The organism is Flavobacterium arundinis, from assembly GCF_038289855.1.
GTDB classification, from domain to species: Bacteria; Bacteroidota; Bacteroidia; order Flavobacteriales; family Flavobacteriaceae; genus Flavobacterium; species Flavobacterium arundinis.
This window is the reverse complement of record NZ_JBBYHR010000010.1, coordinates 1-113168: the sequence shown is the minus strand read 5'-3', so window position 1 is coordinate 113168 and position 113168 is coordinate 1. Positions and strand designations below refer to the sequence as shown.

At 43.1% G+C, this 113168-nt stretch carries 118 protein-coding genes; 40 read left to right on the top strand and 78 right to left on the bottom strand.

The features are described 5' to 3' along the window. Window positions 1-210 precede the first annotated feature (210 nt). The 12 genes from creD to AAEO56_RS16515 all read right to left on the bottom strand — a co-directional run bounded on the left by creD (window position 211) and on the right by AAEO56_RS16515 (window position 9300). Window positions 211-1530 (bottom strand): cell envelope integrity protein CreD, encoded by a 1320-nt coding sequence (gene creD, locus AAEO56_RS16570; RefSeq protein WP_341698187.1) that lies wholly within the window; start codon window positions 1528-1530, stop codon window positions 211-213. 10 nt (window positions 1531-1540) lie between these two features. Further along, window positions 1541-1852, bottom strand: a complete 312-nt coding sequence (locus AAEO56_RS16565; RefSeq protein ID WP_341698186.1) for a hypothetical protein — start codon at window positions 1850-1852, stop codon at window positions 1541-1543. Further along, on the bottom strand, window positions 1849-2190 hold the full coding sequence (locus AAEO56_RS16560) for a hypothetical protein (RefSeq protein ID WP_341698185.1): 342 nt from the start codon (window positions 2188-2190) through the stop codon (window positions 1849-1851). The genes AAEO56_RS16565 and AAEO56_RS16560 overlap by 4 nt, the downstream gene beginning before the upstream one ends. Continuing rightward, the gene (locus AAEO56_RS16555; RefSeq protein WP_341698184.1) at window positions 2177-2512 is read right to left on the bottom strand and encodes a hypothetical protein; all 336 of its coding nucleotides are present in this window, start codon (window positions 2510-2512) and stop codon (window positions 2177-2179) included. The genes AAEO56_RS16560 and AAEO56_RS16555 overlap by 14 nt, the downstream gene beginning before the upstream one ends. A 3-nt stretch (window positions 2513-2515) precedes the next feature. After that, window positions 2516-2923: a hypothetical protein gene (locus AAEO56_RS16550; RefSeq protein ID WP_341698183.1), complete on the bottom strand. Its 408-nt coding sequence runs from the start codon at window positions 2921-2923 to the stop codon at window positions 2516-2518. 25 nt (window positions 2924-2948) lie between these two features. Continuing rightward, on the bottom strand, window positions 2949-3608 hold the full coding sequence (locus AAEO56_RS16545) for a DUF1361 domain-containing protein (protein WP_341698182.1): 660 nt from the start codon (window positions 3606-3608) through the stop codon (window positions 2949-2951). 40 nt (window positions 3609-3648) lie between these two features. Continuing rightward, a complete protein-coding gene (locus tag AAEO56_RS16540; RefSeq protein ID WP_341698181.1) occupies window positions 3649-3960 on the bottom strand; it encodes a winged helix-turn-helix domain-containing protein in 312 nt (103 codons plus the stop codon). A gap of 2 nt (window positions 3961-3962) precedes the next feature. Next, the gene (locus AAEO56_RS16535; protein WP_341698180.1) at window positions 3963-4568 is read right to left on the bottom strand and encodes a hypothetical protein; all 606 of its coding nucleotides are present in this window, start codon (window positions 4566-4568) and stop codon (window positions 3963-3965) included. A 339-nt stretch (window positions 4569-4907) separates the two neighbouring features. Next, window positions 4908-5726, bottom strand: a complete 819-nt coding sequence (kdsA, locus tag AAEO56_RS16530; protein ID WP_341698179.1) for a 3-deoxy-8-phosphooctulonate synthase — start codon at window positions 5724-5726, stop codon at window positions 4908-4910. Window positions 5727-5857: 131 nt separating this feature from the next. Next, entirely contained in the window at window positions 5858-6304 is a 447-nt protein-coding gene (locus AAEO56_RS16525) for a 2-dehydro-3-deoxyphosphooctonate aldolase (RefSeq protein WP_341698178.1), read from the bottom strand. Window positions 6305-6537: 233 nt separating this feature from the next. Next, entirely contained in the window at window positions 6538-8910 is a 2373-nt protein-coding gene (locus AAEO56_RS16520; RefSeq protein WP_341698177.1) for a glycosyltransferase, read from the bottom strand. A gap of 129 nt (window positions 8911-9039) precedes the next feature. After that, window positions 9040-9300, bottom strand: coding sequence for a hypothetical protein (locus AAEO56_RS16515; protein WP_341698176.1), 261 nt, complete (start codon window positions 9298-9300; stop codon window positions 9040-9042). 350 nt (window positions 9301-9650) lie between these two features. On the opposite strand from AAEO56_RS16515, the gene AAEO56_RS16510 reads away from it, so the two are divergent. Continuing rightward, window positions 9651-11840 (top strand): glutamine synthetase III family protein, encoded by a 2190-nt coding sequence (locus AAEO56_RS16510; protein ID WP_341698175.1) that lies wholly within the window; start codon window positions 9651-9653, stop codon window positions 11838-11840. 359 nt (window positions 11841-12199) lie between these two features. Further along, on the top strand, window positions 12200-12982 hold the full coding sequence (locus AAEO56_RS16505) for an OmpA family protein (RefSeq protein WP_341698174.1): 783 nt from the start codon (window positions 12200-12202) through the stop codon (window positions 12980-12982). A gap of 132 nt (window positions 12983-13114) precedes the next feature. Here the strand turns inward: AAEO56_RS16505 and AAEO56_RS16500 are convergent, their stop codons facing one another. Both AAEO56_RS16500 and AAEO56_RS16495 read right to left on the bottom strand, forming a co-directional pair. Then, complete coding sequence (locus AAEO56_RS16500; protein ID WP_341698173.1) at window positions 13115-14182, bottom strand: agmatine deiminase family protein; 1068 nt, start codon at window positions 14180-14182, stop codon at window positions 13115-13117. A gap of 59 nt (window positions 14183-14241) precedes the next feature. Beyond that, complete coding sequence (locus AAEO56_RS16495; protein WP_341698172.1) at window positions 14242-15117, bottom strand: carbon-nitrogen hydrolase; 876 nt, start codon at window positions 15115-15117, stop codon at window positions 14242-14244. Window positions 15118-15385: 268 nt separating this feature from the next. Here AAEO56_RS16495 and AAEO56_RS16490 point away from each other — a divergent pair, with 268 nt between their 5' ends. The 9 genes from AAEO56_RS16490 to AAEO56_RS16450 all read left to right on the top strand — a co-directional run bounded on the left by AAEO56_RS16490 (window position 15386) and on the right by AAEO56_RS16450 (window position 24204). Next, the gene (locus AAEO56_RS16490) at window positions 15386-16162 is read left to right on the top strand and encodes a hypothetical protein (protein WP_341698171.1); all 777 of its coding nucleotides are present in this window, start codon (window positions 15386-15388) and stop codon (window positions 16160-16162) included. A 57-nt stretch (window positions 16163-16219) separates the two neighbouring features. Beyond that, on the top strand, window positions 16220-16861 hold the full coding sequence (locus AAEO56_RS16485) for a hypothetical protein (protein WP_341698170.1): 642 nt from the start codon (window positions 16220-16222) through the stop codon (window positions 16859-16861). Beyond that, a complete protein-coding gene (locus tag AAEO56_RS16480) occupies window positions 16858-17628 on the top strand; it encodes a sensor histidine kinase (RefSeq protein ID WP_341698169.1) in 771 nt (256 codons plus the stop codon). Before AAEO56_RS16485 ends, AAEO56_RS16480 begins: the two co-directional genes overlap by 4 nt. A gap of 6 nt (window positions 17629-17634) precedes the next feature. Next, a complete protein-coding gene (locus tag AAEO56_RS16475; RefSeq protein ID WP_341698168.1) occupies window positions 17635-18297 on the top strand; it encodes a response regulator transcription factor in 663 nt (220 codons plus the stop codon). Between the two features lie 71 nt (window positions 18298-18368). Continuing rightward, a complete protein-coding gene (locus tag AAEO56_RS16470; protein ID WP_341698167.1) occupies window positions 18369-19988 on the top strand; it encodes an NADP-dependent glyceraldehyde-3-phosphate dehydrogenase in 1620 nt (539 codons plus the stop codon). 139 nt (window positions 19989-20127) lie between these two features. Further along, a complete protein-coding gene (gene fabG, locus AAEO56_RS16465; protein ID WP_341698166.1) occupies window positions 20128-20874 on the top strand; it encodes a 3-oxoacyl-[acyl-carrier-protein] reductase in 747 nt (248 codons plus the stop codon). A gap of 29 nt (window positions 20875-20903) precedes the next feature. Beyond that, window positions 20904-22931, top strand: coding sequence for a hypothetical protein (locus AAEO56_RS16460; RefSeq protein WP_341698165.1), 2028 nt, complete (start codon window positions 20904-20906; stop codon window positions 22929-22931). Between the two features lie 180 nt (window positions 22932-23111). Further along, entirely contained in the window at window positions 23112-23534 is a 423-nt protein-coding gene (locus tag AAEO56_RS16455) for an META domain-containing protein (RefSeq protein ID WP_341698164.1), read from the top strand. A gap of 4 nt (window positions 23535-23538) precedes the next feature. Beyond that, window positions 23539-24204, top strand: a complete 666-nt coding sequence (locus AAEO56_RS16450) for a DUF2461 domain-containing protein (RefSeq protein ID WP_341698163.1) — start codon at window positions 23539-23541, stop codon at window positions 24202-24204. A 100-nt stretch (window positions 24205-24304) separates the two neighbouring features. On the opposite strand, the gene AAEO56_RS16445 is transcribed toward AAEO56_RS16450, so the two are convergent. From AAEO56_RS16445 to AAEO56_RS16435, 3 genes are all read right to left on the bottom strand, one after another. Continuing rightward, window positions 24305-25333, bottom strand: a complete 1029-nt coding sequence (locus AAEO56_RS16445; RefSeq protein WP_341698162.1) for a M28 family metallopeptidase — start codon at window positions 25331-25333, stop codon at window positions 24305-24307. A 61-nt stretch (window positions 25334-25394) separates the two neighbouring features. Next, complete coding sequence (locus tag AAEO56_RS16440) at window positions 25395-26165, bottom strand: dienelactone hydrolase family protein (protein WP_341698161.1); 771 nt, start codon at window positions 26163-26165, stop codon at window positions 25395-25397. Between the two features lie 86 nt (window positions 26166-26251). Continuing rightward, complete coding sequence (locus AAEO56_RS16435) at window positions 26252-26800, bottom strand: type 1 glutamine amidotransferase domain-containing protein (RefSeq protein WP_341698160.1); 549 nt, start codon at window positions 26798-26800, stop codon at window positions 26252-26254. Between the two features lie 153 nt (window positions 26801-26953). On the opposite strand from AAEO56_RS16435, the gene AAEO56_RS16430 reads away from it, so the two are divergent. Next, entirely contained in the window at window positions 26954-27646 is a 693-nt protein-coding gene (locus AAEO56_RS16430; RefSeq protein ID WP_341698159.1) for a DUF421 domain-containing protein, read from the top strand. A 157-nt stretch (window positions 27647-27803) separates the two neighbouring features. Here AAEO56_RS16430 and AAEO56_RS16425 read toward each other — a convergent pair whose 3' ends face one another. Next, the gene (locus AAEO56_RS16425; protein ID WP_341698158.1) at window positions 27804-29048 is read right to left on the bottom strand and encodes a hypothetical protein; all 1245 of its coding nucleotides are present in this window, start codon (window positions 29046-29048) and stop codon (window positions 27804-27806) included. A gap of 137 nt (window positions 29049-29185) precedes the next feature. Between AAEO56_RS16425 and AAEO56_RS16420 the strand changes: the two genes are divergently transcribed. The 3 genes from AAEO56_RS16420 to AAEO56_RS16410 all read left to right on the top strand — a co-directional run bounded on the left by AAEO56_RS16420 (window position 29186) and on the right by AAEO56_RS16410 (window position 31134). After that, window positions 29186-29683, top strand: coding sequence for a GNAT family N-acetyltransferase (locus AAEO56_RS16420; RefSeq protein WP_341698157.1), 498 nt, complete (start codon window positions 29186-29188; stop codon window positions 29681-29683). Between the two features lie 506 nt (window positions 29684-30189). Further along, a complete protein-coding gene (locus AAEO56_RS16415; RefSeq protein WP_341698156.1) occupies window positions 30190-30576 on the top strand; it encodes a SpoIIAA family protein in 387 nt (128 codons plus the stop codon). Between the two features lie 15 nt (window positions 30577-30591). Next, window positions 30592-31134 carry a pyridoxamine 5'-phosphate oxidase family protein gene (locus AAEO56_RS16410; RefSeq protein ID WP_341698155.1) on the top strand — a complete coding sequence of 181 codons (543 nt, stop codon included), beginning with the start codon at window positions 30592-30594 and terminating at the stop codon, window positions 31132-31134. A 144-nt stretch (window positions 31135-31278) separates the two neighbouring features. On the opposite strand, the gene AAEO56_RS16405 is transcribed toward AAEO56_RS16410, so the two are convergent. After that, complete coding sequence (locus AAEO56_RS16405) at window positions 31279-31650, bottom strand: hypothetical protein (protein WP_341698154.1); 372 nt, start codon at window positions 31648-31650, stop codon at window positions 31279-31281. Window positions 31651-31775: 125 nt separating this feature from the next. On the opposite strand from AAEO56_RS16405, the gene AAEO56_RS16400 reads away from it, so the two are divergent. Next, on the top strand, window positions 31776-32288 hold the full coding sequence (locus tag AAEO56_RS16400) for a DUF6155 family protein (RefSeq protein WP_341698153.1): 513 nt from the start codon (window positions 31776-31778) through the stop codon (window positions 32286-32288). 88 nt (window positions 32289-32376) lie between these two features. Here the strand turns inward: AAEO56_RS16400 and nfi are convergent, their stop codons facing one another. Continuing rightward, window positions 32377-33099 (bottom strand): deoxyribonuclease V, encoded by a 723-nt coding sequence (nfi, locus tag AAEO56_RS16395; protein WP_341698152.1) that lies wholly within the window; start codon window positions 33097-33099, stop codon window positions 32377-32379. Window positions 33100-33239: 140 nt separating this feature from the next. On the opposite strand from nfi, the gene AAEO56_RS16390 reads away from it, so the two are divergent. Further along, a complete protein-coding gene (locus AAEO56_RS16390) occupies window positions 33240-34790 on the top strand; it encodes a DEAD/DEAH box helicase (RefSeq protein ID WP_341698151.1) in 1551 nt (516 codons plus the stop codon). On the opposite strand, the gene AAEO56_RS16385 is transcribed toward AAEO56_RS16390, so the two are convergent. Then, window positions 34776-35993, bottom strand: coding sequence for a DUF763 domain-containing protein (locus AAEO56_RS16385; RefSeq protein WP_341698150.1), 1218 nt, complete (start codon window positions 35991-35993; stop codon window positions 34776-34778). The genes AAEO56_RS16390 and AAEO56_RS16385 overlap by 15 nt on opposite strands. Window positions 35994-36260: 267 nt before the next feature. Between AAEO56_RS16385 and AAEO56_RS16380 the strand changes: the two genes are divergently transcribed. The 8 genes from AAEO56_RS16380 (at window position 36261) to AAEO56_RS16345 (ending at window position 42307) form a co-directional block, all read left to right on the top strand. Then, window positions 36261-36452, top strand: a complete 192-nt coding sequence (locus AAEO56_RS16380) for a hypothetical protein (RefSeq protein WP_341698149.1) — start codon at window positions 36261-36263, stop codon at window positions 36450-36452. A gap of 18 nt (window positions 36453-36470) precedes the next feature. Further along, the gene (locus tag AAEO56_RS16375) at window positions 36471-36914 is read left to right on the top strand and encodes a hypothetical protein (protein WP_341698148.1); all 444 of its coding nucleotides are present in this window, start codon (window positions 36471-36473) and stop codon (window positions 36912-36914) included. A gap of 66 nt (window positions 36915-36980) precedes the next feature. Continuing rightward, window positions 36981-37922, top strand: coding sequence for a cation diffusion facilitator family transporter (locus AAEO56_RS16370; protein WP_341698147.1), 942 nt, complete (start codon window positions 36981-36983; stop codon window positions 37920-37922). Window positions 37923-38046: 124 nt separating this feature from the next. Continuing rightward, complete coding sequence (locus tag AAEO56_RS16365) at window positions 38047-39237, top strand: cytochrome-c peroxidase (protein ID WP_341698146.1); 1191 nt, start codon at window positions 38047-38049, stop codon at window positions 39235-39237. A 132-nt stretch (window positions 39238-39369) separates the two neighbouring features. After that, complete coding sequence (locus AAEO56_RS16360) at window positions 39370-39648, top strand: hypothetical protein (protein ID WP_341698145.1); 279 nt, start codon at window positions 39370-39372, stop codon at window positions 39646-39648. Between the two features lie 9 nt (window positions 39649-39657). Continuing rightward, a complete protein-coding gene (locus AAEO56_RS16355) occupies window positions 39658-39936 on the top strand; it encodes a hypothetical protein (RefSeq protein ID WP_341698144.1) in 279 nt (92 codons plus the stop codon). A gap of 196 nt (window positions 39937-40132) precedes the next feature. Beyond that, the gene (locus tag AAEO56_RS16350; RefSeq protein ID WP_341698143.1) at window positions 40133-41578 is read left to right on the top strand and encodes a glycoside hydrolase family 30 protein; all 1446 of its coding nucleotides are present in this window, start codon (window positions 40133-40135) and stop codon (window positions 41576-41578) included. A gap of 219 nt (window positions 41579-41797) precedes the next feature. Next, window positions 41798-42307, top strand: a complete 510-nt coding sequence (locus AAEO56_RS16345; RefSeq protein ID WP_341698142.1) for a hypothetical protein — start codon at window positions 41798-41800, stop codon at window positions 42305-42307. Window positions 42308-42370: 63 nt separating this feature from the next. On the opposite strand, the gene AAEO56_RS16340 is transcribed toward AAEO56_RS16345, so the two are convergent. The 5 genes from AAEO56_RS16340 to AAEO56_RS16320 form a co-directional block, all read right to left on the bottom strand. Continuing rightward, on the bottom strand, window positions 42371-43744 hold the full coding sequence (locus AAEO56_RS16340; RefSeq protein ID WP_341698141.1) for a glycoside hydrolase family 16 protein: 1374 nt from the start codon (window positions 43742-43744) through the stop codon (window positions 42371-42373). A 284-nt stretch (window positions 43745-44028) separates the two neighbouring features. Then, the gene (locus tag AAEO56_RS16335; RefSeq protein ID WP_341698140.1) at window positions 44029-44493 is read right to left on the bottom strand and encodes an acyl-CoA thioesterase; all 465 of its coding nucleotides are present in this window, start codon (window positions 44491-44493) and stop codon (window positions 44029-44031) included. A 111-nt stretch (window positions 44494-44604) separates the two neighbouring features. Then, window positions 44605-45186, bottom strand: coding sequence for a Crp/Fnr family transcriptional regulator (locus tag AAEO56_RS16330; RefSeq protein WP_341698139.1), 582 nt, complete (start codon window positions 45184-45186; stop codon window positions 44605-44607). 74 nt (window positions 45187-45260) lie between these two features. Beyond that, window positions 45261-45764 (bottom strand): hypothetical protein, encoded by a 504-nt coding sequence (locus tag AAEO56_RS16325; RefSeq protein ID WP_341698138.1) that lies wholly within the window; start codon window positions 45762-45764, stop codon window positions 45261-45263. 216 nt (window positions 45765-45980) lie between these two features. After that, on the bottom strand, window positions 45981-46775 hold the full coding sequence (locus tag AAEO56_RS16320) for a hypothetical protein (protein WP_341698137.1): 795 nt from the start codon (window positions 46773-46775) through the stop codon (window positions 45981-45983). 156 nt (window positions 46776-46931) lie between these two features. Here AAEO56_RS16320 and aroC point away from each other — a divergent pair, with 156 nt between their 5' ends. Then, a complete protein-coding gene (gene aroC, locus AAEO56_RS16315; RefSeq protein ID WP_341698136.1) occupies window positions 46932-47990 on the top strand; it encodes a chorismate synthase in 1059 nt (352 codons plus the stop codon). 252 nt (window positions 47991-48242) lie between these two features. Then, window positions 48243-49808 carry a T9SS-dependent choice-of-anchor J family protein gene (locus AAEO56_RS16310; RefSeq protein WP_341698135.1) on the top strand — a complete coding sequence of 522 codons (1566 nt, stop codon included), beginning with the start codon at window positions 48243-48245 and terminating at the stop codon, window positions 49806-49808. Window positions 49809-49890: 82 nt separating this feature from the next. On the opposite strand, the gene AAEO56_RS16305 is transcribed toward AAEO56_RS16310, so the two are convergent. After that, a complete protein-coding gene (locus AAEO56_RS16305) occupies window positions 49891-50304 on the bottom strand; it encodes a thiol-disulfide oxidoreductase DCC family protein (RefSeq protein ID WP_341698134.1) in 414 nt (137 codons plus the stop codon). A 1-nt stretch (window position 50305) separates the two neighbouring features. Next, entirely contained in the window at window positions 50306-52474 is a 2169-nt protein-coding gene (locus AAEO56_RS16300; protein WP_341698133.1) for an endonuclease MutS2, read from the bottom strand. Window positions 52475-52608: 134 nt separating this feature from the next. On the opposite strand from AAEO56_RS16300, the gene AAEO56_RS16295 reads away from it, so the two are divergent. Then, window positions 52609-53274, top strand: coding sequence for a uracil-DNA glycosylase (locus AAEO56_RS16295; RefSeq protein WP_341698132.1), 666 nt, complete (start codon window positions 52609-52611; stop codon window positions 53272-53274). Window positions 53275-53327: 53 nt separating this feature from the next. On the opposite strand, the gene AAEO56_RS16290 is transcribed toward AAEO56_RS16295, so the two are convergent. From AAEO56_RS16290 to AAEO56_RS16230, 13 genes are all read right to left on the bottom strand, one after another. Continuing rightward, window positions 53328-54260, bottom strand: coding sequence for a transglutaminase domain-containing protein (locus tag AAEO56_RS16290; protein ID WP_341698131.1), 933 nt, complete (start codon window positions 54258-54260; stop codon window positions 53328-53330). Window positions 54261-54287: 27 nt separating this feature from the next. Further along, a complete protein-coding gene (locus tag AAEO56_RS16285; protein ID WP_341698130.1) occupies window positions 54288-55133 on the bottom strand; it encodes a substrate-binding domain-containing protein in 846 nt (281 codons plus the stop codon). A gap of 4 nt (window positions 55134-55137) precedes the next feature. After that, window positions 55138-56010, bottom strand: a complete 873-nt coding sequence (locus AAEO56_RS16280) for a nucleoside phosphorylase (RefSeq protein WP_341698129.1) — start codon at window positions 56008-56010, stop codon at window positions 55138-55140. 181 nt (window positions 56011-56191) lie between these two features. Beyond that, window positions 56192-56542 (bottom strand): translation initiation factor, encoded by a 351-nt coding sequence (locus tag AAEO56_RS16275; protein ID WP_341698128.1) that lies wholly within the window; start codon window positions 56540-56542, stop codon window positions 56192-56194. Between the two features lie 41 nt (window positions 56543-56583). Then, window positions 56584-56973, bottom strand: a complete 390-nt coding sequence (locus tag AAEO56_RS16270; RefSeq protein WP_341698127.1) for a GxxExxY protein — start codon at window positions 56971-56973, stop codon at window positions 56584-56586. Between the two features lie 138 nt (window positions 56974-57111). Then, entirely contained in the window at window positions 57112-58062 is a 951-nt protein-coding gene (locus AAEO56_RS16265; RefSeq protein ID WP_341698126.1) for an isopenicillin N synthase family dioxygenase, read from the bottom strand. 168 nt (window positions 58063-58230) lie between these two features. Then, entirely contained in the window at window positions 58231-59118 is an 888-nt protein-coding gene (locus tag AAEO56_RS16260) for a hypothetical protein (protein ID WP_341698125.1), read from the bottom strand. 230 nt (window positions 59119-59348) lie between these two features. Continuing rightward, window positions 59349-59891, bottom strand: coding sequence for an STM3941 family protein (locus AAEO56_RS16255; protein WP_341698124.1), 543 nt, complete (start codon window positions 59889-59891; stop codon window positions 59349-59351). Window positions 59892-59940: 49 nt separating this feature from the next. Beyond that, the gene (locus tag AAEO56_RS16250) at window positions 59941-60327 is read right to left on the bottom strand and encodes a DUF1801 domain-containing protein (protein WP_341698123.1); all 387 of its coding nucleotides are present in this window, start codon (window positions 60325-60327) and stop codon (window positions 59941-59943) included. Between the two features lie 59 nt (window positions 60328-60386). Beyond that, window positions 60387-60722: a hypothetical protein gene (locus AAEO56_RS16245; protein ID WP_341698122.1), complete on the bottom strand. Its 336-nt coding sequence runs from the start codon at window positions 60720-60722 to the stop codon at window positions 60387-60389. A 56-nt stretch (window positions 60723-60778) separates the two neighbouring features. Further along, window positions 60779-61345, bottom strand: a complete 567-nt coding sequence (locus AAEO56_RS16240) for a hypothetical protein (protein WP_341698121.1) — start codon at window positions 61343-61345, stop codon at window positions 60779-60781. 83 nt (window positions 61346-61428) lie between these two features. Continuing rightward, entirely contained in the window at window positions 61429-61830 is a 402-nt protein-coding gene (locus tag AAEO56_RS16235; protein ID WP_341698120.1) for a DUF3157 family protein, read from the bottom strand. Between the two features lie 10 nt (window positions 61831-61840). Next, entirely contained in the window at window positions 61841-62614 is a 774-nt protein-coding gene (locus tag AAEO56_RS16230; RefSeq protein ID WP_341698119.1) for an abortive infection system antitoxin AbiGi family protein, read from the bottom strand. A gap of 134 nt (window positions 62615-62748) precedes the next feature. Between AAEO56_RS16230 and AAEO56_RS16225 the strand changes: the two genes are divergently transcribed. The 3 genes from AAEO56_RS16225 to AAEO56_RS16215 all read left to right on the top strand — a co-directional run bounded on the left by AAEO56_RS16225 (window position 62749) and on the right by AAEO56_RS16215 (window position 65658). After that, complete coding sequence (locus AAEO56_RS16225; RefSeq protein WP_341698118.1) at window positions 62749-64725, top strand: alpha-ketoacid dehydrogenase subunit alpha/beta; 1977 nt, start codon at window positions 62749-62751, stop codon at window positions 64723-64725. A gap of 124 nt (window positions 64726-64849) precedes the next feature. Next, a complete protein-coding gene (locus tag AAEO56_RS16220) occupies window positions 64850-65269 on the top strand; it encodes an NUDIX hydrolase (protein ID WP_341698117.1) in 420 nt (139 codons plus the stop codon). After that, the gene (locus AAEO56_RS16215) at window positions 65266-65658 is read left to right on the top strand and encodes an acyl-CoA thioesterase (protein ID WP_341698116.1); all 393 of its coding nucleotides are present in this window, start codon (window positions 65266-65268) and stop codon (window positions 65656-65658) included. Before AAEO56_RS16220 ends, AAEO56_RS16215 begins: the two co-directional genes overlap by 4 nt. Before the next feature lie 314 nt (window positions 65659-65972). Here AAEO56_RS16215 and AAEO56_RS16210 read toward each other — a convergent pair whose 3' ends face one another. From AAEO56_RS16210 to AAEO56_RS16200, 3 genes are all read right to left on the bottom strand, one after another. Further along, a complete protein-coding gene (locus tag AAEO56_RS16210; protein WP_341698115.1) occupies window positions 65973-67217 on the bottom strand; it encodes a mechanosensitive ion channel family protein in 1245 nt (414 codons plus the stop codon). Further along, entirely contained in the window at window positions 67218-67505 is a 288-nt protein-coding gene (locus AAEO56_RS16205) for a DUF3817 domain-containing protein (protein ID WP_341698114.1), read from the bottom strand. A gap of 125 nt (window positions 67506-67630) precedes the next feature. Then, the gene (locus AAEO56_RS16200; RefSeq protein WP_341698113.1) at window positions 67631-68632 is read right to left on the bottom strand and encodes a YihY/virulence factor BrkB family protein; all 1002 of its coding nucleotides are present in this window, start codon (window positions 68630-68632) and stop codon (window positions 67631-67633) included. Window positions 68633-68877: 245 nt separating this feature from the next. Between AAEO56_RS16200 and AAEO56_RS16195 the strand changes: the two genes are divergently transcribed. Beyond that, window positions 68878-70143, top strand: coding sequence for an NAD(P)/FAD-dependent oxidoreductase (locus tag AAEO56_RS16195; protein ID WP_341698112.1), 1266 nt, complete (start codon window positions 68878-68880; stop codon window positions 70141-70143). A 4-nt stretch (window positions 70144-70147) separates the two neighbouring features. Here the strand turns inward: AAEO56_RS16195 and AAEO56_RS16190 are convergent, their stop codons facing one another. The 7 genes from AAEO56_RS16190 to AAEO56_RS16160 form a co-directional block, all read right to left on the bottom strand. Then, complete coding sequence (locus tag AAEO56_RS16190) at window positions 70148-71392, bottom strand: pyridoxal phosphate-dependent decarboxylase family protein (protein WP_341698111.1); 1245 nt, start codon at window positions 71390-71392, stop codon at window positions 70148-70150. A 119-nt stretch (window positions 71393-71511) separates the two neighbouring features. Next, complete coding sequence (tamL, locus tag AAEO56_RS16185; protein ID WP_341698110.1) at window positions 71512-73848, bottom strand: translocation and assembly module lipoprotein TamL; 2337 nt, start codon at window positions 73846-73848, stop codon at window positions 71512-71514. Continuing rightward, a complete protein-coding gene (locus AAEO56_RS16180) occupies window positions 73829-78952 on the bottom strand; it encodes a translocation/assembly module TamB domain-containing protein (protein ID WP_341698109.1) in 5124 nt (1707 codons plus the stop codon). The genes tamL and AAEO56_RS16180 overlap by 20 nt, the downstream gene beginning before the upstream one ends. 66 nt (window positions 78953-79018) lie before the next feature. Next, a complete protein-coding gene (locus tag AAEO56_RS16175) occupies window positions 79019-79771 on the bottom strand; it encodes a transporter (protein WP_341698108.1) in 753 nt (250 codons plus the stop codon). A gap of 119 nt (window positions 79772-79890) precedes the next feature. Then, on the bottom strand, window positions 79891-80463 hold the full coding sequence (locus tag AAEO56_RS16170) for a pseudouridine synthase (RefSeq protein WP_341698107.1): 573 nt from the start codon (window positions 80461-80463) through the stop codon (window positions 79891-79893). Beyond that, window positions 80460-81203, bottom strand: coding sequence for a hypothetical protein (locus AAEO56_RS16165; protein WP_341698106.1), 744 nt, complete (start codon window positions 81201-81203; stop codon window positions 80460-80462). The genes AAEO56_RS16170 and AAEO56_RS16165 overlap by 4 nt, the downstream gene beginning before the upstream one ends. Continuing rightward, window positions 81203-81760 carry a hypothetical protein gene (locus tag AAEO56_RS16160; RefSeq protein WP_341698105.1) on the bottom strand — a complete coding sequence of 186 codons (558 nt, stop codon included), beginning with the start codon at window positions 81758-81760 and terminating at the stop codon, window positions 81203-81205. The genes AAEO56_RS16165 and AAEO56_RS16160 overlap by 1 nt, the downstream gene beginning before the upstream one ends. Before the next feature lie 206 nt (window positions 81761-81966). Between AAEO56_RS16160 and AAEO56_RS16155 the strand changes: the two genes are divergently transcribed. After that, window positions 81967-82089, top strand: coding sequence for a hypothetical protein (locus AAEO56_RS16155; protein WP_341698104.1), 123 nt, complete (start codon window positions 81967-81969; stop codon window positions 82087-82089). A 10-nt stretch (window positions 82090-82099) separates the two neighbouring features. Here the strand turns inward: AAEO56_RS16155 and AAEO56_RS16150 are convergent, their stop codons facing one another. The 4 genes from AAEO56_RS16150 to AAEO56_RS16135 are packed head-to-tail and all read right to left on the bottom strand — an operon-like array spanning window position 82100 to window position 83937. Beyond that, complete coding sequence (locus tag AAEO56_RS16150; protein ID WP_341698103.1) at window positions 82100-82675, bottom strand: non-canonical purine NTP diphosphatase; 576 nt, start codon at window positions 82673-82675, stop codon at window positions 82100-82102. 5 nt (window positions 82676-82680) lie between these two features. Further along, complete coding sequence (locus AAEO56_RS16145; RefSeq protein WP_341698102.1) at window positions 82681-83217, bottom strand: hypothetical protein; 537 nt, start codon at window positions 83215-83217, stop codon at window positions 82681-82683. After that, window positions 83193-83597: a DUF2752 domain-containing protein gene (locus tag AAEO56_RS16140; protein ID WP_341698101.1), complete on the bottom strand. Its 405-nt coding sequence runs from the start codon at window positions 83595-83597 to the stop codon at window positions 83193-83195. Before AAEO56_RS16140 ends, AAEO56_RS16145 begins: the two co-directional genes overlap by 25 nt. A 4-nt stretch (window positions 83598-83601) precedes the next feature. Then, window positions 83602-83937 (bottom strand): TM2 domain-containing protein, encoded by a 336-nt coding sequence (locus AAEO56_RS16135; RefSeq protein ID WP_341698100.1) that lies wholly within the window; start codon window positions 83935-83937, stop codon window positions 83602-83604. A gap of 226 nt (window positions 83938-84163) precedes the next feature. On the opposite strand from AAEO56_RS16135, the gene AAEO56_RS16130 reads away from it, so the two are divergent. Then, complete coding sequence (locus tag AAEO56_RS16130; RefSeq protein ID WP_341698099.1) at window positions 84164-85429, top strand: aminotransferase class I/II-fold pyridoxal phosphate-dependent enzyme; 1266 nt, start codon at window positions 84164-84166, stop codon at window positions 85427-85429. Between the two features lie 48 nt (window positions 85430-85477). On the opposite strand, the gene AAEO56_RS16125 is transcribed toward AAEO56_RS16130, so the two are convergent. Next, the gene (locus AAEO56_RS16125; protein WP_341698098.1) at window positions 85478-86596 is read right to left on the bottom strand and encodes a GTP cyclohydrolase; all 1119 of its coding nucleotides are present in this window, start codon (window positions 86594-86596) and stop codon (window positions 85478-85480) included. A gap of 5 nt (window positions 86597-86601) precedes the next feature. Continuing rightward, window positions 86602-87588 carry a transporter gene (locus AAEO56_RS16120; protein WP_341698097.1) on the bottom strand — a complete coding sequence of 329 codons (987 nt, stop codon included), beginning with the start codon at window positions 87586-87588 and terminating at the stop codon, window positions 86602-86604. 125 nt (window positions 87589-87713) lie between these two features. Between AAEO56_RS16120 and AAEO56_RS16115 the strand changes: the two genes are divergently transcribed. The 3 genes from AAEO56_RS16115 to AAEO56_RS16105 all read left to right on the top strand — a co-directional run bounded on the left by AAEO56_RS16115 (window position 87714) and on the right by AAEO56_RS16105 (window position 91960). Then, window positions 87714-87968: a DUF4834 domain-containing protein gene (locus AAEO56_RS16115; protein ID WP_341698096.1), complete on the top strand. Its 255-nt coding sequence runs from the start codon at window positions 87714-87716 to the stop codon at window positions 87966-87968. Window positions 87969-88112: 144 nt separating this feature from the next. After that, entirely contained in the window at window positions 88113-90635 is a 2523-nt protein-coding gene (locus AAEO56_RS16110; protein WP_341698095.1) for a YfhO family protein, read from the top strand. Beyond that, window positions 90635-91960 carry a glycosyltransferase family 4 protein gene (locus AAEO56_RS16105; protein WP_341698094.1) on the top strand — a complete coding sequence of 442 codons (1326 nt, stop codon included), beginning with the start codon at window positions 90635-90637 and terminating at the stop codon, window positions 91958-91960. Before AAEO56_RS16110 ends, AAEO56_RS16105 begins: the two co-directional genes overlap by 1 nt. Before the next feature lie 229 nt (window positions 91961-92189). Here AAEO56_RS16105 and AAEO56_RS16100 read toward each other — a convergent pair whose 3' ends face one another. Then, window positions 92190-93503 carry an MFS transporter gene (locus AAEO56_RS16100; protein WP_341698093.1) on the bottom strand — a complete coding sequence of 438 codons (1314 nt, stop codon included), beginning with the start codon at window positions 93501-93503 and terminating at the stop codon, window positions 92190-92192. 98 nt (window positions 93504-93601) lie between these two features. On the opposite strand from AAEO56_RS16100, the gene AAEO56_RS16095 reads away from it, so the two are divergent. Continuing rightward, entirely contained in the window at window positions 93602-94081 is a 480-nt protein-coding gene (locus AAEO56_RS16095; RefSeq protein WP_341698092.1) for a hypothetical protein, read from the top strand. A gap of 25 nt (window positions 94082-94106) precedes the next feature. Here AAEO56_RS16095 and AAEO56_RS16090 read toward each other — a convergent pair whose 3' ends face one another. The 3 genes from AAEO56_RS16090 to AAEO56_RS16080 all read right to left on the bottom strand — a co-directional run bounded on the left by AAEO56_RS16090 (window position 94107) and on the right by AAEO56_RS16080 (window position 96068). Next, window positions 94107-94874 (bottom strand): polysaccharide deacetylase family protein, encoded by a 768-nt coding sequence (locus AAEO56_RS16090; RefSeq protein ID WP_341698091.1) that lies wholly within the window; start codon window positions 94872-94874, stop codon window positions 94107-94109. A 71-nt stretch (window positions 94875-94945) separates the two neighbouring features. Next, a complete protein-coding gene (locus AAEO56_RS16085) occupies window positions 94946-95353 on the bottom strand; it encodes a ribosomal maturation YjgA family protein (RefSeq protein ID WP_341698090.1) in 408 nt (135 codons plus the stop codon). Window positions 95354-95429: 76 nt separating this feature from the next. Continuing rightward, the gene (locus tag AAEO56_RS16080) at window positions 95430-96068 is read right to left on the bottom strand and encodes a hypothetical protein (protein ID WP_341698089.1); all 639 of its coding nucleotides are present in this window, start codon (window positions 96066-96068) and stop codon (window positions 95430-95432) included. Between the two features lie 306 nt (window positions 96069-96374). On the opposite strand from AAEO56_RS16080, the gene AAEO56_RS16075 reads away from it, so the two are divergent. Then, complete coding sequence (locus tag AAEO56_RS16075) at window positions 96375-98417, top strand: pentapeptide repeat-containing protein (RefSeq protein ID WP_341698088.1); 2043 nt, start codon at window positions 96375-96377, stop codon at window positions 98415-98417. Window positions 98418-98488: 71 nt separating this feature from the next. On the opposite strand, the gene AAEO56_RS16070 is transcribed toward AAEO56_RS16075, so the two are convergent. The 16 genes from AAEO56_RS16070 to AAEO56_RS15995 all read right to left on the bottom strand — a co-directional run bounded on the left by AAEO56_RS16070 (window position 98489) and on the right by AAEO56_RS15995 (window position 109709). Further along, complete coding sequence (locus AAEO56_RS16070) at window positions 98489-99343, bottom strand: tetratricopeptide repeat protein (protein ID WP_341698087.1); 855 nt, start codon at window positions 99341-99343, stop codon at window positions 98489-98491. A gap of 136 nt (window positions 99344-99479) precedes the next feature. Further along, window positions 99480-99692, bottom strand: coding sequence for a hypothetical protein (locus tag AAEO56_RS16065; protein WP_341698086.1), 213 nt, complete (start codon window positions 99690-99692; stop codon window positions 99480-99482). Window positions 99693-99795: 103 nt separating this feature from the next. Beyond that, window positions 99796-100572, bottom strand: coding sequence for an exodeoxyribonuclease III (gene xth / locus AAEO56_RS16060; RefSeq protein ID WP_341698085.1), 777 nt, complete (start codon window positions 100570-100572; stop codon window positions 99796-99798). Between the two features lie 129 nt (window positions 100573-100701). Beyond that, complete coding sequence (locus AAEO56_RS16055) at window positions 100702-102570, bottom strand: CocE/NonD family hydrolase (protein ID WP_341698084.1); 1869 nt, start codon at window positions 102568-102570, stop codon at window positions 100702-100704. 4 nt (window positions 102571-102574) lie between these two features. After that, window positions 102575-103075 carry a hypothetical protein gene (locus tag AAEO56_RS16050; RefSeq protein ID WP_341698083.1) on the bottom strand — a complete coding sequence of 167 codons (501 nt, stop codon included), beginning with the start codon at window positions 103073-103075 and terminating at the stop codon, window positions 102575-102577. 3 nt (window positions 103076-103078) lie between these two features. Continuing rightward, complete coding sequence (locus AAEO56_RS16045; RefSeq protein ID WP_341698082.1) at window positions 103079-103663, bottom strand: macro domain-containing protein; 585 nt, start codon at window positions 103661-103663, stop codon at window positions 103079-103081. A 5-nt stretch (window positions 103664-103668) separates the two neighbouring features. Continuing rightward, complete coding sequence (locus AAEO56_RS16040; protein WP_341698081.1) at window positions 103669-104499, bottom strand: hypothetical protein; 831 nt, start codon at window positions 104497-104499, stop codon at window positions 103669-103671. Between the two features lie 24 nt (window positions 104500-104523). After that, window positions 104524-104886 (bottom strand): VOC family protein, encoded by a 363-nt coding sequence (locus AAEO56_RS16035; protein WP_341698080.1) that lies wholly within the window; start codon window positions 104884-104886, stop codon window positions 104524-104526. A 35-nt stretch (window positions 104887-104921) separates the two neighbouring features. Next, window positions 104922-105581: a J domain-containing protein gene (locus AAEO56_RS16030; protein WP_341698079.1), complete on the bottom strand. Its 660-nt coding sequence runs from the start codon at window positions 105579-105581 to the stop codon at window positions 104922-104924. Window positions 105582-105646: 65 nt separating this feature from the next. Then, entirely contained in the window at window positions 105647-106042 is a 396-nt protein-coding gene (locus AAEO56_RS16025; protein WP_341698078.1) for an FKBP-type peptidyl-prolyl cis-trans isomerase, read from the bottom strand. 53 nt (window positions 106043-106095) lie between these two features. Then, window positions 106096-106755 (bottom strand): DnaJ domain-containing protein, encoded by a 660-nt coding sequence (locus AAEO56_RS16020; protein WP_341698077.1) that lies wholly within the window; start codon window positions 106753-106755, stop codon window positions 106096-106098. A 101-nt stretch (window positions 106756-106856) separates the two neighbouring features. Then, window positions 106857-107513, bottom strand: a complete 657-nt coding sequence (locus AAEO56_RS16015) for a hypothetical protein (RefSeq protein ID WP_341698076.1) — start codon at window positions 107511-107513, stop codon at window positions 106857-106859. A gap of 94 nt (window positions 107514-107607) precedes the next feature. Then, complete coding sequence (locus tag AAEO56_RS16010; RefSeq protein ID WP_341698075.1) at window positions 107608-107736, bottom strand: hypothetical protein; 129 nt, start codon at window positions 107734-107736, stop codon at window positions 107608-107610. Then, window positions 107727-108650, bottom strand: a complete 924-nt coding sequence (locus AAEO56_RS16005) for a hypothetical protein (protein WP_341698074.1) — start codon at window positions 108648-108650, stop codon at window positions 107727-107729. Before AAEO56_RS16005 ends, AAEO56_RS16010 begins: the two co-directional genes overlap by 10 nt. Before the next feature lie 262 nt (window positions 108651-108912). Continuing rightward, a complete protein-coding gene (locus AAEO56_RS16000; RefSeq protein WP_341698073.1) occupies window positions 108913-109341 on the bottom strand; it encodes a hypothetical protein in 429 nt (142 codons plus the stop codon). A gap of 44 nt (window positions 109342-109385) precedes the next feature. Next, a complete protein-coding gene (locus AAEO56_RS15995; protein ID WP_341698072.1) occupies window positions 109386-109709 on the bottom strand; it encodes a hypothetical protein in 324 nt (107 codons plus the stop codon). A 155-nt stretch (window positions 109710-109864) separates the two neighbouring features. On the opposite strand from AAEO56_RS15995, the gene AAEO56_RS15990 reads away from it, so the two are divergent. Further along, the gene (locus AAEO56_RS15990; RefSeq protein WP_341698071.1) at window positions 109865-110011 is read left to right on the top strand and encodes a hypothetical protein; all 147 of its coding nucleotides are present in this window, start codon (window positions 109865-109867) and stop codon (window positions 110009-110011) included. A 163-nt stretch (window positions 110012-110174) separates the two neighbouring features. Here AAEO56_RS15990 and uvrA read toward each other — a convergent pair whose 3' ends face one another. Continuing rightward, window positions 110175-112964: an excinuclease ABC subunit UvrA gene (uvrA, locus tag AAEO56_RS15985; protein WP_341698070.1), complete on the bottom strand. Its 2790-nt coding sequence runs from the start codon at window positions 112962-112964 to the stop codon at window positions 110175-110177. Window positions 112965-113168: the final 204 nt, after the last annotated feature.

Genomic DNA, 113168 nt, shown 5'->3' with positions numbered 1-113168 from the left:
GTTCAGATTCATAAAGAAGCTCCGAAGTAATTCGGGGCTTTTTCTTTTTACACACACGATGGCTGTAAGATGTCGGAGATTAGTTGTTTAACAACGAGAGACAGTTATGGTACTGTTGCAGTGAACTTTGGCTATTTACTTTTACGATGAAAACAAAAACCCGCAAGCGCCCTAAAGCATCCTGCGGGTAACCAAAAACTAAGCTAGCTATTATTTATTCCAATCGATGCGGCGGGAAAAATACATTACGGCACCAAGTATAAGGAACAAGCCGATGCTTCCTGCAAGCAGGGCATATTCTTCCAACTGTATAATCACATAAATAAAGGTGTACAAGCCTGTGAGCGCAGCGGCAATAAACATTGGGAACCTGCGGTCCTTCAGTATGGATATAGAGTAGAGCGTTATCATTGCTACAACCGAGAGCCCTGCAATAATATAGGCAAACCTGAAGCTGCTGTGTTCTGTAATCGAGATAAGCAGGGTATAGAACATAATAAGCGCCAGGCCGATCATGATATACTGGAAAATATGAATGCTGATCCTGCTCATACTTTGTATCAGAAAGAAAATAAGGAATGTAAGGCCTATTACCAAAAAGCCGTATTTCGCGGCACGCTCATTTTGCTCGTATTCGTTTACGGGAATAATAAAATCGACATTAAAGCTATAAGCTTTCAGGTCGGGCAGGCTGCCAAAATGCTGCTGCGCAAAAGGCCTGTTGAGGTGCGAAATTTTCCAGCAGGCTGTAGCGCCTGTAGCAGTATCACTTTCTTTTTCCGGCATAAAATTACCCCCAAACAGCGGTTTATGCCAGTTGGATATCATTTGGGTTTCCGTGAGCTTCCCGATAGGCACTATAGCCAGGCGTTTTGTACCGTTATAGGAAACATCCATGCTGAAATTCACTACACCGCCGGCGAAAGCATCCCGCAGGTTAATCGTTTTTGTTTCGAGCGCTACCATAGAATCGTTGCTGTTTTCCCGCGATGCCGGTTCGAAATTATACCGCTTCCCGTTGAAATTGATAGCGACCGCCCCTTTAATGCCTTTAAGGTTGCCCGTATTCAGCTGTATCGTTGCCCTTTCCCAATCTATATTTTCAGGAGATATCCCGGATTTGCTGAAGTTTGGAGTGGTGTAATTCCCCGAAAACTTTATCCCGGCATTGAATACAGCCGACTTATAGGTATTGCGTCGCTTTGATTCTGACACTACATTCGCTGTGATATCAAGTTTTTCCGGAAAGAAGTAAGCATAAGCAGGAGCGCCGTTTTTCTTAGTATTCTTATAGGGTATTTTCAGCACGGGGCCGTAAACATACACATTGCCGCCCCACTGGGCGCTAACAGTTTCTTCGGTATGGCGCTGCAATTGAGAGCGGTCGAAGATAAGGTTTTTTACATATTGCAGCGGAATGAGCAGCACTAACGTGAGTACGCCGACCATAACGATGCGTGCTGTTGTGGAATGCAGGAAGTTTTTATTGGGATCTTCCGGTTGGTTTTGATTTTGATTTAAGATTTCCATAGTTATTGGTTTAATGATTAATAAAAAGTATATTGAGGTATAAGAATGTAATAGGGATATTGAGCAGTAGTAAAAGTGTGTATAGGATAAGTGCCATTCGTTTCTCTCTATGAAGGCAAACGAAAATGATGTTATTGAGAAAAACGATAAGGTTGAACATAAAGGCGATCGCTACATAATAAAAACCTACAACCAGTAAAAATGCCCAATCTGTTATGAGAAATGCAAGTTCCAGTGCTGTGCCGATACCAAGCGACCACCAAAATGTTTTTTTGGCAGTTGAAATGTTACTTCCGGCAATTAAGGTTTGTTCGTCGCTCATAGCTTCATCACATTAGCAACAATCACTATATACACCCATGCAATGGGAATATTCAATAGTAGTATCGGGGTACGCGCTAATATTAGGGACTTATGCTTAGGGTAACGGAAAGCACAGGCAACCATACTGATAATCGCACCGGTATTAATAATAATTGCAAATGCCACATAGTAAATTCCAATGCCAATAAGTCCGGAGTCCTGTGTAAGGAGATAGGCCAGCAGCAGCAGCGTCCCGGTAGTAAGCGATATGATAAATACCAGTTTCGGGATATGTATAATCCGCACTATTTTTTGCGGTATGTCGTCGGGCTTAAAATCTTCCTTAAAATCTTCCATAGTGAGGTAAAATTTCAAAAACAATATACATATACAGTATCGCGATGGGGACATTAGCCAGCAGCAGGGCGGCCCACTTAAGCAGCGATCTCCTGTATTCGTAGTAGATATAGGCGTGTATCAGCAGTACACATAAAGCTATCGTATTCACAAAAGTTGCGGCAACAACATAAAGGAAACCTGCGAACATATAGTCATTTCCGTAACCATCTATTATATAGGTAAGCAGGAGCAGCGTACCAATACCAAACGAAATACAGAATATCCATACGGCTATTTCTGCCATTGTTTTAACCAAATAGGGTGTGGAGGTGTCGTACATAGCTTATCGTATTAAAAAGGCATCTTTAATTCTTTGTAGTGGCAGGTGCAGCATCCTGAAATGGTCGAGGTCATAAAAACGCAGCGCATTCCTTCCATCACGGTATCTTTTGTAGAAATAGGCAACACAATGCGGGTAGAATACTGCGCCGGAACCCATTACAAAAAGCGTTCTAAAGCTAAAATCACCATTACCGAAGAGGTAGTAATGCATGGCAATCTCTTCTTTGTTTGATACTTCTTTGGTAAGAAGGGTTCGGTACACATCTTCTTTTTCAGGGATTGGGTCTGATTCGCAACTGTTGTTGAAAAGGAAGCACCCCAAATGGAATCCCAGGCTGTCTTTTGGGTAATTGATCAGCTCGTCCATGCTTACGGCGGCTTTTTTGGTTTTGAAAAGTGATTTCATCATTTGATTATTTATTATTGTCTATTGTCTATTGTCTATTTTGGCGGCTCAGCGAGTACAGCAGGTACAGTAATGTTCCAAAGCCCAGTGTAATACCCCATGCCGTGCGCCAGGTATCGTGGGCAACGAGGCTGTATAGTATATCGCCTATGAGTTCGAAAGGCCTGTGCAGCACATCCCAGCTGTTGTAGCGCAGCACACGCCCTAAGTAGACTCCAAATCCGCTCAGGAAACACACAACTGCCATTGCTACCCCTGCTATTTGTGGATTGAACTTTACCATTAGTATTTTTCGCATCGCCTTCATTGAGGTAATGCCGAAAAGCAGTCCGGTTATCGCAAACGAAATGAGCAGCAACACATCGAACCATGCAGGGACCACAGGCTTTTGGCCCAGGTGAATGAAGTCGGTAATGAGGTAGGGGGCATTTGGCAAAAGCAGCAGCCAGCAAAAAAAAGAAGGGTAGAAGAGGGCTTTCCTTTCCAGGAACTGCACACGGCTCATCATCAGGGTAGTAATGGCGAATGGTGCGAAGGCGAGGAAGAGGTTCCATACCAGGAAAAAGTAAAAAATGGTATGCGTGATTTTAGCCCGTACGAGCAGCATCCCAAAGCAGAATGCGGTTAAAAGAAGGAGCATGCCATGCTGCCTCAAGGTTTGCGATGATAATAATTTAATAGCTTTCATTGGTTTTGGTTTTTATAAAGTACTTTGAATTTCAAAGTTATTAGGTAAAAAAATAGTGTTCGTTGTGTATCAGTTTTTCAAAGGCGGCAATATGGTCGCGAAAAGCTTTACGTCCGTCTTTTGTAGCCGTATAGCGTGTGTTGGGCCTGTTGCCTATAAACTGTTTTTCTATCATAATATAATGCTCTGTTTCCAGCGCTTTTGTATGATTTGAGAGGTTGCCGTCGGTTACGCCAAGCAGCTCTTTGAGTGTACCGAAGTCGGCATGCTCATTAACCATGAGTATGCTCATGATCCCCAGGCGGATGCGGTGCTCCAGCGTCTTGTTGATATGTTGCAGTATATTTTTCAAGGCTATTGGTTTCTGTCGTATTTAATGTACATGATTGTGCCGTAAAGGATATGGCAAACGCCAAAGCCCAATGCCCAGAATTCGAGCCCGCTGCCTTCAAAGTTAGTTGCCGCCAATCCGATGATAATGATGGTAAGCCCAAGGTAGCGCACCTGCCTCATGGTGTATTTACTGGCATTAATGCAGGCAAGCCCGTAGAAAATAAGCGTTACCGGGGCGATAAGGCCTGCATAGCCATTCTTTAGCAGGATCAGGGCAAAGATGCCGCCCGTAACCAGGGGTATCAGGAAATTTACTGCCAGCCTTTTCGAAGTAGAGTTCCATACGGTTTCACCATGCTTCCTTGCTTTTTTTGCCGTAAGGATATAGGCCGTTAGCACAGAAAGTACCAACACCACGACTGCAATGCAAAGTATGGCTTTAAAGGAACTGCTTTCCGGTGTGATGTACCTGCCTTGGTTAAGGTCATATACCCTTTTGGCAGCATAGGCTCCCGCAAGTGCATAAAGACCTGCCATAACGCCCGCAAGGCCGCTTAGTGATAGGAACTGTGTAGACCTGTCCATCATCTTTTTTATATCCTGTATATCCCTTAAATAATTCTCCATTGTAAAGTACTTTGAGTTGCAAAGTAAATGATAATATTTTTAATGGCAATGGGATTTTGGGAAAAAGTTTTTCAGTGAGTTGCAAAGTTGCAAGTTGCAAGTTGCAAAGTTGCAGAGTAGCAAAGTTTTAAGTATCGGACTTCGAAGTTGTAATAACGTTGTCGAACGCTATTAACGATGTATTATGAAAACCGTTATAGAGGCGTTGCATTGCAACGTCTGACATAAATATCAACGATAATCGGATATAAAAAAAGGACAACCGAAGCTATCCTTATATCAAATATTTATATGATCCGGGAGACTAATAAAATATCAACCCATCAACAAATCAGCCAATTAAAACTGATTCACTGTTTTTCTTATCGCTACCAACTTGTTCATCAACCCTTCAAAATAGTCAAGGTGCAGCATGTTAGCGCCATCACTTTTGGCATGTGCAGGATCAAAGTGCGTTTCTATAAAGATACCATCTACGCCAACGGCGATACCTGCTTTGGCAATGGTCTCGATCATATCCGGACGGCCGCCGGTTACGCCAATAGTCTGGTTAGGCTGCTGTAGTGAGTGGGTAACGTCCAGCACTGTGGTAGCGAACTGCTGCATGGTAGGGATGCCGCGGTAATCTACGATCATGTCCTGGTACCCGAACATAGTGCCACGGTCGGTCGCCATAACGTTAGGATTGTTGCAGTCCAATACTTTCTGTACGGCATGCTTCATACTTTCCGGGCTCATGAACTGGCCTTTTTTCAGGTTTACCGTTTTACCTGTATTCGCCGCAGCAACAACAAGGTCGGTCTGGCGCACGAGGAAAGCCGGGATTTGAAGTACATCTACATATTCAGCCGCCATGGCAGCATCTTCATTGGTATGGATGTCGGTAACAGTCGGTACACCAAAAGTTTTCGACACTTTCTCAAGTATTTTAAGCGCTTTCTCATCGCCAATTCCACTAAAGCTGTCAATGCGCGAACGGTTCGCTTTTTTGAACGATCCTTTAAATACGTAAGGGATCTCAAGCTTGTCGGTTATTTCGACAAGCTTTTCGGCAATGCGCAGCGCCATTTCCTCGCCTTCAATGGCACATGGGCCTGCAAGGAGAAAGAAGTTGCCGCTATCGGTATATTTTATTTGTGGGATATTCTTTAAGTCCATAGTGTGTTATTATTTGCGGTGCAAAGATACGAAAATAGTTTCGGGTTTGGAGTTACGGGTTTCGGGTTTGAGTTTCGAACTCTCTGCCGTATCAGGGTTTGAGTGGCAACCCGAAACTAGGAACTCAGAACTTATTTTATACTAAAACCCTTTGGAGCAAGTACAGCGCCTTTTTCGTAAAGGTTGATATAGATTCGTACAGGTTCTGCAAGCCCTTCCCATGTCACTTCATAAATATCAAGCAACCCTGCACCAACATCAGTTCTCTTTGATGGGAAAGGGCAGCACGTGTCCACTTTAGTATACGACAGCTTTTCACCTTTAGGGCCGGTAAGCGCATCAAAATAACGTTGTACATTTTTCTCTGCCATTGTATAAGACAGGAAGCCAAGATTTACAGGATAATCCTGGTCGTAGCCATAGTTTTTATCCTTGCTTGTTTCGGTGATGATGAAGGTCTTGTCCTTAGATAGCGCCGGCATTTTGGCCGTGTCATCTATATTTTTTATGGTGTTGCGTGTGCTTGTGCATGAGGCTAATGCCAGTAGAGCGAAGGATAACAGCAGAAGTTTTTTCATTGTTGATGTAATTGTTTGCCAAAGTTAATCGAAAAATTTCAGATTTTAGATTTCAGATTGAGCTTCATTCTAATGTACATTGCTTTTAACGTCATTCTTCCAAAATTAATAAAATTAGGAAATCAATGAGTAAGCACGTCTCGGCTCCCTCTCCTTTGGAGAGGGTTGGGGTGAGGCCAAACAAAACGAGCCCCGATAAAATCGGGGCCCGTTTCTTTTGGTGTCGTTTGGGTTTAGAATTCCAGTTGGCGTAAAGCAGCAATTTTATTCGCCCTTTGTTTTCTCCTGAAATACGTCATATTCGGGTTGCCGAAATATTTTGTTATGGTAAGCCTTGCCATCAGGTAGCTCACGGTGCTTTCCGCACCCTGGTTAAGGTTTACGTTATGCTCTTCCATTCCGTCGAAACATCCGCCGGTGCATGGGTTATATACCACCTGGTTTAGGCGGTTGTTACCAAGGAACCAGTTAAAAGCAATTTCCATTTTAGTGAGGTATTCCTCATCTTTAAAGATGTCATGGAATTTGCGCAATGCCAATATCGTATATGCCACGTCTATAGGCTGCTCCCCACAGGTTGCCCTCTCGCCGCCTTTGATCAGCCAGCTGCGGTTTGATATAACCTGTATCGACTTTTCATCGAAAGTCTGTGACAGCAGGAAGTCAAATGATTTTTTTGCGATCTCTTTATATTCTTCGTTTTTTGTAATGCCGTAGCTTAAAAGCAGCGCTTCAGGCAGTACGCTGTTGGCATACGTAAGGTAGCCTTCAAACCATTTCCACTCACCGTCAGACTCATGGCGGTACATCTGTACCAACCTGTCAGCAAAAAGCCTCACATAGATCTCGGTATCGGCATTTTTGATGTAACGGTTGAAATAATAAAGCCCTTTTATAGTGAATGCCATCGCCCTCGTAGAATAAACATCTTTGGTAAGCGACAACGACCTTTGGAACATTGTTTCGGCTTTTTTGATAACAGCAGCCGGAAGGATAGAACCCAACGAAACTACATACCCTAATGCCCACATGGCGCGGCCTGAGCTGTCTTCAAGGTTTTCATTTTTGTTTTGGTCGGTAAAGTTGGTGTTGTAGTCAACATAATTCAGGAATTTGCCATCTTTGCTTTGGCAGTAATCAATGAAATTAAGATAAATGTTGATGTATTTTAGTACTGACTCGTCCCTGTAGGATTTGTAATGCTGGCACATAGCGATAAGCGCACGGGCATTATCGTCTATAGTATAGCCTGTGTTAATATCCGGCCTGTTCAGTTTGCTGAATTGCAGCATACCGAAATCAGTAGTCATATTCTTGATATGCTGCAGGTTGATTTCAGGGTTCCTGTATTGCAGCCTGATTGTTTCGCCTGCCGTCCTTTCAAGTAACTTTGCATGGTCTACCGCCGAGTTTTCCCAGGCAGTATGGATTATTTTGTGAAGGCCGTTAAGCACCATAGTATTCCTGCGCTGCACATCGAATAATAGCGTGTTTATAGCTTCTGACAATTGCTCCGAGTTACCGAAATCAAATGTCATACCGGTGTCGCCTGCCAAAACTTCTTTGGCGTGCGGTATAGGTGTAGAGATAATAGGGCAGCCACAGCTAAGTGCGTATGCAAACGTTCCGCTAACCGCCTGGTTCGGGTCTTTCGACGAGAACACGTAGATATCGGTAAGCTGAAGGTATTCCAGCAATTCAGGAAGATCAACGTATTTATTGATGAATTGTACATTATCCTGAATGCCAAGCTCGTTTATTTTTGCAATCAAAGAGTCGCGGTATTTCTCACCTTCCTGCAACGCAACAGTAGGGTGGGTTTTTCCGATGATAAGGAAAAGTGTTTCCGGTGCCTTGTTGATTACGTTAGGCAAGGCTTCAAGCGTTGTCTCAATGCTTTTTCCGGAGCTCAAAAGCCCGAATGTAGAAAGTACTTTACGTCCTTCAAAGCCATATTTACGTTTCAGCTCGTTTTTATCGGTGTGGGCCACGAGGTGGGTGCCGTGCGGTATAACCGCGATTTTTTCACGGTCTATTATATAGTCGCGCACCAGTATGTCGGCAGCGTTGTGTGTCATTACAATAAGGGAATCAACCCTGTTAAGTATGTGCTGTACATTTGCCTTAAACTCCTCATTAGGATTAGGCAACACGGTGTGGAATACCACGGTAAGCGGTTTCTCCACAGCATCTACAAACATATTAAAGTCTTTTACCGTTTCATGGAAAAGGCCGAACTCATGCTGTATTAATACTATTTTTAAATTGTCATCGGCATTGATCGCTTTCGCAAGTTCAACATACGATTCAGGTTGCGATGTGTTCAGGATATATTTTATCGAAGCATCTTCGTAGGTATGCTGTTCGTCATTAGTTTCAAGCGCGCATATTTTGATGGAGAAAGAATCTACATAATGGTCATTAAGCGCTTTGATAAGGTCCTGCGAATACGTTGCAATACCGCACTGCCTTGGAGGGAATGTAGTAAGCACTAAAATTTCGGGAAGGCTTTCCGGATTTTGGTAAGTGAAATTCTGGGCTGCTAACTGTTCGATCAGGGCGTTGTAAGGCTGGAATTTTTTTCCGGCAGATTTTCTTGTTTTCATGGCGCTTTATGGGTAATTATAGTAGTTAATCTTTATTGTGTGCAATTTTATTGGTATGGTTTAAAAAGCCGGTTATAAATTTTCATAACCGACTTTTATGTAATTCCTTTCGGAATTTATCTGGAAATACTATACGTTGGCTTTGTTAATCCATTCGTTGGCCCTGTCCTTAGCTCCGTTTACAGCATCTTCAACTTCAGACGATGAATTCCTGTATTCTTTTTGCGCTTTGCGTTTCAGTTCCTGTAGCTTTCCGCTAAAGTTTTCACGGGCTTCGTCAACCTGTGCCTGATAGTTTCTTTGTGACCTTCTGCGTGCGATAAGAACCGCTGCTCCTGCAAGTACTGCTGCTCCTACAGCAATACCTACGATCATTTTTTTATTTTTCATTTCTGTGTGATTTATGGTTATAAATAAATTCTTGGACTAAATTATGACATCATCACTCAAACCGCAATCTGCTTAATAAATATTTAACTCAATTAACAGGGCTTTAGGAATTTTACAATTTAATTAACGAGTATGTAGGTTTTATTGAATTATTTGTAATCCAACTATACCTAATTCTGTAAATTTACGATGAAAGTTATATTGTTTAATAAATTGTAGGGTAGTTTTAGGTATTTGGTAAAATATTTAAAATTTGACCCCCAAAAAAACAGGGGTGTTTAAAATTTAGAACATTTTTTTGTACATTTGCGTAAGTTTTAATCTATCATTAACATTAAAAATTTAGTTTCATGTCAACATTCCGTTCTCATGCCCTGCAACAAACTGCAACCAGAAAGCCGGTTAAAGTAGAAGAGCTCGACAGAAAATCAATCATTTTTGGAAGTAATGTGTTCAATGACAAAGCAATGCGCCAGTTTTTGACCCCGGAAGCCTACAAAGCAGTCCAGAGCGCAGTGCAGCACGGAACTAAAATAGACCGCAAACTTGCCGATTATATCGCAATGGGCATGAAAGAATGGGCGCTTGCCAAAGGCGTTACCCATTACACCCACTGGTTTCAGCCGCTTACAGGCGCTACTGCCGAGAAGCACGATGCCTTTTTTGAAACATCTTATGACGGTACTGACCCTGTTGAGAAATTCGGCGGAAGCCAACTGGTACAGCAGGAGCCGGATGCGTCAAGTTTCCCGAACGGAGGTATCAGGAATACCTTCGAGGCACGTGGCTATACCGCATGGGACCCAACGTCGCCTGCATTCATATACGGAACAACATTGTGTATCCCTACGGTATTCGTATCGTACACAGGAGAGGCGCTTGACTATAAAACACCTTTATTAAGGGCGCTTTCTGCCATTGATGAAGCTGCCACCGACGTTTGCCGTTATTTCGACAAGAACGTTAAGAAAGTTACTGCTACGCTCGGATGGGAACAGGAATATTTCCTTGTAGATTCGGCGCTTGCCAATTCAAGGCCTGACATTACCCTTACAGGCCGTACGCTTTTAGGGCATACGTCTGCAAAAGGCCAGCAGCTGGAAGACCATTATTTCGGGTCTATCCCAACGCGTGTCCTTAATTATATGCGCGACCTTGAAAATGAGTGTATGCTTCTTGGTATCCCTGTTAAGACCCGCCACAACGAGGTAGCGCCAAACCAATTCGAGCTTGCGCCAATATTTGAAGAGACCAATCTTGCGGTTGACCATAACTCCTTATTAATGGACGTAATGCAGAAAGTTGCCGAGCGCCACGATTTTAAAGTGCTTTTCCACGAGAAGCCGTTTAAAGGAGTGAACGGGTCTGGTAAACACAACAACTGGTCGCTTGCTACAGATACAGGTGTAAACCTTTTGGGCCCGGGCAAAACGCCAATGAGCAACCTGCAGTTCCTTGCTTTCTTCATCAATACTATAAAAGCAGTATATACTAATGAGGAACTGATGAGGGCTTCGATCGCGACAGCTACTAACGACCACAGGCTTGGTGCCAACGAAGCGCCGCCTGCAATCATATCAGTATTCATTGGGCAGCAGCTTACTAAAGTGCTTGCCGAACTTGAAGGTGTATCATCCGGCAAACTTTCTCCGGAAGAGAAAACCGACCTTAAACTGAACGTAGTAGGTAAAATTCCGGATGTATTGCTTGACAATACCGACAGGAACAGGACATCGCCGTTTGCCTTTACAGGAAATAAATTTGAGTTCAGGGCAGTAGGATCGAGCGCTAACTGCGCCAATGCCATGACAATCGTAAATACTATCGTTGCCAAGCAGCTAAAAGACTTCAAAAAAGAAGTGGATGCGCTTATCGACGAAAAAGGCATGAAGAAGGACGATGCTATCTTCAACGTATTGAGGGAGTACATTAAGGAAACCAAAGCCATCCTTTTTGAAGGCGACGGTTACAGCGATGCATGGGAGCAGGAAGCGGCAAAACGCGGCCTGAGCAACTTCAAGACCACACCATCGGCGCTTAAAGCGAAAGTATCAGCACAGTCACTTGCCTTATTCGAGGAAATGAACGTGATGAACCACGTTGAGGCAGAAGCACGTTATGAGATAGAGCTTGAGGAGTACACTAAAAAAATACAGATAGAAGGCCGGGTATTGGGTGATATCGCGCGTAACCACGTGGTACCAACCGCTATCCGCTACCAGAATATCCTTATCGAGAATGTAAGGGGCCTTAAGGAGATCTTCGGTAAAGAATTTGAGAACATAGGAAAAGAGCAGATTACGCTTATCAGGGAAATTTCAGGGCACATTGCTGGCATCAACACGAAAGTTGAGGAAATGACCGAAGCGCGCAAGAACGCGAACAATCTGGGCAGCGCAGAAGAAATGGCACACGCCTACTGCGATACCGTAAAACCATTCTTTGATGTGATCAGGGACCATTGCGACAAGCTGGAACTTCTTGTTGACGATGAGATATGGACATTGACTAAATACAGGGAGTTATTATTCACAAGATAATATTCCATTAAAGATTTTTGAGTTAAGCCTGCCGCGATTTTCGCGGCAGGTTTTTTTATTTTTAGCCACGAATTACACAAATTTCACTAATTTTTGCATGGAAGAACTTCACCGACAAAAAACTACCTCACCTCATAGCCCCGGGGGGAGCGGCATCCCGCGGAGGCACGAAGCAGATATAGCGGACGCCGGGACCGACGACGGCAAAGAAACGCTTAGATAACTGCTTCAAAGGAAAAAACGGCGGCTGCTTCGGCAAGAGTGTAGCTGCCCCTCTCCTTGGAGAGGGATTGGGGGTGAGGCCTAAAATAAAAACATCCTTACTTTCGTTATTACTATAACCAACACCAAAACAAAACATGAAGCGCCTTTTTTTACTATTGGCACTATACCTCTCGATATTCGCCAACGCACAGGAAAAGTTTACCGTCTATTTTGATTTCGATATTGATGAGGCGAATGATCCTTCTGCGATGAGCCTTTCGGAATGGATAAGCGAACATAAAGATGTTGAAGTACAGAAGATATATGGGTATGCCGACAGTATTGGCAATGCTTTGTATAATATTGACCTCTCGGAACGCAGGGCAATGTATGTTTTCGAAAAGCTGAAGGAGGGCAATATTGATGTAGCTAATGTTGAGGAAAAGGGCCTTGGGGAGAGCGAAGCATTTTCCATAGAAAGGGCAAAAGATCGTAAAGCAGTGCTGTATTTCCGGCAAAAACCAATCATAATTGAGAAAAAGCCGGAGCCTGTAGTAACTGAATTGGCAAAAAAAATTACAGAGGCAGTGAAAGGTGACAAAATAGCAATTCCAAGACTTCACTTTTTTGATAACTCCGACCTGGTGCTGCCCGAATCCAGGCCTGTGCTATACGAATTGCTTGCCATCATGAAGAATAACCCCAACCTTAGGATCGATATCCAGGGTCATATCTGCTGCCAGAAAATTGAGACGAACCAAATATCGCAAAAGAGGGCGCTGGCCGTATATGCATTTTTAAAGAACAACGGTATCGACAGGATGAGGCTTTCTTACCAAAGTTTTGGCAGTAGTAAGCCAGTGTATCCGCTTCCTGAAAAAACCGAAGAAGAAAAAGTGGCTAACAGGCGGGTGGAGATTGAGATAATCGAGAACTAAGTTCAGATTGTAGATTTCAGATTTCAGATTGAGCTACACTCTTGCAGGATAAAATCCCCCTCTACTTTAGGGTATGAGTGTAGCTCAATCTGAAATCTGAAATCTGAAATAGTAAAGAAATCTAAAATCCCTCTACAAAGGCTCCTGCTGGCTCAGGCAATGAAAGCTGCCCAGTCCCCATATAAGGTCTGTGGAATCAATACCGATGACCTCCCTGTCGGGGAAACATTTTTTGAGTATGTCCAAAGCCTTCGCGTCATTTACTTCATCATTAAATATTGGAACAATAACGCTTTTATTGGCAATGTAAAAATTCGCGTAAGATGCCGGCAGCCTTTGGTCTTCATGGATCACAGCTTTTGGCATTGGCAACTCTATAATATTTAACGGACTCCCATCCTGCAATTTCATGGTCTTTAACAGTTCTAGGTTCTCTTGGAGCAGGTGGTAATTTTCATCATTCTCATCTTCCTCGACAACGGTTACCACTGTATCTTCATTTACAAAACGGGTAATATCGTCAATATGCCCGTCGGTATCATCGCCTACAATGCCATCGCCAAGCCATAATATGTGCTCCACGCCATAATATTCTTTCAGGTATTCTTCGATCTGTTCCTGCGAAAGATGTGGGTTGCGGTTTTTGTTCAGCAGGCAGGCAGTTGTGGTAAGGAGTGTGCCTTTGCCATTAAATTCTACGCTGCCGCCTTCCATCACGATATTTGGATTGAAAACTTTCAGGTTCAATGCTTCTCCAATACGTGTCGGAATCACATCATCAAGGTCATAGGGAGGGTATTTATCGCCCCAGGCATTGTAGCCCCAGTCGACAATGGCTTTTTCGCCGGTTTCATTATTTACAACAAAAGCAGGGCCGTGGTCGCGGCACCAGGCATCGTTGGTAGGGTGGAAGTAAAAGGTGATTTCGCCTAATCGGCCTTCGGGAACTAATGGCAGGAAACGTTCCAGTTCGGCGGTAGCAAAACGTTTCATCTCCTCATCGGCAACGTTGATGCATACCGGCTGGTGGCGCGAAACCTGCAATATGAACTCGCAGTAGGGCTTGTATATGGTATGTAATTTTCCCGGCCATGAGGCTTCCTTGTGCGGCCATGATAGCCACAGTGCGCGTTGTTCCGAAAATTCCGCCGGAAATGAGAATCCTAACTTCTTAGGGGTATTGTCTGAATGGATATCCATTATGATTTATTGAGTTTGAGTGGCAACCTGAAACTTTAAACTTTAAACCCTGAAACGTTCTAGTCCCCGTCAAGATACCTTTTCGTTATCGGCTGGTAACTGTCGATCCTCCTGTCACGAAGGAACGGCCAGTGCGTACGGTAATGGTCGCTTGTTTGGGTATCTATTTCAACAACAGTAGTTTCTTCTTTGTCATGTGTGGCCAGGTACATCAGCTTACCGTGCGGGTTGGCAACAAAGCTTCCGCCCCAGAATTTCATGGCACCGTCCTGCTCATAGCCCACACGGTTTACGCTCACTACGTGCACTCCGTTGGCAATGGCGTGTGAACGCTGTATGGTCTGCCATGCATCATATTGTTCTTTATTGGTGTCTTCATCCTGCGATGTTGCCCACCCGATCGCAGTAGGGTAGAACATGATCTCGGCGCCCATAAGTGCGGTTATACGGCTTGCCTCAGGGTACCATTGGTCCCAGCAGATAAGCACGCCTATTTTGGCAAACTTCGTCTGGAACACCTTGTAACCAAGGTCACCGGGTGTAAAATAGAATTTCTCGTAATAAGCGGGGTCATCCGGGATGTGCATCTTGCGGTATTTGCCCAGGTATTCACCATCGGCATCAATAACGGCTGTGGTATTATGGTAGAGGCCTTCGGCACGTTTTTCAAATAATGAGGCAATGATCACCACGTTCAGCTCTTTCGCTACTTCGCGCAACGCATCTGTAGATGGACCGGGAATGGATTCAGCTAACTTAAAGTTCTCGTAATCTTCCACATCGCAAAAATACAGCGAAGTGAACAATTCCTGAAGGCATACGATTTGCGCGCCTTTTGCAGCGGCATTGCGTACTTCCCTTATCGCTTTTTCGAGGTTGGGCTGCTTTTCGGCAACACAGCTCATCTGTACTAATCCTACTTTTACTTTCGTCATTTCAGTTACATAAAATTGAGCCGCAAATTTATGGAAAAAGTTTGTTTTTTAGTACAGGAATGCTGTTAGGCTTTTCTTAAATGTATTTGTTGTATAAGTGATTGATTTTAAAAAACATGTGCTGCTTATAGTTTCTTTATTAAGAAAAAAGCGATATTTTAGCGGTAGGCATACACCATAAGATAAATAGGGTTTTACCTATAGTATCCGGGATAATTATGTTCCAATTTTACTGCAACCAAATTATTAACCGATAAATTCTCAGATTATGAAAAAATTAATTTTATGTATTGCTCTTGTGGCAGCAATGGTAGGGTGTAATGAGAAAAAAGAAAAAGAGGAGACGACAACTACAGCTACTCAGGAGGGTATAGAAGATTATCCTGATAACGTAGATAAGTATTTACTCCACTCTTATTTGCCACAAACAGTTATTCCTATTGATAGGGGAAGAGTTATAGCAGACTTTTCAACATGGCAAGACGATAATAAATCTTTTATAGTTTTAGATGCTGCGAGTAAGAACAGATTTTACGTGGATTTGGATCAGGTTTTAATATCGACTTCAGTTAAATTGGCGGACTGGCTTTCTAAATATGACGATTATATCGTTTTTTCTGAATGCTATTCATTAATAGAAGTAAGACACAAAATACTCCAACAAAGTAAGGATGATTTCAAGGCGGTTACACATTTTGATAATACCGGTACTTATAAAAATATCACTTATGATCAATTAAAAGTTGAATTGAAGAAATTGTCGATTAAGGAAACGGATCATTATGATTCTACAATAAAAATCTCTTTGGGCGGATCTGGAGTATATGTAGCAGAGGGGAAATATGAGTTTTTAGATGGTAATTTTTCAATTCCTCTTATCAACGCAATAATTGCTAATCACGGCTTGACAAACCCTAAATTTTGTTTTGGAAAGGCAAGAATTGATGAAACTGATGATGTAATATTTTTTAAAGTTTTAGATGATAGCGGTCAATTTGTAGGATATTACGACTTTTCTCACAGGCCTCCTTTGAAAATGCTTTAATTAACATTTTTTTTTGTAAATTAAGCCTGTAATAATTTAAGGGCTTAATTTGCTTTTATGGAAGAATTTTTATCAAAAATAACTTTTAGCCAGTTTTTAATCTTTACTACAGTTTTGATGATGCTTTTTCTTTTTAAAAGAAAGAAGAAAGTACATATTTTATTGCTTCTTATTGTGACAGTATGTTTAGGTACAGAAATGCTTACAAATTTTTTTATTATTAATAGTATAGGGTTTGGAGCTTTATATTCAATAAGTGCGGTTATTCATAACGTGCTATGGTTCGCAGTGCTTTTTAGCATTATAGAAAGATTACGTTATTTGAAAATTTTGATTTTGGCCTATGTCCTGTTAGCAATAATAAATTTTCTGTTTATTGAGGGAAGACTTCAGTTCAATGTGTATTCTTTTGCCTTAGGTGCTGTTTTATATTTAATAATATTTATTTCCGAAAATATTATCCAGCTACAAAGAGAAAATTTTTTATTTTTTGAAAAGAATGAAAGCTTGCTTTTATACACCCCTTTATTATTATTTATTGCAATGAGCATTGTGCTTGGATTTCGAGACACTCAACTTTCGGATAAGAAGATTATTTATGGGCTCAGCCTATATGATCTCATAATATCTTTTGCAAACATTCTTTATTATAGCATTATAACAATTTATATTTACCGCGAAAAGAAACTGGAAAAATGATTGATAATCTCGCCTTCGGAATTTTAATTGGCATCATTTTCGTCAGCTTGCTGGTACTCTTTTGCGCGCTCCTCATCAAACTCTACATCAATAAAATAAAAAACTACACCCGCGTCATTTATCAAAAGGATATTGACTTCCAAAAAATCCTTACCACTACCATATTAGAAGCGCAGGAACAGGTGCTCAATAACGTTTCGCAGGAGCTTCACGATGATGCCGGCCAGCAGCTTACCTATATAAATTTCATGGTAGAGAACCTCAAACTCGACAGTCCGGAGCTTACCGGTCCGCTTGAGCCTATTTCAAATTCTGTTCACCTCTTATCCAATTCTATCCGCCGTATCAGCCACTCGCTCAACAGCCAGATGCTCGTTCAGCAGAATCTGCTTAAAGCTATCGAAGGCGAAGCAGACAGGCTGCGGCAGGTTAGTGGCCTGGCAATTGATTACTCATCTGATAGCGATGTGTTTACTAATTTCGATCCAAGCAGGCAGATTGTAATTTTTCGTATCTTTCAGGAAATTATAAATAACGCCATGAAGCATTCCGGCGCTACTAAAATTGTCATTGAAGTTGGGACAAAACCGGTATTCAAATTAAAAGTAGCCGACAATGGTCGTGGATTTAATTACGAAGCATCTAAAAGTGCCGCGACAGGATTAGGGCTTTCAAATCTCATCAGCCGGGCAGAGATCGTGGGTATGGATATTTCGATAGATTCGGCTCCCGGAAAAGGTACGGCGATCACCTTACTTGAAATATAATTACGTATGCAAAAAATTACTATTGGCCTGGTTGACGACCATAAAATTGTCAGGCAGGGTCTCAAGGAACTGCTTGAAAAAATGGGAAACTATAAAGTTGTTGCAGAATATGACAACGCACCTGCTTTCCTGCTTTCCTGCAATCAGGATGAGAAACCTTCTGTGCTTATAGTAGATTATTCGATGCCCGGAATGAATGGGGTAGAGTTGATACAGGAAATCGAAAAATTAGAAATCGAATACAAAATACTCCTGCTCACCCAGCATTTTGATGACAAGATAATTGATACTGCCTACCATTATGGTGCACGGGGATTTTTACATAAAAACTGCAGCGCAGCCGACCTGAAATTTGCGATAGACAGTATAGCCGCTACGGGTTATGCCAATGTTATAGAGATATTACAAAGGGTTCGGAAGTTTGATGTAAACTCGTTGGAAGAGAAAAAAAACCACAGTATACTGCTGACTGCCCGCGAACACGAATTCCTTAAACTTGTTTGCGACGAACGCGAGCTGACCTATGATCAAATGGCCGATATAATGAACGTTTCTGTAAAATCTATCGAAGCATATCGCAGCGCATTGTTTGACAAATACAATATAAAATCGAAAGTCGGGTTGGTGCTGTTCTCCTACAAATACAAGCTTACAGAACCTTTTTTATAAAATAATCTAAACACGTAGGATAATACCGATTGTATCTATTAAATTTATAGTTCCAAAAAACAATATAAATTATGGATACGACACGTTTTGAAAATATTTTTGTTGCCGAAAACCAAATTCCTGAAGAATTCCAACTTCCCGAAATACACCAGAACGAATACCTGCTCAATGGCGAAATGGTACAATGGAATGGGCCTGTAAACGAAGTCTGGTCGCCTGTTTGCATTCCCGGTGCCGAAGGACTACAGCGGAAACTCGTAGGCACATATCCGGATACTTCACCTAAAGAAGCCATGGAGGCGCTCGATGCCGCACTCGCTGCCTATAACAATGGAATGGGGGAGTGGCCAGCCATGAGCGTTGAAAAGCGAATAGGTTGCATGCAGAATTTTGTGTACCTGATGATAAAGCAACGGTCGCTTGTCATAAAACTGCTGATGTGGGAAATTGGAAAATCGCTCGCCGACTCCACCAAAGAATTTGACCGTACAGTTGATTATATAAATGCTACTATCGATGCGCTGAAAGAGCTGGACAGGGAATCGTCACGATTTCAGGAGGCGGAAGGTACTATTGCCCAAACCCGTCGCCTGCCGCTTGGTGTAGTGCTTAGTATGGGGCCTTTCAATTACCCGCTTAACGAAATATTCACGACACTGATACCCGCACTTATAATGGGTAATACCATATTATTCAAGCTGCCGAAACACGGTATCCTGGCACATTATCCTTTGCTAGAAGCATTTAAAGAAGCATTCCCCAAAGGCGCAGTAAATACGCTTTACGGGAAAGGCTCGGAAATTATTCCGCCGCTTATGGAAAGCGGTAAGATAAATGTGCTCGCCTTCATTGGTTCCAGCAAAGTCGCTAACGGCCTCAAAAAGCAGCACCCTAAAGTGAACAGGCTTCGTGCTATACTGAGCCTTGATGCCAAGAACGCCGCTATCGTTACTAATAATGCCGACCTGGATGTAGCGGTAAGCGAATGCATCGCCGGTTCATTGTCGTTTAACGGGCAGCGCTGTACAGCGCTCAAGCTGATCTTTGTGCAGGAAGGTGTTGCCGATGAATTCGTGAAGAAATTAAGTGATGCAGTATCAGCATTGAAGCCCGGCCTGCCGTGGGACAAAGATGTGAAGATCACCCCGCTTCCCGAAGCAGACAAGCCTGCTTACCTTAAAGAATGTATAGATGATGCTGTGGCAAAAGGCGCTAAAGTTATGAACGAAGGCGGTGGCTATATGAATGCTTCTTTTGTTTTTCCTGCAGTGGTATATCCTGTTGATGACAGCATGAAGCTGTACCATGAAGAGCAGTTTGGGCCGGTAGTACCTGTCGTTCGTTTTAAATCTATTGAGGAACCAATCGACTACCAAATCAACGCATCGCACGGTATGCAGGTCAGTATCTTCAGCAACGACCCCGCCGAAGTCGCTAGCCTTATCGATCCTTTCGTAAATCTTGTCAGCCGGGTGAATATTAACTGCCAGGCTCAACGCGGCCCGGATGTTTTTCCTTTTACAGGAAGAAAGGACAGCGCCGAAGGAACCTTGTCGGTATTCGATGCGCTGCGTTCGTTCTCAATAAGGTCGCTTGTGGCAGCAAAAGTCACCGATGCCAATAAAGAGCTTTTAAACAGGATCGTTCGCGACCATGAGTCGGGCTTCCTGAGTACCGATTATATTTTTTGATGAAATAAGGTTGTATAGCACAACGCCGAACTTTAGAGACTTGTATGATTTTTTACTACTTTGGCTATAATATGTGCTTAAATTTATCCATACTCTTATTATATTTGCTGTTCATACAGACAAACTAACGAAACGTACTATGAAATTATTAGAAGGAAAAACGGCAATAATAACCGGCGCAAGCAGGGGTATAGGCCGTGGCATCGCGATTGTTTTTGCACAGCATGGGGCTAATGTCGCATTTACTTACAGCGCTTCGGCGGAAGCGGCAAAAAGCCTTGAAGAAGAGCTTAAAGGTTATGGCATACAGGCAAAAGGCTATCAAAGCAATGCAGCCGATTTTAATGAGGCACAAAAGCTTGCCGATGATGTAGTGGCCACTTTTGGCACTATAGACATCCTTATCAACAATGCGGGTATTACTAAAGACAACCTGCTGATGAGGATATCTGAAGAGGATTTTGACAAAGTGATCGAGGTGAACCTTAAATCGGTTTTCAATATGACCAAAGCGGTACAGCGCACCATGCTTAAGGCCCGCAGCGGTTCTATCATCAACATGAGTTCTGTAGTTGGAGTGAAAGGTAACGCCGGGCAGACCAACTATGCGGCTTCCAAAGCAGGGGTTATCGGCTTTACCAAATCGGTGGCGCTGGAGTTAGGTTCGCGTAACATTCGCTGTAATGCTATCGCACCGGGCTTTATTGAAACCGAAATGACGGGCAAGCTTCCTGAAGATGTAGTAAAAGGCTGGGCTGAGGCGATCCCGTTGAAACGTGGCGGTTCTCCTGAAGATGTGGCGAATGCCTGCGTATTCCTTGCTTCGGACATGGCGGCTTACATCACCGGCCAGGTACTGAATGTTGACGGAGGAATGCTTACATAATAAAAATTAGAAAATCACGATAATATAGAATGACTGCATCTACGGTTTTATGGTTACTACTGTCAGCACTGGCAGCATTTGCATTATCGTTTTACCAATATCTTTTTAAAGCCAAAAAGAGAAGCAGGCTGCATATCTTTTTGGCTTTTCTTCGTTTTGTCACGCTTTTTTCAGTTTTCGTGCTGCTGATAAATCCTGTCATCACACGGAAAGACCTCGAAACGGTAAAAACACCACTCCCGATAGTACTGGACAATTCCCAATCCATAAAGGAACTGGGGCAGGACAGCCTTGCAAAACAATTGGCTGAAAAGCTGACATCCAATAAAGCGCTTAAAGATAAATTTGATGTGCAGCTTTATACCTTTGATGAAGGCTTTGAAGCGGGAAAGGAACCTGATTTTAAAGGCAAGCAAACGCATATCGACCAGGTGGCGCAAAACCTCAAGCAGCTATATAGGGCTGCGAATTATCCGGTGGTGTTATTATCCGACGGTAACCAGACCATTGGCAATGATTATGTGTACAGTTTCCGCGAAAACACATCGGTTTATCCATTAGTATTAGGCGATACCACTACATTCCTCGACCTTAGGGTGAGCCAAGTGAATGTGAACAAGTATGCCTTCTTAAAAAATAAATTCCCGGTTGAAGTATTCCTTCAATATAACGGGAATAAAAACCTGAGTGCCGTTTTCAATATCATGCAGGGGAATTCGGTTTTGCATAAGCAGAATGTAGCTTTTTCGAAAGACAAAAAAGCGCAGTTGTTGTCTGTCCTTTTGGATGCATCCAAAGTAGGCGTGCAGACTTTTAAAGCCGTAATAACTTCTTCGGAAGCGGAAAAAAATAAATACAACAACACCAAGAATTTTGCGGTGGAGGTTATAGACCAACGCTCGGAAGTGGCATTGGTGTCTGCCATTAACCACCCCGACCTTGGCGCGCTAAAGCGTTCGATAGAAACGAATCAGCAGCGTAAGGTTACAATATTAAAGCCTAATGAGGTAAAATCGTTACAGGATTATAATGTGCTTATCCTGTATCAACCGGATGCTTCGTTCAGGCAGCTATTGGAGCTTAATAAGAACGCAGGCCTGAATACGTTTACAATCACCGGGCTTTCTACAGATTTCAACCTGCTGAACCAGTACCAGCAACAGCTTAATTTCCGTATGACATCGCAAAGGGAAGATTATTTGGCTGATTTTGACAGCCAGTTCAACCTGTTTTCCGCGACCGATATAGGCTTTGGCCAATTCCCGCCACTACAGCACCCGTTCGGGACGATTACGCCAAAAGAAAATACGAATGTATTGCTTCAGGCGCGTATCAGGAATGTGAAGACGGAGAACCCGATGATGGTGTTTTCGGAAAAAGGCCCGCAACGCAGCGCTTTCCTGTTAGGCGAGAACATCTGGAAGTGGAGGATGGAAAGCCACCAAAATACCAAATCGTTTGAGCAGTTCGATATTTTTATGGATAAGACTATCCAGTTCCTTGCATCGAATTCCAAACGTAAATCCCTTGTGGTGAACCATGAGAGTTTTTATAATTCGGGTGAGGTAATACAAATAACAGCGCAGTACTTCAACAAGAATTACGAGTTCGAGGAAAATGCGAGGCTGACGATACAGCTTAAAAATAAGAAAACAGGAGCATCAAAAAATTATGATTTCCTGAAAGGCAGTAATGAATATAAAGTAAACCTCGATGGGCTTGATGCGGGGCAGTACAGCTTTACAGTAAAAGAAACTGCATCGAATACAGCATACAGCGGCGCATTTGAGGTGCTGGATTTTGAGATTGAAAAACAGTTTGTAAATCCTGACCTTGCCAGGCTGAAGCAAACGGCTGCCAATACCAACGGGACTGTGTATTACCCTGCACAGGTAGACCAGTTAGCAGATTTCCTGCTTAAAAATGACAACTATAAAGCCATCCAGAAAGAGATCATTAAGAAATCCCCGTTGATCGACTGGATATGGCTGCTCGTTATTCTTGCCGTATCGCTTGCAGCAGAATGGTTTGTGCGCAAATACAACGGCTTGCTTTAAACGCATATAGGAAGCGACGCTTCAACTCTGTGAAATCATCTACATTTAACTAGTACTTGCCTATGTTTTATGTGGTTAAATTTTAGGGTGTCAATGTTGACAGTTACTAAAGTTATTATAAATCCTATTTTTCTGACGGTAATTGTTTTTAAATTTGGTAAACAAACTAAATTTGAACCCATGAAACGATTTGTATTATTTTTTAGCATAACAGCGGCAATTGCCCTTACAGGATGCAGAAGCGCCAAAGCTACACAACCCATGGACCTGCTTACCGGTACGGTGTGGGAACTTTCATCCATTAATGGACAAAAAGTAGATGCAGGAAGTAACCGTAACGGCCTTCCTACAGCCTCATTCAATACCGAGCTTAAGATATCCGGTAATGGCGGGTGTAACACATACAGCGGCTCTTACAACCTGAACGAAAATGAAGGCATTAACATCAGCCAGGTGATGTCGACCAAAATGTTTTGTGAAGGGAGCATAGAGAATGAATACTTTAAAGAATTGGGCAAGGTAAACATGGCAAAGATCGACAAAGACAAGCTTACATTGATGGAAGGCGTGGACGAGCGACTGGTCTTTGTCCCAAAAAAATAAATACATGATTGCAAAACCCGTTTTGGATTTTCTTGTACAGCTTACAAAGAACAATAACAGGGAATGGTTTACAGAGAATAAAAAGACTTTCCAGGCAAATGATGCACTGGCAAAGTCTTTTTTTAATGAGGTATATGCAGGAATGCAGAAAATGGACGCTATAGAGAAAATGCAGGTGCTCCGGATATACCGCGATGTGCGTTTCTCTAAAGACAAGACGCCTTATAAAAATTATTTCAGTGCATGGTTTCCGCGTACCAAGCCTGCATTCAGGGGAAGCTATTATCTCCACATACAGCCGGGAGAGAGTTTTATAGAAGGTGGCTTTTGGGAACCCAATGCTGCAGACCTGATGCGTATCCGTAAAGAATTTGAGCTTGACGACAGTGAGATCAGGAATATTGCCGCCAATCCTGACTTTAAAAAATACTTTGGCGAATTGCAGGGCGAAGGCGTAAAAACGGCGCCGAAGGGTTTTGATAAAGGCCATCCCGCAATCGACCTGATTAAGAAGAAACAGTTCCTTGTTGTCAGGAAATTTACCGACAAAGAAGTGCTGGATAAAAATTTTAAAGATGAAGTGCTGGCAACCTTTGCAGCAATGCGTCCCTTCTTCGATTACATGAGCGATGTGCTTACTACCAACCTTAATGGCGAAAGCCTGATATAGCAAGTGTAGTAGCGTAGAGAGAGCCCTGTTTTTACCACATCGCCTAAAACATAAATGGCCGGAATTTCTTCCGGCCATTTATGTTATATCATACAATTCGTTATTTGCCGTCTTTATCTACAACCGGGCGGCTTTCACGGTTCGCAAGTTCCCAGGCGGTAACAAAGGCAAGCTGTGCCCTTTTTGCCAACAAGTCATATTCAATTTTCTGCGGCTCATCACCGGCCATGTGGTAATCTTCATGTACACCATTGAAGTAGAAGATGATCGGGATTCCTTTTTTTGCAAAATTATAATGATCGGACCTGAAGTAGAACTGGTTAGAGTCTTTCCTGTCATTGAATTTATAATCCAGGTTTAGGTGTGTGTATTTTGCATTGGCGGCTTCGTTGATGTTATGAAGGTCGCTACTCAAACGGTCAGAACCAATAACATATACATAATTGCCGTTGTCTTTATGCGCATCGTCCCTGCGGCCTATCATGTCGATATTAAGGTCGGCGATGGTATTAGCAATCGGAAACAACGGATTTTCAGAGTAAAAGCGGGAACCATGCAGGCCGTGCTCTTCGCCGGTAACATGCAGGAACAGGATAGAGCGTTTCGGGCCATAGCCGTCTTTTTTAGCCTGTATAAAAGCCTGTGCTATTTCGAGTAAAGCAACAGTACCTGATCCATCATCATCGGCGCCGTTATATACTTCTCCGTTTTTCATTCCTACGTGGTCGTAATGCGCAGAAATAACCAGAATCTCTTCAGGCTTTTCGCTTCCTTCTATAAAGGCCCAGATATTTTCGGAATCGCCAAGCTTAGGACTGAATGCTTTCGCCATATAGGCAGCCGGCACTTTCTGGTAATAATTTTCTGCACCTTTCGGGAAAGGTATCTTTTCAGCCTCATATTGTTTTATAAGATACTGACCTGCTTTCTTTTGCCCGGGCTCTCCGGTATTGCGGCCCTGCATTTCATCGCCGGCAACGATATACAGGTGTTTTTTCAGGTCGTCAGGCGTGATGGAATTCATGTATTTGTTCACATCGGCTTTGGCATAGTCCTTTTTCGCATTCCTGCCGGTACTGCATGAAAGCACGAAAAGGGAAAGTGACGCTAATATCAGAGTTTTTCTCATTGGATGATGGTTTGTTTTATTAGTTGGGTAGATATAGGTTTTGTTACAGGCTAAGTAAGTTTTATTTAGTCCCGAATATTTCATCTAAAAATAAAAGGAAATGTGCCCACGAACGCTTGTCGGCTTTTTCGTTGTAGGCCGCTCCTTTTGAGTTGTCTGTTCCTGCTTCCTTTTCGGTAAAAGCATGCACCGCATTGGCATAATAGATCATCTGCCAGTCGGCTTTGCCATCCCTCATTTCTTTTTGGAAGGATTCAATATCTTTTTGTGGTACATACGGATCATCAGCACCATGCAATATAAGTACTTTAGGCTTTACCGTTCCGTTCGGCCTTGCTGCATCTTTGCCAAGCCCGCCATGAAAGGAAACAATTCCTTTTACATTCAGTCCGCCACGTACTGCTTCAAGCGCGCCTGTTCCGCCAAAGCAATATCCTATAATAACGATATTATCTTTATCCACTCCAATACTTGCAAAAGCATCAAGAGCAGCTTTGATCCTCTTTTGGTATAATTCTGGATTGTTTTTATAGTAACCCGATTTTTCCCCTGCCTGTTGGATGTTTGAAGGAGCATTCCCTTCACCGTAAATGTCGGCTACGAAGGAGTAATAGCCTAATTCGTTAAGCTTTACTGCAACTTCTTTGGTGTGATCGTTAATGCCCATCCATGCAGGGAGAATAAGGACACCCGGCTTTCCTTTAATAGATTTTTTAGGCGCATTGCCAAAGCCATGAAGCGTTTGTTTTCCATCCATATAAACAACGTTTTTCAGCTGTGCGTTAGCCTGTATTGCCATAAATACTGCCAGTAATAATAATTTAGTTTTCATTGTGGGATATTTTTTATAAATATAAAAAAGAAAGCTCTTATACGCAACGTATAAAAGCTTTCTGTAAATCAGGCATAAACTTGAAATTAACTCCTTTGAAGTTCGTGTTTTCCTTCCTTAATTTCTTCTACCATTTTTTTGTTGAAGGCAGGCAGGTCATCAGGCGTACGGCTCGTAACTAGCCCGTTGTCTACAACAACTTCCTTATCAACCCAGTTCGCACCGGCATTCATAAGGTCTTTTTTTACAGAAGAGAAAGATGTAAGCTCGCGCCCGTCAACCACCTCGGCATTAATAAGTATCTGTGGGCCATGGCATATTGCGGCTACCGGTTTTTTCTCGTCGAAAAAGCTCTTTACAAAAGCAATGGCATCATCGCTTCTCCTCAACAGGTCAGGGTTTATAACACCTCCGGGCAATACTAACGCATGGTAATCGGCTGAGGATACTTCGTCAAGCGTTTTATCTACCTTGTATTCTCCGCTCCAGTTGCCGTTTGCCCAGGCTTTTATCGTGCCGCTTTTAAGGCTTACGATATCTGCAGTCCATCCTTGCTGCTCAAGATATTCCTTTGGCGATTTCAATTCGCTTTCTTCAAAACCGTTGGTTGCCAGTATGGCTACTTTTTTGCTCATGATCATAATTTGTTTAAAAATTGAACACTATAAAATTACCGTTCATTGCGCTGAACGAGTTATAACAGCATATTAAAGTTGTGCCAAAGTTTGTTAAGGAGGCAACGGCTTATAATGAAATATCCTAATTTTAATATGATTACTCTTATAACTATGAAAGATATATTTGAATGGAAACGATTATTGTTTAACGACCTCCCTTTTCAATTCGTTTTTGAAGTAGCATTCCGCACAGTAATAATGTTTACAGTCGTACTGCTTACCTTAAAGTTTGCCGGCAAAAGGGGTGTAAAGCAGCTATCGATATTTGAGGTGGTTATTATCATATCGCTGGGCTCTGCGGCGGGCGACCCGATGTTTTATGAAGATGTGGGCCTAGTGCCGGCAATAGTTGTATTCCTTATAATCCTAACAATGTACCGCGGGGTAACATGGCTGTTGGGGAAAAGCAAAAAGTTTGAAAACTTTATAGAGGGGACAACACAATGCCTTATTGAGGACGGACAATTTTCACTGGCCAGTTTTGAGCGGGAAGATCTCGCACAGGATGAGTTTTTTGCAGAGCTGCGCCTTAAGTCCATCGAGCACCTCGGGCAGGTTAGGAATGCCTATATTGAAACTAACGGTGCGATAAGCGTTTACTTTTATGATGATGCCGATGTTAAATTCGGCCTGCCTATTCGCCCGCAATTGTTTAGCCTTAAAAGTACCAACATACCCAAAAGCGGTATCTACGCCTGTACTTTTTGTGCCAATACCCAGCGCCTTGAGCCTACTACAGGAAAATGTTCTGTATGCCAAAGGGAAGAATGGGTAGAAGCTATAAAATCAAAGCGCATTGTGTAGCAACACAGAAAGCACAGATTGAGCGGATGGCGGCAGTGTTTTGAAAGTATGATTGAAGCTGATCCTCTCCTCTGGAGAGAGTTGGGGTGAGGCTTAAACCAAAAAAGACCGCCTTATTAAGGACAGCCTCTTTTTCATTTATTGTAACTACTATAATTTAACCTCTTCGCCCACCTGTATTGCCACTGCCGCCGGAAGATCTGGATGGCGCAGGACTCATTTGCCTTGACGGAGCCGGGGCACTATTTCTTATCGAAGGGTTGCTTCGTGCCGGTGCCGGAGTGCTCATAGCCGGAGTATTAGTTCTCGCAGGGGTATTGTTCCTTATAGAAGGCGTAGTAGTGTTTCCCCTGCTCATTGATGAATTACTTCTTGAAGGCACTGACGGGCGTGCATCGTTCCTTGACGGCGATGACGGTACCGACCTTGCCGGTGCATTGGTACTATTGCCCCTTGAAGGTGTTCCTGAAGACCGTACCATTTGCCCATTTGACCCCGATGCATCCTGACCTGACCTTGAAGGTGTGGTATTCCTTACGGTGCCGCCGTTGCTTCTTATGCTATTAACATTGGTACCCCTTACAACGTTTGATGCCGGCCTTGCGGAAGCATTACTAAAACTGCTTCTTGGTCCGCCGGATGTAGCCTGCGACCTTGAGCTACCTCTGTTTTGTTCCAGCGCATAACGGTTAGGCACATTGTTCCTGGAACTGAAACCGCTGTTAGGGTGCTGCCTTTCGTAACCGTTTGTCCTCCTCGTGTTATACATTGACATGGCACGTGAGCTTCTCCTTGTGTTGCAGTAAGTATAGGTATTTCGGGTATTTATGTGTACATGGATATTGTTGCGGTACCTGTAAACAGGGTAGGGAGACCAGTAGCTGTAATAGGTTGGGTAATAACCCCAGTACCAGGGAGAATAGTACGGACGGTAGCTGTTTACCCAAAATACGTCATAGATAATTGGCCTTCTTACATAAACCGGCTCATAGATATAATTGGAACCATACATATAAACATCGCCAACCACCTGAACCTGAACATTATTGTTCCTGTCCCTTTCTACCTCTATAGTAGCCACATCCTGGAACGTATCTACACCTAAAACCGATTGCAGTATAATAAGGTGTGTATTTCCTTCAGTTGCCTCAATTACTCTTAAGTAATCTACTTTGTTATCGCCGTTGAGGTCAAGGTTGGATATTTGAATGTCCGGGTCGTTTAGCCTGCGTTCAAAATCTTCAAGATCACGTGAGTCACCAAATATCGAAGCCACTGCTTTCAGGTCCAGGTTGTCGCTGATATCAGCGTTGTTAGCCCTCACGGTAGTAACATCCTGTGCAAAACTTCCGCCGATGCTCAGAAGGGCGAAAAGGACTGTATGTAATATTTTAGTTTTCATGATTCGTGTAATTTAATGCCTGATAAAATAAAGTTGTTGCCTGTCACTGAATATCCAATTACTGTGCCAATAATTTTATTTACATTTATCCTTTTAATAAAAGCCAGCAATTTCGGGCTTTTTCAACAATTAAAAAAATGATTGAAATAAGAAAAGCTTCGCTTGATGATTATACTGTAATTCGCGAAATTGCCGGGCGTACCTGGCCGGATACCTACCTTCCGATACTTACCCGGGAACAAATCGGCTATATGTTAGACATGATGTACAGCCTCCAGGCGTATACTGAACAGCTCCTTGTAAAAGGACACCATTTTCTGCTGGCGGCTGATGACGGGGTGTTTTTAGGCTTTGCGTCTTACGAGGTTAACCATTCGTCAGAAACTACCCGGATACACAAGCTGTATGTCCTCCCCGAAGCGCAGGGAAAAGGCATAGGACAAAAACTGATTGCTCTTATAGAAAACGAAGCTGCAAAGAACACCAATGATAAAATTGTCCTTAATGTAAACCGTTATAACAAGGCTGTAGAATTTTACCTGAAGTCAGGTTTCGTAAAAGCAGGTGAGGAAGATATCAATATCGGTAGCGGCTATTTGATGGAGGATTTTATAATGCGGAAGGATATAAAGTAGTGAAAAAAACGGCTCTGCAATTTCAATTTTTACACACCCCTAACCCGTGTTCAATAGGTTAATTGCTGCACTCATGCATTAAGATAACTGCTTTAAGGTTTAAAGTAAGTACATCCGGGTGTTCCCCTCTTGAGAGCTGTCGTATGGACACAAATATTTGAGAACTGATTTAATTCCCTACGGGAAAAAAATCACTCACTTTCGGCATTAATTCTACCGAAATTTAATCCCTACGGGATAATTAAGCAACGATATTTCCCGTAGGGAATCCATTTCGGTAGTAAAAGTTTGATCAAGAGGGCAGTATTTTCCCGTAGGGAATTAATTCTTGAAGATGTGTCCACACGATAGTCTCGAGAGGTTTAGGGGTGTCTCATCATAAACTTCAAAATATAATCCCTCTAATATTTTACCATAATATTCTGTATTTATTATGATGCCAATAACATACGTTTAAATACATAAGGGGTAACTTTGGATAAATATAAATCTTAAAACCGTTCCCCATGATAATACAAATTCCCGATCTGCCCAATAATATGGTAGGCTTCCGTGCCGACGGAGAAGTCACTAATGAAGATTTCGAGATCGTAAAGCTGCAGGTTTCGCACCTTGTTGAAAAAACCGGTAAGCTAAACTACATGCTTGTACTTGATACCTCCCCGGCCGATTTTACGCTTGGAGCTTGGATGCAGGATGCATTGCTTGGCATACAGAATATCACAAAATGGAACCGTGCCGCTATCATATCCGATTCTGAAGCAGTAAAAACTTTTACCGATGTTTTCAGTAAAGTTATGCCAGGCGAGTTCAGGGGCTACAGGCATTCAGAATATGACAGGGCTGTAGACTGGGTTTCCGAAAGAAGCGATGACGAGCAATATAACAACTAACTAAAAAATAATATTATGTCACAAAACAATTTATCAGAAGACAACTACAAAGACCTTTTTAATGATGAGGCAAGGGCCAAGATCAAAGAAATGGCAAAAGATATTGGTACGTGCATGTTTTGCACCGAATTATCTGTAAGGCCGATACCTACGCGCCCAATGGGTGTTGCAGATATTGACGATGATGGTAACCTTTGGTTCATCAGCTCTAAAAAAAGCAATAAAAATTTCGAGATAAGCCATGACGACGAAGTACAGCTGATCTTTGCCAAAAACTCAGATGCACATTTTCTGTCTGTATTTGGCAAAGCAGTAATTTACAAAGACAAATCGCATATCGAGGAAATATGGACGCCTATGGCAAAGGCATGGTTCGAAGAAGGTAAAGAAGACCCGGATGTTACCGTTATTAAAGTAGAGCCTAAAGATGCCTATTACTGGGATACCAAATACGGTAAGATGGTCTCCATGATCAAAATAGCCTACGGCGCTATAACCGGCAATATGGATGGTGACACAGGAGTGGAAGGCCGGCTTAATGTAAACAATGGCCTTTAATTAAAGCATATCTATAGTATTTTAAGCTCCCCAACACGGGGAGCTTTTTACTTTAATAAAATGTTGTATGTGCCGGTTAAAAACAAAAAAGCTGTTTGTTTCCAAACAGCCTTCACTAATTATATAACCCGGTAATTTGAATTCTTAGTAAGCAAGGAATGCCTTGTTGTATTCCTTTAGGTCAAGAAGATTGTTCTTCTTCGTAAGGTCGGTGAATAGCGATAACAGGTAATCGAGGCTTTCGAGATTGTTCTCATTGTCCGGAGTGCTGCCGGTTACCAGTTCGGTTTCTTCATCAACAGGCTCATCGTCAGGGATAGGGATAAGGAAAGCGCCGTTCTCTTCCAGGTGCTCATACGCGAGTCGTATGGCTTTGGTAAGTACCGGATTTTGTTCCTCCATTGAAAATTCGCGAAGTTTCTTAAGGTCGGCGATCAATGTCTCCGCATCAAAACCTTTTTTGAACAGGTCAAGCTGTATCTTGTTGATCAGTTTTTGTGCACTCGGGTTTTCCACAGTTCAGTTGTTTAGTTTTTGTACTTTGTTTCAGGATTGCAAAAATACTATTTTATATATTTTTTCAGCATTCTTTTTTACATTTTATTGCTGTTGGAAAAATTTACCCCTAATTTTGGACAGTTATGAGTAAACGCGACCTTAAAAAATACCTTGCATCACTCCCAAAAGCCGAGCTCGAAGAGCAGCTTCTGGCATTATATGACAAGTTTGCCGATGTAAAGCAATACTATGATTTTGTATTCAACCCAAAAGAAGAAAAGCTAGAGCAGGAAGCTAAGTTGAAGATTGCTAACGAATATTTCCCAACCAAGAGCAAGCGCCCCAAACTGCGCCGTTCCACCGCGCAGAAATACATCAAGCATTTCCTGTCGTTGGGGGTAGACCCCTATGTAGTAGCTGATGTTATGCTTTTCAATATTGAGACCGCCCAAAAATATTCTGCAAAACGCGAGCTAAAATATTCCTCTTTTTATAAAAGCATGCTCAACTCCTACAAGCAGGTCGTCGATTATGTGGCAGTCAATGGCATGGCTTCCAATTTTAAAGATAGGATAGCAACTGTGAAGGACGAAGCCTGCCGCCAATATTGGGAAAACAGGGAAGAATTTGAAAGGATATGGGATAACTTCGAATAACCATTTCAGATTTCAGAATGTAGATTTCAGATTCCACGGTTGCTCTAATCAGTTTGAGTGGAGTTCCCCCTTCGGGGGTTAGGGGGCTTTAGAACAATGAGCCCTGCACATCCGTTACATGATACCCTGCCTTTAATTTCCCGACCCTGAAAAGGTTCACCTTCTCGTGGGCAAGGCGCGTGGGTTCCGGTATGCGGTGCTTCAGTACGCATTTTTCCATAATGCTGAGGCTGTCTTTTACCGAAACTTTATGCCCGGGCGAAATATAAACCGGTTTTACGCCTGCTTTGGTTCGCAGCGCATACCCCATTATTTCATTATAGCTGGAAATAGGGCTGGTGCTCATTTTATCAAGGCCTAATGGGTTGTAATTCCCAAAAAGCATATTCTTGGCACAGCCAATAGAAGGATGGTCTGTAAGTAACCCAAAGTGCGAGGCAATGCCCATTCGCCTCGGGTGCGTAACGCCCTGGCCGTCCAGTACTACAAGGTCCGGTTTCTGAGGGAGCTGTTCCCATGCCAGTAATAATGGCGGTACTTCGCGGAAGCCCAGGTATTGTGGTACATAAGGGAATTTTGTCTCGGCCACAACCAGCGAGTAGGAGAGCAGCTGCATATCAGGATAGCTAAGTACCACTATGCCCGCAAAAACAGTGTCGGTGTCTTTGTTGTGCGAAATATCGCCACCTGCAATGGTGGTAATATTCCTGGTTTCGGTTACGAGGGAAACGCGGTGCCGCATTTCGTTTTGTATTTCTGTGGCCTCAACCAGTGAGGTATCATCGTAGTTCAGCATAATTTCCTCCTTCATTTCCCCAAATTTAATAATAAATAACTGAATTGTAAGTTGGTATGATAATGATTCGGGAAAATTAACGCTGCCAATAATAATTATGATTTTATAAACAATTTAATGTAAGTAATTCGATATTTTTGGGAATTATCATAGCTATGGAAAGAGAAGACGAGGCAGGGGACAGGAAAGAGCTGTACCATTATCAGCAGGAAGACATTGATGCTATTTTTGAGAAATTTGAAGGTAAGCCTGACGATTATCATTTGCTGTACCAACTCCCCACAGGAGGTGGCAAGACCGTTATTTTTTCAGAAATAGCGCGTCGTTATATTGAGAAATACCACAGGAAAGTACTTGTACTGACCCATCGGATAGAACTCAGCAAGCAAACCTCCCAGATGCTGAAAAGTTTTGGGGTGAAAAATACCGTCATTGACAGCGCCGTAAAAGAACTGCCTTACAATAATGATTATTCCTGCTATGTGGCGATGGTTGAGACGTTAAACAACCGCCTCAAGGACAAAAAATTCCACATGGATTATGTTGGCCTTGTAATTGTAGATGAGGCACACTACAACTCGTTCCGTAAGCTGTTTACCTACTTTAAAAACTCGTTATTCCTGGGGGTTACTGCTACACCGTTAAGTTCCAATATCGACCTGCCGATGTATGAAACCTATAACGAGCTTATTGTAGGCGAGCCCATACAGTCACTCATTGATAAACGATTCCTGTCACGGGCAGTAATGTTTGGCTATGATGTAGAGCTAACCTCGCTGAAGCTGGGCATCAATGGCGATTATACGGTGAGCTCGTCTGATGAGCTGTATTCGCGTTCGTCAATGCAGGATCTGCTCCTTCAATCGTACGAATCGCGTGCCAAAGGCAAGAAAACGCTGATATTCAATAACGGTATCAATACGTCGCTGTATGTATATGAAACCTTTAAGGCTGCAGGGCTGCCCATAAAGCACCTCGATAACCGGACACCGGAAAACGACCGAAAAAAAATACTTAGCTGGTTCCATAAAACGCCTGATGCAATACTTACATCGGTGTCGATATTAACTACTGGATTCGATGAGCCTACTGTCGAAGCGATCATCCTCAACAGGGCAACACGGTCGCTTACATTGTATTTCCAGATGATAGGTCGCGGCTCCCGCAAATTGCCCAATAAAGATATTTTCACAGTAATCGATTTGGGTAATAATGCCCAGCGCTTCGGTTTGTGGAATGACCCAATAGACTGGCAGTATATCTTCAGGCATCCGGAACAGTTTCTCGAAAATATACGTACCGATGCCGAGATAGAAAGCTACCATGTGTATACTATGACAGATGAGGTACGCGCTAAGTTTGCCAAAACAGCAGACGTCAATTTTGATGTTGAAGAAGAATACCGCAGGGCCGGAGAGGACAACCTAAGGCCGAAGGCAGTGATCGAAAAATCAATACGGCAGCATGCATTTATGTGTGTAGAAAATGCTGAAACCATAGCAGAAGCCCGCAAGCTTGCAAAGGTGCTCGACCCCGATATTGAGTACCGCGTAAAGCAATATGCCAAACTGCTTGCCAAGACTACCAAGAACTATCGTGAATGGCTCATTGAAGATTATAAGAACCGGCTCAACATACTTATAGGCAGTACCTTTGCTAAATTCCACGCGGGTGATGAAGAACCTTTCGAACTAAAAAAGCGCTAGCTGGGTGCTGTCGCCGCCTTTCTTTTTAGGAGGTTTCGCTTCGCCAAAAACAGTCCGGCCGCCATATTTCCAGGATTCGTCGCGTTCTTTTTGTATAAGTGCGTCAAAGTTAGTGTTTGGGGTAAAGTCTTTCTCCGCATTCCGTGAAATCTCCGATAACTTTTTGATGGCATGCATTTTATCGGAATTGCCAATTTTAGCCCGCTGGATGGCAGTTTGCAATGTAATTATTGTTTCATCAAATACCTTTACCGGTACTGGAAACGGATGGCCATCTTTGCCGCCGTGCGCGAAAGAAAATCTTGCAGGGTCATTAAACCGTGTAGGGGTGCCGTAGATAACTTCACTAACCAGGGCTACCGACTGTATCGTTCGAGGCCCCATGCCTTTGAGCATCAGCAACCCTTCGAAATCTTCAGGCTTGTTTTCATGGGCCAGCCAAAGCATGGCACCAAGCCGCTTCATATTTACATCTTTCATCCTCACGTCGTGATGACCGGGCAATGTGAGGTGATTAAGTTCTTTAATAATTTTATCCGGATGCTCATTCACGATCAGCAGCGACTTTTCCCGAGTTGTCGCCGCGTCCGAAGCAGTAAGGTTAAGTATCTTTCCCTGGTTTTCGCCATAGATAAAGGTATGTGGCTCATTAATGAACGATTGCAGGTTTTCGCTATGCCAATGGTACCGGCGTGCGGTACTTGTGTTGTTGTTCATGCCCTGCTGGATGACACACCACTCACCTTGGGTATTGACAATGAAATTATGCTGGTATAGCTGGAAGCCATCCTGTATTGCGGTATTGTCTACCTTGGCGGTAAGCCTGCTGAGGCCTGCCAGCTCGATGCCGTTAAGGCCGGTGCGGTTGCCTACACCCAAAAGCTCATCGGGAGTTTTCATCGAATGCTTGCCCTTGCCGCCGCAAATATAAATGCCAAGTTCTTTTGAATGTGGGTTTACCGACCGCTTTAATGCCCCCAGCACTGAAGTTGTAATGCCGGAGGAGTGCCAGTCCATACCCATCACAGCTCCAAAACTCTGGAACCAGAACGGGTTGCCCAACTTGCTTATCACTGCCGAAGTTGAAAATTCCATCGCGATAGTTTCCACGATCGCAAGGCCCAGCTTTGCCATCCTTTCAGACAGCCAGGGAGGTACGTGCCCGCCATGCAGCGGAAGGTCGGCCGATCCGGATCGTTTCATTTTGGAATACTATTAGGGTGTGTAATTTTTTCTTCAAAGATAAGAAAAAAGTCATCAAAGCTAACTGTTGGGTCAGGTTTTATCACTCCCTTCCCGTATACATTTTTGAATGAAATGGCCTGCGAAACTTAATCTTCTGTCCTTCAGGCTGCATCTTTATTATTAAAGATTTGGCTTTTATTTAATACTAAATTATGCCTTATTTTCAATTTAAGTGAGTAATTTAGGAGAACATAAAACGCCTATTAACTTATAATTTAAAAAGCCATGGAACGTATGATTACACAGGGCAGCAGCATGAATGCACTGAATGCTGTATCTTATGAAAACGCTGCCGCCGAATTTGAAAAGGAGGCCCAGGCAGAGGAGCTTTCCTGCAGCCTTTTGCTTAAGAACCTTTTGCTTACCAACTTAAGGCTCCTGAAACTGAATGAAATAAGCAGTGTCTTATTATTCTAATTAAAAATCTAAATTGCTATGGACAATCAACCGAAAAAAAATACCAAAAACGAAGAGTTAGGCAATCTGCTTGGCCAGGATAATGGCTCAGGGCGTGAGAGCCAGCGTAACGATAATTCCGGCAGCGACAACCTTAATGCCGGGAGAAAAAATACAGGTGACAACCGTGACCCGGAAAATAATGACATTGACGATACCGACAAGTATCTCGCGATGGAGCAGCCGGGAGTGCAGTTTACCGAAGATAGAGACCCTACCGTGAATTCTGACCAAATTGATTTTGGCAGTGAAAGCATGAAGAATGAATGGAATGAGGAGGGCGGCAACAGCAAAAACTCCGATGCTTTCAACCAGGACGATTACATACTGAATGATAACGTGGACCTTGATGAAGACCAGAACCAGTCGATATCCAGCGATGACGAAGATTTTGAGGAAAGCAACGAACGGTATACCAATTAGGCATTCACTAAATTATATATCCATCCCCGGTATCTTGTAGGTATTGGGGATTTTTCTTAAATAAATATGACAGGCAACTCAAAATTAGCGATATATGGAGCACTGGCAGCCAATGTGGGTATTGCCACAGTAAAATTTGTCGCGGCTTCGGTTACGGGGAGTTCGGCTATGATCAGCGAGGGAATACACAGCGCTGTAGACAGTGGTAATTCCCTGCTGCTCCTGCTGGGTATGAAGCGCAGCCAGCGCCCGCCCGACAGAGGCCACCCGTTTGGGCATGGCAAAGAAATTTATTTCTGGTCGCTCATCGTCGCAATACTTGTTTTTTCATTGGGCGGCGGTATGTCTCTATATGAAGGGGTGAGCCACCTGCGCCATCCGGTAGCGCTTCGCGACCCATTCTGGAATTATGTGGTACTCTTTGCTTCCATGATTTTTGAAGGAGCATCGCTGGTTTACGCCGTTCGCGAATTCAATAAGACAAGGGGGAAATTCAGTTTTTTCCAGGAGCTGCACATGAGTAAAGACCCATCGCTGTTTGCAGTAATTTACGAAGAAAGTGCCGCCATAACCGGATTGCTGATAGCATTGGGCGGTGTATTCCTGGGGCATTATTTCGATAACCCGATGTTTGATGCCATTGCATCAATGCTTATTGGGGCAGTGCTGATAACCGTTGCAATAATCATGGTAAGGGAAAGCAAAGGGCTGCTGGTAGGTGAGAGCGCCAGCGCAGATATCGTGAAGGGTATTTATGACCTGGTGAATAAAGAGCCGCGTGTCGAAACGCTTTACTTCCCGCTTACGATGCACCTTGCTCCGAATGAAATATTGCTGGCCATGGATGTGGAATTTCGTAAAGAAATGACTGTTGAGGAATTGTTCGATGCTATAAACCAACTGGAAGACCAGATAAAAAAGGCTTTCCCTAGTGTAAAGAAAATATATATCGAGGCCAGGAATTTTGGCGGCAGGCAAAGGCCGTGGCAGATAGAGACGGTAGATTAGCGTTGCAGCCATGTATGAGCACAACGGAAATGACGATGAAGTATGTGACTGTAATAAGTAACAGTTTAACATTATCATAATACTTGTATAGGTATCAGTAAGGTATCTTTGTGGTGCATCATCCATGAAAAAAAGTTACCTTATACTATTTTTGCTGCCGTTCCTTATTTTATCCTGTACGGATGAAAAAGACTATGTGCCTATAAGGTCTGAGCCTTTGCAGGGTGTGCTGAACCTCCCTGATGTCCCCTATAACTATAACGAGCAACTTCCCGCTTACTTTTATGTAAACGATAACGGCCCTGTTCCCAGCGCTGTAAACGGAATAGACAATACGCCACAGGATAACCTGATTACTAATGACGGCGCTACTTTGGGGCGGGTGCTTTTTTATGACAAAAACCTGAGCCAGAACCGTACAACGGCCTGCGGCTCCTGCCACCGTGCCGAAAAATCCTTTGCCGATTCAAGCCCTTTCAGCCATGGTTTATTTGGCGGGGCAACCAAAAGAAATTCCATGACGCTTATCAATACACGCTTTTATAAGCGCGGGCGTTTTTTTTATGATGAACGGGCTGCAACGCTGGAAAAGCAGGTTATGATGCCTATCCTCGACCATACTGAAATGGCGCTTACACTTAACGATATAATACCGCGCATTTCGGCACAGCCCTATTACAGTAAGCTTTTTATTGCAGCATTTGGCTCAGATGTTGTGACGAACGAGCGGATTGAGCAGGCGCTTTCACAGTTTATTCGGAGTATGGTAAGCTATAGCGCTAGATATGATACAGGCCGGGCACAAGTAGCCAATATGCGTGATCCTTTTTCTAACTTCACCGCAGAGGAAAACAGGGGTAAGGACCTGTTCTTAAAATCGTTTGCAGATGGCGGTGTTAATTGCTATGCCTGCCACACTACGGAAGCTTTTGTAAGCCACAATTCCGGGCCGTCAAACAATGGGCTTGATGCTGTTACCACAACCGATTCTGGCGCTTATGGATTTTATACATCGGCTCCTGAACTTGCCGGTGCTTTTAAAATCCCTACGCTGCGCAATATAGCCCTTACCGGGCCCTATATGCACGATGCCCGCTTTACCAGCCTTGTACAGGTGATTGAGCATTATAACAGCGGCGTGCAAAACCATGCAAGCCTGTCTCCAGTACTCAAAGGGCCTGATGGCATGCCAAGGCAGCTGAATTTAAGCGATGCCGATAAACTGGCTTTACTACGATTCCTCAATACCCTTACAGACCCAACGATAATGAGCGACCCAAGATGGTTTGACCCGTTTATCAACCAGCATTTATAATTACACCCATAACAATCAGCCTGCTTTGCATTACGTAAAACCACGTATTTGTAAAATCAGGTAATTTCTACCTATGCCGGGTGAATCCGTTTTTTGAATTTTACGTCATACTAAAATTAAAAAACTGATACTATGATTCACTTTTCAACCAATGTACTCAGGCACTCCGCCTCGTGGACAACATCCGAAGAGGCCTGCACTAAGATTAGCGGTTTTCCCGATAATGTAGTGCTCAATGTTAATGAAGGTTATGAGGTGCTGCATTTTGTTTCCGGCTATATGTCGTATAGGGGATGGCATTCCGAAATTACATTCCAGAATATCGAATCGGTTATAAAAACGCGCCTGCCATTTACGGTGCGAACCCACAAAGAGGTAAAGGACTGGCTCGATACGAGTTTCAGGAAGTAGCAGGTGGATATGGCGAATTTTACAATCAACGACCTAAAACTCGAATACTACTGGGAAACCCAGGAGGATTCTGTCAAAGAAATTACCGGCTTTCCCCCAAATGTAATTTTAAATTGCACACAGGGATATGAGGTACTCTATTTTTTGAATCAATATATGGATCATTTGGGATGGGCAACAAAGGTTTCTTTCAACAATATCGAAATATTGATAAAAACAAGGCTGCCGTATGGTACCCGTACCCATATGGAGATAAAAAACTGGCTTGATATACTTCACAGGAAGTAATATGTGTTTCTTTTTTTAAGTGGCTAAAGCCCTGTCCGCAGCAGGGCTTTTTAATTTTTATTGCCAAAATAAAGGTAATTGGCCTGTTGTAATGCGATGATATCAAAAATTACAACAGCAGCCTGTTAAAGTCTGCTGCATCGCAATAGCTGCCATCTAAATATCCTATTTTTGAGATCTTAAATAATTGACTCAAATGAAAAAGCTAATTGCCGTACTCGGTTTATCTGCACTTACATTATTACAATTTGGCTGTTCGTCTTCATCCAGCGACGGTGCTCCTTCCAATAACAATCCTGACCCTGTAGGCCCGGGAACCAATGAAGTAGATTTCTGGCTGACCAATAATGCCGGTACAGTAAGGCTAACAAAGCAAACAACGATCCTTGATTTTGGCACGGTGGCCAATCTCCTTCCATCAATAGAAGTAAATGATGCTACAACCTATCAGTCTATTGACGGTTATGGATACACCCTTACCGGCGGCAGCGTGCAGGTGATCAATGGGCTTGGCGCTGCCCGCAAGCAGGAGTTGCTGCAGGACCTGTTCAATACTACCACAGGTATTGGGGTGAGCTACCTTCGTATCAGCATAGGCGCATCAGATTTGAGTGCATCGCCATTTACGTATGACGATATGCCAACCGGGCAGACCGATCCTTCTCTTTCCAATTTCACCCTGAATAATGACAGCGCCCTCATAGCTATGTTGCAGGAGATACTCGCAATCAACCCGAATATTAAGATCGTTGCCACACCATGGAGCGCTCCGCTATGGATGAAAAATAATAACAGTTTTGTTGGCGGCAGCCTTCAGGCACAATATTATGACGAATACGCGCAGTATTTTGTAAAATACATACAGGGCATGCAGGCGCAGGGCATAGCTATAACCGCAATAACGCCGCAAAACGAACCGTTGAACCCAAATAACAATCCAAGTATGGTGATGCAGGCGGGGGAGCAGGCCAGCTTTATAAAGAATAATTTAGGCCCGGCATTCCAGTCAGCTGGTATTACAACCAAGATCATTGCCTACGACCATAACTGTGATGTGCCTTCGTATCCTTTAACGATATTGAATGATGCTGTTGCAAATCCATTTGTGGACGGTTCGGCATTCCACCTCTATGCAGGGGATATTTCTGCGCTGACAGCAGTACACAATGCCTATCCTAATAAGAATGTATATTTTACAGAGCAATATACCGGATCAAACGGTAATTTTGGGGGCGACCTGAAATGGCACCTAAAAAATGTGCTTATAGGGTCAATGCGCAACTGGAGCAAGAATACCCTGGAATGGAATCTCGCTACCAATGGCTCCTGGGGCCCACACACCGATGGCGGCTGTTCTGATTGTAAAGGCGCTATAACCATTACCAGCAGTGATAGTTATGTGAAAAATGTATCTTACTATATCATAGCCCATGCCTCCAAATTCGTGCCTGCGGGCTCGGTGCGTATCGCCAGCAATATTTCCGGGAACCTGAACAATGTTGCTTTTAAGACCCCGGCCGGGAAAATCGTGCTTATTGTAGAAAATGACAGTACAGGTACTGAATATTTCAATATAAAACATAACGGGCAGTGGGTAAAAACCAGCCTCGAAGGTGGCGCTGTTGCTACCTATATTTGGTAAATGACTTTTGAAACAATAAAAAAGCACTGCGAAGGCGGTGCTTTTTTGTTTGATAATCAAACAGGTAGTTGCTTTTTTACAGGGGAAAAACTTAACATTGGGCAATTGTTTTATTAATTACTTTTGATAACGATTAATTTACTATTAGTTAACAATCAGGTTTTGATTGTTTTCTAGTGTGGTTAATAGAGCACCTGATTTAACTAAATAAAATAAAAAATGAGACAGCCTGTTAAGAAAAGCCCCGAGGCGACAGAAAAAATGAATGAGACTGAAAATAGCAATGCAATTCCCGGAACAGAGGCATCGGCTGAAGCTGTAACTGAAACACCAGTTGCGGCCCCGACTGAAGAAAAACCAAAGCCGGTACGCAAAAGGCCAGCGCCTGCTGCAAAAGCGCCGGAAGTTACAGAAATTCCTGCTGAAGTGAGCCCGGAAGAAGCACCTGCAACTGAACCTGTAACTACAGACGAAACTGCGGAAAGTAATACTGAAGTGAATTCGCAAGCCCCGGTAAAGGTTAAGAAAGCAAAAAAAGCTGATAAAGAGGACAAATCGAAGTCTAAAAAAGATAACGACAAAGACAAGAAAAAGAAGAAAAAGGCAAAGGCTAAGAAAAAAGCTAAAGCTAAAAAGCAAAAAGCGAAAGATAAGGCTAAGGCAAAGAAGAAAGAGAAACAAAAAGCCAAAGCCAAAAAGAAATCAAAATCTAAAGGGAAGAAGAAATAGTTTATACAAAAAGAGCGAAGTCAACAGGCTTCGCTCTTTTGTTTATATAATTTGGTAAGAGTATTATTGGTAAACCCTTATGTAATCAATTTCCAATGATGATTGTGTAAAATTCGGGTCGATATTACCTCCGAAATTACCACCCATAGCAATATTCAGGATAAAGAAGAAGTTATGGTCAAAAGGCAGTGAAGGGTCATTGGTGACAGAGTGTATCAATACATCACCGGCATACATCTTAATAACATCCGTATTCCATATTACAGAATATTCATGGAAGTCGGTAGACACGTTTGGTATTATTGCACTGTTTCCGTTAGCGCTTCCGCCAAAATGCCCGGGGTAATGAAGCGTTCCGAATATCCTGTTCTGCTGGTTGCCCACATGCTCCATAATATCAATTTCCCCGCATGAAGGCCATGCCGCGGTAGTATAATTTTGTCCCAGCATCCATATTGCGGGCCATGTACCGGCGCCGGTTGGGAGTTTGGCACGTATTACCGCGCGGCCATATTTAAAGCTGTACTTACCATCACTTACAAGCCTTGCCGAAGTATAAGGCGAGCCATTCAATGTTTGTTTTTTTGCGGTAATAACAAGTTTTCCGTCAGCAACCACAACATTTTCAGCACTGTTTGTATAATATTGCTGCTCGTTGTTGCCCCATCCGCCCGCACCGGTATTGTACGACCATTTCGCAGGATCGGGTGCGCCTGGGGTATTAAACTCGTCAGACCATACCAGGTTAGTGAAGTTTTCACTCGCCGGTGGGGTAGGCTGTGTTGTAGTAAAAGTATGGTAAACAGCTTTCGAAGGATCATTCCCTATAATTGCCCTTACCGTCATGCGGGTATTGGTCAGCGATAAAATCTCGTATGTACTTTGCCCTGCAAAATAACCCATAAAACCGCCATTGGCAATAGTAAGCGCTTTGCCGGTAGTACGGCCGGTAACCCCACTTTGCGCAACATAAGAATCTGAATCGCTAAAAGTAACGGTTTTGGCGCCTGTTGCAGCGTAAGGCAGGCAGCTGTCGGTTGTGCCGGTACCCCCGTTTGAAGTTACATAACCACCATTAAATAATGTACTGCCGCTATTGTTAACAGTAAGCTTTAGCTCGCCACCCTGAAAATTAAAGGTCAGCGTGTTATCATAAAGGCATCCGGTTTGCGGATTGTCAACATATTCAAAAGGCGCAGCCTGGTCTATGTTGCCATAAAAGTTGATGCCATTGTTCGTGGAATTATCGCCAAAAGCGAGGTGGCCGGTTTCGCCGGCTGCCCAGTACCATGTGCGTGATGAACCGCCCGAAAGCTTGTTGATAAGCTCCTGGTTGGGATCTGCAGGGGTTCCGCTGCCACCATCATTGCTGCTACAACCTGCAAAGGCAATAACCACAGCGCAAAACGCAACGGCTTTGTAAAAATGTTTTTTCATTATTTTAAATAGATTTTTTTGGAAAAGCGAATATAGGGAAATTTAGCGAAAGTCATAGTTTTTCAGTCGCAGCCCGGTTTTTCAGGAATAACGTTACCATTCGTTTTTTATTATATCCATCAGGCTACAGCGATATTTGAAATGGGTTTGTGAGGGTACGCAACCCGTATTCCTATTAATAATGAGGAAAATATAGCGGAGAGCCACGCCCGCAGGCAGATACCACAAAAAAACTTCCGGCGAGAAAACCGGAAGTACAGATTAAAAAAAACGGGAGATTAACACTATCTCCTTAGCGAGGACAGCCTGTCGGCCATAGTAGTATATTGCTGTAATGCAGTATTCTCAAATTGGCGGGCTATTTCAAGGAACCACTCAGGGTGCCTGTCGCGCTTGCCGGTCTGCAGGTTAATATGGATGAATTTCGTCCAAAGTACTGCCTTCAGCTGTTGCCGCTGCACGTCCCACATTACCATTTCTACGAGCAATGTATCATCTGACAATTTTATCAGGGCCGATTCAATGCAAACCATCTCGCTATACAGGGCAGGGGACAGGTACACGATCTCGTGTTTGCTTACCATCCATCCGGAGCCTTTTTTGTAGAGTTCGGTCATATCAATGTCGTGAAATTCCTTCAGATGGTCTTCGCGGGCGTTGAGCATGTAATCTATGTAGCCGGAATTGTTAAGGTGCTTAAAGGGATCGCAGTCGCTGAACCGGATCTTGTAAAATGTCTTTAGTTCCATTGTTGCTTATTTTGATAAAGCAAAGTTGGCTCATGGGAAATATTTTTCCTTTGACATTTATCAAATAAGTTGAAAAGTTGAGGATTCAGGTATGCCGGGGCGGAGCTGGTACTATATTTTTGCCCGTATCCTGCTTAATGTTTCCTGGGTGATACCGAGATAAGAAGAGATCAATCCGAGTGGTACACGTTGTAGCAGGGAAGGGTTGGAGGTAAGTAATGTGTTGTAACGTTCGTGTGCTGAAATGAACTGGATTTCACTGAGGCGTTGGTGCAGCTCGATCATTTCCTGTGTAATAAGGTAGCGCCCCAGTCGTTCGATCTCATGGAAACGGTCGTATAGTTTTTCGAGTTCGGTATAGGGCAGCGACCAGATCACAGATTGCTCCAGCAATTCGATCTGTCGGCCATCCGGAGTATTGGTAACATGGCCGCTCATGGAGCAGGTAAATGAATTTTCGGCTTTAAAGCGTTCCGTTACTTCTTTGCCGTCTCTCAGGTAAAAAGTACGTGCCAGTCCTTTTTCGATATAATATACATTCCTGCAAATTTCGCCGCATGGTACAAGCACATGTCCCTTCGGGAGGCTTTCTTTTCTCATCAGCGAAAGCAATGCCTGCCTGCTTTCGGGGCTTAGCTTTACAAAAGGGGAAATGCTTTCGAAAAAGCTTGTCTTTTGGATTGTAGTTGCCATAACCCAAATGTAGTAAAAATAAGAAACCCATGCATCGAAGCAATGCATGGGTTATACTTTATAATTTTCCGGTATTAGAATTTAAACCTTACACCAAGTGCGATGTCCGGCCCAAAGTTGTTATCACGGAAATCATCGTTCCCAAAATAAAGCTCCGGCCTGAAGTCCAGCGAAAGCTGCAAGGGGATATCAAAGTTGTATTCGATACCTATGTCACCCGCTGCAAAAAGGAATGTACCGCTGTCGTCGTTACCTTTGTAGTAAGGAGGAAGGCGATTATTATCAATTTCCCATGTACCTACACCACCACCAACACCGGCATACCAGTTAAAACCGCCGTCAATATTCCATACCCACTGGTACAAAGCGGCCAGTTTCAGCGCATCATAATAATCAGAATTACGCCATCCAAGGTCAAGTTCTACCCTGTTGCTTGAAGCCAGAGTCCTTTGGTATGAAATTTCACCACCAAACCCATCGTTGTCACCAAGGCGCAAACCAAGTGCGTTTCTGTCCTGTGCATTTGAGCTAAATGCTAATCCTATTAGCATGAAAGCAGATAACAATAGTTTTTTCATAATTTGATCTATTAGTTGTTTATGCGACAAATTTAATCCGCCATTTTTGTAAGAATATCCTAATGTTAATCTTTTAACAGTTATCATTTTGTTAAACTTCAATTTGTATATTTTGATTATTGATTATTAGGTGTTTGTGTGTAAACGATTATAAAAAAGAAAAAGCCCCGAAGATTTTAACATCTTTGGGGCTCTTGTTATTATCTAAGGATACGATTAATCTACATTATAATCATCTAACACTTCCTCCTGGTGTTCTGATGCTGATTGTGGAACCGGCAACTGGCCGCTGAACAGTGGATCGAGCTGGTAATCAAGGTCGGTTACAACATGTACAACACCTATGCCGTCAGCGTAATACTGGCTGGATACTACTACATTTTGTTCCTGTAATATAGTTATAGGAATAGTTATGCCTCCGGAGGTTATAGAGGTTGATATCTTCAGTTTCAACACGGTTTCTACCCTCTTTACATTATTATAACTTTGTCCTTCTACAGTGTAGGTGGCAAGATCTTCTTTTGCGGTAGTGGTCAGTGTATAGTCAAATGCCAGTGGGTATCCCTGGTAACTCTGGTTCAATGTACCTGTTGCCTGGTCAAGCATGGTGTTTACTGTCGCGCTTTCTTTAAATATAGTAAATTCAAAAATAGGTATACTTACGGGGAAATCTGCCGAGAAAGGTATTGCCGCCTCACCCGAAACCAAAAGCTCATCGCCTGCTATCCTTGCGCTATTATTGCTCAACGCGCCGGAAAAGAAACCGTTGGCAACAAATTTTGTTTTTAGTTTTTTATAGGCACTTACACCTATTATAGTATCATTGGCTACATATAGCGAATCCCGTCCGTCCTGAAGGGTTTCGTTATCTACATTATACACCCAGTAATTTCCGTCTGCAAGCGGCAAAAAGGTAGTACTGTTTACGGTAGTATTTCCATTGCTGTCATCGCTGGAGCATGAAGCAGAAAAGAAGCCAAGGCTAAGTAATAAAAATCCGATTTTTTTCATAGGTTAGTTAGTCATTAAGTTCCTGCGAATATAACTATTTTTTAGTAGCAATGCGCTGTACAGGAACTTATATAGAAAGTAAGCAAATGGTTTTACGCGCCATAATTTTTAATTTATAAAAACTAAGGCTTACTTTTGTTGAAACACATATATATTATGGCGGGAAATACATTCGGGAAATTATTCAGGCTTACAACATTCGGGGAGTCACATGGTGCTGCAATAGGCGGCGTTATAGATGGCTGCCCTCCGGGGATAACCCTTGATATGGATGCTGTACAGAGGGACCTGGACCGTAGGAAGCCCGGCCAGTCGGCGATTGTATCCCAACGGAAGGAAGATGATGAAGTCGAATTTCTTTCCGGTATTTTTGAAGGGAAAACGACTGGTGCCCCTATAGGCTTTATTGTGAAGAATACCAACCAGAAGCCTGAGGATTATTCGCATATTAAAGATATTTACAGGCCTTCGCATGCCGATTATACCTATGATAAAAAGTATGGCATACGGGATTATCGCGGTGGCGGCAGGAGTTCTGCGCGTGAAACGATAAGCAGGGTAGTAGGGGGTGCTATAGCAAAGCAGCTTATGCCTGAGGTAAAAATCAATGCATTTGTTTCATCGGTTGGAGAGATATTTATTGATAAACCCTACCAGGTACTTGACTTTTCATTAACCGAAAGTAATGCCGTACGGTGTCCTGATCTCGCTACTGCCGAAAAAATGGAGGCTTATATTAAGGAGATACGTAAAGAAGGAGATACGGTAGGCGGAACAATAACCTGTGTTTTACAAAACGTCCCCGCCGGACTTGGCGAACCTGTATTTGATAAGCTGCACGCCGAACTTGGCAAGGCTATGCTCTCTATAAATGCTGTAAAGGGCTTCGAATACGGAAGTGGTTTTTGCGGTGCAAAAATGAAAGGAAGCGAGCATAACGACCTTTTCAATCCAGACGGAAGTACGAAGTCGAATCTTTCAGGCGGGATTCAGGGCGGAATAAGCAATGGTATGGATATTTACTTCCGGGTGGCATTCAAGCCGGTAGCAACATTAATGCAGAAACAGCAGACTATTGACAGCAACGGAAATGAAGTCGCTATGCAGGGAAAGGGCAGACATGACCCCTGTGTAGTTCCCAGGGCTGTACCTATAGTCGAAGCAATGGCAGGGCTTGTGCTTGCCGATTTTTTGTTACACAATAAAACGTATTAAAATGTGCTTACTGTAAATCAGCAATTTACCTTTAACAGTAGATTTTTTCTTATCCTGAAAATGATGATATGTAAACGCTAAACAGCTGATAATTCTTCGATAAAGGGGATGTTTTAACTCAATAGTTGTAAAAATACAGGTTTTAACAGCCTATTTTTGATTAATTTCCAGTTAATAAAGTTGCGGCTGATTATTTTTTTCCTATTTTTGAAAAAAATTAAAATTATCACAATGAAAAAATTTTTACTTTGTTTGGGACTACTAGGTTTTTCCCAAATTTCTTTAGCACAGGTTGCCCTTACGGAAGACTTTGAGGGAACTACTTTTCCTCCTGCGGGATGGACAACGATAGATTCAAACCCAACAGAAAACTGGTTTAGGGTTGATGAGACATCAACATATCCGGTACCGGTAGCTGGTACAGGTTCAGCCGCTGTAAACTATAATGCTGCTGATGCTTCTGACGAAAGTCTTATTTCTCCAAGCTTTAGCCTTGCAGGATATACTAGCGCTTATCTAAACTTCACAGCAGTATTAGGATATGAATATATGGCTGGTGCACAGGCAGCAGGCGATTTTATTGTTTATGTTTCAGGTGACGGCGGTACAACATGGGATCAAATCTGGGTTGAAGAGGATGAAGGCGTATACACAGATTACGATCCATTGTTTAAAAGGCTTGAAATTAGTGCGTATGCAGGTAATAGCAACGTGAAAGTTAAATTCGAATACACTGGTCAGGATGCTGATACAGTTGTTCTTGACGATATTAGCGTTACAGCATGTCCTCCAATCTCAAATCTTACACTTACCGCACTTACAGATGGTAGCGCTACGTTTACATGGGATGGTACAGCTAGCGGCTATTCTATAGAATATGGTGATATTGGCTTCGAGCAGGGAACAGGTACTGTAGTAAACTTCACTACTACAACAGGAGAACTTACTGAACTTACTGCTGGTACAGGATACTCTTTTTACATCCGTTCTACTTGTGGATTGCTAACTAACGGAGTTTGGGAAGGCCCTTACAACATTTATACTACTCTTTCTGCTCCTGCAAATCTTCCTTACAGCTATGGTTTCGAATCAGCTACTCTTCCTACTGCTGGATGGGCAAGTTCAGCTGCAGCTACTGGTGGTAGATGGGGTCTTTATGGAGATGCAGAATTTGTATACGAAGGTGAGTTTTTCGCAGGTGCTATCGGAAGTAATGCAGTAACAAATGCATGGTTATTTTCACGCGGACTTAATCTTGTTGGAGACACCAATATTACACTTACATATTGGTTGAGGAAAGCAGACCTTGGAACTGGCGTAAGCGCTAACAACAGTATGACTGTTAGTATCGGTACCGACAGGACTGCAGCTGCTCAGGCAACTACTTTAGCTACACATAACAATATAACTGACGATACTTACGTACAACAGACACAAACGTACTATGTACCGGCTTCAGGTGTTTACTATATTGGTTTCCACGCTATAACTGGTGTACAAACAAATGTTACAGTTGGAGGTATTTTACTTGATGGTTTTAACGTTACTGGCCAAACTGCTGGTACTGACGATAACCAACTGTCTCAACTGTCTGTATTCCCTAACCCTGCTACAAACGTTATCAACGTTGTGAACAATGCTAACATCCTTGTAAACGGTGTTCAGATCATTGACCTAAACGGACGTACAGTTAAATCGGTTAAATACGACGGTGTAACTGAGGCTCAAATCAACATATCAGACCTTGCTAACGGTATGTATATGATGACTGTTTCTTCTGATAAAGGAACAAAAACTCAAAAGATAGTGAAAAACTAATTATAGTTTTCAGATAAAACAGAAGCCCCCGATTTATCGGGGCTTCTTTGTTTTTAATAGCAAGGGTTTTAAAGAAATAGATTTATAAAAACTTTGCCCTCATCTCCGGTGTAGGTATCATGCACTCGTTCTTTTTGCCGTACCATTTGTACCGGTTGCGCGCTATATAATCGTATACTTTATTAGAAAGCCATTTTGGCAAAATAGAGAATGCTCCTAATAAAGTGTAAATACCACCAAGTCTCTTAGCTATTTTTAAAGCAGCTTCAGCTTTGTAATAATAGGCATTACCCGGTTCATAAAGTATGATAGAATCGGTTTTTGTAGTGTCGATCCCTATATCGCCGATAATCTGTTGCCCCAATCCGGACTGTATCGGTACAAACCTGAAAATATCTTTCTTATCCCGTTTGATAATAAACTGCACTGTGGCATCGCAAAGGTTGCACACACCATCAAACAGTATTATCTTTTTATCTTTAGGAAGATTATCCATTTTATTTCTTTTTAGCCTCAACCAGTTCCAGTGACTCCAGGTCCACTTTAGAAGTAAATATACCGTAATTCACAGTAGCTTTATTTTTCTCAATACCGTCAAGCGTACCTACCGATTTTCCGTCTATCATCCGCACCCGGTCGCCAATTTTCAGGATTGCTTTTGGTTTTTCAATTGCTTTTTCCTTTATTTTATTTTCTTTTTTCTCTTTACGGATCTCTTCCACCTTCACCTGAACTTCAGCGATCACCTGCTTCTGCACAACTTCCTTCTCCTTTTTTTCTTTAGGAGTGGCTTTTTTTCGTTTCGAATTTTCGATTTCAACCATCTTCAGGAATTCACCAATCAGGTCCTTCTTGTTCTTATTGTTGAAATATTTCTCGCTGATATCGTCCAGCTTTTGCCCCATATAAATAAGGCGCTGGTTAGCATCATACAACTCCTGGTAGCTTTCAAGCTTCTGCTGGATCTTCACATTGATATTCTCCATCTTTTTGCCTTCTTCCCTGGCTTTGGTTTCTTCTTCCTTCAGGTTCTGCGAAGTCTTTTCAAGCTTGGAGCGTTCTTTTTGAAGCGTTGCAATGGTTTTATCAAAACGAACCTTACTACCCTCGATCTTCTTTTTAGCGCGGTTTATGAGGCCATACGGAATGCCATTCTTCTGTGCCACTTCAAACGTGAACGAACTTCCTGCCTGGCCAAGTATCAGTTTGTACATAGGTTCCAGCGACTTTTCGTCAAAAAGCATGTTGGCATTGGTAGCAAAGGGTAGTTCGTTGGCCAATATCTTCAGGTTGGTGTAGTGTGTTGTAATAATCCCGAATGCTTCCCTGTGATAAAATTCCTCAAGGAATATCTCTGCCAATGCGCCGCCAAGTTCAGGATCGGAACCCGTACCGAACTCATCAATAAGGAACAGTGTTTTATCGTTACACTTCTTCAGGAAGTAGTTCATGTTCTTTAAACGGTAGCTATAGGTACTCAAGTGGTTTTCAATCGACTGGTTATCGCCAATGTCGGTCATTATCCTGTCGAACAAAAATGTTTCGCTGCGCTCATGTACCGGTATCAGCAGGCCGCATTGCAGCATTAGTTGAAGCAACCCTATGGTTTTAAGGGTAATGCTTTTTCCGCCTGCATTAGGCCCGGATATAACAATAATCCTGTTTTCCTGCGTCAGCTCAATGGTCTGCGGATAGGTAACTTCACCTTTCCTTTTATTATTGGAATATAAAATAGGGTGGAAGGCATCCCTGAAATACAAACGTTTCTCTTCAGTAATATGTGGCAGCAACCCGTTAATACGACGGGCATATTTCGCCTTTCCGGAAATGACATCAATATCTGTAAGGAATTCCTGATAATCGTATAGCAACGGTACAAAAGGCCTGATGGTATAGCTTAACTGCATCAATATCCTTTTAATTTCCTCTTTTTCCTCGTATTCGTAATTACTTAGCTCTCGCGAAAAACGCAATGTGGCTTCCGGCTCAATATAAGCAATGCTTCCGGTTTTAGAACTGCCAAGTATCGACCCTTTCACTTTTCGACGGTACATGGCCAAAACAGCCAGTACCCTGCGATTTTCTACAACACTTTCTTTAATATCATCAAGGTAGCCCAAACCATTATACTGGGTGAGCGCCATAGCAAAGCTTTGGTTTATCTTACCTTTTACAACGGCCATTTCACGACGTATGTTTGCCAGTTCAGGCGAGGCATCGTCCTTTATCTCTCCGTATTTATCAACTATTTTGTCGATATTTTTGAAAATCTCCTTTGTATATTCAACCTTCTCAGCCCTTATATTAAGGTTAGGGTAATAGTCGTTGAATTTCTCAAGGAATTTGACAAGCGTATTTACCGTTTCGGAAACATTTGCAATTTTCCTGAAAGCCGAAGCCTCAAGGTAGCTGTCTTCAATGGCCAGGAACTTAACCTCGTTCGTTATCGGCTCAAAGCCGTGGTTAGGCAGGGCATTATTATTGTCAAAAGACGAAACATACTCCGATGTCTGTAGCAGCGATTCCATTAATTCTTCCTTGTTTTTAAAAGGAGTAATAAGGAGCGCTTTTTCCTGTCCCGGCTCTGTAGTACAGCTCGCCGAAACGGATTCGAGTACGGTGTAGAATTCTAAGTCTCTAAGGGTTTTTTCTGTTATAGTGATCATTCTTTTTGTAAAGCAAATTCTATGCAAAAATACTACATAATCCTGCTAACTGCACATTTGGCAGTAAAGTTTAAGATGGCTTTATATACAGGCAATAGTGACCATTTATTATATTTGTGTATAATTGAAAAACAATGAACGTAGCCATACACGAATCGTGGAAAAAAGTACTCGCAGACGAATTTGAAAAGCCTTATTTTGAAAGCCTTATCAGTTTTGTGAAAACAGAATATTCTGAACACACCTGTTATCCCCCCGGTAAGCAGCTATTTTCGGCTTTTGACCATTGCCATTTCGATAAGGTCGAAGTAGTGATATTAGGCCAGGATCCTTACCATGGCCCCGGGCAAGCGAATGGCTTGTGTTTTTCTGTAAACGATACTATCCCTATGCCGCCTTCTTTACAGAATATTTTCCGTGAAATACAGGCCGATCTGGGCAAGTCATTTCCGCCAACAGGAAACCTGGAACGCTGGGCAGACCAGGGTGTGCTGCTCCTCAATGCTGTACTCACTGTTCGAAAAGGCGAAGCCAACAGTCATCAGGGAAAAGGTTGGGAATTATTTACTGATGCTGTGATCCAAAAAATATCCGATGAAAAGAAGGATGTGGTCTTCCTCCTTTGGGGTGGCCCTGCCAAAAAGAAAGGGGCCCGTGTTAACAGGGAAAAACATTTGGTACTCGAATCCGGCCACCCTTCGCCATTAAGCGCTAATAAAGGGCACTGGTTCGGCAATAAGCATTTCAGCAAAACCAATGAATTCTTAGCAGAAAAAGGAAAGAAACAGATTGAGTGGTAAAATTATCCGAAGTCCGAAGCAAACAAATATCGGACATCTGACATCTAAAAAAATCAATTAAAAGTCAGCGCCCCCAGTATCTCTTCGCTCATAAAAGGCCCACCGGGGAAATTGGCTGTATAGTCAAGGTTGAGCCATACCTGGCCGCGCTCGTCGATATGATAATGGATTTCCTTACCGCGGCTTTCTTCTACGAAAAGTAACTCTTTAATTAGGTAATTGGCTGTTTCAAGGTCGGCTTCACTTCCCACCAGCATTTCGGGGTACATGTGGTCGCCTGTGTGGATAATCCTCGGTGTACCGCCGATAGCCCTGATGCAAGCCGCCATAAGTATGGCATGGTCATCACAATCGCCGGAAAAATGCTGAAGCGACTCACTGGCATAGGCAATATACTCCCTGTTTTTTGGGTCATTTACATAATTCCAGTTATTCCTTATCTCCTTAAATACCGCAAAACATTGTATCATACGGCGGTGCTGTTTATATCCCTTTACATCCTTAAAATATTTGGTGGTTGCCATTAGGGCAAAATTCCGAACCTTTGGGTTGCTATAATCCACTGCGTCGATTACCCGGGATTTATTTGGAAAAGGGAGCAGTTTTGAAATGATGACATCCTGAGGGTGCGCATCTTCGGCCATGGTAAATAACATAGCTCTGTAATCTTCATATACAGCCATAAAACCGTATGTTCCCGACACAGACCCAAAAACAAGGGCTACAAGGTATAGCGCGATACATACTATGAGTATCGTCCTTAATTTATAAAGAACAAATTGGATAAGAGCGACCAGACCGGCAAATATTAATATCCTGTCAAGCTGGAAAGGCCATTCGGGGTCTGCCAGATTTTGGTGGATGATGATAAAAAGCGGAATTGCGATAAGGATGTTCAGCGCAAAAATGATAACGGAATCCCACGGCTTCTTTACCTGAAGCTTTGCTTTGATTTTTTCTATTTTAGCGAGGTAGGGCTTTGTCATTTTGCATAAAAATAAAACAATTCTGTTTTATCCTGCTGCAGTTTCAAATGCAGCCTTTTTTTCAATAATATTTAGTTCCGACAATTGATCCTGTACTTGTTCAAACGTTTTTTTGTCCAGTTTCTGTTGCGACCAGCGGGTTAATTTGAGCCATTCGTTAATGTCTTCTATTTTCTGCCCGTAACGCTCCGAAAGCATCCTGTCAATACTCGGAATTTCTTTAAAATCTTCTGTTGTCTGGTTAATGATATCAAGAAGCTTGCCGATAACATCCCCGTTATTTTCCAGCACTTCATTTCTCACCGCGATCACAAAGGAAGGCCATGGCGTAAGGCAGTCATCAACCCTCCTGAATATCCCTTTGTCCACAATAGGCTTCGTCATAAAGCGCTCCCACATAAAATAATCAGCTTTGCTTTCAGTCAACGCTTCCACGGCCCCGTCAAGCGTATTGACTAATTCATACTGCATGTTCTCCGTATCCCATCCCTGCTGCTTTGCATTCACTATTGCCATTAGGTGCGATCCTGAGCCATATCGGCTTATGGCAACCTTACCGTTCTTAATATCGTCTAAAGTCTTGTAAGGTGATCCTGCTGCCACGTGGATCCCCCATATCAATGGCGACTCCACATAGATCTGCACTATTTTGCTTTCGTTCCCGGCGGCAATGTCTTTTATGATACCCTCGGTAAGTATTACGGCAATATCAGTGCTGCCGTCACGGAGCATCTGGCACAGATTTCCTGTACCTTCAGGAACATCGATCCATTCTGCGTTTATGCCGGCATTTTCAAATTCACTGCCTTCGATGCATAAATGCCACGGAAGATTGAAATGTTCCGGTACCCCGGCTATTTTTAGTGTTGTCATTGTCTTAGCTGTTGGCTATTTTGTTAAGCGTATATTCAATTAGGCTGTTCACCGCAGCATACGGGTCGGTGCTGAACGTACCATTTGCACGGTTCGCAATAATGGCATTCAGCGAAAGCGCCTCGTGGCCCAGCAATGCCGAAATCCCATAGATCGCAGCCGTTTCCATTTCAAGGTTGGTTATCCTATCACCGTTATAGACGAAGTTATCCATTTTGGCATTCAGCTCACTATCCTGTAAAGCAAGCCTAAGTACACGTCCCTGAGGACCATAAAACCCTCCCGAAGTAGCCGTGATACCTTTATGCATCTCATGGCTGAATATTATGTCCTGTAGCTTTTTGCTGCACTTGATCACATACGGATGCCCTTTACGGACGTCCCAGTTGGTGTGCTTCATAAACGCCTCTTCAAGGTGCTGGTCGCTCACGGTATCAACGGCATAAGAGCGCATCATGTTGTCTAGTCCCAACCCGTATTCCGATAACACAAAGCCATTCACAGGGATATCCGGCTGTAAAGCACCTGAAGTACCAATGCGGATGATATTCAATGAAGTATGCTGCTCTTTGATAAGTCTTGTTTCAAGGTCGATATTCACCAATGCATCCAGTTCGTTGATCACGATGTCGATATTGTCCGGCCCGATCCCGGTGGACATAACGGTCATCCGCCTGCCTTTGTACATACCGGTCTGTGTCTTGAATTCCCTTTTCTGCTTAGTGAATTCAATGCTGTCAAAATGCGCGGTGATCTTTTCGACACGGTCCTGGTCGCCCACGAATATGATGTCTCTTGCAATATCTTCCGGCCTTAGGTTAAGGTGGTATACGCTCCCGTCAGGGTTTAATATAAGTTCTGATTCTTTAATTTTCATTGGTTTTATGTATGTCGGAGATCGGAGGTCCGAAGTCGGATGCCGAAGCCCGTATTTGTGATTTGATTTATTTTTTGTCAGAAGTCTGATGTCGGAAGTCCGATGCCGTTTTTCAATTTGTGTTTTGCTAATTTCGGTATTGGAAGCTACGTTTGTAATTTGTGATTTGTCTTTTGGAATTTTACCCACCAACTCTCTTCACTTTATATCCTTCCTTAACAAGGAAGTCCATTATCTTTTCCCTGAAATTCCCCTGTATGATGATCTCGCCGTCCTTCGCCGAGCCGCCAACCCCGCAAAGTGTTTTCAGCTGTTTCGCTAACGCTTTCAGGTCGTCATCGCTGCCTTCAAAGCCTTTTATTACGGTCGCTACTTTCCCGCCCCGGTTCTTTTTATCAAGATGAGCTTCGAGGCGCTGCTCGCCATTGGCAATGGTTTCCTTTTGTTCGTCATTATTATCGAACTCAAATTCTTTATTGGTGGAGAACACGAATCCTCCGAGGTCTTCCAGACTGCTTATTTTCTTTCCCATATTATTTATAATGGAACGCGGATGACGCGGATTAGGCGGATCTACGCAGATTTTATTCCCTTTTTTGAATTAGTAAAAACTTTCCTGATGAATTCAGGCTCCTTGCCAAAGTTTAAAACTAATCCTACTTCACACTTTGTACTCTTTAAATAATTTATGAGCTGATACTCGAATTCTTCAGTCATGCATTCACATGCTTTTAATTCTAATATTACTTTATCATTCACAACTATATCGGCGATGTAATCGCCAACCAGTATTTCTTTATAATATACCGAAATCCTTTTCTGTGCCTCAACTTTAAAACCTCTTGTTTGGAGCTCAAAGAATAACGCATTTTGATAAACGCGTTCCAGAAAGCCATAACCAAGCTCATTGTAAACGTCATAAAACGCTTTCAAAATCTCACCGGTCAATTCTTTATGGAGCATGCCTATTTAGTTCAATTGATGAAAATCTGCGAAAATCCGCCCGATCCGCGTCATCCGCGTTCTAAAACATGGCGAATAGTAAACAAAAAAGCATCAGGCTTTTACACCCAATGCCTTTTAACGGTATAAAAATAATGATTATTTTTTGATTAATCCCAAATCAACCAAACGTTCGTGAAGGAATTCGCCAGCCGTGATATCATCATACAATTTAGGATGCTGCTCGTCGATGCAGTTCTCCAGGCAGTCCAGCTTCATTTCGCTGACAGGGTGCATAAAGAACGGGATAGAGTAGCGCGAAGTGCCCCACAATTCCCTTGGCGGGTTCACCACCTGGTGGATGGTGCTTTTCAGCCGGTTATTGGTATGGCGCGAAAGCATATCGCCTACGTTGATAACCAGCTCGTCCGGTTCAGCAATGGCATCGATCCACTCGCCGTTGTGGTTTTGCACCTGCAGGCCACGGCCCTGTGCGCCCATCAATAGCGTAATAAGGTTGATATCGCCATGCGCAGCCGCGCGTACCGCATTCTCCGGCTCAGACGTGATAGGAGGGTAGTGGATAGGCCGCAGGATGCTGTTGCCTTCTTCAGCGTACTTGTCAAAATAAAACTCATCAAGGCCCAAATAAATAGCCAGTGCGCGAAGCACATAAATACCTGTTTTCTCAAGCATTTGATAGGCCTCTTTACCGACTTCATTGAATTTCGGAAGCTCTGTCACTTCAACGTTATCAGGATATTCACCGGCGCGTTTTGAGTCCTCTTCCAAGTATTGGCCAAAATGCCAGAACTCTTTAAGGTCGCCCTCTTTTTTACCTTTGGCATGCTCTTTACCGAACGACACATAGCCGCGCTGGCCGCCAATGCCCGGTATCTCGTACTTCTCCTTGGTCTCCAGCGGAAGGCTGAAGAAGTTTTTAACTTCGGCATACAGTTCGTCCACGAGGCGGTCGTCAAGGAAATGCCCTTTTAATGCTACAAATCCTATGTCTTCATAGGCTTTACCGATTTCATTTACAAATTTTTGTTTGCGTTCCGGGTCACCCGAAAGGAAATCACGCAGGTCCACACTTGGGATGTTTTGCATAAAAATGGTTTTTAATATCGCCCAAAATATGGGCAGATACAAAGATAAAAATTAATTTTCAGCAATAGTTAAGGAAACGTTACGAAAGGATCGAATGCCCTGGAATGTAAGTCATTTTAGAGAAGGTGTAGCGTTCGCCAGTTTGGGGATTAGCGGGCTTTGTTGCCGTCACATTTCGAAAGAACCCGTCAGGTTGTCAAAAACAACGTTCCCCCCTGCATCCGTGGCCCGCAGTGTGAACGTACCGGTAGTATGTGGAAAGGGCTGCAGGTTATGGGAATCGACGGTAATGGTGCCGGTGCAGTTGTACGCCTGCCAGTCGGAGGGGTTAATGTTGGCAGTGGGGGTCAGCTTTAACGCACCGATGTATTTGTACAAAAGTATGCGGAAATTACTGCCGGCAGTAAACGCATAGCTGCCGGTCTCCCTATTCTCAATAGCTGTATCCGACTGAATGCGCATTACATACCCGTGGTCTGAATAAAAACTATAGATAACACCATCTGCCGATGTTGAAGTAACCGTATTGGTAAAGTGCATCGCACCATTGTCTACGGTGAGCTGGTGCGGAAAAAAACCGCACGTGATGGAGTTGGTGTCATTATACTGCATTTTTCCCGAAATATACTTCTTGTTTCCAGGTATGCCCATTTCAAAAAGGTCGCCTTCAAACTCAAAGTACAGCTGCCTGTTCGCGGCGTTATAATTAAAGTTGGTAATGCTGAAGGTTTCGGCAGGGGCAAAGTCAACCGTTTCATAGTGCCTGTTATCATCTGAAAAATCGTAAAAACGCACTTTTTTGATATGGCCCGATTTACTCAGTTCGAACTCCATCCTGAATTGCGTGCCGAAACTTTCGGGTACATCCATAACCCCGGCATAAATGTATTCGCAGTTTTCATTGGCGCTAAACGTAGACCATGGCAGCGACACTGTTTCACCGTTTACATTGATCTCAAAGTAAGATCCATCACCAGTTGCATTGGCTTTATCATCATCGGAAGAGCAGGAGGCCAATACAAAAAGCAGGAGCAGGGAGAGTAGCTTGTGTTTCATCTTAATTGGTTACGGTTAGTACGGCTGTTCTTACAAAATTTATGCCATTTTAAGATTGCAGGAGCGAATGGCCTGGTCTGTAAGTCATTTTAAGGCAGGAGTGGAGTTCCTCCGCCGTGGCGGATTAGGGGGCTTCCATCAGGGCTGGGAAGGAGAGGTGGTTGTGTGTTTGGAGGGTTAAGTGAGCTACCACGTACCGTCATAGCAAGGCATGAAGCGATCTTTACAGATTAAGCATTGTTTTTATTTTCCTCCCATTTCGTATTCAGTGCCGAAAGCAAATTCTCAAAGTCCATTTTCAGCCCATTAGGAGTAATTGAAATAGGCGAGCCATAATTTTTAAAGTTATAGTTCATAGCTTTCTTTTTTAAGAATTTTGCCTGCCTGTTGATATAATCTTCCGGATTATTAACCCCTATCATGATGAACTTCTGGTTCATTACCTGCGTAGTATAAATATGCCTGACATCTCCCCACGGAATAAACCCTGCGCTCACGCCGCTTGCGTTATCGGTTATTCCTTTTTCATCAATAATTAACCCCGGCCTTGTGTCGAAAAGCTTAACAATATAAGCTACTGCAATAAAACCAAAGAATAGGATACTTGCAATTCCGGCGCCATATTTTACGATAGGGTTATCAAGAAGGACATTACTACTAACAGGCCCGGATACTAGAATCCAGACTCCAATGATCACAAAAATAATGGACCCTATAAGAAGTAAGGCGAGCTTGCCTTTGCTGAGTTGAATAACTACCGGTTCCTTTGACATAACTAAAAATTTTGATCAAATGTATCGAATTTTGCTATAACTATCAGTACTACAATTCCGTTACGATTGGAGTCCCCCCTTCGGGGGTTAGGGGGCGCTTTACTGCCTCCATCAACACCTCCACATTAATATCCGCCAGCTTTTTAAACGCTATGCAATAGCCTGTTACTTTTGCCTTGCCAATGGTTGCCCCATACGTCTCGGCTAAGTATTTCTTATCCTCAAGGCCCATGATATATACCGAGATCCCCGTTGAAGTAGCACTCAGCCCAACCCGGTAGAACTCCCTGGTCGAGCCGTCAGTATATTTCATGGTGTAGGCGCCATAACCTATATTAGGATTAGTAACAACTTTACCTTCTTCGTTCCTGCCATCCAGGAACGATAGGGTAGCTTCCGGCGCTATGTGCAGTATGCGCTCGTGCAGTTGTTGCATTTCAGTGCGTTTGGGCTCGTGTAGGGTGGAGAGGTGGGATTGGATCTGTTCGGTGGTGGTCATGTATTAGCTCGTAAATTCTCAATATATAGTTTCAAATCGTAGAGATATTCAGATAGAATAGAGTCAGCATGACTTGGCTGTTTTAGATCTTGTGAATTTCTCTTTAACTCATCGTTATTGCCAAAGCCATATTTAAATAACTTTAATGCATCTTGATTCAAAGTTATTCTATAATAAATAGCTGTCATTAAGGACTGCATTTCTATTTTCAATTTTTGGGCAACCTTTTTTGAAATATCGTCATTTTCATAAATGTCATAATATAACTTTGTAAGCCGATTATTATCAGCATATAAATTGTCGTAAATGTTTTGCCAATCTTCGTATTCCATAACTATGTTTATTTGACGAGTTGGAAACTCGTGTTAGCACATTAATTAACCTATGATTACCCCGCAGTAAAATTCCATTTTTTTATTTTTAAGTACTCATCGGGTTTTAAGGATAGATTTCCTTTTACAATTAATGTTAAACTGTTATTCGATATTAAACTGCTTATATTTTCGTTATTGGAATTGTATGGAACTGCAATTTGTAAAATTCTAAAACCATCTTTATCCTCTAATTGAATTTTAAATCCTTCTAAATCTTTATAATTATTTAATGGGCCTTTTAATTCCAATTGGTAATGTAGCTTTTCGTCTTCAAACTTAATACTCAAATGTCCTTTGATTTGCGTTGTTTGATTAAAATAAAATCCTAAATCATTTGATTTAGCAGGTATGCTGCTAAAGGGAGTATTTTGGCTAAAAGTTCCAATTATTTGAAATCCAAAGCCAATTATTATCGTTATCAATGCAATTTTTGACCAAATTTTATGTTTCTTTATATCCGTGTCGCTCATTTCATTGTCCATCAAAATATGTTCCCATAGATTATCAGGTAGAATGCCAAATCTAAAAAGTAAGATTACACCGATGAAATCTAATAGTAGTCCGATTATGTTATAAATCATAAATGCTAATTTTATTTTAAATATTCCGATTAACGAAATAACTCATTTAGTATACGAACTGAAGCTCACAATAGTTCTGGAAATCAAGGCTTCTCACCATCCTTATGAAACACTGAGCCTGTTCTTCTATATTTATATTTTGTACCTTTAATACATAGAATATATATAGCATTACCTTTTTGTTCAGAAAGCTCTAATAGAACAATATCTTTTTCATTAACCCCTAAATCAACCGCCACATGTTTCTTCATATCCTTTACTGTAGCATTTGTCATTTCAAGAAACTGTTTATTTGATTTATCTCCTTGAGGTTCTTTAAAGTTTGCGGGTGTCGAACACGATTCTAAGGTTTGCGATGTGTCATATTCCCAAGTCTTATCATCCTTCAATAAAACTTTCTTACCATTTTCCGTTGTCGCTTTAATATTTTGACAAAAGCCGATTTGTAAAAATAAAAGAAGGCAAGATGTAAAAAGTGTTTTCATATTTGTTATTTTAGAAGTCATTAATTATCTGTTCAGAAGTAATTATTTTAGTAAAAAGTATTTTCAGTTTATCATTTTCTGTAAAATATTTTGATAGAGTGTTTATCAAAATTGGAATCTCGTTTTCATCTTTTACAATTATATATGATATGTCATCAATCGAAAATTTTAATTCATATCTGTTTATCTTTCCCGTGAAATTTTGCTTGTCAGAAAGATACTCTTTATTGTCAAGCATACAATAATCCCCATGCTTAGCAAGGTCTTTTCCTTGCGGAACATATCTCCACTCTCGCTCATCATAGAATTTATACTTAGAATCTTTTAAAAGACCTTTTCTGTATAATTCCCCTTCATAATTTTTTGTGAAGCAAGCAAATTTTGTCGTTTCCTCGTTAAAAAAAGCCTCCAATTGGTTTATCGACCCATTTGTATAATAACTTTCAACAGATTTTCTTAAAGCAGTTCCAGCATAGGAATTTGTGTCAATATAAAAAACTGGATTTAAACCATTTTTCTTTGCCCATTTTTTTGTTAGGCCTATTCCATAATCACCATAATAACCGAGTTTTTTTCCTTTTGTAGAAGCAAAATGTTTTTTATAATCAGTAAATGGGATATCGCAAAATGAAACCATTGCTACTGCAAAAGAAAAACTTTGACTTCCTCGTGTCTTAATTCTTTCCGAACAATAACTTAATTTAAAACTTGAACTTTCTAAGATTTCCAAAATGGACTTAAATTCTTCGGTATAATGAACTATCGTATTTGCACTTATTGCCATTTTCTAAAATTGAAATATAAACCTACAAAAAATTCCTTAACAATTTTAACAAAAATAAATTCCCATAACATTTTTCACCACCTCCTGTTATTTTCTTACTTTTGAGCCATCTTAAAGATTATTCAAAAATCACTATGAATTTCGACAGAAAACAACTGACCAACGAACAATTACTCGATTTATATAAGAAATTGCTAAAGCCAAGGCTCATAGAGGAGAAGATGCTTATCCTCATCCGCCAGGGCAAAGTGTCCAAATGGTTCTCCGGCATCGGGCAGGAGGCTATCTCGGTGGGCATTACCGCCGTGTTGGGCAAGGACGAGTACATCCTCCCCATGCACCGCAACCTGGGCGTGTTCACGGGCCGCGACATCCCGCTGTACCGCCTGTTCTCGCAGTGGCAGGGCAAGGCCAACGGCTTTACCAAGGGCCGCGACCGCTCGTTCCACTTCGGTACGCAGGAGTACAAGATCATAGGGATGATATCGCACCTGGGCCCGCAGCTTGGCGTTGCCGATGGTATCGCGCTGGCGCACAAGCTCCGCAAGGAGGGCAAGGTGACCGCTGTGTTTACCGGCGAGGGCGCTACCAGCGAGGGCGATTTCCACGAGGCGCTCAATATTGCTGCCGTGTGGGAGCTTCCCGTGATGTTCATTATCGAGAACAACGGCTACGGCCTATCGACCCCGACCAATGAGCAATACCGCTGCGAGAACCTGGCCGACAAAGGCATTGGCTACGGCATGGAGGCGCACATCCTTGACGGGAACAATATATTAGAGGTATATACCAAGCTGGAAGAACTGGCCGTATCGATGCGCGAAAACCCGCGCCCGGTGCTGTTGGAATTCAAGACCTTCAGGATGCGCGGCCACGAGGAGGCGAGCGGTACCAAGTATGTTCCGCAGGAGCTGATGGATGCCTGGGCCGTAAAAGACCCGGTGGAAAATTACCGCAAATTCCTGAAAGCCGAAGGCGTGCTTACCGACGATAACGATGATGCCATCCGCGCTGAGCTGAAGAAGGAGATCGACGAGAATTACCAGCAGGCTTCTGCCGAACCGGCCATCGAAGCCAGTTTGAGCGAAGAATTAAATGATGTTTACAAACCGTATCAGCATGAAGAAGTTAACCACTCATCAGAAACGGAAAATATACGCATGATCGATGCTATCCAGCAGGGATTAAGGCAGTCGATGGAGCGCCACGACAACCTCGTGATCATGGGGCAGGACATTGCCGAATATGGCGGTGCGTTCAAGATCACCGATGGCTTTGTAGCGCAGTTCGGCAAAGACCGCGTGCGCAACACACCTATATGTGAGTCGGCTATCGTGTCGGCAGGTATGGGACTTTCGATCAACGGCGTGAAGTCGGTTATCGAGATGCAGTTCGCCGACTTCGTGTCCACGGGTTTCAACCCGATCGTGAACTACCTTGCCAAGGTGCATTACCGCTGGCAGGAAAATGCCGACGTGGTAGTGCGTATGCCTTGCGGCGCGGGCGTTCAGGCGGGACCATTCCACTCACAGACCAACGAGGCGTGGTTTACCAAGACCCCGGGGCTCAAAGTGGTGTACCCGGCATTCCCGTATGATGCCAAGGGCCTTTTGGCTACAGCCATCAACGACCCGAACCCGGTAATGTTTTTCGAACACAAAGCGTTGTACCGCAGCTCTTACCAGGACGTACCTAAGGATTACTACACGATACCTTTCGGAAAAGCAGCAATGCTAAGGGAAGGGGAGGACGTGACGGTGATCACCTTTGGCGCAGGCGTGCACTGGGCATTGGAAACACTGGACAAGAACTCCGACATCAAAGCCGACCTTATCGACCTCAGGTCATTACAGCCGCTTGATACGGAAACGATATTCAAGTCAGTAAAAAAGACCGGAAAAGTTATCATACTTCAGGAAGACTCATTGTTCGGCGGTATGGCCAGCGACATCTCCGCCATGATCATGGAGCAGTGCTTCGAATACCTCGACGGCCCCGTGAAACGCGTAGGCAGCCTGGAAAGCGCTATACCATTCACCAAGGCGCTGGAAGACCAGTATCTGTCAAAAGGCAGGTTTGAAGGGGCGTTGCTTGAATTGTTAGCTTATTAAGAAAGTAGCAAAGTTTCAAAGTTCCAAAGTGGCAGAGTTTTTTGCTGCTTTGGAACTTTTCTATTTTAAGGCCATACAGAACTTTGCAACTTTGTAACTTTGCAACTGTAAAACTTGGAATTAAATGAGAACTTCAAAAATATTCGTCACAACAGACGCTATAATCTTCCGTAAAGCAGGCACCGGCCACGAGATACTTTTTATTAAACGTAAGAACGAACCCTTTAAAGGCCAGTGGGCTATCCCCGGAGGCTTTGTAGATGAAGGTGAAGACCTTCCCGATGCTGCCCGCCGCGAACTCCGCGAAGAAACAGGACTGGAAGTAAGGGAGTTAGAACAGCTGGGCGCGTTCGGTAAGCCGGGCCGCGACCCAAGGCAGCATACCGTTTCTGTGGCCTATGTAGGTTTTGCAGAAGAGAATGCAGTAGCCGTCGCTGCCGACGATGCCGCTGAAGCGAAATGGTTTTCGGTTAAAGTCCTGCCGGAATTAGCATTTGACCACGCAGATATCGTAACTTTAGCCTTACAAAAATACCTGCCATGAGATTCCATACACGAAAATGGGTAAAACCCGAAGACCTGAACCCCAACGGAACATTGTTCGGCGGCAAGCTGCTCGCCTGGATCGATGAGGAAGCCGCGCTGTATTCCATCATACAATTAGAGAACCAAAGGATAGTGACCAAGCACATGTCCGAGATCAACTTTATGAGCTCAGCCAAGCAGGGCGACATCATTGAGATAGGCATTGATGTGGTGCATTTCGGCAGGACCTCTATAGTCCTGAAGTCGGAAGTCCGCAACAAAATGACGCAGGAGAAGATCATCACGGTAGATAACATTACCATGGTCAACCTCGACAGTTTTGGCCGCCCGTCTGCACATGGAAAGACTAAAATAGAATATGTGAAGGACAGGATATTGAAGCCGTAATTTTTTGAAATTCCAAATGACAAAAACAAATTACAAACCTTAGCTCCAACCATCTAAAAGTCTAACGGTCTAAAAATCTTTTTTGGGGCGTGCCACTTCCGCAAGCTACAGCGTCGGGCTTTCGCCTATATCTGCCTCCGCTCCTACGGCAGGATACCGGCTCTATCCCTCACGCAGCTTCACTCGGATGGCAGTTGGGTGTGTCATTCTGACGAAGGAAGAATCTCTAAAGGAATATAGACGTTTAATAGAGATTTCTCACTCCGCAAGCTCCGTTCGAAATGACAAACTGCGACTGTGACTGCGACTGAAAACTATTCCTCCATATACCCTTTACCCGTAGGCAGCTCAAATATCTCCAACCCAAAATAGGCTACAGAGGCAATGATATGGTCAAAGATATCCGCCATAATGTATTCATAATTCAGCCAGCGTTTGTCGGAAGTGAAAAGGTATATCTCGATAGGGATACCTTTTTCGGTAGGCTGCAGGTGGCGGCACATAATAGTCAGGTCTTTATTCACCCCCGGATGCGTTTCAATATAACTATTGATATATTTGCGGAAAAGCCCAAGATTCGTAAGATTGCGACCGTTTATCGACAATGATTTATCAATGTTATGCTGCTTGTTCCAACTGTCAATCTCTGCCTGGCGGTGCCGCAGGTAATCCGAGATCAGCTGTATCTTGCTCAGGTCATCGATCTCGTCGCGGTGGACAAACCTTACAGTATTGGCTTTTATAAGAATATGCCTTTTGATACGCCTGCCTCCCGAATCCATCATGCCGCGCCAGTTCTTGAACGAGTCGGATATCAGGCTATAGGTAGGAACAGTAGTCGTGGTGTGGTCAAAGTTCTGCACCTTTACGGTAGCCAGGTTTATTTCGATAACATAGCCATCGGCACCGAATTTCTCAATGGTAATCCAGTCGCCAATGCGCACGATGTCGTTTACCGTAACCTGTATGCTCGCTACAAACCCAAGGATGGTATCTTTAAAGACCACTATAATGATCGCCGAAATGGTTCCAAAAGTCCCGATCAGGAAACCGATCGTAGTATTAAAAAGCACCAGTACAATACCAGTAATCCCAAAGACCCACAGCACAAGCATTACCACCTGTATATAACTGTCGATGGGCTTGTCGTTGTAGTCAGGCTGTTGCTTGAGGTAATCGCGTAATGCGTTGAAAATACTCCTGATAATCCAAAGGCTGAGCATTATAATGGATATCGTAGTGCCTTTGGAAATCATATTCTCCCAATAGATAAAATCTTTCAGGACAACAGGGAGTGATTTGTAAATGAAATACAGGGGAATAAGATGTGCAACGTATTTCGCGGTCTTGTTTTCGACCAAAAAATCATCAAACGAGGTTTTGGTACGGTGCGCAAAAACCCCAAGTGTGAATACGAGGATCTTTTTAAAAATGAAATCAAGGATAAGGGCAATAATTGTGATAACAACAAGGTTTACCACAAGGTTGCCATACAGCGCCGTGGTATGCCCAAAGTGAAGTCCTTTGATCGCTTTATATGCCCAGTTGAAGTAATTCATTTAGGAGTTTGAAGGTGTGCCGAAATATTTACGTTCCATTATAAATGTGCCGAACGGTGGGATGGAAGCAAGGCAGATGATGATGTATTTTTTCCACGGCCAGTTCATCTCAAACTTCAGCATTGTGGCAAGGACGATATAAATTGTAAACAATACCCCGTGCGCCATACCTGTAGGGCGGATATACTCAGGGCTATCCCAAATATATTTTAGCGGCATCGCGATAAAAAATAAAACAAGCGCCGATATTCCCTCGAGTATGGCTATGATCTTAAACAAGCGTATCATGGTATAAAAATTTTCTGCAAATGTAGGGAATAGCAGATTTCTATAGCCGGTTTAAGGTTATGAATTTTGAAAAATACGAATTCCGGAATCGTAAATGATACAGCCTGAATCAGGTCAACCGGTAATTATAAAGTCTCCGTTTTGTCCTGGCCGGGCTGCTTTTTTTTTTCGGCATCCAGCGACGATGGCATTGGCGGTATAAATCTTACATCCCTCTCCATTTCTTTTTGCTCCACATATACTGCATATTCGGCGGGTTCAATTCGCGCCCCTTTAAAGCTTGTATAGGCACGGGTAAATTCAGCTCCAAAATACAGTATCGCAGCCGTATAGTACACCCAGATCAAAATGACGATTATAGACCCAGCAGCGCCATAAGGCGAACCCGCAGCGGTAGTTTCGATATACAATCCTATAATGTAACGACCCAAAAGAAAAAGGCATGCTGTAAAGAAAGCGCCTGCGCGAACGTGTTTCCATGCGATCTTGGCATCGGGAAGCACCTTGAATATTACACCGAAGAGGACGGTAATAACCCCGAAGCTGATTACTATATTCACCGCATTTAATAGAATCAAGGTAAGGTCAGGAAAACGTGCTCTAAGCATATCGCTCAAAGTAAGCAATACTCCGTTTACCATCAGCGTAACTATTAGTAAAAATCCCAGTCCAACAATGAGGGAACCCGAAAGCAACCTGTCTTTCAGAAGTTTCACCCATCCTCGTTTTGGCTTGGCTTTAACCTTCCAGATGATGTTTATAGAATCCTGTATTTCACCAAAAACGGTAGTGGCACCAATAATCAGCGTTATTGTACCGATAATTACTGATAATGTAGTCTTGCCGGAAAGCTCAAGGTTTTGGATGATCTGTTGCACCTGCAAGGCTGCCTCACTGCCTATCAGGCCGTTTATTTCTTCAAATATTTTTCCTTCGCTGGCTTCACGACCAAAAAAAGCACCGGCAAGCGATATAATAAGCAGCAGCAGCGGGGCCATAGAAAATACTGTGTAATATGATAAGGAAGCGCTTAGCTTTAATCCTTTGTCATTTGTAAATCCGTTGAATGTATCCTTCAGGATGCATTTAATATTCTTGAAGGTGTGTTTGGTAAAAACGTTTTTCATCTCGCAAATCTTTATCATAAAAATAAGCATAGCATCAGGCTAATACTACAATATTAACATAACTATAAAATAATATCATAAGGACTAATATCTCCGCTGCTGAAGAATTAACTTACAAATTAAAAAAGCCAATAATTTCATAAATTTCAAACCGTAATCCGGAAATCATTGTGCGTTTACGGTAAAATCCTTAACTTTATTGTGGTTAAAACAGAAGTAGCTTTAACCTGCCAAAAAAAATCACGATGAAAATAGTTATAGTAGGAGGAGGGTTTGCCGGTATTAATCTTGCGAAAGACCTTGCCGGGAATAAAAATTTTGAAGTAACGCTTATAGACAAGAACAATTATAATTTTTTCCCCCCGCTTATCTATCAGGTTGCCACAGCATACCTCGAGCCATCCAGTATCAGCTACCCATTCAGGAAGCTTTTTTCACGTACTGAAAATGTACGCTTCAGGCTGGGGGAGGTGCTTTCGGTTAATATGGCTGAGAACAAGGTCGTGCTCCATAACGGCGAACTTGAATATGACCGTCTTATATTTGCAACGGGTGCCGAAACCAATTACTTTGGTATGGAAAACGTCCGAAAAAACTCGATCCCAATGAAAACGCTGAACGATGCTATAGAAATGCGTAACAAACTGTTACAGCGCATGGAAAGGGCATCGATCTGCAAAAACAGCAGGGAACGCCGCAAATACCTTAACCTTGTTATTGCAGGCGGCGGACCTACAGGTGTAGAAGTATCAGGCATGTTTGCCGAAATGCGCAACGGTGTATTAAAAAGGGAATATCCTGAGCTTTCTACGAGCGTAAGCAACATTTACCTTGTGGATGGTGGTGACGCTTTGTTGTCGCCAATGAGCAGGCAGTCCCAGGAAGACACGCTGCAGGCACTGACCAAGATGGGGGTCATCGTAAAGCTGAATTGCCGGGTTACTGACTTCATAGATGATACAGTACATCTGAATACGGGAGAAACCATCCCTTCTAAGAACCTTATATGGGCTGCGGGCGTATCTGCAAAAATATTCGAAGGCATGCCGGCGGAAAGTTATGGCCGCGGCCGAAGGATGAATGTAGATGCTTACAACAAAGTAGCGCATACAGAGAATATCTATTCTATTGGCGATACCTGCATTCAACTTACCGATGCCGCTTTTCCTGACGGACACCCCCAGGTAGCACAGGTTGCTATCCAGCAGGGAAAAAACCTGGCTAAAAACTTTAAGAATGAACAGAAAGGCAAACCATTGAACGCCTTTAAGTATAATGATAAAGGCTCTATGGCGATTATAGGCAAGAACAAGGCCGTAGTCGACCTGCCGAAGCCAAAAATGCATTTTAAAGGCTTTATTGCCTGGCTGATGTGGCTGTTCATCCACCTGATGTCACTAATAAGCTACCGCAACAGGGTAACTACATTCTACAACTGGATGACTGCCTATTTCTCTAAGGATCAATCGCTACGAATGATCATCAGGCCGGATAAGAGGGCAAAAAGCTAACGGCTTACAATGGCATTACCATAGTTACATCCAGCGCATCGACCAGAAGAGTTAATTGATCGATCTCCACATGATCCATTACCACAACTTTATACCACAAATTAGTTGGGTCATGTTTTTGCGGTACCAAATCAAACCGTGCGGCAGTTTCTTCCGAAACATATGCTGCACTGATGGTTACAATATTCATGTAAGGCTCACGGAAAAAAGTGATGCCTTTTTTCTCAAGGGCTTTGCATAGCCACAACGTACGCATTTGCAGCACACTGATTTTCTCAAACCAACCGTGTGGCCCATAGGTAGACAATATCATCCACACCGCCACAGCATTTGCACCCGACCTGCTTCCGCACAATGTAAGGTCCATACCCTCCACATATTCAGCCTCTTTTGTCAGCGTATTTTCAATGAGTCCCTTTCTGCAAATAAAAATCCCGGTGCCATAAGGGGCCTGGAGCATTTTGTGTGCATCAATAGTTACAGAACTTATATTGGGATCACTAAAGTTTATCGTACTGCCCGGATTGCTGAAAGGATATACAAATCCGCCATAAGCGCCATCAATATGCAGTTTGTAGGTAATCCTATGCTTGTCGTATAGTGTGCTGTAGGTAGTTGGATCATCGACAGATCCGAACATTGTAGTACCTAAATTGGCGACTGTAATAAAATATTTTTTACCATAGGAACGGGCTCTTAGGATAATGTCTTCAAGTTCATTTTCTTTGATGTTGCGGTGATCCTCATCTACAGGGATTTTCAGCCATTCCAGCATCAGAAGGTTGGCCCCTTTCGCAATAGAATAATGGGTGTCTTCGGAAGCTACAATAGCGATCTCATGCGGGTGGGCGCCATGTTCATTGATAAAATAATTGCGGTACATCCACAATGCCTGTATATTGGCTTCAGTTCCCCCGGGAGCAATGTAGCCATCAAAATCGTTCGGCGTTGCTTTAAAAATATCAACGGCTATCATATTCAGGACATCGACCTCAATTTCCTGCGTACCTTTAAATGCTTTTTCCGAAGTTCCGCAGGTATGGCAGCCAATATTATTGGGGTTGCTCACAAATACCTGCAACAATGGTGCATCTTTTAAAAAGGGGGCTTCTGTCGAAAATACTTTAGGGTCCAGCTTTGATGCCGGATATCCTAATGAGCTGTCTGTAGAGAAATTAACGTTGTCTTTAAGCGCTTGCTGAATATACTGTTGCTGGCTTGGGGCGGTTCTTTTTTTCCAAAAAAGCATATTGTTTTTCCGCAAAACTACATTGAGAAGCTATTCTAAAATATGACCGTGATCATTTAAACCACATTTTATGAAATGGGCTTATACCCAAATAATGAATAGTAAATGAGAATATAAAATTAAAAAGGATACCCTATCGCCAAATTGAAAACAAGGTTTTCCCTGCGCCAGTATTTGCTTCCAAAGTCGATGTCGTCTATTACCCATCGCTCACCTTCAGGCAGCCACGGCTTGCGGAGCGGGAAGGCAAGGTCAAGCCGCAGAACCAGGAATGACAGGTCGAACCGTAATCCCGCACCGGTGCCCACCGCCAACTGCTCATAAAACTTGCTTGTAAACTGCGATCCCTCCTTATCCTCGTTTTTGTTCCAGAGCCATATATTGCCTGCATCAACAAAAAGCGCTCCATGCACCACACTGAACAACTTTGCGCGGTATTCTGTATTCATCTCGAGCTTTATATCACCACTTTGATCAGGGAGAAAGCTGCTGGCATCTGTATCCGGCCTATAGGTTCCCGGCCCGATGGATCGCGCCCTGAAAGCTCTTAGGCTATTAGTGCCCCCAATGAAGAATTGCCGTATAAATGGCAATTCCGTAGAGTTCCCATAAGGCACGCCAACACCGATAATAATTCGGTTGGCAAGCTGCGAGTTGTCGCTTAGCTTGAGGTAATACCTGAAATCCTGCTCGGTCTTCACAAACTGGCTAAACGCAACACCCAGTATTTCTTCCGGTTCTTTTGTTTTCGCATCAGCGCCGGTAGCAAGTCCTGCGATCGTACCGGCTACATCAAGTGAACCTTTATAATAAAACGTGTGTTTCTTTCTTTTTTGTGCGGTGTTGGTATAGGTATATGAATAGGTGGGTCCGAAAATAAGCTGCTTGTCGATTACTTTGCGCAATGCATCGCCACTGCCATCGTTAAGACTATCCGCTGCACTTATCTGGCCCCAGTATTCTTCGGTAACTGTTGCGGGGCTTACATAATTTAAATCAAAAGGGTTCAGGTTATGTTCTGTTCTTACATTATCTTTCCACAAATAACCGAACTGTGCCCTGAAGGAGTTGAGCGAGTACAGCCGTGCCCTGTTCTGGTATTCGTAACTCACAAGCGCGCGAGTCCTCGGAACAAAAGCGCTGGAGTCCTGTATTTTTATTGGTGTGATGAATCTTGGCCATATAATACTGGCTTCTCCACCCACACGATACACATTATAGCCTTTATTTTGCCCCGAAGCCTGTATCTCAGCGCCGCCGAAAACAGATAATGTAAGCAGTTCTGCTGCCCTGAAGGCATTCCTGTTACTCCAGTTTATGCTGGCTTCCGTACCGTTATAGTTGGCCGAATTGGTTTTACCCAATACTTCAAATCGTATCGACTTGCGGGGCAGGGGAGTGAGGTAATAATAAGTGTCGAGTATGCCGTCAATAGAATCCGAAGGGCGGAATTCATTTTTTACAAATTTAAAATTACCCAGGTTCACCAGTCTGTTCAGCGATAGGTTATGGTCCCTGCGGCTATAGATGTCCCCTTTGTGGAAAAACATAGTACGGTCATAAATGATAGGCCGGAATGTCTGCTCAGGATCTATGATCGTGAAATCCTTGTATTTTTGTACAGAGTCGGTAGTTGCAAGCAGCGTGTCTTTGGCACTGCTTATCGAGTAATTAGGATAAATATAAATATCCCCCATTTTGTAAACCCGTTTGGCGCGTTCCGGTGTTTCATCCTTCACTTTTACAATGAGGTCTACCTGGTGTTTGCCAACAGTGCTGTCTACCTGTACCAGTATATAATCAGGGCTGAAGTAAAAATATCCTCTGTTCTTAAGGCGTTGGTCTATCCTTTCACGTTCCTCCTTAATTACATCCAGGTCATAAGGCTGGCCTTTTTTCAGGCGGCTCCTGCGTCGTATATTCGCGACGGTGCTGTCAATTTCCGTTGCTGCCGAATCGCCGGGGAATTTCACTTCCCTTATCGTATACTGCTGTTTTGGCGTTACCGTATATAATGCTTTTGCCCTTTTGTTGCGAGAAGTAGAATCGGCTGCCGTCCGCACTTTAAAGTAGCCTTTATTTTCAGCATAATTCTGCAAAATATCAGCATTATAGTCGAGGTCTACCTGACTAAAGAGTACGGGCGGTTCCCCAACTTTGGTACGAAGCCAGTGGCGGAACCCGCTGTTTTTTTTTGGCTCGCCGGCAATGTTATAAATGTAAAGCTTCGGCCTTAAGCCAAGAAAGCCGCTGTTAGGTTTTGGCCTAAGCAGTCCTTTCATTATTTTTTCCATAGCTTTTCGCTCTTTGCGGGTCATGAGGGTATCTTTCACTTCCACCTCTCCGCCCACGTAGAGCATGTCGCCTTCGGGCAGGTATTTGGTATTGCTGCAGCCATAAGCGAACAGCAGCGCTAAAATAAGGTAGTATGTAAACTTATTTTTTATCATCGTCATTAGTGCTGTTTGGCGGTAAATCGTTTTTTGTGTCTTCTTTTTTCTCAGCCTCGGTTTTTTCCTTTTCTTTTTTGCGTTCAGCCCTTTCCCTTTGTTTCCGCTCTTTTTCGCGTTTTTGTTCGGCTTTTTCTTCTTCCGTGCGGTGGAATAATTCCCTGAACTTATCGTAGTCCATAGTGATGACGAAAGCTACGCCGGTCTCAATCACCTGGCCTTGTAAAGCCACCTGGTATTCGTTCTTGCGGTATGCCCTTACCATATACCTGCCGTCTTTGGTAAGTTGGTAATCTACCGAAACGTCACCGGCAATATTGGTTGTTTCCTCATTAGCCTGCTGCGGGCCTTCAAGCCCAAAGCTGCTGCCAATGGTAACTTTCAGCCTGTCATTCAGCAGCTGTTTGGATACCGCCACATTCAGGTCGGTACGGTTTTCCTGCTGCCCTGTCGTGTAATCGTCAGTCGATTCCAGATCAAAATTGAGCTCAACACCATTTACAAGGTCGGCAGCAAGGTTGTTCAGCTGTTGCGAAAGCAACTTGCTCACACTCTGCCTTGCCATAGATTCCCCGCTTGTGCCGCCTGCTTCGCTTGCAAACGGGTTCTCGCCAATAAAACGGTTCAGCAGCAATAAGGCAAATACCTGTTTATTCAATTCAGACGGTTGTTGGCGCAGTTGTGTCAGTTTATTATTTGTCACATCAATCACGGTAGCAGATACATTGTAATTGCCTTCAGGAATTACGATGTCAAACGTAAGTTCCGGTTTCAGCAGTTCCCCGTTTATTTTCAACAGTGTGTTAAAAGGTATTTTTTGTTTAAAAGTATTCCGGTCCCCTGCGGATCGTGAGCCTAATTGGTCGTCTACCAAATCTATAGGCGGCGCTTCGGTTTTGTATACAGCGGTAATATTTACGTCGGCTTTTGTAGGCTCTCCCGTCCAGAGTATATAACTGCCTTTCTGGATATCAAATTTCCGCTTGATGAGGTTGAAGGTCATTTGGTAAGCACCTTCGGTAAATTCATAGCGGCCTGCAAGCGTGGTTTTTCCGGACTGGTCTATGCCCCCGGTAAGTTGCGCCTCACCTTTAAGCTGCAGGAAGTCGCCGTTGCCTTTATCGATGATAAGGTTCAGTTCGGCTTCTTTTACGATCTCTATATTTACCGAAACATCAATACCTTTCATTTTCGCCGTATTAACTGCTTCTTCTATTTGCAGGCGTTGTTTTATCTCCATGTTGTCCTGGTCGATAAATTCAACAATGCCTTCCCTGTCGGCAATTCCCGGATCCTGCTGCGGCAACACCACAGTAAATTCGGTATCTTCATTTACCCTGAGGTCGCCATCTACAACCGGGCTTGCCAGCGTACCTTTTACCGAAAGGTGGGTATCAATGAAAAGGTTACCATAATAGAAGTCGTTATCCGCAGCTTTCGAATTTACTGCCCTGAAATTATCGGCATCGACTTTAAGGTTAAACCCGAAATCCCTGTAATCTGTCGTAGCTATCGTGCCATTTATGGTTAGCTGGTTGCTCTTTTCATCTTCAATATTAAAGTTGTCAAAGCGAATTCCGGCATCGGTAAAAGTAATGTTGTCATTCATGCCTTTAAAGAAGGAATTCAACTGGGTTACGCGCAATCCTACATCATTGAATTTTAGGTTTCCATTTACATTCGGGTCGGAAACAGTTCCTGTAATATCGAATTTCCCTGAAATATAGCCTTTGCCGTCTTTTACCTGGCCAAAACTGAAGGCCTGCACACTGGCAATATTTAGTCTTTGTATATTGAGGTCAAGGTCGAAATTCTGCCCTGCTACGTTATAAGTACCATCAAGGTTTACCTGGTTATCATGCCCGGTTATCGATACTTCGGCGGCATAAGTGTTGGCAACCTGGTTGTTCACACGAATCTTAATATCACCCACAGTATCTTTAGCCACAGCAAAATTCGTAATATCAAGGTCAGATACAAATACCGGGCTTGTAGTAAGGTTCCGCACTTCGGCTGTACCATTTATAGTTCCCCTGAATTTTTGCTCATCCTTCTGGATCATGTTGGTAAGCGTCTCGATCTTAAAGTTATCAAGCGCTACATCCAGCGGCGCATTTGGCGCTTCCGATTGCGATTGTAGTTTTATCGAGCCACCGTCATTGCTTATCTCGAAGTTATTGGCGTATATACCGTCCTTGCCAAAACGCAGCAGGTTATCAACGGCGATATTCCAGGGCTCATAATTCAGTGTCAATCCATCAGGATTAAGTTGTAGCTCTGTATTGCCATTGGCAGCTTTCAACTCACCCGCCAACATATATTGCTCTTTTTCCTTAGTATCCTGTATCTGCAGCTTATAGGCTATAACATTGTCTTTCATATTTCCAGTCAGGCTGGTGTGCGGCAATACAAATTGTGGACTCTCTACCTGGTCGATAACAACGCTATAAGCCAGCGCGTCATCTTCATTTTTAATATTTAGCTGTGCTCCCGACAGCGTATAATTGCCGTAAACAATGCGCGGAATGTTTCCGTTCAGTACAATACTGTCATTTACGCTGTTGTAGCTTCCTTTAATGCTGATTGGTTCCAGCCTTGTAATTTGCGGTACAAGCTTATACAATACAGGATCATTGTCAATAACAAGCTCGATATCAAATTGCTGCGGTCCCGTCGCTTTTTTGGGAGCGCCCGGATTTGTGTTGTAGTATTTTGAAAAGGTATTCCCTAAGGCTGTACCCACTTCGGTTAACTTGTATTTTCCTTTCACGCTTGCTCTTGCAAGGGATGATTTTAATTCAATCGAAGTAGTATCAGGCTTAGTAACTGCTATTATATTGATGGAATCCAGCGCAAATTCTTCTTTTTCATTGGCAAACATAAAGTTGTGGAGGCTGATAGTGCCATTCAGGTTATCGGGGTTGGCATCTGTGATATCGGCATCTACATTGCCACGAAGTTTTAGCGGGCCGGCATGCAGGTTGAGTTTGTCAAGATCGGCGATATCCACATTCAGGCGGATTTTTCCATTTGGATATTTGCCTTTAAACCCTCCGTTTGCAACAAGTTGGAAATCAAGATTAGGATCGTCCATAGCGGCTTTCACATCAAAGCTGCCATTGTTTATTTTTCCGTTAATAGCAAGGTCGCGGTACGTATAGCCATTGAAGTCGGCTTTAACAAGCTTCCCTGCCACGACTGCATTTGCCGTCTGCGGGTTGAGGCCTGTGCCCTTAACTTTTGCCCTAAGCGTAACTTTACCTAATGAATCATTCTTAATCAGCTTGCCGATATCAAAATTGGCAAGATCCACATCGGCATCATAACGTTCATAATTTTTACGGCGCTGGTCAAAAGCGGCTTTGATATTGGCATTGCCATAACTACTTACCAGGTTCACGTTGGTATTGAAATTTTGGATTGTGCCTTTAAATTTGGCTTTCGCCGAAAGGTTTGCGGGGAGTTGTATGTTTGCAGGAATAGTACCCGGCGGAATGTAACTGCTGATGTCTTTAGACGTCGAGCGGAAAGCGGTTACATTCAGGTCGAAGTAAGCTGTTTTCACATCAGGTAAACCCTTAATCCTTCCACTTGCCGCTATAGATGTTGCGCCGATACCGCTCACTTCAAGCCTTGCAATGGATAGATCGCTGACTTTTCCTTCAACCCGGCTGCTAATGTTCAGGCTGCCATTTGGGTTACCTTTAAACGGTGGTGTGTCAGCCAATGCAGGGGCAAACAGCAATACATCTTTAAAGCCTACCTTACTTCCTTCGAGGTTGGCATCTACCGCCAGGTCGCCAATGTTTTTTGAAACGGCTTCGAGGGAAGGGTAGGAGACGATGATCTGGTCTTTCAGTAATGTATTAGGTGTTTCAAGATACAGGTTTTTCAATTCAGCGCCTTTCGGCCCATAAAAGAAGTTCGTGCGAAGTTCCTTGATATCCACGCCGCTTTTATCGCTAACGGTGAGTTGATCAATATCTCCCGAGATGGCATCCGGGCCATACGAAAAATCTTTCGCCACAAGCGTGAGGTTAGAAATATCAAGATGGTTGTAATCAATGCCTTTAGTAACAGGTGCGGCATTTTGATTGTCGAATTTAAAAGCGACATCTTTTATATTAGTATTACCCAATTTGAATTTCCATTGTGCCTGCGCCACTGCGGTGCTTTTTTCCGGAAGTGCTTTCTGTACCTGCTTTTCAAACTTACCAAAAGCCAGCTGGCCTTTCAGTCCGTTCAGTTCAATGCTTTCAAGGTCGATCAGCTGGGTTTTCAGGTTGATGTCATTAACCTCCATCGCCAGCCTTTTCAGCTTTATACCGGTATCCAGGCGGCTACCTTCATTATCGTACCCAACATCTATATTGGTCAGTTCTATATCGCCCAGCTTCAGTTTCAGGTCGGGCTTTTTAGACGCTTCCTCGGCTGCCTTTTGTGTCGTTTGTGCCACCTGCGCTACCATGCCCTGCTTAAGCTTTAATTTAAGGCCGTCAAGTTTTATTTTCGGTACTTCAAATTCCATCCTGTCCAGATCGAATGTTTTTATCCTGGTATCAAAATGCGTCAGCCTTGCGCTAAGGTTATTTTTAGTGATGGCATCATCATACTTTACATTGATCCTGTGGAGATTTACTTTATCAATCGAAAACTTCATCGGGGCCGACGTTGTGTCTTTCGGTTCTTTTGAGGCGAACGCATCGATAATATAATCAAAATTGAAAACGGAGTCTTTATTTCGTTTTACATTGGCCGTAATTCCTTCAAGGGCGATCGAATTTATCTCAACTTCATTGCTCAACAGTTTAAAAAGGCTGATATCTATCGCGAGTTTTTCGCCGGCGAGCAAGGTATCGCCCTGTTGGCTTTCGAAATAAAAACCTTCCAGGATTACTTTTTTAGGCAGGCCTATCTCAATGCGGTTAAGCGTTACTTTTGTACCAATCTTACCCTCCAGGTAACTGACAGCCTTGTCTTTAGCTAAATTTTGGAAGTAAGGGATCTGTATCAATAAAACGACCAGCAGGAACAATCCGATGATTGAACCAGCTATCCAAAGGAAAATCTTTAAAGTCTTCCGTGCGTATTTTTTAAGCTTTACATTCATTAGTCGTTAAAAATAGACATAATAAGGACAGGGATATTTTAAAGTTTTGCTAAAAAATCTTACAACTTAAATCCTGAATGATACACCTACCGTTTCAAAATAACTATGGAAATGCTGGTTTGATGTCAGTTCATAGCCTGCCGCAATGTCCAGCTGCAGGTTGCTGTTGAGCAGCCATATAAAGCCGCCATCTACCCAGTGCTGAGGATGGTGGTGTTCGGGCAGGTAGCCAAACGATTCCACAAATGCTTTAAATGTATCGGTCAGCTTAAAGTCAGGCGAAAAGGTGTAGGCATACATAGCATCGGGTGATTCTCCATCCCATTTTACACCTATATTATAGCCAAGGCTTGCTTTATCTGATAGTTCATTGTCGAAAAGGAACAGTAATTCCGGCGCCAGCAGGCTTGCCTTAAAATCCTTTGAAGCTACTTTGGGCAATACAAGGTGCGCTATAAACGAAGTTTCGGGCAACACGCCTTTTTCTTTAAAAAGGTTCACTTTAAAGCCTACTGTTACAGGTGAAAGGCCTGAATAGATAGTGTCATAATATTTATTATACGATAGCTGCGTGATCAGGCGCAACTCGGTACGATCATTGAGCCCGAATTTCCATAAGGTTTCCGGAAGGAAAAATTCTTTCGACCCTTTCTCAGCCTTTGTGTATTCAAATCCGCTTTCCGCCTGAAACCGCCCTGCAGGTACTATCGATGCTGTTTCGGTATGGTCGGGCCTGTCGGTTTCTATCTCCTCCTGGGCATTGATATCCGGTGCAAAAAAACAAAAGAACAGGGCCGGCATAAATCGGTTGTATAGCATAGCTTTGGAATTTACCTAAAACTACTTATAATATACAGGCGGCTATTTTAAAGTTTTACTAATTTTTATAAGATTTTTACTTATAAAGGTCTATCGCAGGCTATGTATTATAAATGCACTTAAACATCAAATCCGTCTACCTCCATCACCTCTCCCGGCTGCAATGTGCCCAAATGCACATTGCCAATGCGTACCCTCACAAGGCGAAGTGTAGGAAAGCCAACAGCAGCGGTCATTTTCCGTACCTGGCGGAACTTGCCTTCGGTTACGGTTACCGAAATCCAGGAAGTTGGCCCATGGCGCTCATCGCGTATCTTCCTTCCGCGTAACGGAAAGTCCGGTTCATCCTGTAGTATGTGCGCTTTACAGGGCAGGGTAGTGTAGCGTGTACCCTTGAAGCCAATCTCTACACCTTTTTTAAGTTGTTCAATAGCCTCTTCGGTAATACGGCCGTCGACCTGCACGTAATATTCTTTTTCAACTTTCCTGCTTCGCACAGCCTCACTCATCATCCCATCGGTAGTGAGCAGGAGCATCCCTTCGGAATCTTCATCGAGCCGCCCGATGGCCATCGTAAATTCGGGGAAGTCGTACAGTTCGCCCAAAAGTTTTTTGTTGCGTTTCAGGTTATAGATGAACTGGCTCAGGTAGCCATAGGGCTTAAATATAATGAAATGGCGGTAAAGGCTCATATTTTTATTTTAGGAACCCAGGTGGAATCTATTGTTTTCAGTTCTTTGAACAGTCCGTTTTCATGGAGTGCGCCATACATCACGGCTATTTTTTTAGCCGGTTCTGCTGCAATGGCTTCAGCGAGGTGCTTGTTGCGGTAGTCCAGTATCATGGCATTGGCCTGTTTACTGCTAAGTTTGCCGCATTCGTATTTTTTATCGAGTGCCAGCACATAATCGCAATCGTTGAGAATTATTGTACCGTACTCTTTTTCATAAGCTTTAATAAGTTTATTCATCGGCACATCCACAACGCGGCCTGTAAGCGTATCGACACCCATGATATAGTACCGCGGCTGGTTTATAAGGCCTTTCCTGTTTTTGAATTTACGCCCCATCAGCCTGCCATTAATTGTGTCGATGTAACCTGACTGGCTTAGCGTTACCCCCGTCAACTTTCTTATTTTCCACTTAAGGGTATCTTTTTGCTGTGGGGTGAGCGAGTCAGTTACCCTTACGCTTTCCATAAAAACGATGTAACCCTCCCGCTGCAGCGAATCGACTTTACTTTTCACATTTGCGTAAAATTCCTTCGGGCCAATGTGTTTCATTGGTATGTAAGCCACTGTCTTGTCGGCATTGGAATAATAGGAAACGCTGCTTTCCCTGTCATAAGCCCCTATCATGTTCAGGGCAAACGACATACAGGAGGTGCAGAGCATTCCTGCAATTGCAGTAAGGAATAGTATTTTTCTCTTCATCAGTTTCTCAATAAGGTGTAAGCTGCTTTTTCTAATTGGGTATGGTATAAAGCAAAAAGATGTTTTTGTGTAGCGTCCAGGTTGGCTGCTTTCGCTTCGCTGATATCTTTCAGGTCCTGGAAAAATGCTTCGGCCTCCGCTTCGGTTTCTATTTGGATTGCAACTTCCGATGCCGCTTCTTCAGCCCATTGCTGTAGTAACGGCTCATCAGTTGCAGTAAGAACAGAATAAAAATCTGACGTATGGTCCTGCTCATATTCAAATGCAAAATTAGCATAGCTTTCTGCCACTGCGCCATCCATTTCGGGTCCGTATTGCAAATATTTAGTAAGCAGTTCTTTGCGATTGGAAGGTGTGGAATTCGCAATTGCCACTTGTAAATCTGCAATTACTTTCTCAATATCCCGTTCTTTCTTTAACCCTTCAGATCGTCCTGTAATGGTTGAATCACCTGCCTGCTCAACTTCTGCTACTTCGGTCCCGTTTATAGGTTTTACCGAATCATTTTTACAGGATAGGATTGCCAGAAAGGCCAGGGCGGCTGTAAATTTTTTCATGTCCAAATATAATATTTTATATGTTGATTTTATATATTGGTGTAACCAAACAGATATGATCCAGCTTTAAAGCTACTATGCTATGAAACCCGAAATACTTGAAAATAAGGCAGCAATACAGATACAAAAATTAGGTGAAGTTTTTTGAGGCCATCGTTGATCCGGCAAAAATGTCAAATTATTTTATTTCAAAAAGTTCCGGCCGTATGGAAGAAAGCATAGAAATGCTGTGGAATTTCCCGGAGTTTGATGTGGATGTGCCCACCCGTTGGAAAAATTCTAAAGAACTACCAGATGAAAAGCCATATATCCGGTTTGTACAGATTTGATTTTTAAAAGCTATAAGCCTTCTAAAAATGCAATTAACTGCGCTACAGCCCTGCCGCGGTGGCTCATCTGTGCTTTTTCATCAAGGGATATCTGTGCAAAAGTTTTATCCGTGCCTTCAGGAATAAAAAGAGGGTCGTAGCCAAATCCACCTTCACCTGCTTTTTCATAGGTAATATGGCCGCTTACCAGTCCGGTGAACAGGTGCTGGCCGCCATTTAGTCTAAGTGCAATAACCGTTTTAAAACGTGCACTGCGATTAGGGTTGTTACCAAGTTCCAGTAAAAGCCGGTGCATGTTGTCATCGGCATTCTTCTGTTCGCCTGCATACCGTGCCGAATATACGCCGGGCTGGCCGTTAAGCGCATCAACTTCAAGGCCGGTATCATCTGCAAAGCAATCATAGCCGTAGTTTTGGGTCACGTAGTTGGCTTTCAGGATTGCGTTGCCTTCAATCGTGTCGGCTGTCTCGGGAATATCGTCATGGCATCCAATGTCTTCCAGGCTTAGCAACTCAATATCCTTAGGCAGTTGGTGCCTTATCTCGAGTATCTTATTCTTGTTGTTGGAGGCAAATACCAGTTTCATTCCGCTTATAATTTATAAGGGTCGCGGTTTTCTTTGGCACATAATGCATCGGTAATATTGGCAATAAGGAACCAGCGTACGTTGTAGCCTTTTTTTACCTGTGTCGCGGTATAGATTACGCTGAAAAACTCTACAAGGTTAAAAAACAGCACTAATGAAAGGTACAGCCAATAATACAGTGTTGCCGAGGAGAAAAGATCGATAAGGGTAGTGTGGTGCTCATAGTAGCTATGCTTTTCGATAGTGCGGAGGTCGATGGAATCATTGTTAAAAACGATAGATATCGTCCACCAGAAAAGAAAGCTGTTGAAAGGGAGCATGACCAGTTGTGCCAGTATCGATTGTATACAGTGCCACCGGATAAAATATATAGCCCTCCTGTTCGCGAGGTAATATCCAAACGAAGCCAATACATTGATAATAGGCAACGGGAGGCCTGCTATTATAGCAACTACCGTCATAAGATAGGCATTGGCAGCCCTCTCATATTCCTGCGGGTAAATTATTTGTTCGTTCTTTATAGCTCCTTCTGTATATTCCATGCCCAGTTTAAAATTATGAGGATAGCCAAAAGTATGGCAACCCATTTTATTCTTACAATACTTTCAAATTTAAGGTAACCCCTGTACAAAGTATCTTTTTTTGTAATGACATCATATACCAGCCATATTGGTAATACCACCATCAGCGATGCCATCAGCAACCCTATAGGATTGATAAGAAAAGCTTCGGTAATATGCCCTTTGGCTACTGCCATTACAGAGCGGGTAGTGCCACAAGAAGGGCAGGCTACACCTGTTGCGTTTTTAAAAAGGCAGGGGGTAAAGCTGCTGTGCAGTGCATGGTCCCATGCATAAGCCAGCCAGCCATATCCGGCTGCAATTATTAAACCAGTCAGCAGGTATAACCTGTTTCTTGTCATTTTACTATAGGAATGGCTGTAGCTTTTCCATGTTTTTCTGGCGTGTGGCATCCATGATAAGGAACCAGTCAACTATAGACCATATACCAAGTCCGCCGCATGTAAGCAATTTACCAACTCCAAGGCCGGTATCGCCGATAAGGAAACGGTCGATCCCGAAACCTCCTGCAAGAAGTGAAACAATGATGATAGTTGTAGGGTCTTTATATTCAATTGATTGTATCATCGACCATTTTGAATCGTCAGCTGCCATTAGCCTCTCACGGATATAGTTCAGGTGCTGCGCCTGGAAAAATTTCGAATTAGTCATTAAGAACATGTCTACTTTTTGTGCGTCCATTTTTAATTGGTGTTTTTGGTTATTAATGCTGTAAAACTATAAAAATATTTTTATTGGTTAATCTTTTCTTAAAATTTAACAAAAATAATAATGTAATATCGTTTCCTGTAAAAAAATACTGAAAGAAAAGTAGTAGATTTATTAGCCTAATGTTTCAAAATTATTATGACAAAACAGATTTAATAATTACTTTTGGAGCGTTTTTAAAGCACACAAAACTTGAATTATGGTAAAAGATCTTTTTGAAAGGATACAGAAAAATAAAGGCCCTTTAGGAAAATGGGCTTCACAGGCCGAAGGCTACTATGTTTTCCCTAAGCTTGAAGGCCCGTTATCAAGCAGGATGATGTTTCACGGTAAGGAAGTCCTTAACTGGAGCATCAACGATTATCTTGGCCTTGCCAATCATCCCGAAGTACGTAAAGTAGATGCAGAAGCGGCGGCCGAATATGGTGCGGCATACCCTATGGGCGCAAGGATGATGAGCGGCCATACTACATTTCATGAACAGCTTGAGCAGGAGCTTGCTTCCTTTGTTCAGAAAGAATCAGCATATTTGTTGAATTTCGGTTACCAGGGAATGGTATCTACCATCGACGCGCTGGTTTCCAAGAATGACGTTATTGTTTATGATGTTGATTCCCATGCCTGTATTATAGATGGTGTACGCCTTCACATGGGCAAGCGTTTTACCTATATGCATAATGATGTGGAAAGCCTTGAGAAAAACCTTGAGCGCGCTACTAATATGGCCGAAACTACAGGCGGCGGTATCCTTGTGATTACCGAAGGTGTTTTCGGGATGCGCGGGCAGCAGGGTAAAATAAAAGAAATAGTTGCACTGAAAGAAAAATACAACTTCAGGCTCTTGGTAGACGATGCGCACGGCTTTGGTACACTTGGTAAAACAGGTGCCGGGGCAGGCGAGGAGCAGGGTTGCCAGGATGGAATTGACGTTTACTTTTCAACTTTTGCCAAATCAATGGCGAGTATAGGCGCTTTCGTAGCCGCTGATAAAGATGTGATCGACTTCCTGAAATACAACCTTCGTTCTCAGATGTTCGCCAAATCATTGCCGATGCTGTTGGTAAAAGGTGCATTGAAACGCCTTGATATGCTAAGGACAATGCCCGAACTGAAAGCGAAGCTTTGGGAAAATGTAGATGCTTTGCAAAATGGTCTTAAGGAAAAAGGCTTTAATATTGGTGATACCAATACGTGCGTTACGCCCGTGTACCTTGAAGGAAGCATACCCGAAGCAATGGTGATGGTAAACGACCTTAGGGAAAACTATAGTATATTCCTTTCGATAGTAGTGTACCCTGTTATACCTAAAGGCATTATCCTTTTGAGGATGATCCCTACAGCAACTCACACCCTGGAAGATATTAACCAGACGCTGGCTGCTTATGAAGCTATCCGCGAAAAACTTGAAAACGGCACTTACAAACAAATAGCTGCCGCAACAACAGTGGACGTTGATGCTGAATAAGCTTATATGATAGTAGCAAAAACGCCCCGATAATCAGGGGCGTTTTCTTTATAAGTCCTTCCGGTAAGTCCTCCTTCTTTTATGGATAACCGGGTTAAAGTTCTTCCACAAGTTGTGTATCGCGTGGTTCTCTTCGAGTTCCGGCGTACGGATGCAGGTCTCTATCTTGTTCCGCTTGAATACTTTGTAATATTCGTCAAATATTATTGCTGTAACCCCTTTATTCTGGTATTCAGGGTCAATGCCTATCAGGTAGAATACCACGTCTTTGCTCTTTTTCCTCGCCTTCAGCAGGTGCAGGAACCCAAAAGGGAACAGCTTGCCGTTCGCTTTCTTTAGCGCTTCCGAAAAGGAGGGCATTACAATACTGAAAGCGACTAACTTATGGTCTTTATCCTCTACGAATATTATATACTCCGGATTGATAAAGCTTATATACTTTTTCTTGAAATATTCCTTCTGCACATCAGATATGGCAACAAAAGAAGACAGCTTTTCATAAGATGAATTAAACAGGTCAAACATCTTGTCGACATAAGGCATGACGTCTTTTGTTGAAGTGAATGTAAGCTCTTTCAGGCCGTAGCGTTTTTTTACGAGCGCACTGGCTTTTATGTACATCTCAGGGGAAACATTGTCAAAAGAAAATATGCTTTCCAGGTATTCCTTTTCCTTTACATATCCCAGTTGTTCAAAATGGTCTTTATAATAGGGGTAATTGTACCAGGTTATCATGGTGCCTATCTGGTCAAACCCTTCGGTGAGCGCTCCAACTTTATCCATATTAGAGAATCCAATAGGGCCTTCAACATATTCGAGGTGGTGCTCCCGCCCGTATTCATATACTTTTTCAAGCAGGGCTTTCGTCACTTCAATATCATCAATAACATCGAACCAGCCAAAACGGACTTTCTTTTTTTGCTGGTTGTTCACCTCTTGCCAATTGATGATGGCAGCCACTTTCCCAACGATCTTATTGTCGCGATAGGCGAGATAAAAACGGGCTTCGGCATGCTCAAAGGCAGGGTTCTTATCTTTATCAAAGCCTTCAAGCTCTTCGGCGATGATGGGCGGTATCCAGTATGGATTCCCTTTATACAGGTCAAAGGAGAATTTTATAAAATCTTTGAGCTCCTTTTTTGTCTTAGCTTCTTTAATGGTTATCATGGCTGTTAATTTCCTTCTACAGGTGCAACTTCGTCAATTCGTTTATTCTTTTCTTTTTTGCGTTTTTCCTTGTCCGCTTTTTTCTTGGCGTTCTCTTTGTTCAGCTCGTCTTCACGGTCGCCTTTGCCCGGCATCAGGATGTCCTTATAATCCGCATCAAACCGCCAGGAAAAACCGATGCCGCCATACAGTATGGATGGGGTATTTTTAAAATTGCTGCTGATAGAAGCATCCAGCTGCATCGTTTCATTTAACAGGTGTGCTGCCCCAAGCCTGAAGATACCATCGGCATAATAATCGCTTTTGTAGCCCTGGAATTCCGCAAAACCTGACCATTTGGCATTAAATCCTCTTGTCATCGTAGTAATGAAGCCATAGCTTGGGTAGTCAGTGGTAACTTTGTCAGCTATTATATTATTTACCCATACCCATTTGCCGAAATGATTGTGGGTAATAAGCATTACTTTCGGGCTAATGCCATCGGTAGGGAATGTGTAAGGGTTATTTTTCCCAACTACATTAACTCCGGCATATACAGCTAGCGCCGGTATGATGCTGTGCCAATTGAATTTACGGTTAGCTTTCCAACTTAGCAGGTTTTGTTTGGGTGCATAATTTTTGTCAGGGTCATAAAACATATATTTACCGCCTATTACCATTTGCCTGAATGCGTTTCGGTTATAGGTTTCCAGTGCATTGGTGTACTGGTCAAACTGGTATTGCGTGTTTACGATTATTTCCAACTCTTCCATAAAAACCCCATAGCGTACGGTAAAGTCGAGACCTAAACCCCGTGCCTTATAATTAAGGACATCGTGGTCTTCTTTAATGCCATAAACCCCCGTCTCCATCTGGAAAACGCTCTGCCCAACGGCAAAAGCCGACATCGACTGCCCAGGCCTGTTGGTGTTGATCTCATCAGTATATTGTGCTGAAGCGATCGCTGAACTAAGTGCTAAAACGAGGGAAAAAATTTTTCTGGTAGTAGTCATGTTTGGCGCGTTTATTGGACGTAGTTGGTTATGGTATTCCAAAAGTAGTATATTTATTATTATTTTAAGAGCCGGAATTTAATTTTAAGGAAGAGATTAATTAATTTTGATAAAATTTAAGATACATGGTTACGGCATCTTTTACAGGATTTTTAAAGACTATTGCGATATTGATATTGGTATACTATGCAGTGAAATACCTATTGAAGGTTTTTGCACCGGTAATTATCCAGCAGGTAGTAAAAAAAGCAGAGCAGTCTTTCTATGAACAGCAGCAAAACGCACAACAGCCGCAGCAGCAGGCTTACGCCAATACATCCGACAGGCCAAAGGAAAAGAAAAAAGTAGGCGAATATATTGACTTTGAAGAAATTGAATAACTTGCACCCCTCTGATTGAGGGGTGTTTCATTTAAAACTTTTACTAACTGTGCCTAAGCAGTAGCTCCATATTAATTACCCCTTAATGTCAGGAGTTTTCAGGAAAATAAGTATCTTCACGGCGTTTTTTTACAAATACACTTTATGAAGAATATCAATAAGCTTTACCCGCATTTCCTGGCAGTTATAGGTTTTATACTTGTTTCCCTCATTTATTTTTATCCGGTGCTGCAGGGCAAAAAAATCTACCAGTCGGATATTGCCCAGTACACAGGAATGGCTAAGGAACAGAATGATTTCCGTAAGGAAACAGGGCAGGAGCCTTATTGGACAAACACGGCTTTCGGCGGTATGCCAACCTACCAGATGGGGGCCAACTATCCGCATAACTATATCAAACAGATTGACGCGGCTATCCGTTTCCTTCCGCGCCCGGCCGATTATATGTTCCTTTATTTTGCAAGCTTCTATGTACTATTATGCACGCTGAAAATAGATCCGCTCAAGGCGTTTTTCGGGGCTCTGGCCTTTGGGCTTTCCACTTATCTGGTTATAATATTGGGTGTAGGGCACAACGCTAAGGCGCACGCTATTGCCTATATGCCACTGGTTGTAGCGGGTGTGCTTATGGTATTCAGGCAGCGGTATATAGTGGGAGGATTGCTGACGATGGTTGCCGCCGCCCTGGAGATCAATGCCAACCACTTTCAGATGACGTATTACCTGTTGTTGCTGCTACTGGTAATTTATATGTATTACCCGGTGCATGTAATCAAAATCAAAGAATATAGGCACATAGCAATTTCTGCCGGTGTATTTGCCATAGCAGGGCTCCTGGCAATTGGGGTAAATGCTGCCAACCTGATGGCAACTTCCGAATATGCCGATGCCAGTATAAGGGGCAAAAGCGAACTGACCATGAACCCAGACGGTACTAAAAATACCACCGAGTCGTCTATGGAGCACGACTATATCACCGAATACAGTTATGGTGTAGCGGAGAGTTTTAACCTTATCGCCCCAAGGCTTTTTGGCGGCGGCAATGGTGAAAATGTGGGCAAAGATTCCCACATGTATAATTTTATCCTGGAACAGGGCGCATCTCCTGCCGAAGCCGACCAGTTTGCTGCCAATGTCCCTACTTACTGGGGCGACCAGCCTATTGTTGAAGCCCCGGCTTATATTGGCGCAATTATATTTTTCCTCGCTGTATTGGCACTGTTTAATGATAACAGGAAAATTAAATATGCATTTTTGGCAGGCGCATTGCTGTCCTTATTTTTATCATGGGGCAAGAATTTCCCGGCGCTTACTGACTTCTTTATAAATTATGTGCCACTTTACGACAAGTTCAGGGCAGTATCTTCCATCCAGGTTATACTCGAGCTGTGCATGCCTTTACTGGCATTCATGGGGCTCCAGTCGTTCTTTAAATCCGACAAAGAGCAGCAATGGAAATCACTTTGGCAATCGGGTGCGGTTGTGTTTGGAGTGCTTATCCTCTTATTCGTATTCAAGGGCAGCTTCAGTTTTGTTGGCATGAACGATATGAGGTATAAGGAAATGTATGGCGAGATGGGCCAGGCATTCGTAGATGCACTTGTACAGCAACGGAAAGATATGTACTCGTCTGACCTGATTCGTTCTTTTGTACTTATCCTTTTGGCAGCTGCGACTTTATGGGCTTTCATTAAAAGCAAACTTTCAGGTACAGTTACGATAATTATAGTTGGATTGCTGGTTGTGGGCGACCTGTTCTTTATTGACAGGAATTATGTGAACAGCGAAAATTTTGTTGCCACCAGCAAAGTTGACAGGCCTTTCGAGCCTACACCAGCCGACGAATTTATATTACAGGATACCACCTACTACAGGGTGTATGATTTCCAGGGCAGGCTCACGGGACGTACATCTAATTTTCATAATGCGGTAGGAGGCTATAGTGCGGTAAGGCCGCGCAGGTTCGAGCAGTTGTTCAATTATATTGTAGAGCCGGGCATAAGCAATATATTGGGTTCTATCGACCAGAAAACAATAGCATTAACCAAACCGGTCCCTGTATTGGATATGCTAAATATAAAATATGTACTGTTGCAATCGAATGAAGGTGAAGATATCCCGGTAACAAATCCGTTTGCCAATGGCCCGGCATGGTTTGTCAGCAAGGCTAAAATGGTTGCAACTCCCGATGAGGAAATACAATCACTGAAAATTACAGATACAAAGACAACGGCGATTATCAATAAAAAAGATCTTGCTACACCGACTGCATCAACCTATGAGGCTGACAGTACAGCAACAATAAAGGTTGTTACGCACAAGCCAAACTACCTAAAATACGCAACCAACAATAATAATGCAGGCCTGGCCGTATTCTCGGAAACGTACTATGCTAATGGCTGGAATGCTTATGTTGATGGTAAAGCAGTTCCGCATTTCAGGGCCGATTATGTACTCCGTGCTATGAACGTTCCCGCGGGTAAACATACCATCGAATTTAAATTTGAGCCGCAGGTAGTGAAGACAGGTAGCAGGATAGCACTGTTCAGCTTTATAGTAATGCTGGTGTTGCTGGTAGCGGGGATTTATTTTGAAAGGAAAAAAACCAGCCCTCCGGCCCCTAAAAGCCCCCTAATCCCCAAAGGGGGAGTAAAAAATAACGTGTAATGGGTACGGCAGGAATTCCCCCTTTGGGGGTTAAGGGGCGTAAAGTCCTCATCATTACCTACTACTGGCCGCCTGCGGGAGGTCCCGGCGTACAGCGTTGGCTTAAGTTTGTGAAGTACCTGCCGGACTATGGTCTTGAACCTGTAGTTTATATTCCTGAGAACCCAACATATCCGCTACTTGACGAAGGGTTATTGAGCGATGTCAACCCCAATCTCACTATCCTAAAGCAACGGATTACCGAGCCGTATGCCTGGGCATCGATGTTCTCGAAAGGCAGCACTAAAAAAATAAGCTCGGGGATTATCCCTAATAAAAAAAAGCAGTCCTTAACCCAGAGAATTATGTTGTGGGTGAGGGGCAACCTTTTCATTCCCGATGCGCGTGTGTTGTGGGTAAAGCCTTCTGTCGCCTATCTTTCTAAATACATTCAGGAGAATAGCATTGACACCGTAATAACCACCGGGCCGCCGCACAGCCTGCACCTTATCGGTTTAAAATTAAAAGAGAAGCTGGATATAAAATGGGTCGCCGACTTTCGCGATCCCTGGACGACCATTGGTTATCATAAAGAGCTGAAGCTTTCCGCTTCCGCAGAAAAAAAGCATAAAGCCCTTGAAAAGCAGGTGTTAAATACAGCGGATATTGTACTTGTCACCAGCCCGACCACTAAAAAAGAATTTGAGGCATTGACGAACAGACCCATACATGTGATCACCAATGGCTACGATGTTGAAAAAATAACGAAACAGCCTTTGGATGAGAAGTTCACGCTGGCGCACATCGGGTCATTCCTCTCGGAGCGCAATCCTAAGATATTGTGGGACGCATTAGCAGAGCTGATTTCGGAAAATAAAGATTTCCAATCTAAATTTGAATTGAAACTCATTGGTGCGGTTAGTATGGAAGTACTGCATTCTATTGCAGAAGCGAACCTCAATAGCTATGTAAATAATTTAGGTTATGTTTCTCACGAAAAAGCCATAATCGAACAGCGTAAATCGCAGGTACTTTTACTGGTCGAAATTGATAGTGACGACACCAAGTGCATTATCCCGGGAAAGCTCTTCGAATACATGGTTTCCGAAAGGCCTGTATTGGCGATTGGCCCAAAGGACGCTGACTTTGCCGCAATAATGCAGTCTACAAATACGGGTATTTTCGTCACTTATGATGAAAAGGCAAAACTTAAGCAGGCGATCCTAAGCTATTTTGAGTACTATCAAAATGGCACTTTACAGTCTCATGCTGTTGGACTACAGCAATATTCGCGAAAAAACTTGACGGGGGAATTGGCTAAGGTTTTAGAAGGAGTTACAAAGTAGCAAAGTGGCAGAGTTTCAAAGTTTGACCTAAGCGACTTCTAACCAAGTGTCCTAAAATCTAAAAATCTAACAGTCTCAAAAAAAAATCCCGCTATCTGCGTGAGATAACGGGACTTAACAAACCAACCAACCAATTATTACAAACCTCATGAAATGAGATCCATGTATAATGTATATTGCAAGTTGCGTGCCAAAACCTCATAGTAATGTAATTTTTTTTATTACATATTTATTTTTTGTTGAAGGTTCCTGATTTTGCTGTGTCTTTCATAGTGATGTACACCAATAGCGACAGGAATATACATCCTGTCACGTACCAGTAGAAATACGATTCATGTCCTGACTCTTTGAATGACAGTGCAACATATTCGGCTGTACCGCCAAAGATAGCTACCGAGACAGAGTAGGGGAAACCAACACCAAGCGCCCGTATCTCTGTAGGGAATAGTTCTGCCTTTACGACAGCATTGATGGAAGTATAGCCACTCACAATGATAAGCGCTATCATAATGAGCCCGAATGCTTCCCACTTTCCGGTTGCCATGCTGATGCCAGAAAGCAGGGGATAGGTGGCCAGTGTACCCAATATCCCAAATCCAACCAGCAGCGGCTTGCGTCCTATTTTATCGGACAACGCGCCAAAAAGTGGTTGTATCCCTGCAAAAAGCAGCAGTGATAGAAAAGTAATAAGTGTCGATTCTCCCTTCGTCAATTGCACAGTGTTCACAAGGAATTTCTGCATGTAGGTGCTGTAGGTATAAAAGGCCAATGTGCCCCCCATGGTAAGTCCTACGACCGTTATCAGTGCCTTTGGATGACGGAAGAGTTCCCTTAGCGATCCGCTTTTCTTTTTTACTGCGGATGATGTATCGTGTTCTGTTTTTTCAAATTCAGGCGTTTCTTCCATGTGGGAGCGTAGGTAGAGGGCAATCAGCGACAACACCGCTCCTATAGCAAACGGTATCCGCCAGCCCCATTCTCCCAGTTGTGCTTCGGTAAGGAAAAGCTTTTGCAGGGCAAGCTGGATCCCCAAAGCGATCAGTTGCCCGCCGATAAGGGTGACATACTGGAAACTCGAATAAAAACCCCTGTTCTTTGCCGTTGCCATTTCGCTTAAATAGGTTGCCGAAATGCCATATTCGCCGCCTACGCTCAAACCCTGCAATAATCTGGCGAGCAGTAATAGTATCGGTGCCAGTACCCCGATCGTTGCATACGAAGGCGTCAGTGCAATGAGCAGCGACCCGAATGACATAAGCAGTACCGATAATGTCATGGAGAACTTGCGGCCCACCCTGTCAGCCAGACTGCCAAAAAGCCATCCGCCTATAGGCCGCATCAGGAAGCCCACAGCAAAGATTCCTGCGGTATTGAGTAGCTGTGCGGTACTGTCGCTTTTTGGAAAGAAAACCGGTGCGAAGTAAATGGAAAAAGCGGAGTAGGCATACCAGTCGTACCATTCGACCAGGTTGCCGGCAGAACCGCTAATTATGGATCTGAGGCGTGAAGAAGTAGTTATTTGCTGATGTGTTGTTGTGTTCATTTGGATGATATTCAAGACGAATATAGTCAAACCGGCAGAAACTTCAATAACCTGCCTGCATCGTTTGGAGTTTAGCTCAATTTCTTTAATTTTATCGAATGATACAACTTACCGCGAAACGGGATAACAAAAAATATACAATTTATAATGGTGACGCAATTTACGGACAAATCCTTTTTGATGCTAAAGGGTTTGGCGCAACGCTCACCGTTGATGGGACAGAATACAGGGTAGAGCAGGAAAACCCGAAAAGCGCTAATAAGGTGCTGAAGCAGAATGGGGTAACGCTGTTCAGGTTCAAATATGACAAGATTTGGGGGAGCGCCACATTGCAATCAGGCAATGACGATATGGGATACAGGATAACCGGAAAGTGGTTTAAGCCCGGCACCCGACTTGTGGATAAAGATAAAACCGACCTTGTTGTAGTAGTTTCCAGTCAGGGCTTTACGCCTAAAGTTACGGTAACCATACTTGACGAAACTGTTGCACCGGTCATGGTCATGGCAACGATCTATTACCATTTGTATGCTTCAGCTTCCAAAACAATGGGCATAGCTATGGTTAGCGGTATGTAATATTCTATCGGCAAATACCTGAAAATTACAGATCATCAAGCTCCGATATCGTGTAAAACCTCATATTGTTCGTTTTTACGTAATCGCAGATAGCACTGAGCGTTTGGTATTCTGTCTGGTACTCGCCATTGACTGTATTGACAGGCCTGTGCGCATAAAAGATCACGATTTTATTATGGCTTTTTGCATATTCCAAAAGCGACAGGACGTAGTTGAGGCTGAAATGGGCATAACTGTTATCAAGCCCCAGTCCATACACAAGCCGGTTGCCGGTATAATAGCAATTATGCGAAGCAACTGGAAGCTGGCCATAGGTTGTGCCGCGCAGCATCGTAAATTCATCGAAGAGTACGCCATCGGTCGTGGGATTTCGAGATCCAAACGGATAAGCAAACGATCGGGTATGCAGCCCGTTTGCATCCATCAATGAAACCATAGGATATATTTCATGTTCCAGATAGGCATCCGCTCCATGTTGGGCTATATAATTCCTTGCATCAATATGGTTCAGGCCGTGAGCCGCGATTTCATGTCCGTAATTTTTTAACGCGTGCAATTGCTCAATTTCGGACGCATCCAACTCTGCGAATTTTGTCACAAAGAAAGTGGTCCGCCAGTCATATTCCTTTAAAATAGCGTGGACGGCGGTCCAGTCATCAACATAATCATCATCAAAAGTGAGCACAACCCCGGGTTCATAGCTTGTTTCAGCAATAGTTGTATGGTGGTCGTCATTGTTACAGGAGAAAAATGCCAACAACAAAATAATAAGGCAGTACTTTGTTAATTTCATTCGTTAGGTAAAGGATCACTTACAGAATGTAAATGTAAATAAAGCGATCGACCAAATCTTTTTTTTGTAATTTATTTCTTCCTTTTTTTTTCAACAATAAGCACGATTCCGATCCCGATAACATACGTCAGCATATCCATCCATGCGAAAGAAGTCCCCATTATCGTGCTGAAGAATTTGGAATCCTGCAGGCCGATTACTTCGACAATTTTAAGGTACTGCAATGTTTCTACCAAAAAGGCAAAAAGCAATACGCCAATTGCCACCGGAACATCCGGCAGTCTGAAAAACGATTTTACAAAGCAATAAATGAGGATTACCACAAGCACATCGCCTATATAGGGCCTGATAATCCTGTCGTGAACATATAGCGCAATAAGCACTTCGGTAATGAAAAGCAGTACGGTAAGGATGAAATAGTTTCTTTTGAAGGTGAGCATAGGTACGATAGGTGTTGGTACTGTATCAACGCGGGTCAATGCTAAAAATTATCTTACAAATTTTTAAAATAGAAAAAGCCGCAAAAAAAAGCGGCTTTCAGTTATAAATAATAGTTTATCCTCTTGTACCTGTGGCAGGCTTGCGGTAGTAAACATCGTTGTCGTCATAATCGCTTGCGCCGCCGTTGTAGCCACCTCCATTATAACTACCATCATTGTAGTTTCCGGTAGTACAGGCTTGATAAGCGTAGCTGCGGTTGTTCGCGTTGATAAAGCCGATAGCATCTATGATCTGACCTGAACGGTTGTATATCAGGCGAAGGTTCCCTATTTGTGCCAGTGCAAAGCTGTTATAGCTCATATATATGGTACCGATACGTTTTACACGGCCTCGTGCATCGTAGTTGATAAACACGTTGCCTACACGTCGAACACGGCCATTGTAATCGTGTTCTACCCTTACGCCGCGCCCGTTGCTGTAGGTGTTTGGTGCGCCATAAGTAGCATTAGACTGGTTGCGGTCGCTTCTGCGATAGTAAGTCCCACCACCTGTTGAAGGCTCAGTGTTGAAATCCATTTCGCCGTTCGGGAAAACGAGGAACTCAATGCCGCGTTCCATGAACACGATTGGTTCGGCTTCCCTGTAATCAATTGCGTAATGTGTTGGGTTGCCAGAAAAAATTGTTGATTCTGACGCTAAGGCCAGGCTACCGCTGAGGAGTAATCCGGCAACTAAAAAGGTAATTTTTTTCATGACATTTAAAATTTAATATGGCGCCTACTCTGTGCTTTTCGGCTTCCGCAGAAACATTTAAATTGTGTTCCTGGTTACCGTAATCCAAATGCCGTGCCAAACTTCGCAAACGTTATAGTTGAAAGTATAATCTTATAATATTATGTGTTTATAATCAATAGTATAATTATAAAAATTATTTTCATTCTAAAACGCTTATCCACAAAACCCCAGCGAATGTTCATTTATTCTGTAATATTTCACTTCTTAAAGATAACTTAAAATCAAAATTTATATATTTCGGGACTATAACCTTAAAACTATATAATGAATATTTCAACTGAAAAATTGGAACTTATGGAGCGCATCAGCGCACACCTTGACCCTCATTTGAAAGAAGGGCGTACCTACCATCAGGAATTTTACAAATCGCAATACGGCAGCAGTGGCGGCGGTGTGTTCATGATGTATGAAGGCAAGAGCTATAATTCATGGCGTGCTAAACAGAATCCCGACCCCATTACAGAAGGGCTTGAAGCGCTCGAAGATGTAATGGATAATATGAGGGGCGACCTTTCTATAAGCGACCTTTACCGAGGGTTGCCAGCCAATACTAAAATCCGCCTTACCTATACCAAGGGGCAACCGATGGAAATGCTGATAATGGATGTAGAGCACCTGTTGGCCGACCTTAAAAAAGAAATCAGGGAGAATGCGGTAAAATATGCTAATGATAATCCTGAATTTATAAAAAGCGAGGCCATCATGAGGTTTGAAAAGCAGGCTGACGAACTAGGTATTTATACCGATGAGACTGTGGTACTTTCAACCAGGACAACATCGGGTTCATCACCTGCTGATGCCGACCTTATTAAGTGCCTGTACAAAGCGTTGGGCGGTAACGTGGAAAAGTTATATTATAAGCTTGAAGGCGATACTTTTACGATACAGTCGCAACCGGCGTTTGAACAATACGGAATAGCGAAGTTAGAGGCAGCGAATGAGAACATAGCATTGGAGGCCGAATATAAAAAGCGCATGGACGCGCAGGCTGAGGCAATTCGGATTAGGACTGAATTTTACAAAACCCTGGGTACAGTGCTTCCGGTGCCTATCTATCTTAGCGTAGGCGGTTTTCGCAGCCACAGCTGGCCGGAAGGAAGCCACTACCACACTTCGGAGGTGTTACGGGTTATTTATACCAAAGATTCAACTATAGTGATCACTGATGGTCTAAGCGATGTCTATTCTTCGGAACGTTCGGATGCCAACCTGGAATACAACGGTACCGGTATGGAAATGTACATCGAGTTTGAAGGCCACGTAACCTACGAAGATATAAAAGACCATTTCTGCACGGCATTACTCAACAGCGTTACACAGATAGCGATAGAGCATGGCGATTTTAAGGCCCTTATCGAAAGGAATGAGCATGCTACTATCGAATTCAGGGAAGACAATGTGGAGCTGTGGTGCATTAAAGGGATGATGGCAGCCTCTAAAGATATCAGCACGTTCTTCAGGCACGGGCAATATGCGCCTGATGATTTTGGTACTTTACTGAATATGCCTTCGAAAAATGTCCCTGCAAAATTGAAACTAAATCTTGAAGAGATATTGCTTGTCAACGTAAAGCCTTTTAGCAATGAATGGCTTACATCTTACAAATTGAGGAGTGAAGATGAAGAGGTGAAAAAACAGGTGCGTATCGACATGATGGCTCATTTTGAAGCAACCGGCGAAGGCAATAAAATTCCTTTGACGTATGTTGACGAAAATGCGGATAATACACTGGGAGAGCTTTTCCCTTTATCCGATGTGGAGCCAAGGGAAGATGAGATTGATATGCAGCTTATCGAGAGCATGACAAAACATCAAACACTCACTGAAGAAGCTATCCTCGGGATGCTTGAGGCACACGCAGAATTCCTTGAGGCCGGTGGCGACGATGGCCGTTTTGAACAATTGCACACTGCCGGGGTACCGCTTAATATTTATATGACACAGACAAAGGCGGGAAAACAGTTTAAGACGGGCATGAGAACATTACCTAAAAATTTTAGTTTTGCGGATGAGGATCTCCGTGCATCTGAATTCACGGGTTGTATGGCGGATGGCGTGGACTTTAACGGTGCCGACCTTACAGGCTCGCTGTTTACCAATGGTTTCTTCCGTGGTGCCAATTTTGAGGATGCGAACCTTACCAATGTTGATTTTACAGGTTCGGATCTTACAGGAGCCAACTTCAGGGATACAGACCTTACCGGTGCCGATTTTGAGATCACCAACTGTACCGGTGCCGACTTTACTGGGGCTAATACCACCGATGCGACATTCAAAGGCGCAAATGTGAAGGATGTGAAATATTGATCACGGATCTTACTAACAAAAAGGGCTGTCTCAAATGTGAGACAGCCCTTTTTATATAATTTGACCATGGCCTATTTCAGAGCCTCATAGTTTTTCAGTAGTTTGTTGTATTCTTTCCTGTCAGAAGGCGTACCAATTTGTGCCTCTACTTTTGGAAGCTGTACCTCGGCATCTGCCTTGCGCTTGTGGTACACCAGGAAGTCGCAATAGTTCCAGTTATTAAGGAAATACGATTTGATGGCAATGCTTTCCTTATAATTGGCTTCGGCATTGGTGAGGTCTTTATTCATAAGGTAGCACGTAGCGAGCTGGTCGTGTAGGAACGCTTTGTCGGTATCGTCCCATTCCTGCGTAAGCGCATCTTTATAAACATTGACAGCGTCCTGGTATTTGCGTCCCATGATAAGCTTTCCGGCAGTATTAATAAAAGGTGTAGTCCTGCTGCTGGTTTCAGGAAACGACGAGCTTTCCGAAGCCGAAGATGTAACGCCTATCTCCCCGCCAAAAACGGATTCTTTCAGGTACTTAACTAATTTTGCATCAGAATCGGTCTCATCGAAGAAATCCTGAAGTGGCTTATAATTCCCTTCATTTAGTACCACGGTAGCATTAACAGAATTGCTCAGCTTGTCATAAAGTGGATCAATAAGCTTTGCTCCTGAAATGTTCATTTCTGCAAATATTTGCTTTAACAGGTCCAATACTGCAAGCAAATGTGCTTTGTGCACGGCATCCACATGGTCGTTAAGCGGTATCACAAAAGCTTCCCCAAGTGTCCTCAGGGCAGCATTGGTTTCGCCTGCATTAAATTTTGTACGGGCCTCTATCAATTTTTCAGGTGCTTTTTTCAGGCTCTTTTTCGCAGCAAAAAGGGAATAAATAATGAAGAGGACTACAATTCCTCCTCCAATGTAAACGTAATTCATAAATGTGGTTTTTAGTGCCTCAAATGATAATGTGGCAGGTTAGATTGGTTTTCAAACAAAAATAGGATTATTATTTAAACAACCTAAATTCGTACAATAAAATAATGGAATAGTAATATCTTAATTGGCTTATTAATCATTTCAATTGTTTTCTGATAAAAATGGTACAGGAAACAGTTATTGCGATGAACAGTACAACCGTTTCGAAGGATACCAACATAATCCAGTTACTAACATCGTAGAAACCGGGCATCAGCCAATTCAGCAATGCTTCGGATGAAAAAAAGCAAAGCAGGAACAATATGATAAAAATCCCGAAATGGATTAATAGTATGTATCGTTTTTTCATTTTAAAATTTAGCGTGAAGCTGTCAAATGTAACAAAAATCTCTCTAATCCTTCAAAGATAATTCTCTATATCTGATTCCATAAGATTAAGGAACCCGAAACTCCTAAACATTGAGTTCTATCCATACAGGCGCATGGTCGCTGGTCTTTTCCCAACCACGTACGTGCTTATCTACACCACCCGCTTTCAGTTTTCCTTTCAGCTCGCTGCTCAGCAGGAAATGGTCGATGCGAAGGCCCGCGTCTCGCCCATAAGCATTGCGGAAATAATCCCAAAAGGTATAAATTTTCTCGTCAGGGTAGAGGGTACGTATGGCATCAGTCCAGCCCTGTGCCAAAAGGTTGTGGAATGCCTCGCGGATCTCGGGGCGGAAGAGCGCATCATCTACCCAGCGTTCCGGCTTGTATACATCCAGTTCGGTTGGCATTACATTGAAATCACCCATCAGCACTACCGGAATTTTGAATTCCAAAAGCTGTTTGGCACGAATAGCAAGGCGGTCGAACCATTTGAGCTTATAATCAAATTTTGGCCCCGGTGCAGGATTGCCATTCGGCAGGTAGAGGCAGCACACGAGTACGCCATTTACAAGCGCCTCGATATAGCGGCTTTGCAGGTCCTCCGGGTCGCCCGGCAAACCGCGCCCGACTTCCTTCATCTCAATGCCATCCTTTACGAGTATGGCAACGCCGTTCCATTGCTTCTGCCCGTGCCAGATTGCCTGGTAGCCTGCTGCTTCAATAGCATCTATCGGGAATTTCTCCTGCGGCGCTTTGAGTTCCTGAAGGCAGGCCACATCAGGTTTTGCTTCTTCAAGCCATTTCAGGAGGACGTTAAGGCGGCCATTGACACCGTTAACGTTATAAGTAGCTAATTTCATAACTCTAAGTTACGAAATGGTTGTCGGTTGATGGTTGACGGTTGTCGGATTTTTAACATCCTTATAAAATTAACCCACACCTTATATACTGTCGGTCGATAATAAATAGAAAATAAAAAATAATCACTTCTACCTTTTCCCTATCTCAATAACCGAGCTTCCGTAAATCCTTATAGTAGACTTTATAAAATCCTCCTCATTAGCTTTGTAGATGTTATCCACATATTTCTGCGGGTTGCGGTCGATATAAGGGAACCATGTGCTGTGTACCTGTATCATAATGCGGTGGCCTTTTTTGAAGGTGTGCAATATATCCTGTAATGGAATATTTACTTTCGTTATTTGGTTAGGGACAAAAGGCTCAGGCTTCTCAAAGCTGTTCCTGAAACGCCCCCTGAATACTTCCGAACGTACCAATTGCTGGTAATCTCCCATCACGATATTTTTTGGGTTATCTTCATAGTTGGGTTCGTCATCAGGATACACATCGATAAGCTTTACTATAAAGTCGGCATCGGTACCTGTCATCGAAACGTCCAGTTTTGCCATGATCTCTCCGGAAAGCTCCATGTCATCTGTCAGCACTTCCGACTCAAATGTCAGCACATCCGGCCTGCGGGCTGCATTCCGCTGGTCATCCGACATAAAGTTGCGCGGCGTGAAGGTCAGCCCCTCGATCTGTGAAGTGTACGGCACCGGCTTGGCAGGGTCACTAATGTATTCAAAGACTGCTTTGTCATTAAGCACTTTGTTGATACCCAGTTTTCCTTTTTCGCCAAAATAAAGCTTTGTATTGGCAGTGGCTTTCGGAGGCCATACATCAAAGGTTTTCCATTTCTTTACGCCCGTGTCAAACATATAGGCTTCGGGCAGGTTGGGGTTTACACCATCTTTTAAGTAATAGGCGAAGAACTTGCGCTCAATATCCCTTTGGTAAAAAGTGGAAATGCTGTCGCCAAAATAAATATGGTTGTGTGTAGACTTGCCTCCCTCACGTGCCCATGCGCCATGCGACCACGGGCCCATCACGATCGTGTTCTTTGCAGTAGGCGTAGATTTCTCAATTGCTTTGTAAATGTTCAGCGGGCCGGAAAGGTCTTCGGCATCAAACCATCCGCCAACGGTCATTACAGCAGGCGTTATATTCTTCAGGTGGGGGAGGATGCTCCTCTTTTGCCAGAACTCATCGTAGTTTGGATGGTTTATGATCTGGTTCCAAAAGAAGTTATCATAATGGTACTTTTCGGTAATGTTTTTCAATGGCCCAAGGCGCAGGTAAAAATCATAGGCATCTTTAGATGGGTTCCCATACATACGCATTAGTGCACTTTCAAACCAGTTGTCTTTTGTATTACCGTTTTTTTGGTATCCGAACACTGCAAACGCCGGCGTATAGCTTTCGAGATAAGCCCCCATGTGGTGGAAATCGTCAAAGAAGAAATCAGAAACCGGTGCCTGTGGCGATACGGCTTTCAATGCAGGGTGGGCATCGGGCAGGGCAGCAGCGCTGTAAAACCCGGGATAGGAGATACCATATATTCCGACTTTTCCATTATTGCCTTTAATATTTTTTAGCATCCATTCTATCGAGTCCCAGGTATCGGAACTTTCATCAATGGCTTTCTTGTTCTTACGGTCATTGCCGGTAATGTTAGGTGTCATGTTATCGAACATGCCATCCGACATATAGCGGCCGCGAACGTCCTGGAAAACGAGGATGTATTTGTCCTTTACAAGGTAGCTGGACGGATGTCCATGGGTTTTGTAGTCTGCATAGCCGGAGGCATTGTAGCAGGTGCGGTTCATCAGTATCGGGTAAGTCTTCGACTTATCCTTTGGCACATATACCACCGTAAAGAGCTGGGCACCGTCACGCATTGGGATACGGTATTCGAACTTCTCGTAGTTTTGGCGCATGTAAATGGAATCCTTATTTTGCTCCTGTGCGAATGCGGTGAAGGAGAGAAGGGTTAAGAGGAGGAGGTGTATTGTTTTCATAGTCTTAATTTTCATTATATTTTTTATCGACATATTCCTGGTAAAATAAATCATGATCTTTTTTTACAGAATTTAAGAATTTCGTTCCATATTTCTTCTCAAATGCAGCATTCATTGCTTTTTCATAACATTGAAATTTAAATTCTCCATCCTGGATTGGGCCGGAACATCCAACAATATAATAATTTACGAGAATACCTTTTTTTGTAAAAGCCTTTTTTACATATTCCATCTTATCGTTCGAATAACCAAAACCAGCGCCAAAATAATATATATAATGCCCTTTTCTTATTTCTTTTGCGGCACGATTGTTTCCATTAATACATGCGGTATCAATTATTTTAAATATTTTTTTATTATTCTTTTTGTTACCACTCTGCATAGCATAATTAACCGAATTATAAACTACAATAGTGTCATTTTGTTTTGCAGACAGATCTTTTTCTTTCGATTTATTACAGGAAAGAAGTATTATTGTCAATAGTGAAAAACAGACAATTTTCATTTGTTATTTTTTAGAGGTCATATTCCAATGGTATTCCTGAGCCTGAGTGAACGATATGAAATCCATAGGATGGGCAAGGATAATTTCCCTGTAGGCCTGAAACATTTGCCTTGCGGCGATAAGTGGCTCCATATTACCCGTTCCTGTGCACAGTCCCGGTATGGCAACAGAGGCTATCCGCGGATCATTTACAGCCGTGATCAGAATGGCTTTCATTGCCAGGTAGGCATTGACGGATGTATCTATATCCCGGCTCGTAGGGATGCGCATGGTAGGAGCTGAAATTAAAAAGGGTATATCGCTGTCGCCGGTCTCTATCGCAATAGCTTTACCAACTAAAAGCTCACCTTCCGGCAATCCTTTAATTTGCTGCTGTAGCCTTTCCTGAACTCCCCACCCAAATCTTTCGGATAAGGCAAGATCAAGCCCACCATCCATAAAACCAAAAGAATTGGCCGGGCTTACCACAGCATCGCACTTTAGCGTGGTGATATCTTCCTGTATTATCTCAACATTCTCTTCAGAATTGAAGAATACGGTCCAGGCATCAAGAAGCTTTGTAGAAAGTGCTGATAATATAATTTTCATATGAATTATTTGGAGTTTGGCGTCCTATTTTCAAGTGATGTAATGCAATTTTTCAAACTTTTGAGCCATTCATTATTAACGTTTTTATTTTGTTCATTGCTAACTAATTGACTTTTTAATATTGGCAGAAAATGGATGTCACCCAAATCTGTGATAGCGTCAAATAGTAATGACTGATAGTCTCCGCTTAACAGTTCTTTCTCAATTATATCCTTAATCCTGATATCTTTACGTTTAGCGAGCCCGGCTATCGCTTCAAATTTTGTATCTATGTTACGGTCGCTTACTCTTTTCCATAGAGCCGCCCGTATCATTTCATTATCGCTATCTACTAGTGTCCCAATACCAAATGTAGCCCAATTTCTAACGCTAGCGGCTGTGTCTTCAGAAAGATATAGTAGTGTGTAAATTGCAATTGCATCCTCAACACCCAGCAAGGCATTTACAAGTGCCTCCCTAACAAAACTATCTCGGAAGTCTTTAAATGAGACTAAGGTTTGTATTTGTGAGTGGGTTAGCTTGTCATTATTATGGCCGATGGCATATAGCAAAGTGCTAAGTACTGCAGGTTCATTTTCACCAGATAAGAGGTCAAAATATAATTTTAAAGTCTCATTATAAAAAGGCCGCGGAGGAATACCTAATTGAGCCGAAACATTTATTCCTATTTCCCTAAACCTTGCATTTTCTGATTGCATTAGCAAAATGCTTTTATCAAATACTTCCCTGTTTGGCCTTTTCCGTAGCGCGGCGATATTATCCCAATAAGTCCTCTGCGATTTATTGTTCATAAGCCGCGAAAAAAGTTTTTCATCAGTCCAGTTATTCCTGCCCATCAATGTTATGTGTCAAATACTCAGTTAAAAAAATTCCCCAAAGTGCCACAATACCCCAGAAGGGTCGTGCACAAAACATTCTTTGCCCCAGTCCAGCGTACGTACCGGGACAACTTTTACACCATCATATTTTTCGGGCAGGTTCAGCACTTTGAGCTCGTTGTAAAAACGCTCGGTATCCTCCACTTCCATAAAAACCATGGTATTGTCTACCCAGTCCTTTACATAGTAGGCCTGCAGGTAGAACGACAGTGCGCCGCTGTGGAAGACCGACATATTATGGAATATAACATTTTCCTCGAAACCGAGGTCGCGGTAAAATTGGCGTGATATTTCGAAGTCTTTTGCCCCGATGAACGGGCGGATTGATTTGCCTTTGTGCTGCATTGCTTATTTTTGATTGGTTAAAGTAAAAGTAGCAATTATCCCATTATAACACCAAATAATATAAGTACGATAAGAAACACGACAAACAAGTAGGCGTAGTCTTCAGAATAGTCATTGCCCGCGGGCGTTTTTACAGGGTTATATCGTATGTTGCTGAGTACGGATACTTTTTCGCGCAGCCCGGAGTCACCGTGGGCAAGCCTTATCAGTTTCCTGTAAAGAATTATTTTTGACGAATCATCAAGAAATTTTGAAGCAATTACCAACTCATCGATAATCAGTCCGTTGGTTGTAATATCGTCTATGCTGACCAGATAATTGAGGTTCTCTGTACTAAGCACTTCATTGATTATTTCAAATAAAGTGGTGCCGTCTATAGTACCGCCTGTATTAAAAACCCTTTCACGGATATTCCTGAAAACCATAAGGAACGATACCGCCATTGCATTCCCCGATTCAGGCCTTTCTGCCGCCGGTTTGCTTTGCTCGTGCCGCCAGTCATCGTATACCTTCCTGCTCGACAGATCTCCCAGGATGATATACGATTCAGCTATCTCCTTGAATATTTCCTCGCTTTGACGGCTGCCATTATTCCGGTCCGGATGATGGCGGAGGGCCAAAACCCTGTACGCTTTTTTCACCTCATCCTGAGTAGAACCGGGTGTAATGCCAAGTATTTTGTAATGGTCTTTCATTCGGGAATTGTTCAACACTATTTTTATAACGCAAAATCAACGTACATAATATCACGGCAATACTATTATTTAGCCACTATCCTGTCCAGCCTGATTTTTATTACAAGTGTTGAATCGGGAGATACATTAGGGGGGTAGCCTTTCCGCTTTACCAGGTAAGGTGGGCAGGTAAGCTCACGTATTTCACCTTCCCTCATCCCGCGCAGCCCTTCGTCTACAGCCTGTGTGGCCTGGTTGCCGCCTATTAGTACCCTTACTGGCGATGTTGAGTCGTAGTTGGAATAAAGCACAGTCCCATTACGATAACTGGTGGTTTCATATATAAACACTTCATCGCCTGCCTTAGCTGCTGCACCGGAGCCTTTTTGCACTATACGGTACTGTAGCCCTGATGGTGTACTGACTATTTTTGGAGCACAACCCACCAAAAATATAATTGCTATAAATACTAATGCTTTCATACGATTTTTACTTAGATGTCAGACAATTGGTTAAAAATAGTAAAATTTCCCAATCACACCGCCAGTGCCAAAATGATTATCACGATGAGCAGGATAAAAAAATAGGCTGTGCCCTTGGTTTCTTTAGAATTTAAAGGTTGCGGGGCTTCATAAGGATTGCTGCTTTTTTCGTTCATTACGGCTATTTTTTCTATTGTCCTGAGGTCTCCATCTGCCAGTTTGAGCAGTTTGTCATGTATCGCCGATTTCGACGCGTCAGTAAGGAACACGCCGGCAACAAGTATTTCATCGATGATCAGGTTGATGGTACACACATCGCCTGTGCGTATCAAAAAAGCAATATTCGCCTCTGAAAGTACATCGTCCATTACTTTATACAACGCGTATTTGTTGATGTACCCGCCCGCATTGAAAACCCTGTTTTTGATATCCTTAAAAATGATCAGGAAAGTTGCAGCCGTTTTTTTAGCTTTTGGGTCTGCTGCCCGCAACACTTTCCCGGGGTTAGCTACCAGATAGTCGTAATCCTGCCTGCGGGTAAGGTCGCCCAGTATTTCGTAAGATTCAGCTATTTCCTTAAAACGTTCCTCACTGGCAGTATTCCCATCATTCCTGTCGGGATGATACTGTAGAGCCAGTATACGGTAGGCTTTCTTTATCTCATCAGTGGACGAGGCCGGGGCAACACCGAGTATTTGATAATAATCTTTCATCAGGAAAGCTTTTCGAAGTACGAAAGTAATGCAAAGCCGTGATATCGCAAAATCAATTATAAGTTACTGACACTACTGGGAACTGCGACCGCGACTGAGAACTATTTACCGACCCATTCCTCCAGCCGTTTTTTATTTGCCGTAAGGCTCCCAATCATAAAGAACTTATTTTTCGCTAATGCCGCTGATTCACCTATCTTTTCCTTCATTACACCTTTCCTTTTGATATAATTAGAGTGCAGGAAATAGCTGCCTGTTGCATCTTTTACGATATAACCCGTATGGAAATCCAGCCCGACAATGAAAACCGAATTCTCCGGCTGTTTATCCATATAGGCTTCAAAATTCTTAATGCCTGAAAAAGTATGAATGTCGGTACACAGCTTTTTTATCATCTCGCCCGATGCGCATTGCGCCAGCTTTACACGTTCGATCTTAAGGCCAAGGTCAGCGAGTGTATTGGTAACAAAATAGCCGCACGCGATCTCTCCTTGCTGTGGGGTGCGTGTCATGCCGTAAAAGTCCCAGGGAGTGCCGTTCCAGTAGGCGGGAAGACTGTCATTCACAAGATGGAAGAAATAGCTGGAAACTTCGCTGTAGGGTTTGCCCGAAAGTTCCGCTTTATGTTTGGTTATGGAGATTTTAAAGGCTTCGTAATTGGCGGGATCCTTAGTAATGGAAGCGTTAGGTGCGGTCTTATCCCATTGGCACGCCATAAGGATAATAGTGGCAAACAGCGCAAGTAAAAGTTGTTTCATAGGTAGGGTGATAGGTTACCTATATAAACTGATTTTTTGCCTCTGTATTGTATTGGTGTAATTTGCTAACTGAAAACTGTGACTGCGACTGAAACTACCTGTTCGCTTTCCACTTCGCGATGGCTTCTTCAAAAAACGCTTTTAATTCTGCGTTAGTGTCAATGTTTTGGATGTCAGCGTAATAAGCAAGGAAGCCTTCGGTGCATAACAGTTTTAATCCCAACGCTTCATGTTTTCAGGTGTAAGGATACGTTTCGGTTCTTGCGAGTTCAGGTCGAGAACCAATTCAAGATTGGCATAATCAACCGAACCGTCACCTAATACCTTCGATGCATAAAGTCGCCCTTCTTTCGTGGCAATAATTCTTTTATTATCATCTGTGTCAGCCCATTTGATGCCTTCCAGTTTCGTTTTTTTGTACTTTTTAGCTATATAAAACAAGTCAAAATTTTTACGATGTTCACTGTGGTAAAAGCTTATCTTCAATAGTGATGTGCTGTTTGTAATTGCTTTTTTCCAAAGCTTCGGTACTATTGGTTCAAGGCTTGCAGGTTGTCGTTCAGCCCAGAAGGGATCAGGAGTCCTTTGGGTTATTCGAAACGTTTCTGCAGCCACAAACTCATCATCAGCTATTTCTGTCCACCCTTCCCTTTGCAGGCGATGGTCAAGCAATGTATTTATCTGCCCTTTCCAAACATTATAGTCATTCCCAACTTTTGCTGCTGCTATATTTACAGATGCCGGAATTGGCAAGTTGGGGAGTGGGTCAACAGGATTGTAAAAGTTGAGCACAACATTATTTTCATTATCAAACAATCCGCCGCCGGTTCCGAATAATGTACTGTCATGCTCCCATGCTGCCAGCGCCGTCCAGTAAGGTGGGCGGCTAATAATAGTGCGGCTGATAGTGCGGTTGGGGAGGTAATCATCATTATCTATAAGGTAGATCAGGTAATTGCCGGAAGGGGAAATATCGCTACGCCTCACCTGTACTTTCTTACTGATCCATTGCCCGGTCTCAAAGCTGTCGTCATCAAGGTTCCAGATAATCATCCGGATCCATTTTGTAGGCCCATGCCGGAATATAATAGCTTTATTGGCTTCCCTTGCTTTTATGAAAAAAATTCGTGCATGCATTTTTCAAAAATAGGAAAGAATAATGACATAGGCATAGAGGAGTTTGTCGCTGACTGAAATACAATATGGTAATTCAAAATAGATAATTATTTATTCATCCCTCGAAGAACGGATTTGCTGAAAGCTCTTATCCATATTTGCGCATATTATTTCATACCTGTGGAATATCTCATCCAGTTGGTCCCAGCTCGTGCCGTTAAATTTTGGGTTATTGTTGCCTGTAGGTGATGGAAGTTTGCGCTTGTAGGTGATATTAGCAGTTTTATGATTTGGATTTCCACTTCGCCATGGCTTCTTCAAAAAACGCTTTTATCTCTTCTTTTTCACCATCGGCACAAACCTTGAATGTATATCCGTCTTTTGTGGTCACTTTCATATAAGGGCAGTAAGTTGCTCCGGCATAGTAGACCGTATCGATAGTTTTGATGTCCTTGTAATAGGCTGAAGATACCTTTGTCTTTGCAGGATCATCTTTATCCAGCCAATATTTAGCAAGGCGTTTATTGGTAAAGAAATTCCCTGCGGTCTCGTTATCCATTTCCGAATAGAAGCGTATTATCTTTTCGTTCTTATCGAGAAGGCCGATCTCTCCGATGCGTTTTATGTCTTTTTCAGATAGGGTAGAACCGGGAGTGATGCGGTTGCAGGAGGTTAAAACTATTAAGGAGAGAAGGATAAGTAGTTGGTTCATTGATTGATAGCTTTGGGCAATTGTGTGGACTTTTAATTTACAATTTACAAATACAAAACGCCATATGTTTTTGATAGCTGATTGTTCGTAAAAATATTAAAAGCTTTAGAACCTTTAACAGTTACTAATCTGATTTTTACGTCTTTTTCCTCAGTAGAAAGATTTTCTATTAAATCTTCCATAAAATCCAAAACTCTTTTATCAATTCTGTCATTGTGTATAGCTACAATTCTTTTTGTTTTATAAATGTCAATCAGGTAGTCGATATTTAAATCGTTTTTATTAAACGATATTTCAACGATTGGCAAATCATCTTCTTCTAAAAACTTATTTGTCTTTAAAAAATGTTTTACATCTTCGTATATCATAGCTTTTAAAATATTTGGCTGGAGTAAAGATAGCTATTACAATCTTACATATCATGACATCTGCAAGAGCATGACGCTCGCGCCAGCGGAGGAGACATAAAAAATTGTAATTATTTAAGAGATATATATTATATTTGGCAAACAAATTTATTATTATGAAAGCATTTTGGATTTTTGGAGGTATATTGGGGGCTTTAATCGTTGCTGCTTTTAGTGACGAAAAAGATGAAAAGGTTGTAAAATTTGGCACAGGAGAATCTGATGATTATTTAAGAGGTTTTGAGGATGGTAAAAATTACTAAATCGATAGTGAATTTGAAATTCGTGTCGATATGAGTAAACTAACGCTCCTTACGAACGTGAGCCCCGCTAGCGCGAGCTTCTAACTTGTGTAGGCCGCAATAGTCCAAACTGAACGATATGAGTTAGAAGTCGCGTTGCAACGAACTCGTAATTTACCTGAACCTATAACTTCCCCCTCAAATACTCCCCCGTCACACTCTTCACATTCTTCGCAACTTCCTCCGGTGTTCCGAACGCTACTAAATGCCCACCATTCTCGCCGCCTTCGGGGCCGATGTCGATAATGTAGTCGGCGCATTTGATGAGGTCGAGGTTGTGCTCGATCACAATAATGGAATGCCCTTTGTCAAGCAATGCTTCAAATGAGGCTAATAACTTCCTGATATCATGGAAATGCAGCCCCGTTGTAGGTTCGTCGAAAACAAATAGTACCTTATCTTTGGTCGCGCCTTTTACAAGGAATGACGCCAGCTTGATGCGCTGCGCCTCACCGCCCGAAAGGGTAGAGGAGGACTGCCCCAGCTGTACATAGCCTAAGCCGACATCCTGTAGCGGCTGTAGCTTGGTCATAATCTTGGCCTGCTTGTGCTCACTGAAGAACGCTACGGCATCATCCACGGTCATGGTAAGTACGTCGTCTATATTTTTGCCTTCAAAAGTTATTTCGAGTACCTCTTTCTTGAAACGCTTGCCATTGCAGGTTTCGCATTCCAGGTGCACATCGGCCATGAACTGCATCTCGATGGTCACTTCGCCTTCGCCCTTACACGTGTCGCAGCGTCCGCCATCCACATTGAAGGAAAAGTGCTTGCTTTGGTAGCCCCTGTGCTGTGACAGTTTCTGTTTCGAGAACAAGTCGCGGATATCGTCATACGCCTTGATATACGTCACCGGGTTGGAACGCGAGCTGCGCCCTATCGGGTTTTGATCAACGTACTCAATATGTTTTATATGGCTATAACTGCCCTGCATTTCGGTGAACTGGCCAGCCTTTTCGCCCACACCTTCCAGTTTTTTTTGTAGGGCGGGGAACAATATTTTTTTCACCAGCGTACTTTTGCCGCTGCCCGAAACACCTGTGATTACGGTAAGGCAGTCCAGCGGGAATGTCACGTCGATGTTTTGCAGGTTGTTCTCCCGCGCACCAATTATGTCGATATGGTTCTTGAACTTGCGGCGTTTTTTCGGCACGGAAATTTCGAGGTCGCCGTTGAGGTATTTCGCGGTAAGCGAATCGGATTTTAATATTTCTTCATAGGTGCCCTGCGCTACAAGCTCACCGCCAAGGGTACCTGCTTCAGGGCCAATATCGATGATCATATCAGCGGCTTTCATAATATCCTCGTCGTGCTCCACCACGATAACGGTGTTGCCCAGGTTGCGCAGGCCTTCGAGTACGGTAATGAGCCTTTCGGTGTCCTTGGGATGCAGGCCGATGCTCGGCTCATCCAGTATGTACATCGAGCCCACAAGGCTGCTGCCCAGCGATGTCGCGAGGTTAATGCGCTGCGACTCCCCACCTGAAAGCGTGTTCGAACGGCGGTTGAGCGTAAGGTAGCTAAGGCCGACCTCCTGCAAAAAGCTCAGGCGGCTGTTGATCTCGGTCAAGAGGCGTTTGGCTACTATAGTATCGTATTCATTAAGTTCCAGCCCGTTGAAAAACTCAGCGAGGTTTTTTATCGGCAGGTCTACCAGGTCGCTAATGGTGCGGTCGGCTATTTTTATATAGCTGCTCTCGTGCCTCAGGCGTTTGCCTTTGCACGTCGGGCATTTGGTCTTGCCGCGGTAGCGCGACAGCATCACGCGGTTCTGTATCTTGTAATTCTTCTCTTCGAGCTCGGTAAAGAAATCGTTGAGCCCGGTAAAATATTTATTGCCGTTCCATATCAGTTGCCTGTCACTTTCCGAAAGCTGGAAATAGGGCTTATGCACAGGGAAATCAAACTTGTGCCCGTTGTTCACCAACTGGTCGCGGTACCAGCCCATGCTCTCGCCGCGCCACGGATAAATGGCGTTCTCGAACACCGATAAGGCTGTATTTGGCACTACAAGTTCCTCATCAATACCAATGATGCTGCCATAACCTTCGCAGGCAGGGCACGCGCCATAGGGGTTATTGAAACTGAACAGGTGTACGTTCGGCTCGGGAAAGGTCATGCCGTCCAATTCAAAATTATTGCTGAACACCATGCGGTTGCCGGTCGCCACGTCCTGTAAAAATGCAGCACCCTTGCCTTCGTAAAAAGCAGTTTGCACAGCATCGGCAAGGCGGTTATAGAATTCCTCCTCGTCCTTTACCACGATACGGTCGACTACCAAGAGTACTTCTTTATTTGCAAAATCAACGCCTTCGAGTTCGTCCAGGCGCAGCGTTTTGTTATCAACCAAAATACGCGCAAAGCCCTGTTGCAGCAGTACTCCCAGTTTTTCTTCGATGGTGCGGCCTTTCTCGGTATGCACCGGGGCAAGGAGAAGCCAACGGCTTTCGGCCTCGAGCTGTTTCACCTCATTCATCACATCGGTCACGGTATGCTTTTTCACCTCACGGCCCGAAACAGGGGAGTAGGTGTGGCCCACGCGTGCATAAAGCAGCTTGAGGTAATCGTATATCTCGGTGCTGGTGCCCACGGTAGAGCGGGCGTTGGTGGTGTTCACCTTCTGCTCGATAGCGATAGCCGGGGCAATTCCCTTAATATATTCCACTTTGGGCTTGTCAAGGCGGCCGAGGAACTGGCGCGCATAGGACGAAAGGCTCTCCACATAGCGGCGCTGGCCTTCGGCGTAAAGGGTATCAAAGGCAAGGCTCGACTTCCCGGAGCCCGAAAGCCCGGTAACCACCACCAGCTTGTTGCGCGGGATAGCCACATCAAGGTTCTTGAGGTTGTGTAGCTGCGCGCCTTTTATAAGTATATTCTTCTTAGGTTCTAATGTCGAAAAATCGGTCTTTATCATGGCAAAAATTGAATAGCCAAAGATACGGGTTTTAGGGGAGAATTTTGTTAAGGGAATGAGAAGATGAGGATAGAAGAAGAGATTGACTAGTCCTAAAATAACGATACAGGATTAATAATAATAAAAGTACAATTTTTTAGACAGAAGTAGCTTCTTGGTTACTTCTGTTTTTTGTTTTATAAGTCCTCATTTTAATTTCCTTTT

What these genes read in the sequence shown, in the direction of transcription:
- AAEO56_RS16295 (WP_341698132.1), top strand. Translation starts at nt 52,609, where the DNA reads ATGAACGTAGCCATACACGAATCGTGGAAAAAAGTACTCGCAGACGAA.
- AAEO56_RS16150 (WP_341698103.1), bottom strand. Translation starts at nt 82,675, where the DNA reads ATGAAACTGGTATTTGCCTCCAACAACAAGAATAAGATACTCGAGATA.
- AAEO56_RS16525 (WP_341698178.1), bottom strand. Translation starts at nt 6,304, where the DNA reads ATGAAAAAACTTCTGCTGTTATCCTTCGCTCTACTGGCATTAGCCTCA.
- fabG (WP_341698166.1), top strand. Translation starts at nt 20,128, where the DNA reads ATGAAATTATTAGAAGGAAAAACGGCAATAATAACCGGCGCAAGCAGG.
- AAEO56_RS16285 (WP_341698130.1), bottom strand. Translation starts at nt 55,133, where the DNA reads ATGACAACACTAAAAATAGCCGGGGTACCGGAACATTTCAATCTTCCG.
- AAEO56_RS16385 (WP_341698150.1), bottom strand. Translation starts at nt 35,993, where the DNA reads ATGAAACGATCCGGATCGGCCGACCTTCCGCTGCATGGCGGGCACGTA.
- AAEO56_RS16240 (WP_341698121.1), bottom strand. Translation starts at nt 61,345, where the DNA reads ATGATTTATAACATAATCGGACTACTATTAGATTTCATCGGTGTAATC.
- AAEO56_RS16335 (WP_341698140.1), bottom strand. Translation starts at nt 44,493, where the DNA reads ATGGAACTAAAGACATTTTACAAGATCCGGTTCAGCGACTGCGATCCC.
- AAEO56_RS16170 (WP_341698107.1), bottom strand. Translation starts at nt 80,463, where the DNA reads ATGAGCCTTTACCGCCATTTCATTATATTTAAGCCCTATGGCTACCTG.
- AAEO56_RS16275 (WP_341698128.1), bottom strand. Translation starts at nt 56,542, where the DNA reads ATGGGAAAGAAAATAAGCAGTCTGGAAGACCTCGGAGGATTCGTGTTC.
- AAEO56_RS16270 (WP_341698127.1), bottom strand. Translation starts at nt 56,973, where the DNA reads ATGCTCCATAAAGAATTGACCGGTGAGATTTTGAAAGCGTTTTATGAC.
- AAEO56_RS16490 (WP_341698171.1), top strand. Translation starts at nt 15,386, where the DNA reads ATGAAAAAATTAATTTTATGTATTGCTCTTGTGGCAGCAATGGTAGGG.
- AAEO56_RS16415 (WP_341698156.1), top strand. Translation starts at nt 30,190, where the DNA reads ATGATAATACAAATTCCCGATCTGCCCAATAATATGGTAGGCTTCCGT.
- AAEO56_RS16260 (WP_341698125.1), bottom strand. Translation starts at nt 59,118, where the DNA reads ATGAAACACAAGCTACTCTCCCTGCTCCTGCTTTTTGTATTGGCCTCC.
- AAEO56_RS16090 (WP_341698091.1), bottom strand. Translation starts at nt 94,874, where the DNA reads ATGAAATTAACAAAGTACTGCCTTATTATTTTGTTGTTGGCATTTTTC.
- AAEO56_RS16360 (WP_341698145.1), top strand. Translation starts at nt 39,370, where the DNA reads ATGATTCACTTTTCAACCAATGTACTCAGGCACTCCGCCTCGTGGACA.
- AAEO56_RS16380 (WP_341698149.1), top strand. Translation starts at nt 36,261, where the DNA reads ATGGAACGTATGATTACACAGGGCAGCAGCATGAATGCACTGAATGCT.
- AAEO56_RS16225 (WP_341698118.1), top strand. Translation starts at nt 62,749, where the DNA reads ATGAATTTCGACAGAAAACAACTGACCAACGAACAATTACTCGATTTA.
- uvrA (WP_341698070.1), bottom strand. Translation starts at nt 112,964, where the DNA reads ATGATAAAGACCGATTTTTCGACATTAGAACCTAAGAAGAATATACTT.
- AAEO56_RS16445 (WP_341698162.1), bottom strand. Translation starts at nt 25,333, where the DNA reads ATGAGAAAAACTCTGATATTAGCGTCACTTTCCCTTTTCGTGCTTTCA.
- AAEO56_RS16475 (WP_341698168.1), top strand. Translation starts at nt 17,635, where the DNA reads ATGCAAAAAATTACTATTGGCCTGGTTGACGACCATAAAATTGTCAGG.
- AAEO56_RS16510 (WP_341698175.1), top strand. Translation starts at nt 9,651, where the DNA reads ATGTCAACATTCCGTTCTCATGCCCTGCAACAAACTGCAACCAGAAAG.
- AAEO56_RS16365 (WP_341698146.1), top strand. Translation starts at nt 38,047, where the DNA reads ATGAAAAAAAGTTACCTTATACTATTTTTGCTGCCGTTCCTTATTTTA.
- AAEO56_RS16450 (WP_341698163.1), top strand. Translation starts at nt 23,539, where the DNA reads ATGATTGCAAAACCCGTTTTGGATTTTCTTGTACAGCTTACAAAGAAC.
- AAEO56_RS16055 (WP_341698084.1), bottom strand. Translation starts at nt 102,570, where the DNA reads ATGAAAACAATACACCTCCTCCTCTTAACCCTTCTCTCCTTCACCGCA.
- aroC (WP_341698136.1), top strand. Translation starts at nt 46,932, where the DNA reads ATGGCGGGAAATACATTCGGGAAATTATTCAGGCTTACAACATTCGGG.
- AAEO56_RS16455 (WP_341698164.1), top strand. Translation starts at nt 23,112, where the DNA reads ATGAAACGATTTGTATTATTTTTTAGCATAACAGCGGCAATTGCCCTT.
- AAEO56_RS16160 (WP_341698105.1), bottom strand. Translation starts at nt 81,760, where the DNA reads ATGAAAAAATTTACAGCCGCCCTGGCCTTTCTGGCAATCCTATCCTGT.
- AAEO56_RS16550 (WP_341698183.1), bottom strand. Translation starts at nt 2,923, where the DNA reads ATGATGAAATCACTTTTCAAAACCAAAAAAGCCGCCGTAAGCATGGAC.
- AAEO56_RS16435 (WP_341698160.1), bottom strand. Translation starts at nt 26,800, where the DNA reads ATGAGCAAAAAAGTAGCCATACTGGCAACCAACGGTTTTGAAGAAAGC.
- AAEO56_RS16470 (WP_341698167.1), top strand. Translation starts at nt 18,369, where the DNA reads ATGGATACGACACGTTTTGAAAATATTTTTGTTGCCGAAAACCAAATT.
- AAEO56_RS16025 (WP_341698078.1), bottom strand. Translation starts at nt 106,042, where the DNA reads ATGAAAGCATTAGTATTTATAGCAATTATATTTTTGGTGGGTTGTGCT.
- AAEO56_RS16330 (WP_341698139.1), bottom strand. Translation starts at nt 45,186, where the DNA reads ATGGCAACTACAATCCAAAAGACAAGCTTTTTCGAAAGCATTTCCCCT.
- kdsA (WP_341698179.1), bottom strand. Translation starts at nt 5,726, where the DNA reads ATGGACTTAAAGAATATCCCACAAATAAAATATACCGATAGCGGCAAC.
- AAEO56_RS15995 (WP_341698072.1), bottom strand. Translation starts at nt 109,709, where the DNA reads ATGATATACGAAGATGTAAAACATTTTTTAAAGACAAATAAGTTTTTA.
- AAEO56_RS16135 (WP_341698100.1), bottom strand. Translation starts at nt 83,937, where the DNA reads ATGGACGCACAAAAAGTAGACATGTTCTTAATGACTAATTCGAAATTT.
- AAEO56_RS16195 (WP_341698112.1), top strand. Translation starts at nt 68,878, where the DNA reads ATGAAAATAGTTATAGTAGGAGGAGGGTTTGCCGGTATTAATCTTGCG.
- AAEO56_RS16245 (WP_341698122.1), bottom strand. Translation starts at nt 60,722, where the DNA reads ATGGAATACGAAGATTGGCAAAACATTTACGACAATTTATATGCTGAT.
- AAEO56_RS16210 (WP_341698115.1), bottom strand. Translation starts at nt 67,217, where the DNA reads ATGAATTACTTCAACTGGGCATATAAAGCGATCAAAGGACTTCACTTT.
- AAEO56_RS16220 (WP_341698117.1), top strand. Translation starts at nt 64,850, where the DNA reads ATGAGAACTTCAAAAATATTCGTCACAACAGACGCTATAATCTTCCGT.
- AAEO56_RS16280 (WP_341698129.1), bottom strand. Translation starts at nt 56,010, where the DNA reads ATGAAAATTAAAGAATCAGAACTTATATTAAACCCTGACGGGAGCGTA.
- AAEO56_RS16265 (WP_341698126.1), bottom strand. Translation starts at nt 58,062, where the DNA reads ATGCAAAACATCCCAAGTGTGGACCTGCGTGATTTCCTTTCGGGTGAC.
- AAEO56_RS16005 (WP_341698074.1), bottom strand. Translation starts at nt 108,650, where the DNA reads ATGCATGCACGAATTTTTTTCATAAAAGCAAGGGAAGCCAATAAAGCT.
- AAEO56_RS16035 (WP_341698080.1), bottom strand. Translation starts at nt 104,886, where the DNA reads ATGCAGCACAAAGGCAAATCAATCCGCCCGTTCATCGGGGCAAAAGAC.
- AAEO56_RS16555 (WP_341698184.1), bottom strand. Translation starts at nt 2,512, where the DNA reads ATGTACGACACCTCCACACCCTATTTGGTTAAAACAATGGCAGAAATA.
- AAEO56_RS15990 (WP_341698071.1), top strand. Translation starts at nt 109,865, where the DNA reads ATGAAAGCATTTTGGATTTTTGGAGGTATATTGGGGGCTTTAATCGTT.
- AAEO56_RS16045 (WP_341698082.1), bottom strand. Translation starts at nt 103,663, where the DNA reads ATGAAAATTATATTATCAGCACTTTCTACAAAGCTTCTTGATGCCTGG.
- AAEO56_RS16460 (WP_341698165.1), top strand. Translation starts at nt 20,904, where the DNA reads ATGACTGCATCTACGGTTTTATGGTTACTACTGTCAGCACTGGCAGCA.
- AAEO56_RS16430 (WP_341698159.1), top strand. Translation starts at nt 26,954, where the DNA reads ATGAAAGATATATTTGAATGGAAACGATTATTGTTTAACGACCTCCCT.
- AAEO56_RS16205 (WP_341698114.1), bottom strand. Translation starts at nt 67,505, where the DNA reads ATGATACGCTTGTTTAAGATCATAGCCATACTCGAGGGAATATCGGCG.
- AAEO56_RS16100 (WP_341698093.1), bottom strand. Translation starts at nt 93,503, where the DNA reads ATGAACACAACAACACATCAGCAAATAACTACTTCTTCACGCCTCAGA.
- tamL (WP_341698110.1), bottom strand. Translation starts at nt 73,848, where the DNA reads ATGACGATGATAAAAAATAAGTTTACATACTACCTTATTTTAGCGCTG.
- AAEO56_RS16495 (WP_341698172.1), bottom strand. Translation starts at nt 15,117, where the DNA reads ATGACGAAAGTAAAAGTAGGATTAGTACAGATGAGCTGTGTTGCCGAA.
- AAEO56_RS16130 (WP_341698099.1), top strand. Translation starts at nt 84,164, where the DNA reads ATGGTAAAAGATCTTTTTGAAAGGATACAGAAAAATAAAGGCCCTTTA.
- AAEO56_RS16505 (WP_341698174.1), top strand. Translation starts at nt 12,200, where the DNA reads ATGAAGCGCCTTTTTTTACTATTGGCACTATACCTCTCGATATTCGCC.
- AAEO56_RS16370 (WP_341698147.1), top strand. Translation starts at nt 36,981, where the DNA reads ATGACAGGCAACTCAAAATTAGCGATATATGGAGCACTGGCAGCCAAT.
- AAEO56_RS16560 (WP_341698185.1), bottom strand. Translation starts at nt 2,190, where the DNA reads ATGGAAGATTTTAAGGAAGATTTTAAGCCCGACGACATACCGCAAAAA.
- AAEO56_RS16305 (WP_341698134.1), bottom strand. Translation starts at nt 50,304, where the DNA reads ATGGATAATCTTCCTAAAGATAAAAAGATAATACTGTTTGATGGTGTG.
- AAEO56_RS16165 (WP_341698106.1), bottom strand. Translation starts at nt 81,203, where the DNA reads ATGAAGAGAAAAATACTATTCCTTACTGCAATTGCAGGAATGCTCTGC.
- AAEO56_RS16545 (WP_341698182.1), bottom strand. Translation starts at nt 3,608, where the DNA reads ATGAAAGCTATTAAATTATTATCATCGCAAACCTTGAGGCAGCATGGC.
- AAEO56_RS16120 (WP_341698097.1), bottom strand. Translation starts at nt 87,588, where the DNA reads ATGACTACTACCAGAAAAATTTTTTCCCTCGTTTTAGCACTTAGTTCA.
- AAEO56_RS16290 (WP_341698131.1), bottom strand. Translation starts at nt 54,260, where the DNA reads ATGACAAAGCCCTACCTCGCTAAAATAGAAAAAATCAAAGCAAAGCTT.
- AAEO56_RS16420 (WP_341698157.1), top strand. Translation starts at nt 29,186, where the DNA reads ATGATTGAAATAAGAAAAGCTTCGCTTGATGATTATACTGTAATTCGC.
- AAEO56_RS16145 (WP_341698102.1), bottom strand. Translation starts at nt 83,217, where the DNA reads ATGGAATATACAGAAGGAGCTATAAAGAACGAACAAATAATTTACCCG.
- AAEO56_RS16485 (WP_341698170.1), top strand. Translation starts at nt 16,220, where the DNA reads ATGGAAGAATTTTTATCAAAAATAACTTTTAGCCAGTTTTTAATCTTT.
- nfi (WP_341698152.1), bottom strand. Translation starts at nt 33,099, where the DNA reads ATGAAGGAGGAAATTATGCTGAACTACGATGATACCTCACTGGTTGAG.
- AAEO56_RS16500 (WP_341698173.1), bottom strand. Translation starts at nt 14,182, where the DNA reads ATGGATATCCATTCAGACAATACCCCTAAGAAGTTAGGATTCTCATTT.
- AAEO56_RS16535 (WP_341698180.1), bottom strand. Translation starts at nt 4,568, where the DNA reads ATGGAGAATTATTTAAGGGATATACAGGATATAAAAAAGATGATGGAC.
- AAEO56_RS16235 (WP_341698120.1), bottom strand. Translation starts at nt 61,830, where the DNA reads ATGAAAACACTTTTTACATCTTGCCTTCTTTTATTTTTACAAATCGGC.
- AAEO56_RS16345 (WP_341698142.1), top strand. Translation starts at nt 41,798, where the DNA reads ATGAGACAGCCTGTTAAGAAAAGCCCCGAGGCGACAGAAAAAATGAAT.
- AAEO56_RS16105 (WP_341698094.1), top strand. Translation starts at nt 90,635, where the DNA reads ATGGGTACGGCAGGAATTCCCCCTTTGGGGGTTAAGGGGCGTAAAGTC.
- AAEO56_RS16175 (WP_341698108.1), bottom strand. Translation starts at nt 79,771, where the DNA reads ATGCTATACAACCGATTTATGCCGGCCCTGTTCTTTTGTTTTTTTGCA.
- AAEO56_RS16110 (WP_341698095.1), top strand. Translation starts at nt 88,113, where the DNA reads ATGAAGAATATCAATAAGCTTTACCCGCATTTCCTGGCAGTTATAGGT.
- AAEO56_RS16250 (WP_341698123.1), bottom strand. Translation starts at nt 60,327, where the DNA reads ATGCAACAACTGCACGAGCGCATACTGCACATAGCGCCGGAAGCTACC.
- AAEO56_RS16215 (WP_341698116.1), top strand. Translation starts at nt 65,266, where the DNA reads ATGAGATTCCATACACGAAAATGGGTAAAACCCGAAGACCTGAACCCC.
- xth (WP_341698085.1), bottom strand. Translation starts at nt 100,572, where the DNA reads ATGAAATTAGCTACTTATAACGTTAACGGTGTCAATGGCCGCCTTAAC.
- AAEO56_RS16425 (WP_341698158.1), bottom strand. Translation starts at nt 29,048, where the DNA reads ATGAAAACTAAAATATTACATACAGTCCTTTTCGCCCTTCTGAGCATC.
- AAEO56_RS16320 (WP_341698137.1), bottom strand. Translation starts at nt 46,775, where the DNA reads ATGAAAAAAATCGGATTTTTATTACTTAGCCTTGGCTTCTTTTCTGCT.
- AAEO56_RS16140 (WP_341698101.1), bottom strand. Translation starts at nt 83,597, where the DNA reads ATGACAAGAAACAGGTTATACCTGCTGACTGGTTTAATAATTGCAGCC.
- AAEO56_RS16155 (WP_341698104.1), top strand. Translation starts at nt 81,967, where the DNA reads ATGGAAGAAAGCATAGAAATGCTGTGGAATTTCCCGGAGTTTGATGTG.
- AAEO56_RS16350 (WP_341698143.1), top strand. Translation starts at nt 40,133, where the DNA reads ATGAAAAAGCTAATTGCCGTACTCGGTTTATCTGCACTTACATTATTA.
- AAEO56_RS16375 (WP_341698148.1), top strand. Translation starts at nt 36,471, where the DNA reads ATGGACAATCAACCGAAAAAAAATACCAAAAACGAAGAGTTAGGCAAT.
- AAEO56_RS16180 (WP_341698109.1), bottom strand. Translation starts at nt 78,952, where the DNA reads ATGAATGTAAAGCTTAAAAAATACGCACGGAAGACTTTAAAGATTTTC.
- AAEO56_RS16480 (WP_341698169.1), top strand. Translation starts at nt 16,858, where the DNA reads ATGATTGATAATCTCGCCTTCGGAATTTTAATTGGCATCATTTTCGTC.
- AAEO56_RS16325 (WP_341698138.1), bottom strand. Translation starts at nt 45,764, where the DNA reads ATGAAAAAACTATTGTTATCTGCTTTCATGCTAATAGGATTAGCATTT.
- AAEO56_RS16255 (WP_341698124.1), bottom strand. Translation starts at nt 59,891, where the DNA reads ATGTCAAAGGAACCGGTAGTTATTCAACTCAGCAAAGGCAAGCTCGCC.
- AAEO56_RS16000 (WP_341698073.1), bottom strand. Translation starts at nt 109,341, where the DNA reads ATGAACCAACTACTTATCCTTCTCTCCTTAATAGTTTTAACCTCCTGC.
- AAEO56_RS16340 (WP_341698141.1), bottom strand. Translation starts at nt 43,744, where the DNA reads ATGAAAAAACATTTTTACAAAGCCGTTGCGTTTTGCGCTGTGGTTATT.
- AAEO56_RS16440 (WP_341698161.1), bottom strand. Translation starts at nt 26,165, where the DNA reads ATGAAAACTAAATTATTATTACTGGCAGTATTTATGGCAATACAGGCT.
- AAEO56_RS16565 (WP_341698186.1), bottom strand. Translation starts at nt 1,852, where the DNA reads ATGAGCGACGAACAAACCTTAATTGCCGGAAGTAACATTTCAACTGCC.
- AAEO56_RS16230 (WP_341698119.1), bottom strand. Translation starts at nt 62,614, where the DNA reads ATGGCAATAAGTGCAAATACGATAGTTCATTATACCGAAGAATTTAAG.
- AAEO56_RS16190 (WP_341698111.1), bottom strand. Translation starts at nt 71,392, where the DNA reads ATGCTTTTTTGGAAAAAAAGAACCGCCCCAAGCCAGCAACAGTATATT.
- AAEO56_RS16050 (WP_341698083.1), bottom strand. Translation starts at nt 103,075, where the DNA reads ATGAAAATTGTCTGTTTTTCACTATTGACAATAATACTTCTTTCCTGT.
- AAEO56_RS16520 (WP_341698177.1), bottom strand. Translation starts at nt 8,910, where the DNA reads ATGAAAACAAGAAAATCTGCCGGAAAAAAATTCCAGCCTTACAACGCC.
- AAEO56_RS16400 (WP_341698153.1), top strand. Translation starts at nt 31,776, where the DNA reads ATGAGTAAACGCGACCTTAAAAAATACCTTGCATCACTCCCAAAAGCC.
- AAEO56_RS16515 (WP_341698176.1), bottom strand. Translation starts at nt 9,300, where the DNA reads ATGAAAAATAAAAAAATGATCGTAGGTATTGCTGTAGGAGCAGCAGTA.
- AAEO56_RS16095 (WP_341698092.1), top strand. Translation starts at nt 93,602, where the DNA reads ATGATACAACTTACCGCGAAACGGGATAACAAAAAATATACAATTTAT.
- AAEO56_RS16070 (WP_341698087.1), bottom strand. Translation starts at nt 99,343, where the DNA reads ATGAATTACGTTTACATTGGAGGAGGAATTGTAGTCCTCTTCATTATT.
- AAEO56_RS16300 (WP_341698133.1), bottom strand. Translation starts at nt 52,474, where the DNA reads ATGATCACTATAACAGAAAAAACCCTTAGAGACTTAGAATTCTACACC.
- AAEO56_RS16020 (WP_341698077.1), bottom strand. Translation starts at nt 106,755, where the DNA reads ATGAAAGATTATTATCAAATACTCGGTGTTGCCCCGGCCTCGTCCACT.
- AAEO56_RS16200 (WP_341698113.1), bottom strand. Translation starts at nt 68,632, where the DNA reads ATGAAAAACGTTTTTACCAAACACACCTTCAAGAATATTAAATGCATC.
- AAEO56_RS16355 (WP_341698144.1), top strand. Translation starts at nt 39,658, where the DNA reads ATGGCGAATTTTACAATCAACGACCTAAAACTCGAATACTACTGGGAA.
- AAEO56_RS16040 (WP_341698081.1), bottom strand. Translation starts at nt 104,499, where the DNA reads ATGGGCAGGAATAACTGGACTGATGAAAAACTTTTTTCGCGGCTTATG.
- AAEO56_RS16075 (WP_341698088.1), top strand. Translation starts at nt 96,375, where the DNA reads ATGAATATTTCAACTGAAAAATTGGAACTTATGGAGCGCATCAGCGCA.
- AAEO56_RS16015 (WP_341698076.1), bottom strand. Translation starts at nt 107,513, where the DNA reads ATGAAACAACTTTTACTTGCGCTGTTTGCCACTATTATCCTTATGGCG.
- AAEO56_RS16390 (WP_341698151.1), top strand. Translation starts at nt 33,240, where the DNA reads ATGGAAAGAGAAGACGAGGCAGGGGACAGGAAAGAGCTGTACCATTAT.
- AAEO56_RS16065 (WP_341698086.1), bottom strand. Translation starts at nt 99,692, where the DNA reads ATGAAAAAACGATACATACTATTAATCCATTTCGGGATTTTTATCATA.
- AAEO56_RS16115 (WP_341698096.1), top strand. Translation starts at nt 87,714, where the DNA reads ATGGTTACGGCATCTTTTACAGGATTTTTAAAGACTATTGCGATATTG.
- AAEO56_RS16030 (WP_341698079.1), bottom strand. Translation starts at nt 105,581, where the DNA reads ATGAAAGACCATTACAAAATACTTGGCATTACACCCGGTTCTACTCAG.
- AAEO56_RS16410 (WP_341698155.1), top strand. Translation starts at nt 30,592, where the DNA reads ATGTCACAAAACAATTTATCAGAAGACAACTACAAAGACCTTTTTAAT.
- AAEO56_RS16080 (WP_341698089.1), bottom strand. Translation starts at nt 96,068, where the DNA reads ATGAAAAAAATTACCTTTTTAGTTGCCGGATTACTCCTCAGCGGTAGC.
- creD (WP_341698187.1), bottom strand. Translation starts at nt 1,530, where the DNA reads ATGGAAATCTTAAATCAAAATCAAAACCAACCGGAAGATCCCAATAAA.
- AAEO56_RS16125 (WP_341698098.1), bottom strand. Translation starts at nt 86,596, where the DNA reads ATGATAACCATTAAAGAAGCTAAGACAAAAAAGGAGCTCAAAGATTTT.